Source organism: Polycladomyces subterraneus (genome assembly GCF_030433435.1).
GTDB classification, from domain to species: domain Bacteria; phylum Bacillota; class Bacilli; order Thermoactinomycetales; family JIR-001; genus Polycladomyces; species Polycladomyces subterraneus.
In genome coordinates this window covers 1-115,343 of record NZ_JANRHH010000037.1, presented here as the reverse complement: position 1 = coordinate 115,343, position 115,343 = coordinate 1, and the positions used below count along the sequence as shown (strand labels likewise).

Here is a 115,343-nt window from a genome sequence, read left to right as displayed (position 1 = left end):
GTATTCGTATCGCTGCCGCGCACTGGAGCAAATGGCGGAATGGTTGTTGAATCAAGCGTGATGTGATCCATTGTAATCAAAAGAGATCGCCAAACGCTCCACTTGGGGGATTGACGCTGATGGATGTCGGTGTTACACTACCAGAAAAACGAGCACTTTAATTTATTAGCAAACTAAAGTATCGCTGGGAGTGGAATGGGATGCCAAAACCGCGGGAATTTGAAAAACCGACCGGATTTCGTGATTTTCCGCCTTCATTGGCGGCGAAGAAACGCGCGGTGGAACAGCGGATTCATCGGTGTTTTGAGCGTTGGGGATACCAGGAAGTGATTACGCCGACGCTGGAGTACCATGACACCGTGGGTCGCGCCAGTGCCATTCCCGAAGAGAAACTGTTTAAGCTGATCGACCGGGAAGGAAAAACGCTCGTGCTGCGTCCCGACCAAACCGCACCGATCGCACGCGTGGTGGGGTCCGTGTTGCGGGAAGTGCCCGTACCGCTTCGCCTGTTATACCATGGCAGCGTGTTTCGGGCGCAGGAACGATCGGCGGGTCGCAATGCCGAGTTTTTCCAATCTGGTGTAGAGCTTGTCGGGGAGGCTTCGCCCGAAGCAGAAGCGGAAGTGATCGCGCTTGCGGTGGAAACGATTCGGGCATGCGGTTTGGACGCGTTTCAATTGGCCGTGGGTCATGTGGGCTTGTTGGATGGCGTGCTGCGGCAAGCAGTGGCGGATGAAGATGCGGTCTATGAGCTGAAGGAATCGTTGGGAGCCCGCAATGTCGTCGGGTTTTTCGATTTGTTGGAGCGATTTTCCTTGCCCGATTCGGTAAAACGGGAACTGACCTCGTTGCTCCAGGTGCGGAGAAATCCGTCGGAGTTGATGTCGATCAACTTGGTGACATCATCGCCGGAGACACAGGCGGCGGTGGAGCGGCTTTCGGCCATGTGGTCGTCGATCGACGATTTCGGCGTGACGCCGTACGTGGTGCTGGATCTGGGGTTGGTTGGCAGTTTGGGTTATTATACGGGCATTTATTTTGAAGGATATACGGCTTCACTCGGATTTCCCGTCTTGAGCGGGGGCAGTTACGATCGGTTGCTGGAGCGGTTTGACCGTCCGCTACCAGCGACGGGGTTTGCGGTGAAGCTGGATCGTGTCATGGAAGCAGGCGGTGTGATAGAACCGCAGGAGCGGCGAGTGGCTGTTCTGTATGACCGTTCGCGACGCTCGGAAGCGATCCGTGTCGCCGAGCGGATGCGCGAACAGGGACACCATGTCGTGTTGCAGTGGCGGAATGACCAAGGCGGACATCCGTCGGACGATTGGTTGGCGTTATTTGACGAAGTGATCCGCATCGGGGAGGAGGAAGGACGATGAATGACATGTTGACGATCGCGATGCCGAAAGGAAGAATTTTTGAGGAAGCCGTCCACCTGATGCGGGAAGCTGGTTTTCCCATTCCGGACGAGCTGAGCGAGGATTCACGAAAATTAATCGTCACCGTTCCGGAAGCCGGCCTTTCCTTTTTCCTCGCCAAACCGATGGATGTGCCGACCTATGTGGAGTACGGTACGGCTGATCTGGGCGTGGTGGGCAAGGACGTGTTGTTGGAAGAGGAGCGGGACGTGTACGAGCTGCTCGATCTGCGCATCAGTCCCTGCCGGATCTCCGTCGCCGGTTTGCCGGATTGGCAACCGACACTGCATCCACGGGTGGCGACAAAATATCCCCGCATTGCCGACCGTTATTTCCGCGAACGTGGACAGCAAGTGGAAGTGATCCGGTTGAACGGTTCGATCGAGCTGGCCCCTTTGATCGGTTTGGCCGACCGGATTGTGGATATCGTCTCTACCGGGCGCACCCTGAAAGAAAACGGACTGGTGGAACTGGAAACCATCACGACCGTCACCTCGCGTCTAATCGCCAATCGGTCCAGCTACCGCATGAAAAGCGAACGGATTGATTCCTTGACCCGCTCGTTGGCCGACACGGTTCGTCAAGGAGGGGGCGTGCGATGATCGCAATTGTGAAGCCAGGGGAGCTGAGCACCCGCCGGTCCGTGGACAAGGGAACGGAGCAACAGCGACAGACGGTGCGCACCATATTAAATGAAGTGCGTAACGGTGGCGATGGGGCTTTGCTCGCATACACGCGTCGGTTTGATGGAGCCGATCTGACGCGGCTGGACGTGACGGAGGAGGAAATCGCGGCCGCTTACCGTGAAGTAACGGAAGAGTGGCTCGCGTCCCTCAGAGAGGCGGCGGAGCGCATACGTCGCTACCATGAGCGTCAGCGGCAGACGTCATGGTTTCATCCCGAATCGGACGGCACCATACTGGGGCAATTGATTCGACCGCTCGCACGGGTCGGTATTTATGTTCCGGGGGGACGTGCCGCTTATCCGTCTTCCGTATTGATGAATGCCATTCCCGCACAGGTGGCGGGTGTAGAGGAAATTGCGATGATAACGCCTCCCGACCGGGATGGACGTATCCCGGCTACCACTCTGGTCGCCGCCAAGGAAGCCGGTGTGACGGAGATTTGGAAAGTGGGCGGTGCACAGGCAGTTGCCGCATTGGCGTATGGAACCGAATCGATCCGTCCCGTCGACAAAATCGTCGGGCCGGGCAATATCTACGTGGCGATTGCCAAACAGATGGTGTTCGGTGATGTGGACATTGATATGATCGCCGGGCCGAGTGAAATCGTGGTCGTCGCTGACGAAACTGCCGATCCGGAATGGGTGGCGGCGGATCTGTTGTCCCAAGCCGAACACGATCCGATGGCTTCGGCAGTGTTGATCACACCGTCGCCCGCATTGGCCGAGCGTGTGGCGCAGGCATTGGTGCAGCAGTGTGAACGGTTGGAACGCAGGGAGATCGCCGCGCAGTCGTTGCGGGAGCAAGGGGCCATTTGCGTGACGAGCGACATGGAAGAGGCGATCTCCACTGCCAATCGTTTGGCTCCGGAACATCTGGAACTAATGGTGAAGCAGCCTTGGGACTGGATCGGCAAAGTGAAAAACGCCGGGGCGATCTTCCTCGGACCGTACAGCCCCGAGCCTGTGGGCGATTATTTCGCCGGGCCCAACCATGTACTGCCAACTAACGGGACGGCGCGTTTCTCTTCGCCGCTCAGTGTGGACGATTTCGTGAAAAAATCGAGCGTGATTGCGTACAGCCGTGAAGCCCTGTTCCGGGATGGATCGCATGTGGTGCGCCTGGCTGAGGGCGAGGGGTTGGGAGCCCATGCGGCTTCGATCCGCGTGCGGCTGGAACGGAAGGAAAAGGGTGAAAACGATGCGTGAGCGAATAGCAGAAATCAAACGAAAAACCAACGAAACGGACATTGTGGTCCGGCTCAATCTGGACGGGACGGGCCAGACACAATTGGATACCGGCGTCCCTTTTTTGGAGCACATGTTGGACCTGTTCGCCAAACATGGCCTGTTTGACCTGGAAGTGACCGCACGCGGGGACATTCACATCGACGATCACCACACAGTGGAGGACATCGGCATTTGTTTGGGGATGGCAGTGGCGGAAGCGCTGGGGGACAAGAAAGGCATTCGCCGTTACGGCAACGCGTTTGTCCCGATGGATGAGACGTTGGGTCAGGTGGTCGTCGATCTGTCCAATCGTCCGCACCTGGAGTTCCGGGCTGAATTCCCCGATCGACGGGTCGGTACGTTTACCGTCGAATTGGTCCATGAATTTTTCTGGAAGTTGGCGCTGTCAGCTCGGATGAACCTGCATATCATCCTGCATTACGGACGCAATACCCACCATATGATCGAATCGCTGTTCAAGGCGGCGGGACGGGCGTTGGATGAGGCGACCCAGATCGACCCGCGCGTCAAAGGCGTACCTTCATCCAAAGGAGTGCTGTAACGATGATTGCCATCGTGGATTACGGGATGGGCAATTTGCACAGTGTCAGCAAGGCACTGGAACGCATGGGATTTGAATACGCGGTAACGGAAGATCCCGAAGTGCTCCGAAGAGCCGACGCGCTGATTCTCCCCGGGGTGGGTGCGTTCGGCGACGCGATGCGGGAACTGGGAGAGCGTGGTTTGGACGACGTCATCCGCGAGGAGACATTGGGAGGCAAACCGCTGTTGGGCATTTGTCTCGGGATGCAACTGCTGTTCACCAGCAGTGAGGAGCATGGGTACCATCAAGGATTGAACTTGTTGCCGGGCCATGTGGTGCCGTTTACCGGTGAGATGAAAGTGCCGCACATGGGTTGGAACTGGTTGTCGTTTGACCGGCCGCATCCGTTTTTCAGCGGCATTGAGGAAGGGCACGTCTATTTTGTCCACTCCTATCACGTTCAGGCGAACAATCCCGAGGACGTGTGGGCGGTGACGGATTATCACGGACCGGTCACGGCGATTGTGGGTCGCGGCCATATCGTGGGTATGCAGTTTCATCCGGAAAAAAGCGGCGATTTGGGTATGGCCCTGTTGAAACGATTTGCCGAGCGCTGTCAGGAAAAGGTGGGAATGGTATGAGTTTCGTCGTATATCCGGCGATTGATTTGCGCGGCGGACGATGTGTCCGCCTATACCAAGGCGATTACGATGCGGAAACGGTGTACGCCCAAGATCCCGTCGCAGTGGCACGGCAGTTTGCTCGTGAGGGAGCACACTGGTTGCACGTGGTGGATCTGGATGCGGCACGCTCCGGTGAAGCGGTCAACGAAGACGTGATCCGTGCCATTGTGGCAGCGGTGGACATTCCGGTGCAAGTAGGTGGAGGAGTGCGCACGCGTGAGCGGCTGGAGCGTTTGTGGTCCATCGGTGTACAGCGGGCGGTGATCGGTTCCGCTGCCATTGATGATCCGGAGTTTGTTCGAGCGGTGTTGGCAGACTACGGGGACCGGATCGCATTGGGTGTCGATGCGCGTGAGGGGCGCGTCGCCACCCATGGATGGTTGAAAACGGCTGAAGTGAGCGCAGAGGAACTGGCGGTGGAGATGGCCAGACACGGTGCGGAAACATTTATTTTCACGGATATTTCTCGGGATGGCACGCTGCAAGGTCCCAACGTCGAAGCGGTGTGCTCGCTGGCCCGTACTTGCGGCAAGCAGGTGATCGCATCCGGCGGCGTGCGGGACACCTCTGATCTGGTGGAATTGGCCCGTTACCAACAGGAGGGCGTGGCCGGAGCCATCGTGGGGCGGGCGCTGTATACCGGTGACATCCGATTGCGCGAGGCAGTTCGTGCCGTTGAAGGCGAGGAGGCAACCCCATGATCACCAAACGGATCATTCCCTGCTTGGATGTGAAAGACGGACGCGTGGTCAAAGGGGTTTCCTTCCAACAGCTGCGCGATGCCGGAGATCCCGTAGAACTGGCCCGTCTGTATGACCGGGAAGGCGCGGATGAACTGGTCTTTCTGGACATCTCCGCTTCCCATGAGGAGCGCAAGACGATGATCGACGTGGTGCAAAGCGCAGCGGCGCAACTGACGATTCCCTTCACGGTCGGAGGCGGCATCGGTTCGGTGGAGGACATGTTCCGGCTCCTCCGTGCTGGTGCGGACAAGGTGTCGATCAACACTTCTGCCATCTTGAATCCCCAGCTGATCGAAGACGGCGCCCGCCGGTTCGGTAGCCAGTGCATCGTCGTCGCCATCGACGCCAAATACGATCCCGACCGGGACGATTGGTTCGTCTACACGCACGGCGGCAGACGGGAAACGGGCAAACGCGCCGTCGAATGGGCCAAGGAAGCCGTCGAGCGGGGAGCTGGCGAGATTCTGCTCACCAGCATGGATCAGGACGGACAGAAGGATGGCTACGATTTGGCACTCACCCGCGTGGTGGCCGAAGCGGTACGCGTGCCGGTCATCGCTTCCGGCGGGGCCGGGGAGGCACACCATTTTTATGAGGCTTTTGCAGAGGCGGGAGCGGATGCGGCATTGGCAGCGTCCATCTTTCACTATCAGGAGCTTTCCATTGAAGAAGTGAAACGGTATTTGGCGGACAAAGGAGTGAACGTGCGGTGGACGGTCAAATCGACGTAAGCGCGATCCGATGGGACGACCGTGGCCTCGTCCCCGCCATCGTCCAGGACGCGGTGAGCAAGGAAGTATTGACGTTGGCCTATATGAATGAAACCGCGTTGAAGAAAACGATTGAAACGGGGGAAACCTGGTTTTGGAGCCGTTCGCGCCAATCGCTCTGGCACAAAGGGGAAACGTCGGGTCATAGACAACGCGTCGTTTCTCTCCAGTGGGATTGTGACCGGGACTCCTTGCTGGTCAAGGTGATTCCCAACGGACCGGCCTGCCACACCGGCGCCGTCAGTTGTTTTGGCACCGTCAATCCATCCGGGGAAGAACCGACAACGGATCGTTTTGACATCCTCAACCGGTTGGAATCCCTCATTGCCCGGCGTGAGGCGGAACGCCCGGAGGGCTCCTACACCACCTATCTGTTTGAAAAAGGACTGGACAAAATCCTGAAGAAAGTGGGCGAAGAGGCAGCAGAGGTGATCATCGCCGCCAAAAACGAATCGCATGAGGAATTGCGGTACGAGATGGCTGATCTGCTGTACCATCTGTTGGTGTTGCTCCGGCAAGCCAAACTGCCGTTGGACGACGTATTGGCCGAATTGCGCGGGCGGTATGCCGATCAGAAGGAATAGTGGATGCAAGTACCCCACCATCTGTACGATGGTGGGGGTTGTTTTTCTTGCGAAACACCATGTTGACACGGATTATCACAACGATGACATCGCATCTTGATCCACATACATCATTCCGATCATAAGGGATGTTGAAACGACTCGCGCAGAGCGAATCAAGAACCGAGTAATATTTCTTTTAACTGTTTTGCTTGATCCGCTGTAAGTGTCCCATATGCAGATCCTTTTGTAGAATCCCTTATTAATTCTGCATTTCCGTATTTGCCAAACCAAATAAGATACGTCTCTTTCTTTTTGTTATCGTCATTCATCCAGAAACGGGCATCCTCGTTTCTGGCCATTGTTGGAGTCGATCCTTCTTTCCAATTGACTTCCCCAACAATAGTCATTATTTTTTCAATTTTATTAGCATCATTAATCGTTGTTTCATATCCATTCGCTTTTTGAATGATAACTTCGCTGGGCTTTTCTGCGGTACAACTCGTTAACGCAAGCAATATCACGAAGAAACATACCAACAACGAAAATTTTCGCATTTCCATTTAACTCCTTAAAATCAATTTATTTTAAGTTCCAACGGATTGTTGATTTCCACTTCGGAATAATTTTGTTGAGATGATTGATCACTTCCATGTGAAAAAGGAGGGATTAGAGCCGATCCACATTCACTACGACCCAAGAAATGATTGACGGAAAGAGAGACCGGGCAGATGAATGCCCGCTTCCCCATTATTTAATTTAATCCCGGCTCGAAGGCCGGGATTTTTTGACAGTTCTTTTTCAGTGATCTTAGCCTGTTAATCTGTGGTTGCTGCTATCTAGATTGGCAAGCGATTGCTTTGACATCTCCAATCTCTTTTGCACCCTTTTCCGGGTTTGCGGCCGAAGCGTTTTTAAGATCCATTCCAGGTACAACTCCCGCTTTTCCTTGTCAGTCAGATAATAGCGCTCTTTGGCCGTTTTACGGGCCCGTTTCGTTACTTCCTGCAGGGCAAGCGCCGCTGCTACGGAAATATTGAAACTTTGCACAAAGCCATACATGGGAATGTAGAATTTGCCGTCCGCCAAGTTGGCCGCTTCTTCCGAAATTCCCTTGTGCTCGTTGCCGAAAATGAGTACGGTGGGCCTGGAAAGGTCGATCTCCTCGACCGGAACCGCGCCATCCCCAAGATAAGTAGCGTAGATTTGATAACCCTCCGACTTCAGATCTTTCACCGCTGTTTGCAGGTCTGGCTTCTTTTTGATCGTTAGCCATTTATGGGCACCTTGGGTAATCTTCTTACTCGGTTCAAACGGTTGATTCCCGGTGACAACGGAGATATTCTGGATACCAAAGGCATCCGCAGTCCGCAGAACCGCTGCCTGGTTGTGTCCGTCATCAACAGCCTCAAGCAACACCGAGATATATCTTGTACGTTGATTCAACACCTGAAACAATCGCATCAACCGCTCAGGCCGAATCATTTCCAATATCCAGCGCTCTTTTTCCTGGACTATACCGGTTTCCAGCAGCATTTGTATACAATCGTTTTCTTTCATTAACTCTTGGAACCTGACTGTTGATACTCGCAACTTCTACCCCCCTCTCCCATATTGTTGATACTCTTTGCTGCTCGGATCGGGTTGAATAGAAGCTTTATTCACTGAAACTTTACTACAATTCCTTGGTTTGCGCAAATGACCTAGTTATTTCCTACCCTTATCCCGGGTGCGCCAATTGGGGAATCTGGAATCGCTCGCCTTGGGTTATCGTCGTCTGTGCTTGTCAGCTGATGGGTACCATGGTTGTCGATATATCGGTTCACGAATCCGGCTCATCCTGCCGGTCTTTTTTCTTTTTTGGGAGGAAACCGGACGGAAATGCGGAAATGTTCATACGATGATGCGGGGCAAGTTGTCGCGGGAAACAAATTACGGAGGGATTGTACAACCCATGCAATCCAAGGGATACATGTTGTTTTCCGGCACGTCCAACCCGAAACTGGCCGAGACTATCGCATCCTGTTTGAAGAAGCCATTGGGCAGTGTGCGGATCAACCGCTTCAAAAGCGGGGAAATCTACGTTCACTATGAAGAGAGCGTGCGCAATGCCGATTTGTATATCGTGCAGACCTTTTCCCATCCGGTCAACGACCATCTGATGGAACTCCTGATCATGGCGGATGCCGCCAGAAGGGCTTCTGCCCGTAGCGTCAATGCGGTGATTCCCTACTTCGGTTATGCCCGTCAGGAAAAGAAAGACGCACCCCGGGAGCCGATCACGGCCAAAGTGGTGGCCGATTTGTTGACGGTGGTCGGGATTGATCGCGTCATCACCATCGATTTGCACGCACCCGCCATCCAGGGATTTTTTCACACGCCCGTCGATCATCTTACCGCACTGGACCATATGACGGAATATCTCAAATCAAAGAACATCATGAAACCGGTGGTAGTCTCACCTGACGCGGGAAGGGCCAAAATGGCGGAAAAACTGGCCACGTATCTGGACGCCCCGTTCGCGATCATGATGAAGAAGCGACCGGCCCATCATGAGGCGGCGATCACGCATATTATCGGCGAAGTGAAGGGGCGAACCCCCATCGTCATCGAGGATATGATCGATACCGGCGGTACGATTGTGAGCGTCGTGGAGGGATTGCTTGCCAAAGGTGCCGAACCGTCGTACGTGTGTGCCACCCATCCTGTTTTTTCCGATTATGCGTGGGAACGGTTGGTCCATCCCGGCATCCGGGAAGTGCTCGTCACGGACACGCTGCCACTGCCGGAGGCGGTGTCCTCGCCCAAACTGAAAGTGTTGTCGATGGCGCCGTTGTTGGCGAAAGCAATCGATCTGATCGAACGGGGAGGGTCGATCAGCACATTGTTCCGCGGGGGAATGTAAACCTGTGTGAAATTGTGGTATAATCTTTCCAAAGTTGATCACCAAATACCGACCACCAGCTTGTAACAGGTGCTGGGTGGGGGGAAAATATGAAAAAACAAGAAGCAAAATGGCGAAACCAATCGAGAAAAGTCGTTCGGCTTCGCATGGATGCCGGATTTTTCTTTGAGCGAGCGGTTCGCTCGCTGGACAAGCAAAACTACCCCAAAGCATTGAAATATTTCCGTCTGGCAGTGGAGAAGGAACCGGACAACCCCATCAATCACTGCAATTTGGCGGGGATTTTATCCGAGATGGGGCGGTTTGAGGAATCCAATGAAGTGTTGGAAACCGTGCTGAACGAAATCGATCCGGAATTGCACGAGTGTTTTTTCTACATGGCGAATAATGCGGCCAACATGGACGATTTCGAGTTGGCCGAAGAATATTTGATCACCTATTTAGAGAAAGACCCCGACGGCGAATTTGCCGAAGAAGCGGAAGAAATGCTGCAGATGCTGGCTTACGAACTGGGGCGTCCTCCGCGACGTCCGGAGCGCGTGGATCGTCCAGAATGGTTCGTCAAGCACGATACGGCCCGCAAACATTTGGAAGAAGGGCGATTCGTTCTGGCCACCCAACTGCTGGAGGAACTGGTTGAAGCGCATCCCGACTTTTTGGCCGCACGTAACAATCTGGCATTGGCCTATTATTACACGGGGCAGTTTCAGCAGGCGGTGGACACCATTCATCAGGTGCTGGAGACGGATCCGGGCAATTTGCATGCATTATGCAACTTGGCTGTGCTGTATCAGCACCTGGGACGTGAACCGGAGCGGGACCGTTTGGTTGATGTCTTGAAAAAGCTCGTTCCCACGCATGTGGAGCATCTGTACAAACTAGCCACCACATTGGGCATTCTGGGCGAACACGAAGCAGCTTACGAAGCATTTCACCGTCTGCTTCTGATGGATAGTCAGCCGGAACCCAGCTTGTATCATTATCTTGCAGCCGCATCGATGAACACGGGTCGCTGGCGCAAGGCACAAAAGTACTGGAGTATCGCAGCCGAGATGGACCCTGATTCTCCCGTGCCCAAGTACTATCTGGGCTTGTTGAAGGAATCGCGTCTGGAACGGCAGGAGCTTCCGCTGATCAGCTACCATTATCAGTTGCCGTTTCACGAGCAGGCAAAGTCGTCGGAGGACCAGGCGAACCCCGTACCTGAGCAATTCCGTGTCAACCCCTTGGTCCGTTCGTCATTTTACTGGGCTCTTCAACACGGGGACAAGGAGACGAAACAGCAAATCCTGCAGTTGTTGGGCTGGATGGCGGATGAGGAAGTGGAGCAGATCCTGCGCCAGTTCCTGTTGAGTCCGGATCATGAGGATGAACTGAAGAAAACGGCCCTGATGATCTTGTATCAGATGGGGGCCAAAGGTCCTTACCATGTCCGGATGGGCGGTGCTGAACACGTCATTTCGGGAGAACAATTGGCCAAGCAAGCCAGTGAGATCCAAGTCTGGCGACAAGTGCTGGAATGCTGTTTTGGCCACATGAAAGGGTGTTATTCTGAGGCGTTGCTCCAAGACGCTCAGATCTTGTGGACCACCTTTTTGACGCAAAAACAGAAGGAGTTGCCCACCGTCAGAAAAGTGGAAGGCTGGGCGGCTGCCTTGGAATATGTGATTGCCAAGCTGCACGGACAAGGGCGGACACAAACAGAAGTGGCGGAAAAATACGGCGTGTCCCCGTCCACAGTCGGCAGACACGCTCGTCAGATGGAACAAACATGTGCACTGAGCCGCCATTTCAAGGAGATTTCCACCCGCTCAACCGAATAATCGGCATCTGGCGTTGACATCGTGAGGTTGTAAGGGGGAGAGTGCGATGGAAAAATTGAATCAGCAGTCGTTTGCACAGTTTATCGCATCAGGAAAAAAAGTGGTGGAGTTCAATGCCGGTTGGTGCGTGGACTGTAAACGCGTGGCACCTTTTTTGCCTGAGATCGAGAAAAAGTTCTCTTCCAACTTTCAGTTTGGCGAGATCGACGTGGATGAATCACGTTCCATCGCAGAACAATATAATGTAAGAGGGATTCCAACATTCATCGTGTTCGAGGACGGGCGGGAAACCGGCCGTCTGCCGAGCCGGGAGGCCAAAACTCAGGAACAGATTGAAACGTTTCTGGAGCAGATGGCCAAGTAAAGGGTAAAGAGTGTGGGCCGTTTCTCAGTTGAGCGGCTTTCAGGCGTGCCTGACAAATGGTGAAAAGAGACACGCCTTTGTGAAACAGTTCCCGCCGAGGCGGAGGAAACGCCAACAGGTGGGAACGTGTTTTAAATAGGCCCTGTTTTGGCTTTTTTCAAGTTATCGACGGCAGCAAAACGGGTATACAGGAGTTGGAAAGGTTCCATCTTACATCCCACCTTCGAATGTGGGATGTTTGCATGCGATTGTATAACCAGAGGGAGGATTGGCTGTGGTAGAAGAAAAGGTATACGACGTCGTGATCATCGGTGCCGGCCCTGCGGGCATGACAGCTGCAGTGTATGCTGCGCGTGCCAATTTGGACACCGTGATGATTGAGCGGGGGATCCCAGGGGGGCAGATGGCTAATACAGAGGATATCGAAAATTATCCGGGATTTGAGCATATATTAGGTCCGGACCTCTCCAACAAAATGTTGTCCCATGCCCAAAAATTCGGGGCCAAGTGCGAATACGGCGACGTGAAACGAGTGGAGGACGGTCACCCGTACAAAAAAGTGATCACTTCCAAGCAGACGTATCTGGCCAAAGCGGTGATTGTCGCCTCCGGTGCGGAACACCGGAAGTTGGGCGTACCGGGAGAAGATAAGTTGTCCGGGCGTGGTGTTTCCTACTGCGCAGTGTGTGACGGTGCGTTCTTCAAAAACCGGGAGCTCGTGGTGGTCGGTGGTGGGGATTCGGCCGTGGAAGAAGGCGTCTTTTTGACCAAATTCGCCAGCAAGGTGACGATCATTCACCGGCGCGACAAGCTTCGGGCGCAGAAGATCTTGCAGGAACGCGCATTCAAAAATGAAAAGGTAGACTTCATCTGGAACACCGTGGTGGAAGAGATTATCGGCGACGAAGTGGTCAAAGGCGTCAAGCTGAAAAATCGGGTAACCGGTGAAGTCTCCGAATTCTCCTGTGACGGGGTGTTCATCTATATCGGTATGGAACCGTTGTCCGCTTGTGTTCAGGATTTGGGGATTACCAATGAGGAAGGATACATCCTGACTGATGAACGGATGCGGACTCGCATTCCGGGCATCTTTGCAGCCGGAGATGTGCGAGAAAAAACGCTACGACAAGTTGTCACGGCTACGGGAGACGGTTCGATCGCCGCGATGGAGGCACAGCATTATATTGAAGAATTGAACGAACAATTGTAAAAGGAAGCATCGCATCAGACGGCGAGAAGCTAAAGACCATGACGGGAACTCTCCAGTGCGGATCACCGTTTCGATAATTGAGGGACATGTCAACGTCCAAACGGATCGAAGCAGTTGCGCATGAAATGGAGAGAAGGCGCATCTGGTGCAAGTTTTTTCGCCGCCGGGGCGCCTGTCCGGCGGTATTTTTATGTCCTGACTATCGACCGTATTTCCGCGACAGGGGAGAGCAACATGAAAAACGACGGATTCCTGTTTTCCAAAGAGATTGCGTCGTTGATCATTCCGAAAGAAAAAGTGGTGACGGTGGCGCCCGACTGGACATTGGAGCGGGCATTGTTGGTGTTGATGCGGCGCGGATACGCATCGGTACCGGTGATCAATGAAAACGGGGAAGTCGAGGGATTGATCAGTAAGACAAACATCTTGGACTTCATGATGTCCAAAGGAGATTTCAACTTCCAGATGCTCCCTCATCATCGTGTGTACGAAGCAATGAACAAGAATCACTCCGGAATCATGGCCAACTCCATTTTCTCTTTCGCTTTTGAAGTGCTGATCGATCGGCCCTACATTCCGATTATCGATATGAAAAACAAATTTATTGGTATCTTGACCCGGCGGGTATTAATGCAAAAGGTGACCGAGTATTTTCAGCAGGAGTTTTGGCAGGCGATGCAAGCGGACTCACATCCCGGAACAAAGCGGGAAGCGCGAGAATCCGATTCCATTTTGCCCCGAAGATGACGACCGGTTCGATTTTTCCACGCCCACAGGATATGACGAATCGTCTCAGCGGGGGTCATCCCCGCTTGTTTTCTTTTAAAAAAAATTTACACGTCAGGAATTAGAATGATATGCTAAAATCCAGAGGTGAAAGCGGATGCAACGTGTGGCCAATTGCATTTTGCGGGACCGGAACCGTGTGTTGTTGCTGCAAAAACCGCGACGCGGATGGTGGACCGCTCCTGGTGGCAAAGTGGAACCCGGCGAGACGCTGTTGGAAACCGTTCAACGTGAATTTGTCGAAGAGACTGGACTCACCCTGATCCAACCGCGTTTGCGCGGGGTATTTACGATGTGTGTGCGGGATGGGGATCAGTTGGTGCAGGAATGGATGATGTTTACTTTTTATGCGGATCGCTATACGGGTTCGTTGCTGCGGCACACAGAAGAAGGGATTTTGCGTTGGCATCCTGTGGAAACGATCAGCCGACTGCCGACAGCACCCGGGGATCGGTTTGTGTTCGGCCCGATCGCTTCCGGCCAGGACCTGCTGATTGGGCGTTTTACGTATACGCCGTCGGAGGAACTGATTGATTACACGTTTCACACCGGGGCAGAAAATGTGCTTGCTTGACCCGTTTTCTTCATTGGAGTATAGTCATAGCAAGTCGCAAGACCATTCAGACGAGGGGTATGGAGGAATGGAAGCACGTTACATCGGGATCGATTTGGGTGGTACAAGCGCCAAAATTGGTGTGGTCGACGGAGAAGGGAATTTGCTGAATCACACAGAGGTTCCAACGTTTGGAGAAGGGCCCGAACCGGTTCTGCAACGTGTGGTGGAGGCCGTGCATGAGGTGACGACCCAATCCGGAGCCTCATGGGACCAAATCGTCGGCATCGGCATGGGATTGCCGGGGTTTTTGGACCTGGAGCGGGGGGTGATCAAGCGGCTGACCAATTTACCGTGGGAAAACGTTCCCATCGTGAAACGATTGGAAACGCTTTGCAGGCGACCGGTTCGCATCGACAATGATGCCAATGTCGCTGCATTGGGCGAATCGTGGAGCGGTGCCGGAGCAGGAGTGGACGACATGGTGGCGATCACGCTGGGAACCGGCGTTGGCGGTGGTGTGATTGCGGGAGGCCGTTTGATCCATGGAATATCCAACGCTGCCGGGGAAATCGGTCATGTTTGCGTCGAGCCGGGGGGCGCGCGTTGTGGATGCGGTCAGTGCGGTTGTTTGGAAACGATTTCTTCAGCTACCGGCATTGTCCGACTGGCCAGAGAAGCGTTGGAAAAAGGGGAGTCCACCGTATTGGCTGAAACGGTCCAAACCGGAGAGCTGACCGCCCGAGATGTGTTTCAGGCGGCGGAGCGTGGCGATGCGGTTGCTTCCCGGGTGGTGCAGACGGCTGTCGATGCATTGGCGCGGGTGATGGCCATGATTACGGTTGTTCTGAACCCCGCGCGGTTTGTCATTGGAGGCGGGGTTGCCCAAGCGGGTGATACGCTGTTCCAACCGCTTAAGGATGCTTACCGGGCACATGCGTTACCGAGCGCGGCAGAGGGTGTGGAAATCGTGCCTGCGAAGCTGGGCAACAACGCAGGCATTATCGGTGCCGCTGGTTTGATCGCGAGACGAGAGAATCCGGCTTCCTCTTCCTATACGAGGTAGAAGCCGTTAGTGGGGTGATAACGATGGATGCAAAAAAGGAGATCAACCTGGTTGTCATCACCGGGATGTCCGGAGCGGGCAAAACGGTTGCCGTACAAAGCTTAGAGGATCTCGGCTTTTTTTGCATCGACAACTTGCCGCCTATATTGCTGCCCAAATTCGCAGAGTTGTTGGAGCAATCGAAAGGGAAACTGCGTCGGGTCGCGCTGGTGATCGATCTTCGCGGTCGGGATTTCTTTTCTTCACTGTTTGAGTCGTTGGATACGCTGGAAAAGCATCACGGCATTCATTATCATATCCTTTTTCTGGACGCCAGCGACCAGACATTGGTGCGACGGTACAAAGAGACGCGGCGGCGCCATCCGTTATCCCCCGACGGGACACCATTGGACGGCATCACACAGGAACGGAAGTTGTTGGAAGAAATCAAGGGGCGTGCACACCAGATCATTGACACCAGTTCGCTCAAACCGGCGGAGCTGAAAGAAAAGATCGCGTCCCGTTTCGGTTCGGTCGACACCAATCCGTTTTCGGTTACCTTCATGTCGTTCGGGTTTAAATACGGAATTCCAATCGACGCTGATTTGGTTTTTGATGTCCGTTTTCTCCCCAATCCCCACTATGTCGAATCGTTGCGTCCCCATACAGGAAGAGACCAGGATGTGTTTGACTACGTGATGAAGTGGGAGGAAACCAAGCAGTTTCTTGAGAAATTGGAAGACCTTCTGCACTTTCTCCTTCCTCATTACCACAGGGAAGGGAAAACCCAATTGGTGATCGGCATCGGTTGTACGGGAGGCAAACACCGTTCCGTTGCGATTTCCGAATATCTCTGCCAAAAGTTCCGGAAACAAGCGCATTGCCAAGTGATACATCGGGACATGGAGAAAGATAGGTGAGCGGTCGGGATGTCAGCGATGGTGAGGAGAAAAAGGAGGTATCGCCGCCTGCGCATCGTAGTCATCGGAGGGGGTACCGGGCTTCCCGTGATCTTACGCGGCCTCAAGAAATTCCCGGTAGACATCACGGCCATTGTGACGGTGGCGGACGATGGTGGAAGTTCCGGCCGTTTGCGCAACGACATGCAGATGCCGCCACCAGGGGATATCCGCAATGTATTGGTCGCACTGGCGGATACGGAACCCCTCTTGGAAAAGGTGTTGCAATATCGGTTTAAGAATGGGGAAGGACTTGCCGGCCACACGTTGGGCAATTTACTGATTGCCGCCATGAACGATTTGACGGGGGGATTCACCCGCGGGATCAAGGAATTGAGCCGAGTGCTCGCCGTGCGCGGTCGCGTGTTGCCTGCCAGTGAGCAGGACGTGGTGCTGATTGCGGAAATGATGGACGGCACCATCGTCCGGGGGGAGTCCCAGATTCCCAAAGCGGGCAAAACGATTCGGCGTGTCTTCTTGGATCCGCCAGACCCACAGCCGTTGGAAGAGGCATTGCACGCCATTGCCGAAGCAGATGGGATCGTAGTCGGACCGGGGAGTTTATATACCAGTATCCTGCCCAACCTGTTGGTCAAAGGAATGGCGGATGCGATTCGGGCATCGCAGGCGAAAAAAATCTACATCTGCAACGTCATGACCCAACCGGGGGAGACAGACGATTACACAGCGAGTGATCATATCGCCGCCATCCACCGGCACGTCGGCGAGAGATTCTTCGATGTGGCCATCGTCAACAATGAGTTGCCGCCGCCTTCCATCCAGAAGCAATACGCGGAAAAAGGGGCGATTCCTGTTTTGCCTGATACCGAACGCATCCGACAGCTCGGTTGTGAAGTGATCGCAGATAATTTATTATTGTACCGATCCGTGTTGCGTCACAACGCGAGCAGGATTAGCCGCCACATCATCCGGCTCTTGCGCGACCGGGTGTACCAGCGTCATGGTATGTGAAGGATGATGAATTATGTCTTTTACTTCAGCAACCAAAAAGGAATTGACCCGCATCGAATCGGACACCTGTTGCCGGCGGGCGGAACTGTCTGCATTGGCGCGCATGAATGGGGTGATGCAGATTGCCCGCCAGCGCATCGTGCTGGACATCACCACGGAAAACGCCGCCATCGCCCGGCGTACCTATGCGTTGATCAAGGACCTGTATCAACTGCAAGCCGAGGTGCTGGTCCGCAAAAAGGTGCGGTTGAAAAAAAATAATGTCTACCTCGTCCGTTTGTCTGTTCGAGCGAAGGAAATCCTGCGCGATTTGCGTATCCTAGGGGAAGGGTTTGAGCGGGTCAAAGGAATCGCGCCGGATCTGATCGAAAAAAACTGCTGCAAAAGGGCATATTTGCGAGGGGCATTTCTGGCCGGCGGATCAGTCAACAATCCGGACAGCGGTTCTTATCATCTGGAGATTATCTCCACATACCACGACCACAGTGAAGCCCTGTGCCGCCTGATGAACCGTTTTCGTTTGCATGCAAAAATCATCGAGCGGAAAAAGGGGTTTGTGGTCTACATCAAGGAAGGGGACAAAATCGGTGAGTTGCTCAACATTATCGGTGCTCACCAGTCTTTGCTCCGTTTTGAAGATGTCCGCATCATGAAAGATATGCGCAACTCGGTCAACCGACTGGTCAACTGCGAGACGGCCAACCTGAATAAAACCATCCAGGCGGCCATGAGGCAAATTGACAATATCCAGTTAATCGACCGGGAAATCGGATTGGATAACCTGCCGCATCGTTTGCGTGAGATCGCCGAAGTCCGGTTGCAACATCCCGACATTACGCTCACAGAACTGGGACAAATGCTGCCAGGCGGGAAAGTGAGCAAGTCGGCCGTCAATCATCGCTTGCGCAAACTGGACGAAATCGCGGAACGTCTCCGCCGCAAATCGGGCGGAGAATAACGGAAGAGGCTCGGGGGAAACCGCTTCAACCCATTTTAAAACCACCCACAAAAGGAGGAATATCCTATGGTTGAAAAAAAAGTAGTCGTTCAACTGCGGACCGGTCTGCATGCCCGGCCGGCTGCCATGTTTGTGCAGGAGGCCAACAAGTACACCTCGGATATTTTTGTGACCAAAGGCGATAAAAAGGTGAACGCCAAAAGCATCATGGGTATCATGAGTCTAGCGGTTGCTTCCGGAACCGAAATCACCATCTCCGCCGAAGGAGCTGACGCCGAGGAAGCGGTGAACGCATTGGCGGAGATCGTCAGCAAAGCGGATTGATCGATCCCCACACCTAATCGGTGTGGGGATTTTTTTGTGCCAGTTTTCAAATAAGACCAAATATTGGTATGATAGTAAAAAAGGGATAGGGTTGGCGGGAGGCGAAAAAGATGAGGGTGCCGACAGCAGGTTCGGTGGAGTCTATCAAAACTGAACCTTCGGTCTGGGGAGTGTTATGGGCGCCGGATCTGCAATGGGAGCGGATTCGGGTCAAGCCGGTCTTTGGTGGTGCACTTGCTGTGTTGGCATTGGCGGAGACTTTGTTCGGTGCGTTGACGGGGTCTCTCCTTAGTCACAATCCTGCTGTTGCCGCTTCACTGTTGCAGGCGGGTTTTCCTGAAGCATGGTTGAGCCCGTTTCTCGCGTTGTTGATCGGATTGTTCAGTTTGATCGGAATTGTGGTGAACGCTCTGATCGCCAGTAGCCTTACTTGGTTGATGATGAAAGGGTTGGGAGGACAAGGGACATTTCGCCAGCTCTTTTCCCTGCAGACACATCTGTTGGTTCTCATGGTGTTGCAAACCGCTGTCGGTGTCATCGGTCTCATGGTGACCGACGGTTGGTTGACGCAACCGCCCAGCAGCTTGGCCGCTTACATACCGGTGGAAGGTGGATGGTCCGGGCTTTTGATGACGCTGGATCTGTTCATGATCTGGCGGTTGCTGCTGTTGGCACGGGGGATGCGGATCATCTGCCGATTGTCAGTCGCCCGATCGTGGGTGGTTGCGGGTCTTCTGTTTCTACTCGATGTAATCGTCAATACGTTGTCCTCATCATGATCAACTTGATAACAGGAAGAGGAGCATGAGAAATGGAACAGTCCAGCGCCCGTTGGTGGACGGCAGCATTGATCATGCAGATGCTGATCGTGCTATATTGGGAAGTCACGGAGTCTGTGGATCTGTTCCCATTTAACGATGTGCGGAGGAATCATTGGCGGGATAGTGTAAGTGCCAGTTTGGCAAACGATGTTCCCAGGCTGCTGATCCTCGCCGTTTTCTGGTTTGCTCGTAATCAGTGGCAACGCAAATGGTATCGATTTTTCCTCTTTTCTGCCGGAGTGTATTATCTGGTTTTTCTCGGATTGCAGATCCGGGTGTGGTACCCGCGTTACCTATGGGGTGCTACCCCCGAGGAAGCGAAAGCATATGCAGAGAAATTCGTTCAAACGATCAAGCTCCTTCCGACGTACGGAAATCATTTGCCGCCGGATCTTCAACATCATGTACTGCAGTTGATGACGGTTGCCATTATCGTTGTCATGTTCGTGTTGGCGGGAAAATTGGGACGGACCGAATCGATAGTGAGAGAACAAACACACCGTATCGTCGGCTAGGATATAAAACCGAAGTGAAGTGGGTTCCATCATACATTGATGGAGCCCATTTTACGGTGGCACCGGATAAAAAACCGAAAAAGAGTTGCCAAAATGGACAAGGAAAACGAAAATGGAAAGGAAAGATGATTTGCCCGTAGAGATCGGGTAAAAGATAAAGGGAGGAATTCTCCCGAACGAAACGACATTGAAGAAAGCAAGATAGGAGTGGAATGGCATGCCTTCCCATCAACCCCAGGTGGAACCGTTTGTGATGGTGATATTCGGAGGAACGGGGGATCTTGCCAGACGCAAGCTATTTCCGGCTTTATATGGCCTTTTCCGAGATAAAAAGCTTCATGAACGATTCGCAGTGATCGGCGTAGGCCGCAGACCGATAACAATGGACGAATTTCGCGACACGGTGCGGAAGGCGATTGACGAGCATTCACGTTTGGAACGTGAAGAAGCGGGGTGGGCCGATTTTGTGGCTCGTTTTTATTACCAGCCGCTAAATGTGAAGGATGTTTCCGCCTATGCCCAACTTGGCGCATTGATGGAGCGGTTGGAAAATGAATGGAATTTGCCCGGCAATCGGTTGTTTTACTTGGCGATGGCTCCCGATCTGTTCGGCACCGTGTCCATGAATCTGAAAGTGTCGGGATTGACGGAGACGAACGGGTGGAAGCGGCTGATCATCGAGAAGCCGTTCGGACACGATTATGCGTCGGCCAAAGAATTGAACGATCAGATCCGGCAAACCTTTGCTGAGGAGGAAATCTACCGGATCGATCACTATTTGGGTAAAGAGATGATCCAAAACATCGAAGTGATCCGCTTTGCCAATTCCTTGTTCGAGCCGTTGTGGAACAACCGCTACATCGACAACATCCAGATTACCGCCAGTGAGACGGTCGGCGTGGAGGAGCGCGCCGCCTATTACGACAAGGCGGGAGCGCTTAGGGACATGGTGCAGAACCATATTCTCCAGATGATCATGATGGTGGCGATGGAGCCGCCCAGCCGGCTGGTACCGGAAGCGATACATGACGAGAAAGTGAAAGTGCTCCGTTCCTTGCGCCGCCTGGCGGAAGAAGAAGTGAATCAATACATGGTTCGCGGGCAGTATCAGGCGGGAGTTTTGGACGGGCGCGCTGTACCGGGTTACCGGGAGGAGGAGAACGTTGACCCTCATTCGCTTACTGAAACCTTTGTGGCCGGAGAATTGTATGTAGACAATTTCCGTTGGTCCGGTGTGCCGTTTTACATCCGTACAGGCAAACGAATGGCGCAAAAATCTACGGAGATCGTCATTCAGTTTAAAGAGATGCCCAAAAACCTGTATTTCAATAAAAATGGCGATCTCGGGCCCAACCTGCTCGTCATCAGCATCAACCCGGTTGAAGGGTTGCATTTTGTGTTGAACGCCAAAAAGCCGGGTGCCGACAACGAAGTGGTCCCCATCGCTATGGCGTTCTGCAACGATAGGGGCGGGTCGCCGGAAGCATACGAACGATTGATCGGTGATGCGATCGAAGGAGATAAGACATTCTTCACGCATTGGGATGAAGTCTCACTGGCATGGAAATTTGTCGATCCCATCCGGCGGGTGTGGGATCTGCAAGACGAGTCGACCTTGCACCCATACCGGGCCGGAACGTGGGGACCGGATGCGGCGCATCAGCTTTTGAGCAGAAGAGGCGCACATTGGTGGCCGTCCCGGATTCAGGGTACACTGCCCGTCGTGCAAGGGAATCGGGCTATCGAAATCGTCACGTGCAAGTAATCGGTGGAATTCTACGATGTCATGGGGAGGTCTTTATGTATAAGGTATACGACGTATCCGCACCGATCTATGAAGGAATGCCCGTTTACAAAAACAAACCGGAGAAACAACCGAAAATCCGTGTCGTCCAAGACTTTGATACTGGCAAAGTAAGGGAATCCCGAATCGATTTGGACGCACACACCGGGACTCACGTCGATTCACCGTTGCATATGGTGCCGGAAGGCGGCACGATGAAAACCATCCCGTTGGACCGTTTGGTCGGACCTTGTCGGGTGTTAGAATTGACGCACGTGGAAGGTGGCATCACGCGTGAGCATCTGGAGCCCTACGGTATCCGGCAAGGCGAGTTTGTGCTGTTCAAAACGCGCAACTCCCTGGAGGATGCCTTCAACTTCGAGTTTATTTTCCTGGCCGAAGACGGCGCCCAATATTTGGCTGAAATCGGTGTTCGCGGCGTCGGGATCGACGCTCTCGGAGTCGAACGTAGCCAACCCGGCCACCCCACGCATAAAACGCTGTTTGCGGCCGATATCATCATTGTCGAAGGGTTGCGCCTCGCTGAAGTGAACGAAGGCCAATATTTCATGGTGGCCGCTCCGATCAAGCTGGTCGACACCGAGGCGGCCCCGGCCCGGGTCTTGCTGTTGGAAGGTTTGTCGTGGTGAAAAAGGAGTTCGATTGGCAACATCCCGCATCGGATGCGGGATGTTTTTCTTTTTGTATCCCGTAGTATATTTGCGGAACTTTCAGGGTGTGGCGCACTCCGATTTTTCTTACTGCATAAGTTGAATCAGCGGGTGTTCATCTTGAGTACAATACTCAACTTTGTCAAGATTCACGGTGAATTGGAGGGAGATACCATGGACTTTATTTCTTGTTTACACCGTTCATTTCAGAATCTCCATCGTCCTGACGTATGGCGTCTTCGGCAAGTGATTGAGCAGTTGGGCTGCACACGGGAACGGATCTCCCCGTTGATCACAAAACCTCAACCGCCTTTGAGCTACGGAAGGAATGTCGTATTTCGATCAGATCAGTTCGAAGCGATCGTGATTCATCTGCCTCCTGGGACGGGAACCCCGATTCACGATCACGGGAACTCGATCGGTTGTGTCCGTGTGGTAGCGGGAACGTTGGAAAATAGGGTGTTTACGCTAAGTCCAGGCGTTTCCGAACCGGTGTTGTCTTCAACCGGATGCCATCTGCCGGGGGAATCTGTATTGATTGGGCCTGGATTGATTCATTCCATGCGCAATGCAGGAAAGGAACCGATGATCTCATTTCATGTGTATACCCCGCCGTTGGAAAACGCGAAGCAGTATTCGTGACTGGGTACGCTCGCCCTGATTCTCATCTCACTTATCCCCAGAGTATCCCTCAACGTACCAAAATCAAGCGGTGATTTTCCTCATATTTCAAAGTAAAATTAGGAATAATCCCATGATTGTCAATCGACATCGGAAAGAGGTGGATGAGGGTGGGTGCGCCTGTTATTCAGGAACATTCCATCAATAAAACGCGTTGGCCACTGTGGGTCGGGGTGGCTGTTTTGACCGTTGCTGTACTGATCGCGCTGGGGGTTGCAGTAAATGGATTTCTCAGCAACGCATCCTCGTTTTTGGAGATGGAGCCGGGAGTGAAGCTGGCCAACGAGGTGGATAACCAGACGCTAAAGACCCTGCGACAGCGTCACCTGTTGCAACAGGGGGAAGAGTTGATCGCGTATTATGATCGGTCATTAGATATGGACGGTTCGGAAATTGCCCTGCTGACCTCCAATCGTCTGGTGTATGACCAACATGGACGGATCACATCCGTGCCTCTCACGGAGATCCGGGATATCACTTTCGGTCAATATTCTGACATCGATGGCAAATGGCAACGCATCGAAGTGAAATATCAGGATTTTCACCGTATGAAGGTCGAATTTGCGCCATTGGAAGGCGGGGAGGTGTTTTACCGGGCACTGAAGGACGTGTGGCAGGCGAAAAAGATACAACCGGCATCTGATGGAAAAGGAGGGAACGGAGGACGATGAGTTGGACCGTGAACCCGATCGGCGTGGTTCGCTCCCCGATCAGTGAAGCTAAGGACGAGAAATGGGGAGGTGTGGAGTCGGACATCGAGCTGTTCTCCCCATTTAATTGGGGATTGAAGGGGTTGGAGGAATTCTCTCATCTGTTGGTGGTGTTTTGGCTTCACCAGGCCGACTTTCATCCTGAACGGGACCTGATTCGCCGTCCACAAGGAAGAGCAGACATGCCGGAGACGGGTATTTTTGCCCAGCGGGCTAAACATCGGCCCAATCCGATCGGGATCACTGCGGTCTCCATCGTAGAAGTGGGGGAAAACCGTGTTCGGGTACGCGGGTTGGATGCGATCGACGGGACGCCGGTGCTCGATCTGAAACCGTTCGTACCCGCTTTCGATCAGGTGGAGTGTGCCCGTATACCGGACTGGTTGGATCGGTTGATGAAGACATACTTTTGACGCGGTCAATGGAACAAACGGCCGATCATGGCCAACAGCATAAACAGGGCGACGACCATGCATAACCAGAATAATCTGCGTTCGTGTCGATCCCATTGGTTTTTCATGATGACCTCCAATCAATGTCGTTCCTTGTTATTTTGTTCTAGATTGTATCTGGTAAATCCGTGAGGGAGCAAATGCTTTCCCAGGTCAGCGACTTAACAAGCCCGGCCGAGGTCCCGGAGCGCAGGACTGAAATCACGGGCAACTTCCTCTGGGCGAAGCGTACTTTGCCCGCGTCCTGCGCACCGGGTCGGAGCGACCATTACCTACTTCCTTGCAGGGCGCAGGTGGAGCGATCCGGGAAAACAATTGGATGGTTTTCACCAGACACGACCTAAAAAGAAAAAAGCCTCCCGCAGGAGGTCTAAAAGGGAAAGTGGTTGTTTGTGGGCAAAGATCGGACACGCCCTATGGATTGAAGCGTTTATTTTGAGGAAGGCAAACTGGTGATCACGTGGTCGATCAGTCCGTATTCCTTCGCTTCCTCCGCCGTCATGAAGTAATCGCGGTCCGTGTCCTGCTCGATTTTTTCCAAGGGCTGGCCGGTACGTTCCGCCAGAATTTGATTGAGTCGATCCCGCATTTTCAAGATGCGTTTGGCGCGGATTTCGATATCGGTCGCTTGCCCTTCTGCTCCGCCCAGCGGTTGGTGAATCATCACTTCGCTGTTGGGCAAGGCATACCGTTTTCCTTTGGTGCCTGCCGCCAGCAGGAATGCCCCCATTGAAGCTGCCATCCCGATGCAGATTGTTTGGATGTCCGCTTTCACATACTGCATCGTGTCATAAATGGCCATGCCGGCAGTGATGGAGCCGCCCGGCGAGTTGATGTACAAATGGATATCCTTGTCCGGATCTTCGGCATCCAGGAACAACAGCTGGGCCACGACCAAGTTGGCCACTGCATCATTGATCGGACTACCCAGAAAGATGATCCGGTCTTTCAATAGCCGGGAGTAGATATCGTAGGAACGTTCGCCGCGGTTGGTTTGCTCAACAACAATCGGAATCAGGTTCATCCGTTGTTTCCTCCCTCGTCGGTATGTTTCTCATTTCCATCATACTCCAAAGATCAGAAAAGGTCAATAAAGGTCAAACAGTCCTGTTCGCGAACATAAAGAAAAAAGCAGCCGCATTCGGCTGCTTTTGTTTGGCGCGCCTACCAGGATTCGAACCTGGGCACCTGGTTCCGGAGACCAGCGCTCTATCCCCTGAGCTATAGGCGCATATGCGAATTCATCGAGTGACAGCTTACATTATATCGCAGGGTGTCGAATTTGACAAGCCCCCTGGATGAGTTCGCAATTTTCCAGCCTTAGCGGTGGATTTGGTTATTTCTCCATTTCTATTGAAAAAACGCAACTAGCTCGCGATATGTTACAATAAAAAGGAGAAATGACCGACACATGACAAAGGACGTGTTTGATGAATCCTAGAGCAGGCAAGCGGTGTCGGTGTATGAACCAAACACGAGTCGGATCCGACATCAATTTGTCGGTATGTGGCATATGATGTAACACGCGGAGGTGAGAATGAATGGCGCTGTCCATGGGTTACGGTTTGGTGCAGGAACAACGCATGAAATTGACGATGACGCCAGAGTTGCGCCAAGCGATTCAGATTCTGCAATACTCCGCGACCGACCTATTACATTATATCCAGGAACAACTGATTGAAAACCCGGTATTGGAAATCGACGAGACAGCAGAACGCGGTGACGCGGGGAAAAACGATTGGGACGTACAGGAGTTGCGTGCTTGGACACAGTATCTGAAACCGCGGACGGGAAGTGTGGAGCGCGAGGTAAAGGAAAATGAAGTGGACCCGATCGCTCGGATTGCCTCCCCGGAACATACGTTGACGGAGGTACTGGAAGCGCAGTTGCGGTATTTGGCGCTGTCACCGACGGAGCAGAAAGTGTGTACCTATCTGGTCGGCAATTTGGACGAAAATGGGTATCTGGATATATCTCCTGTTTATGTATGTAAGCGCTTTAATATCGATGAAGACACGATGGAGGCTTGCCTGCGGGTAATTCATTCGCTTGATCCCGCCGGGGTCGGAGCGCGTTCATTGGCCGAGTGTCTCCGTATCCAATTGGAACGAGATGAAGAACCAGACCCCATAGCACTGAAAATTGTAGAGGCCCATCTGCGGGATTTGGCGGAAGGTCGGATGAAAAAAATCGCACGCGCCCTTGATTGCGACATAGCCGTAGTCCAGCGTGCGGTGGACCGCATCAAACGCTGTAATCCCCGGCCCGGATTGGCCTATCATGTCGGTGAACCGCGGTATGTGGTTCCGGATGTCGTTGTTGAGCGGGTAGAAAATGAATATGTGGTGCTGGTCAATGACGGGTATGTGCCAAGGTTGACGGTAAGCAGGCATTATGAACAATTGCTTTACCAAGAAGATGACCGGAGCCGGCAGGCGACCCATTACCTGAAAAATTGGTTTCAATCAGCGCTGTGGTTGGTCAAAAGTATCGAACAGCGCCGACATACATTGGCCAGGGTCAGCAGCGTCATCGTCGACAAACAACGGGATTTTTTCGAGCGGGGTCTGGATTACCTCAAACCGCTCACTCTGAAGGAAATTGCGGATGAGCTGGGAATTCACGAGTCCACGGTGAGTCGGGCAACCCAGCACAAATACATGCAGACACCACGAGGATGTTTTCCATTCCGGTTTTTCTTTCCATCCGGTGTTTCCACCGATGCGGGAGGGAATACCTCTGCGGAAAGCGTGAAAAATAAAATCGAACGGTTGATTGCGCAGGAAGATAAACGTCAGCCGTTGTCCGATCAGAAAATCGCCGATCTCTTGAAGGCGGAAGGAGTCCGGATCTCGAGGAGAACGGTGGCGAAATACAGAGAAGAGATGGGGATATTGTCGTCCACCCTTCGGAAACGATACGAAAATTGAGGAATATAGGCCGTTTCGCCTTGTCAAACCCAGGTCGATTCGATACAATGAAGATGAACAGGCTGAAACCGGCCATGCTCTTTTTTTGCCGCGGATGGGACGCATTTTGCTACGAGGGACAAAAAATGTCCCAGGTGAGAAGATGGACCAACTGTTGCGGTTGCAGAAACAATTGTTGCCCGATTTGCTGGAAGTAATGCGTAAACGGTACGAAATCATGCGCCACATACAGTTGATGCAGCCGGTCGGACGCCGTTCGTTGGCGGTGGCACTGGATTCCACTGAACGAATCCTGCGCTCCGAAGTGGATTTTTTACGGTCGCAGGGATTGGTGCGCGTCGATTCGGTCGGCATGAGCCTGACAGAGCGGGGGGCGGATTTGTTGTCCGAGATGGAGCCGCTCATCAAAGATCTGTTTGGACTCACCGATTTGGAAGTGCGCCTGGCTCGTCGGCTCGGCCTGAAAAAGGTGGTCATCGTCCCGGGAGACGCGGACCAATCCGACTGGGTTAAAAAAGAAATGGGGCGCTCCGGTGCCCGGCTGTTGCGCCAGATGGCCCGGCCTGATCAAGTGGTAGCCGTTACCGGCGGGACGACGGTTGCGGCGGTGGCGGAGATGATGACGCCGACCCCGAGCCTGAAGTCTACGATGTTCGTCCCGGCACGCGGCGGATTGGGTGAGGCGGTCGAGTTGGAATCCAACTACATCGCTTCCCTGATGGCGAAAAAAACGGGCGGGGCGTACCGGCTGATGCATGTGCCCGACCAATTGAGCGACGAAGCGCGAGAGATGTTGCTCCGAGAACCGCATATTCAGGAAGTGATGGAGCTGCTGCGCAAAGCGCGAATTGTGGTGCACGGCATCGGTGAAGCGACGAAAATGGCGATCCGCAGAAAATCATCTCCGGACGAAGTGGCGCATATCCAGCACAGCGGCGCTGTGGGGGAAGCCTTCGGTTATTACCTCAACTCGAGCGGGGAGATTGTATCCCGGGTGCGCACGGTCGGTCTTCAGCTGGAGGATTTGGGCGGGATCGAATCGATCATCGCCATTGCGGGTGGCAGGAGCAAAGCACAAGCGATTGCGGCTGTGTGCCCGGCTGTGGGCAATGACGTCCTGATCACGGATGAAGCTGCCGCGCGCGCCATTCTGGAAGAAACCGAAGCGAGTGGAGAGGAACCATCCAACCAGAACGGTTCCTTTCAAAAACAACACTAAGCTTAGGAGGGTTAACTATGGGCAAAACAAAAATTGCGATCAACGGTTTCGGACGCATCGGACGGGCAGTGTTCCGGAATGCGCTGAATCATCCGGAGTTGGAAGTGGTGGCGGTCAATGACCTGACCGATGCCAAAACGCTCGCACACTTGCTGAAATATGACTCGGTTCACGGCAAAATGGACGTGTCCGTCGAAGTGACTGACGAAGGTTTCGTGGTGGACGGCAAAACCGTACGGGTGATCGCCGAGCGTGACCCGGCACAACTGCCTTGGGGCGAACTGGGTGTCGATCTCGTCGTTGAATCGACCGGTCGTTTCACCAAACGGGACGATGCGGCCAAACACCTGGAAGCTGGCGCGAAAAAAGTGATCATCTCTGCTCCGGCCAAAAACGAAGACCTGACCGTGGTGATGGGTGTCAACGAGGACAAATACGATCCGTCCGCTCATCAAGTGATCTCCAACGCTTCGTGCACGACCAACTGCTTGGCACCCGTGGTCAAAGTGCTGCATGAGCAGTTCGGCGTTCGTCGCGGCCTGATGACGACTGTGCACTCCTACACCAACGACCAACAAATTCTGGACCTGCCGCATAAAGACTTGCGCCGCGCACGTGCAGCGGGTATGTCGATCATTCCGACGACGACCGGTGCCGCTGTGGCCGTGGCCAAAGTATTGCCTGAGCTGGCCGGCAAATTGAACGGTTTCGCGATGCGCGTGCCGACGCCGAACGTTTCTGTGGTGGACTTTGTGGCTGAGCTGGAAAAAGAAGTAACTGTCGAAGGGGTGAATGAAGCTCTGCGTCAAGCGGCCGAAGGCAAACTGAAAGGTATCCTCGGATACTCCGACGAGCCGTTGGTATCCCGCGACTTCAACGGAGATACCCGCTCTTCGATCGTGGATGCTCTGTCCACCATGGTTCTGGAAGGCAACATGGTGAAAGTGGTCTCCTGGTACGACAACGAGTGGGGTTACTCCAACCGCGTGGTGGATCTGGCTGCGTATATTGCTAAGCGGGGGCTCTAAGACTAGAATATAGGTGAAAATCGGGGAAGAGGAGAGTGGGAGCGGTTTTCTCTCCTCTTTCTCATGCCAAGGAGGATTGGCCCAGATGAACAAAAAGACGATCCGAGACGTGGATGTACGTGGCAAACGCGTGTTTTGTCGAGTAGATTTCAATGTGCCGATGGAAGATGGGCGGATTACCGATGATACGCGGATTCGTGCGGCATTGCCGACGATTCGTTATTTGACGGAACAAGGAGCGAAAGTGATTCTCGCCAGCCACCTGGGCCGTCCCAAAGGGCGGGTAGTGGAAGAGCTGCGCTTGGCACCGGTAGCGAAACGGCTGGCCGAGTTGTTGGAAAAACCGGTCGATTATGTGGAGGAAACTGTCGGGGAAGAAGTGGAACGCCGGGTGGCAGCACTGAACGAAGGCGACGTGCTGCTGTTGGAGAACGTGCGCTTTGAACCGGGTGAAGAGAAAAACGATCCCGAATTGGCCCGCGCGTTTGCAAATCTGGCCGATCTGTTCGTCAACGACGCGTTCGGAGCAGCGCACCGGGCGCATGCGTCGACGGCCGGTATCGCCGAACACTTGCCCGCAGTGGCCGGCTTCCTGATGCAAAAAGAGCTGGAAACGCTGGGGCGTGCGTTGGAAGCCCCCGAGCGGCCGTTTACGGCGATCATCGGCGGGGCCAAAGTGCGGGACAAAATCGGTGTGATCGAAAACCTGTTGGAAAAAGTGGACAACCTGCTGATCGGCGGCGGTTTGTCCTATACGTTCGTCAAAGCGCAGGGATATGAAATCGGCAAATCCCTGCTGGAAGAGGACAAGCTGGAACTGGCCCGTTCCTTCATGGAAAAGGCAAAAGCCAAAGGAGTGCGCCTTCTGCTGCCGGTCGACGTGGTCGTGGCTGATCGGTTTGCCCCGGATGCTCGGGCGGAAACGGTGGCCATCGACTCGATTCCGGCAGACATGGAAGCGATGGATATCGGGCCGAAAACGCGGGAACTGTTTGCTGAAGTGGTGAAAAGCTCGCGGCTGGTCATTTGGAACGGTCCGATGGGTGTGTTTGAATTTGACCGATTTGCCCACGGTACTAATGCGGTGGCTCAAGTTTTGGTGGATTCCGAAGCGCTCACCATCGTTGGTGGAGGCGATTCGGCGGCGGCTATCGAGAAAGCTGGTCTGGCGGATCGTGTGAGCCACGTGTCCACCGGCGGTGGTGCGTCGTTAGAGATGATGGAAGGAAAAGCGCTGCCGGGAGTTGTCGCTTTGGACGACCGGGAATGATTGAAAGTTGCAGGTGGTTGACCAATCGACGTAAAGGTTCTCCCGGAAGATACTATTTGAGTCTGGATACGGCAACCTCAAGTTGAACCGATAAGGTGGTGTGACTGGTGCGCAAACCCGTAATCGCAGGCAACTGGAAAATGCACAAGACCAGCGCGGAAGCTCTTGCGTTTTTCCGCGCATTGAAAGCGTCCAAAGAAACGAAAGACGTGGAAACTGTCATCTGTGCGCCGTTCACGGCTTTGCCCGCTTTGGTGGAAGCGGCGAAGGACAGCGGTATTGGTATCGGTGCGCAAAACATGCACTGGGAAGAAAAGGGAGCGTTTACGGGTGAAATCAGCCCCGTGATGTTGAAGGACCTGGGGGTGCAGTACGTCATCCTCGGCCATTCGGAACGGCGGTCGTATTTCGCCGAGACGGACGAAACAGTGAACAAAAAAGTGCATGCCGCATTTGCTCATGAATTAATTCCGATCATTTGCGTCGGTGAAACGCTGGAGGAACGGGAAGCGGGGCAAACAAAACAGGTTGTGGGTCAACAGGTGGAAAAAGCGTTGGCTGGTCTCTCAAGCGAACAGGTGAAGCGCGTCATCATCGCTTACGAGCCGGTTTGGGCGATCGGATCGGGCAAGGCGTCCACGGCTGATGATGCGCAAGAAGTGATTGGATTCATCCGCAAGATGGTAGCCAACCAATACGATCAGCAAGTGGCAAACGAAGTGCGCATTCAATATGGCGGCAGCGTCAAACCAGACAATATCGGCGCATTCCTGGATCAGCCGGACATCGATGGTGCGCTGGTCGGCGGCGCCAGCCTGGAACCGGAGTCGTTTGACCGTCTGGTGACTGCGTCGGTACGGGGGGATCTCGCATGAGTCGACGCAAACCAGTCGCCCTCATCATTTTGGATGGCTTTGCCTTGCGCGACGAGGTGCATGGCAATGCCGTAGCGCAAGCGAACAAACCCAACTTCGACCGTTACTGGTCCACCTACCCGCATGCGACGCTTCGGGCGAGCGGAGAAGCCGTCGGTCTGCCTGACGGTCAGATGGGCAACTCCGAGGTAGGCCATCTGAATATCGGCGCCGGGCGAATCGTATACCAGGATTTGACGCGGATCACCAAAGCGATTCAAGACGGTTCCTTCTTTGAAAATGACGTGTTGCTCAACGCTGTTCGCCATGTAAAGGAAAAAGGTACGCAGTTGCACCTGTTGGGACTGCTTTCCGACGGGGGCGTCCATTCCCACATCAACCATCTGTTTGCTCTGCTGGAACTGGCCAAGCGGGAAGGCGTGGACAACGTCGTCGTGCACGCGTTTCTTGACGGACGCGATGTAGGACCGGATACCGGCGTCACTTACCTGAAACAGCTGCAGGATGTAATCGCGGAAAAAGGAGTGGGCCGCATCGCCACGGTGCAAGGGCGTTATTACGCCATGGATCGGGACAAACGGTGGGATCGAGTGGAGAAATCCTACCGTGCGATGGTGTACGGGGAAGGACCGACCCATACCGATCCAGTGGCCGCTGTGGAGCGGTCGTATCAGGAAGAGATCTACGACGAGTTCGTCGTTCCGACCGTGATCACGGACCAAGACGGTAACCCGGTAGCTCGGGTGCAGGACGGCGATGCCATGATCTTCTTCAACTTCCGACCCGATCGCGCGATCCAGCTGTCGCAAGCGTTCACCCGCGACGACTTCGACGGATTCGACCGGGGAGAAGGCCGACCGAACGGATTGCACTATGTGTGCATGACCCACTACAGCGAGACGGTCAATGGCGAAGTCGCTTTCCCCACGGTGGATTTGACGCGGACATTTGGCGAAGTGGTGGCCGAACACGGATTGAAACAACTGCGGATCGCGGAAACGGAGAAATACCCGCACGTCACCTTCTTCTTCAGCGGGGGCCGGGAAGAGCCGTTCCCGGGAGAAGATCGAATCCTGATCCATTCACCCAAAGTGGCCACTTATGACCTGAAGCCGGAGATGAGTGCCTACGAGGTGACCGATGCCTTGGTCAAAGAGATCGAGGCCGGTAAACACGATGCCATCATCCTCAACTTCGCTAACCCGGACATGGTGGGTCACTCGGGCAAATTGGAGCCGACGATCCGCGCGGTGGAGGCCGTGGATGAATGCCTGGGCCGCGTGGTCGAGGCGGTATTGGCCCAAGGGGGTGTGGCCGTCATCACGGCGGACCATGGCAATGCCGATATGGTGCTCACGGCCGATAACCGACCGGTGACGTCCCATACCACCAACCCGGTACCGTTTATCGTCACCGACAAAAACGTGAAACTGCGCGAAGAGGGGATTTTGGCGGATATCGCGCCGACCTTGCTGCATCTGTTGGGCATCGAACAGCCGGAGGAAATGACCGGACGCTCGATGATTGAATCATAAAGTCAATGCAACAATTCAAGGAGGCAGACGAATCATGACGAGAATCGTGGACGTATACGCACGGGAAGTGCTGGACTCTCGAGGCAATCCGACTGTTGAAGTGGAAGTGGTGCTGGAATCGGGCGATGTGGGCCGTGCGATTGTTCCGTCCGGTGCATCCACCGGTGCTTATGAGGCCGTGGAATTGCGTGACGGTGACAAAGAGCGCTATCTCGGCAAAGGCGTCCTGAAAGCTGTGCAACACGTGAACGAAATCATCGCCCCCGAGCTGGAAGGTTGGGACGCTACCGACCAAGTGGGCATCGACAAACACCTGATCGAGCTGGACGGTACGCCTAACAAGGGGAAACTGGGTGCCAACGCCATCCTGGGCGTCTCCATGGCCGTGGCGCGTGCGGCTGCAGAAGCACTTGGCGTTCCGTTGTACAACTACCTGGGTGGATTCAACGCCAAAACTCTGCCCGTGCCGATGATGAACATCCTGAACGGCGGAAAACATGCTGACAACAACGTGGACATTCAAGAGTTCATGATCATGCCGGTGGGAGCGCCCTCCTTCCATGAAGGTTTGCGCATGGGAGCAGAAATCTTCCATAACCTGAAGGCTGTATTGAAAGAGAAAGGCCTCGCCACTTCCGTCGGGGATGAAGGCGGCTTCGCGCCCAACCTGTCCTCCAACGAGGAAGCATTGCAAACCATCGTGGCTGCGATCGAACGGGCCGGATATAAGCCGGGTGAAGATGTCCTGCTCGCACTCGATGTGGCGGCGACCGAGCTGTACAAAGATGGCCAATATCATTTGGCAGGAGAAGGCGTCACCCGCTCCTCCGAGGAAATGATCGCCTTCTATGAAGAACTGGTTTCCAAATACCCGGTTGTCTCCATCGAAGACGGCTTGTCCGAAGACGATTGGGACGGCTGGAAACAGCTGACCGAACGTCTGGGTGGCAAAGTCCAGCTGGTGGGCGACGATCTGTTCGTCACCAACACCGAGCGCCTGTCCCAAGGTATTCAAAAAGGCGTGGGCAACTCCATCCTGATCAAAGTGAACCAAATCGGCACCCTGACTGAAACGTTCGATGCCATCGAAATGGCGAAACGTGCCGGTTACACCGCGGTTATTTCCCACCGCTCCGGTGAGTCGGAGGACACCACCATCGCTGACATCGCCGTGGCGACCGGCGCGGGTCAAATCAAAACGGGTGCACCGTCGCGTACTGACCGCGTGGCCAAATACAACCAGCTCCTGCGCATCGAAGACGAGCTGGCTGAAACAGCACAATATCCGGGTAAAACCGCGTTCTACAACCTGCGCGGATAATAGCGTTGTTTCACCTGCCGCCGGCACTGACGCCGGCGGTTTTTGCTGCCGAAGGTTGGATCATCATCTGTATGTTTCCTTTCTCTGGGTATGTTATAAAGAGCGAGCGGGAAAACCCAGCCCTTCAGGGGTTGGGATGAAAGCGAGTTTTCTTTGTTTTGTTTGTGACTTCTTCGTTGTTTTTCGACGGATCTCCAGAGAGGTTTTCACCGCTCCCAGAGCCGTACCCACGATTGACACCACCATCAAGACAGTCCTCGATGTTTCCGCGGATACACCATCACCTCCTTTCAAACGAAAGTGACGGCGCCCCCGCCCCTAGCCTCCGCAAGCTCTTTCATCCTACTCATTTTTCATCCTGTAGGGATATAGCTTCATCCCTTTCTCCTTCCACCGTGAGAAATGCCAGTGTCTTTTTCTCCCACTTCCCTTTATTGAAAACACGCCTCCGATGTGGTACAGTATCCCCAGTGAGATTCGGGAGGTAGATTGGTTTGGAAATCGCAGCAAAGATTTTGTTGGCGATCGTGAGTATCGCATTGATCATCGTCGTTCTGCTTCAATCCGGAAAAAGCCCGGGCCTCTCCGGTGCGATTGGCGGTGGAGCGGAGCAACTGTTGGGTAAAACGAAAGCGCGCGGCATCGATTCACTTCTCAACAAAATCACCGTGGTGCTGGCGACGTTGTTCATCATACTCACTTTGTTGGTTGGATATTTTGTGAAATAACGCCAAACATGATTCCCATCCAATGCGGGAACGATAGCAGTAACGGATCAACAGCGGGTATTTCCCGGCTGTTTTTCTTTTGAAGCCGCAAGAAGGAGCGTATAACGGTGGAAGGGTTTTTGCTGATCCATGGTTACGCCGGTACGCCGTATGACGTCCAACCTGTACTCGATCGTTTGCAGGAGTTGAACTTGCCGGTGTCCGCTCCACTTCTGGCCGGACACGGCGGTACGCGAAAAGAAATGCGATCGTCCTCTTGGCAGGACTGGATTCGAAGTGCCGAAGAGGCGTTGATCCAGCTTCGACGAGAGTGCGATCCTGTCCATCTGGTTGGTTTTTCAATGGGAAGCCTCATTGCCATCGATCTGGCAGTGCGTTATTCCGTCGGCAAGATGGCGTTGCTCAGCCCGGCAGTCTATTCGATTAACGCACCGGAAATCGTTCGCGGCATGGCGGATACGTTGAAAAGCCCGTTTGACAAACGCGTTCGAGCCTTGCCGCTCAAAGTCTATATGAGGCGCACCATGCGCTCTTCGTTTCGCTCCTTCGCCCAGTTTTTCCAACTGGTGGAACACGTCCGTCCCAAATTTGGCGATGTTCGTGTCCCTACACTGATCATTCAAGGAAAACGTGACGATGTGGTCAAACCCAAAGGTGCGATCCATCTCTACCATCAAATCGGTTCAACCGAGAAGAAGCTGGTGCTATTGCCACAATCCCGGCACCTGATCTGTCATGATTGTGAAGTGGTGGAGATGATGCGGGAAATTGAAACTTTTTTCGGCCTGCCCATACGAAACCCTGAGCCGGTACAAGAACAAGCCTCTTTTTGAAAGGGGTTGTCAAACCGGCGGCAAGGTTGTACAATATAGTCTTGTCTGGTGGTGATAGCGGAGGGGAACCACCCGTTCCCATTCCGAACACGGAAGTTAAGCCCTCCAGCGCCGATGGTACTTGGGGCGGGAGCCCCTGGGAGAGTAGGACGCTGCCAGGCAGGTGAGGCGGTTCGCTGATAGGCGAGCCGCCTGTTTTTTTTTTTTTTTTGCAAAATCCGGGTTTGAATTTGGCCAGATACACTACAAATCAAACTAAAAATCCCTGTTCTTGGATAAACCCTCTTGCGTTATTCGCGACATAGATTTATATTGGTACCTGGCTTCATTCATCATTATCGCAAACGGTGGTCAAATTGATCGATACGATACTTGAATTGCATCAAGAAGTGGCTCTCGAAGAGATTCGGGAGAGGATCAGGCAATGCATCTGTATGGAGCTGCTTGTCGCTTTGTTGGAAAATGACAAGCCGCTGACCAAACCGATGCACACCGGATGGATTTTTGCGCAATTTATGGATGCGGTAATCCAAACCATCCGGGATGATCTCACAGCGATGAAAGAGAATTTGCAATCCAACGGTGTGGAAATGATTTCATTGACACAGGACGCGTTTGGTCGCACCGTTAAATTTGCGGTCGGTGGCCAAGTCTATGAAGAGCGTTATCTTAACGAATCTATCCGTGTGGAATGCGACGAATTGCTTCGGATGATCCTGGGGCTGAAATGACGCCTGTAAAAAAGCCCGTTCCTGGTTGGGCAACGGCCTTTCGACGATTTTTCACGCAATGCTATTCGGGTTTACCGACATCGGTGGTGGTGTGCGGTATGATGTACCGCATCCGCAGATGTGATGGAAACCGCCTCCCGCTTCCTCCCCCTCATTTTCCGCTCTCGATACTTCCAGGATATCCCTTGAATCATTTTGCTTCTCAACAAGAATCAATAACAGCTTGAACCGTAGGTAGTATATCTGTGTCAGGTTTGCTTGTGGTATCGTAAGGTTATCCGAATATCTTCAGCAAGGCAGGGAATGAATGAAAATAAGAAAGCGGGAGGTTAGCCGAATGAAAATCGTCCGTCGTTCTCCGGACCCGTTTTTTTATGAAGGTGGGGAGATCGGCGTATTGCTGATTCACGGATTTACCGGAACCCCGTCTGAACTGCGCCCAATGGGGGAATATCTTAAAGAGCGGGGATACACGGTGCATGCGCCACTATTGGCCGGGCACGGCACGTCGCCGGAGGAGATGGCTTGCACGACGTGGGAGGATTGGTGGAACAGCACCGTAGAAGCGTATCGGCGTTTGCGGGAATCGGGTGTTCGTCGTGTGTTTGCCGCAGGTTTGTCGATGGGTGGTTCACTGGTGCTCAACCTGGCACGACAATATCCACTCGACGGTGTGATCGCGATGTGTGCACCCGTTTACCTCAAGGATAAGCGAGTCCATGCCGTCAATCTGATTCGCTGGGTGATGCCGTATCAGATCCGGCGTGGAACCAAACCGGCGCACATCGAGGAACACTTGGTCCCTTACGATCGAACGCCGCTCAAATGCGTTTCCAGCCTGCAGCGACTGATCCGCCACGTACGAAGCCATCTGCATGAAATCCGGGTGCCGGCCCTTGTCGTACAGGCGGAACTGGATGAAACGGTGGACCCTCGAAGTGCACATTATATATACGAAAAGATCGGTTCTACTGTCAAACACCTGAAATGGTACAACAAGTCGTCCCACATCATCACACTTGACCGGGAACGGGAGCAATTGTTTGCTGATGTGGATGCATTTATGCAAGAAGTGGACCAATCAATATCCACAAGGGAGAGCGGAAAGGGGTCTTGATATGATCGAAGAACAAGAGATTTTGACGTTTATGAGAAAAAAAGCGTACAAACCGCTGACATTCATGGAATTGGTCGAAGCATTTGCGATCGATGAGGAAGAGATCGAGGCATTTCGATCTTTGATCGACCGTATGGAACAAGAAGGCAGAATCGTACAGACCAGGTCTCAGCGGTTTGGGGTGCCCGAGCGATTCAATCTCGTGCGCGGAATACTGCAGGGACATCCCAAAGGGTTTGGTTTCGTCGTGCAGGACCGGCCTAACGCACCGGACATCTACGTTCATCCCAACGACATGAACGGGGCGATGGACGGCGATACGGTGCTCGTTCGCCTACAGGGGAAACAAGCACGGAACATGCGGCCTGAAGGGGAAATTGTCCGTATTTTGAAACGGGGTCGCACTGTCGTGGTGGGAACGTTCACCAGCCCGTCCTCACACTTCGGGTTCGTCATTCCTGACGACAAACGCCTGCCGACAGACATATTTATTTCCCCGGAGGCACGAAATGGTGCCAAACAAGGGGACAAAGTGGTTGTCGAGCTGCATCACATTCCCGACAGCCGTTTCACAGCAGAGGGTGTCGTCACGGAAGTGCTGGGTCACAAAGATGATCCGGGTGTCGATATCCTCTCCATCATTCGCAAATACCAACTGCCCGAGGCTTTCCCTGAAGAAGTGCTGGCCGAAGCCGAACAAATCCCCACCGAGATCGATCCGGCGGAAATCGAGGGACGGCGGGATCTGCGAGACCGTACGATGGTTACCATCGATGGGGAAGACGCCAAGGACTTGGACGATGCGGTGTCTGTGGAGCGCCTGCCCAACGGCAATATCCTCCTCGGCGTCCATATCGCCGATGTCAGCTATTATGTGAAAGAAGGGAGTGCGCTGGATCGGGAAGCCTATGCCCGGGGCAACAGCGTCTATCTCGTGGACCGGGTGATCCCCATGTTGCCACAGCGGCTGTCCAATGGCATCTGCAGTCTCAACCCGCAGGTGGACCGTCTAACACTCACCTGCGATATGGAAATCGACCCGAATGGCAATGTTGTCAGCCACGATATCTATCCCAGCGTCATCCGTACGAATGAACGGATGACCTATACTGCCGTCAAACGCATCCTGGAGGACGAAGATCCCGAGCTGATCGCGCGTTATGAGCCATTGGTGGACGATTTCCGCTTGATGGCGGATCTGGCCCGTACATTGCGGAAAAAGCGTCTCAAACGGGGAGCCATTGATTTCAATTTCACGGAAGCCAAAATCAAGGTAGACGAAAACGGAAAACCGGTTGAAATTGTGAAACGGCCGCGCACGATTGCCGAGCAGTTGATCGAGGAATTCATGCTTTGCGCCAACGAAACGGTGGCGGAGCATTTCGCCTGGGCGGATATCCCGTTTTTGTACCGGATTCACGAAAATCCGGATACGGAAAAACTGCAGGCGTTTTACGAGTTCATCACCCATTTCGGTTACAGTGTCAAAGGGCGGGCGGATAAAGTGAAACCCCGCGCGCTCCAGGAGTTGTTGGAGAAAATCAGCGGCAAACCTGAGGAAACACTGATCAGCACCGTCCTGCTCCGTTCGATGAAGCAGGCGCGTTATGCTGCGGAATGCACGGGCCACTTCGGGTTGGCGGCAACGTTTTACTGCCACTTCACCTCACCGATCCGGAGGTATCCCGATCTGGTCATTCACCGCATCATCCGAGAAGTATTGGCCAATGGGACGTTGTCCCCTGAACGGATGAACCAGTTGAAAGAAAAACTGCCGGATATTGCCCAGCAATGCTCGGTTCGTGAGCGCATCGCCGTTGAAGCGGAGCGGGAGACGGACGATCTGAAAAAAGCCGAGTTTATGCTGGACAAAATAGGACAGGAGTTTGATGGTATCATCAGTGGCGTCACCTCGTTTGGTATTTTTGTCGAATTGGACAACACCGTCGAAGGACTGGTGCACATCAGCTACATGACAGACGACTATTATCACTACGATGAAAATGCCTATTGCCTGATCGGGGAGCGCACGGGGAACATTTTCCGCATTGGGGACCGGGTTCGCGTTCGAGTGGCCGGTGTAAACATCGACGAGCACAAGGTGGACTTCGAGCTGGTACCGGAATGGGAAGAGGGCGGACTGTTCCAGCGAAGCCCTAAGCGAAAAAATGGCAGGAAAGAGACGGATTCGGAGTCGAGAATGCGCAAGGGAAAAAAGAAAAAGAAAGCCAAAAAAGCGGAAAAACAGGCGAAGGGGAAAAAGAAGAAGTCCTGAAATGGTCGTTTCTGGTTGAGTGACATGACCCTGATACGGACGAAACAACCGACCGGAATAACGGAGAGCGCCTCCTCGTTGTTCCGGTCGGTTAGGGGGATGCTTTGAGCCTCTCGCGTTTGAAAAAGAGTTGACGAGTCATCCGATTGGTTGTTACAATGATAATTGCTACTTTTTCATGCGCGCAGGGGGGGTGAGCACAATGCCGAAAAAAGGTACTAAAGTGATTGCACGCAACAAGAAGGCGACGCATGACTACCACATCGAGGAGACACTGGAAGCAGGCATTGTCCTCACCGGTACTGAGATCAAGTCGATCCGACAGGGCCGGGTCAACCTGAAGGACAGCTACGCGCGCATCAAAGACGGAGAAGTATACGTGGTCAACATGCATATCAGCCCGTATGAGCAGGGCAATCGCTTCAACCACGACCCGACCCGGGAACGCAAATTGCTCCTGCACAAGCAGGAAATCAATAAACTGATCGGCCTTACGCAACAAAAAGGGTATACCTTGGTACCGTTGGATGTTCATTTGCGTAATGGTTTCGCCAAAGTGGAGTTGGCGTTGGCCAAAGGGAAGAAACTGTACGACAAACGCGCCGCTATTGCCAAACGCGACGCTGAGCGCGAAATTCAGCGGCAATTGAAGGAACGTATTCGGGGCTGAACAAAAAAATTGTTTCGAAATCAAAATTCCCTCTTTACAAAGGGTGAAATCGGTGATAATATAAATAACTGTCGAGGCCATAGAAGCTTGGCCGAAACAGTGCAGACTCGTCAGAATCCTGGGGGCGTTTTGGGATTCGACGGGGATAGATCGAGCGTTAGCTGCGAGCCGAGGGGTTGCGTCCTTCGTAAAAAACGCAAGGCCAAATGTAACTGGCAAACAAGAAAACTACGCTCTGGCTGCTTAATTCCAGCCAGGATCCACTTCACCATCGCCCGTGTGGTGAAGCTGGGTCTCAACTTCAGCGGGCTAGCTAACCGGAGTCGTCACCGGCCGGTTGGCGAAACTGAGGTGACTGGTCCGTAGGAACGCCTGTCACTGGGCAGTCCGACGGACAAGATCCCAATACAGTGACTACGCTCGTAGACGCTGACGCGGCGATATCTTCGGACAGCGGTTCGACTCCGCTCGCCTCCACCAAATGCATATGCTGATGTAGCTCAGTTGGTAGAGCACTTCACTCGTAATGAAGGGGTCGGGGGTTCGAGTCCCTCCATCAGCACCACTTCTTTTGAAAGAGGAACAGGCTACACCTGTTCTTCTTTTTAGTTGTATCAATTTAAAAACAATGTCTGATTGCTGTCTTGGACTTTTTTTATAGGCATCATTGGAAAAGATTTCTTGCACCATAACTTTTCGTTCGTCAATAAGGCGCGCCCAAACAAGCCCTTGGGTGGGCTTTTTTAGTTATGGAAGGTATTTAAGGTTACAACGTTAATTGATTTTTTGATAGTACGATTCCAATATCCACCTAACAATCTACTGTGCCCAGATTGGGAATATACAGGAGACTCTGGAGTTAGTAGCAGGTTTCGAAAATCTGAAATGTGACAAATTGTCCCAGTCCTGACCATTCAGCGTTATCACCCGATCTCCGGTATTGAGAGTTTCAATACCCCCAACTTCAACTGTGTTGCCCAAAAACTGCACCTGTACATCTACAAAAATCCCACCAGTTCCAGGTAAGGACAACAAACCACGACCCCTGTAAAAATAAGAATATAGCCTATTTTGGGTCAATAACCCAAAATTCTGTTGATTATAGACATGAGACTAGACCTGGGAAGCCACTGCTACATAAACTATAGAGCCATTGGAGGGAGCAAAGTAAGGGGGTTTTTGCGATTAAAATTCAGTGGATGCCGGAAAAAGAAGCGATCGTTTATCTGTCTCGTACATTTGCGGAAGAACACGATCTTGACGTTTCTGCCATCACGGTTCACTTCGGAGCGTGGAAAAGGGAAGTGAAGCTTTCGATCGATCCCGACCTGCCGCCGGATCAGATCGGATTGGCCGACGGGATGATGAAAAATTTGACCGTACCTAGCCACCTTCCCTATGACGTCCGCATCGATGAAAACGGTCTGCACATCGGACCTGTGATCGGTTTCATCGTTTCCCAGAGCAGGGAGTGGATCACACCCGAGAAATTAAACCACCATATTCAGCGTCTCTCCGACTATGAGAACATCCGGGGATTGATTTTCCTCTGCACCGTCGACGAGATCGACCTGGAGACCCGGACCATTAGAGGTTATTACTATGATCCGGACGGGCCGGATGGACCCCAGTGGGTAAAAGGCAGGTTTCCCTACCCAGGGGCGTTTTACAAACGAATCCGGATAGACCAACAGGTCTATGACGATTTGACCAAGGTAATCAGTCCGGATCGGGTATTCAACCGTAACTATTTTTACAAACTCCGATTTTGGAATATCATGAGCCGGATCCCGGACGTCAGGGAGCATCTTCCCTACACGGAAGAACTGGCCGATATCCGGCAATTGGATTGGTTCCTCGGGGAATACGGGAGCGTTTTTTTGAAACCTTCCCGTGGCTTACATGGGCGTGGTATCGTACACGTCGAAAAAAAGAGAGATCGGTACCGGATCAGCTTCAGGGAGGGGAAGACAGCTTCTATACTTACGAAGAGACAGGTGGTCGATCTGTTGAACCAGCTGAAAGATCGGAAAACCTATCTGATCCAGCAGGCGGTTCAAATGAAATACGGAAAAAGCCCCGTCGACTTCCGTGTGTACATGCAAAAAGACAGCCAGCAACAATGGACCTGTAAAGGGATGGTCGCTCGGATTGCCAAAGTAGGTAGTATCGTCACCAACCTAAGATACTTGGACCGGTTGATGTACCCTGACGAGGCCATCCAGAAAGTTTACCAGCTCAACCACGATGAAGCGAAAAGCCTCGAAAGGCATATTCACGAGGTTTGCTGTAACGTCTGCAATACCCTGGACCGTTTGTCCGTGGGATTATATGGGGACGTGGCGATCGACCTGACAGTTGATAGAAACAGAAAAGTCTGGATCCTGGAGGTCAACAAAAAATACGGTTGCAAATTCCTAGAACTGTTGGGCGACACCCAACTCCTCCGCGAAATTTTGACCGGCCCCCTCAAATACGCCAAGGCCCTTGCCGGTTTCCCGGACGGAGTAGATTTCTTGGAAGATCGTTCAATGTCAGTAAAAGCGGTTTCGGGCCAAGATAGTCGGATGCTGGACCAGATTCTTGCTCCTGAGTCCGACAATTCAGCAGAAGACCCCGCCATTGCTGACAAAGGGAAAGACGATCTGTCTGTTGAACCATCTGCAAATCTGGAGAAGCCATCTGATTTAGCAAGTGAAAAAAAACAGCCAGCATCAGTGGATCTCCAAAAGGGGGATCCCCCGAATACTAAACCTCGACCGGTTGCTGCGCGCAGTGGCAATCCGCTTTCGAACCGACCGCGACGAAGTGAAGAGTCTCGAGCCGTAAATCCGTTACGACATTTACGACGGTCTGGGTCCACTGTTCGGGGTATGGGTGTACGCGCCGCAATGCGTCTGCATAGGGGAGATTGTACGAATAGCCAAAGAATGCAGTCTTGTCATCAACCCGATAAACCTCGACCGGTTGCTTTAGGCAGTGGCGGTCCTCTTTCTGGCCAACCGCGACGAAGCGAAAAGACTCAAAGCGTAAATTCACAGAGTACTTTACGACATAATCAAAACCCTGCACCCCCGCTGATTATCCATGAGTCTGTATGGGCACCAGGTGGTCGATCAGGTTATTGATCAGCACGAATCTTGGCGATGAAATGCGACTTCCTTTTTCCAGGAGTTTTGCTTATAAAGAACACCCGAAGGTCGTTCCTTGCGGTTGGAGGATGAATGGCAGAGCACTTCACTCGTAATGAAGAGAGGTCAGCACCAAGAAAACCATCTTACCGATCAGGGGGATGGTTGTTTTTTTATACTCAATGACTTGAATAATAGACAACACAATATGGGGCAGGTGCAATTTACTTTTCTTACATAATTAAACAATCAGTTGAATTTTGAGAGCGGGATTGCCCCGTTGCTATTCTAACCGTCATGTGAATAACCATGTCAAAGCGAAATATTCATAAATATTTATAGAAGGTATTTGATTGTTAGCGTAGAATTCATCAAGAGCAACAACTGCGAGAGGAGAAATAGAAATGATCAATCCTGAAAGTTTACTTAAGCTGGATTTTTTTTCGCCCGAATTCAAGTCCAATGCTTGGAAAGTGTATCGGGAACTGCGGGAAAGGGGGGCGATTCATCGCATTCGGATGCCTTGGGACGAACCGGCTTGGCTCATCGTCCGCTATGATGAGGCCCAGGCGGCACTGACAGAGAAACGATTGCTCAAAAATGTGAAGCTATTCCAGGATAAAGAAATATTGCGCCGCCGCACTGAGGAATTACAAATATTTGTGCATCATATGCTCTCATCAGACCCGCCGGATCATACACGCCTTCGGAATCTGGTGCAACAGGCTTTCACCCCCAGGATGATTGAACAACTCAGGGAACGCATCGAGGAGATCGCGGAGGATTTGCTGGACACTATTGCCGGTGCACCGGGCAGGAAGGTGGATCTGATCCGAGATTATGCATTTCCCCTGCCGATCATCGTCATCAGCGACATGCTGGGTGTCCCGCGGGAAGACCGCGACCGGTTTCGGGAGTGGTCCAATGCGATTATTTCCACAGTCAACCGCCCGGAAGGGTTCGAAGCGATCCGATCCCAAATGAAGGACTTCCAGAAATATCTGGAAAGGCTTTTCGAAGAACGCCGGCGTCATCCCCGGGAAGACTTGATCAGCGGCTTGTTGGCGGCGGAAGAGCAAGGGGACCGTCTCAGCGAGAAGGAACTTTACTCCATGGTGTTTCTGCTCATCATCGCGGGACATGAAACCACCGTCAACTTGATCGGAAACGGTGTTCTCGCCTTGCTGCAACATCCGGAGCAGATGGCACTTTTACGAAGGGAGAGACAACTGATCATCACTGCAGTGGAGGAAGTTCTGCGTTACTACAGCCCTGTGGAGATGTCGACCAACCGATGGGTCGGGGAGGACTTTTCATTCGAGGGACAACCATTTCGTCATGGAGATCTAGTCCTCGTTGCCATCGGCTCCGCCAACCGGGACGAACGCCATTTTCCCGATCCAGACGTGTTTGACATCACCCGTGAGCCCAATCCCCATATTGCTTTCGGCAAGGGTATCCATTATTGTCTGGGGGCTCCCCTCGCCAGGTTGGAGGGGCAAATCGCCATCTCTCGCCTCCTCGACCGTTTGCCGGAACTACGTCTTGATTTGGATGAGGAATCCCTTCCCTGGCGTGAGGACTTCCTCATGCGAGGCTTGATGCGATTGCCTGTCCGATTTTGAGGAAATCAGTCGCCGGAGAACCCGGTTTTGGGTTTGAAAAAATCGCCGTCAAACTGTTCCCGATTCCGTCGATAACCGGAAATAAGCACTCACTGAATAGATTCCATCGGCATATTTTTGAAAAAAGGACAGTGGAACTCTATTCTGGTTGTTGACAAAGTTCGCGGGCTCCAATTTCTTGACAGAATCTCCATGGGTGCAGTCAGTGCTGCTCGACGTGAAATTCGTGACTGGTCAAATGGTCCAGGCGTTTCCCAGTTGAGCGGCACATCTGGATGAAACGCGGGTGAATCAAGTTTGGATTCCCCGCGTTTTTTATTACCAGAGGATGTGGAAGAAATTTTCAATTTTTGATTTGAACATATCGCCATGCTGTTCGGTCAATCTGCTTATTTCCCGAAAGTGTATCGACCGAGATGAGAAAACTATCCGCATGGTTCAGAAAGGCATCGGAAAGTGGTAACGCAATTTGTATCGTTTTTGGCTTGAAAATCTTCGCTTCATTCTCTTGCTGTCGTTTTAGCTGGACTGTGAAATCGGCCAGCTTGTTTCCGTGTTCATAGAAAACACGGATGTGGAAACGGAACCTCACGGGATGCGTGGAGTAAAATCTGGTCGTGCAATCAATATACAAACGGTGGCCGTTGACCTTTCCGCCAACCGAAATGATGTCATCGCTAGTCGTCCAATGTTGCAAGAAGCTGTCCCCGGTGATGTCGGCAAATGACCATTTTGTCCAATTGCCTTTTGTGTGCCAAGTAAGATCGGGATAAACTTCGAGCAAGTCATTTTTGCGGACAAACTGTTTCATCCAAGGTAACATGATTTTCGTTTGTGTCGGATACTCATTAAGGGATTCCAGTTTTTTCTGTTGTTCTTTATTGCTTAATGGCACATTGATCCACCGGGTATCCAGTTTTGTTAAGGCATTGGGCGGAATGGCGGATAGGAGCGAATTATTTCGCCATGAACCCAAAAAACCGCTGAAATGAACAAGATAGGTCCACTTATCAGCAGGATGATAGTGCAGATTGGCCAGCGTGAATTGCACAAAAGCATTGGTCGCCCAATGGTCCGGATGCTCATCATACGGATCCGGAAACACAATCGTTGTCGGCTGAAATGAACGGATGATCTGTGACAGATTGTTAACGACATTTTCCCCGCAATAAGGGGCATTCTTTTGGTAACTGAATGGATAGTTCGCGTGGGTCCAACCGGTTAACCCGCGATACAACCGCGTGCAACTCCAGTTAGTTTCCCATAACGATTCAAGACCGCCGTCCGGATAACCCAAAAAATAAATATCGGATGGCTTTACACCCAAATAGCCCAAGGCTTGAATGGACTCTTCATGCCGCAAGACACCCAGTTTTTGATAATTTTGGGCAGATGGAAAAAGGGTGATGAATTGACGCATCACATCTTCTGAAAAACCATCCCCGTTTGTCATGATGACAACCTTAACTTGTTTACCCGAGGAAATGGCTTTCTCGATCACTCCGCCACCCCCCAGCACTTCGTCATCAGGGTGAGGTGCGACGACCAATACCCGGTTTCCTTGGATGTTCGTGTTCTGCATCATATGGCTTTCGGTTAACGCGCTGGCACTTTCGGCCAGATAAGGGGAAAATAAATACAAAAAACAGAGGATAAGCAAAAATGTGCCAAAAATCATCTTATTATTGAAAAGTTTCATCACGATCCTATCACCTCTTCGGTGTTCCATATCCAACTTTGATAGAGCTTTGTCAAGACACAATTTTGTATTTGGTTTTTCTTTCCCTATGTGGATATACCGCCGAAAAAGATAGGTTTTGCGAACGGAATAGGACAAAAATATTTATAGCATTAAGAGGGAAGAAGGAGAAGAGTTGACTTCGGTCATTGATAAACCTCACGTGGTTACCTTGGGTATTGCTGAGGATCGGCGTTGAAAACACCCCGTTTGAAAACGTTAACAACATCGTGGCCCAATTGTTCAGTGGTCCGTTGACCGCTTTGGGCGGAAGTCTGTTCGGGATATTGATCGAGCGCATCCAAGCAACTGAGTGAGGCTCACCGCATCCAGACCCGATTGATCCAGGTGGAAGCGGCGGAGAAACAAATTCGAAGTAACGATGTTAATGGTTCATGCCCAGGACCATTTAATGAATACCATGACCATCAGAGATTTGGCTGCTGAGTTTGTTGACTTGTATGAAACATTCATTCATGGGAGGGTGAAAGTATGAATGGGATCAAAATCGTTACCATCGGAGGGGGATCGAGTTACACGCCAGAACTGGTGGAAGGGTTGATCAAGCGTTACGATGAATTGCCAGTACGGGAGTTGTGGTTGGTGGATATCCCGGAAGGGGAAGAGAAGCTGAACATCGTGGGTGATCTGGCCAAACGCATGGTGAAAAAAGCCGGGGTTCCAATGGAGATTCATTTGACCCTGGATCGACGTGAGGCGCTTCGGGATGCCGATTTTGTCACGACCCAATTGCGTGTGGGCTTGTTGGATGCGCGGGTTTTGGATGAAAGAATCCCGTTGAAGTACGGTGTCATCGGTCAGGAGACCAACGGACCGGGCGGGTTGTTCAAGGCGTTACGCACCATACCAGTCATCCTGGATATTTGCAGGGACATGGAGGAACTGTGCCCAGACGCATGGCTGATCAACTTTTCCAATCCCGCAGGCATGGTAACCGAAGCCGTTCTCCGTTACAGCAACATCAAAAGAGCGGTCGGGCTGTGCAACGTTCCGATCGGGATGCGCATGAGGATTGCCAAGCTTCTCGATGTGAGCCCGGATCGCGTGCACATCGATTTCGCGGGACTCAACCACATGGTGTTCGGGCTAAATGTGTATCTTGACGGTGAAAAGATCACGGATCGGGTTATCGATCTCATCACCAGTGGAGAAAAATCGAACTTCACCGTGAGGAACATCAAAGAGGTCGGTTGGGAGCCGGATTTTATCAAAGGCCTGGGAATACTGCCCTGCCCGTATCATCGTTATTACTTCCAAACGCAGAAGATGCTTGAAGAGCAGATGGCTGCGGCAAAGGAAAAGGGAACCCGTGCCGAAGTGGTCAAAAAGCTAGAAGCGGAACTGTTCGAACTGTATAAGGATCCCAATCTGGCGGTGAAGCCGCCGCAATTGGAAAAACGGGGTGGTGCCTACTACAGTGATGCGGCGTGCAACTTGATACACTCCATCTACAACGATAAACGGGACATCCAGCCAGTGAACGTGAGAAACAACGGAGCGATCGCCGGTATTCCGGATGATTCTGCCGTCGAGGTCAATTGCGTGATCACCAAAGAGGGTCCGGTACCGATCACCGTGGGAGAGTTGCCCGTTGCGGTCAACGGTCTCGTCCAGCAAATCAAATCCTTTGAGCGCGTGACTTGTGAAGCTGCTGTTACGGGAGACTATCGCACGGCGCTGGTGGCGATGACGATCCATCCGCTCGTTCCTTCTGACACGATCGCGAAGCAAATCTTAGATGAGATGTTGGAAGCGCATAAACCCTATTTGCCTCAATTTTTCCAAGAGGAGCAGGTTTCCTGATCATTCCGTTCCCCGGGGATTTCCCTGGGGACTCTTGTAAAAATGGCACTTCATGTTCCATTGGTTCATCTTGATCATTTCGTTGAGTTGCAGCTTGCAGTGACTCGATGCTGCACCTGCAAGAGCGATACTGATCCAGGGTATCGATTTTTGAACGGAGTTCCCTGAGACGGATGGTAGCAGGCGAAAGCCGGGGGTACCTTGTCATCAAGTGCCCCCTCCGTATGATTTTTTCCCAGAAGGAAATGGCATTCGCTCTGTCTACTGTAGCGATATCGATTTGGACGTTTTCAGAGAGACGCAACGTTTGATTTGTTCAGCGGGAATTCCGGAGTCGCCATCAACGATCCTTGATTGTATAGATCGTTGGAATCGGGATATGCTAAAAACGGATGCATTTCCGTCGGATATATTCCGGATGAACGTACGTATCAACTTTTTTTCGGGTTGTTTACGGTACCTGAAAAAAGTGCTTGACTTTCTCATGTACCTGTTATAAACTAATCTTCGTCAGCGGTTGAGACAACTTCAAAATACGGGGCTGTAGCTCAGCTGGGAGAGCGCTACACTGGCAGTGTAGAGGTCGGCGGTTCGAGCCCGCTCAGCTCCACCAAAACGAAACCCTCGAGTCATTCGAGGGTTTTTTGTTTTTCTCTTGATTCCTGTGGTTGTTTCGCTTTTTTGGGTAAGTGATTGGCTTCTGTACCCCAACGAACGTATTCCTCAAACACCCAATTTTCAACCGCTCCAAACCATACCCATACCAAGTCTTGGGCGAAAGAGGGATTATTCTTTGGTTTGGGCACATTTGAGTAATCCATATTTTTCTATTCGCATTGGCATGGAAGCGATTCGAGAAATGAAAAAACTGTAAAATGGATTTTCCCGCGAATTGTACATACTGGTTGATGGAAATTTTGTTCACGGGAGGACGGCGAAGTGTTTGTCGGGGTGTCTGTTGAGAACTATGAGGACAGGCTATATACATGGGATGGGGTTTACATTCATTATCGAACATGGCTTCCTCATGAACCCCGCGCTGTCGCTGTATTGGTACATGGTGCGGGGGAGCACTTGGGATTATACGAACATTTGGGGGAAAGGTTCATTCGGGATGGATTCGGTTTGGTTTTGTATGATTTGCGAGGATTTGGCTATTCTGAAGGGAGATGCGGTCATGTCACCCATTTCCATGAATACCTGAATGATCTGGACCAACTGGTACACGTTTTCAGAAAAAAACTGGGGAATCGCTGTATTTACTTGATCGGACACAGCTTGGGAGGGTTAATCGTTACGCGGTATGCCCAACTCCGGCCTGATCATGTCGACGGCATTGTTTTATCTGCTCCTGCTTTAGCTTTGCGGATTCACGTCCCGATCTCTGTTCGGCGGTTGATATCCATCATCAGCCGGGTAGCCCCTTCATTCAGCATCAATCCATATGGCTTGATGAAAAAAGCACAACGTATTCCGAGGCTGAAGTCGATGGTGACCTATCATGTTCAAACCAACAAGATGGTGGACCCGCTGATCCCCCTCAAGTATTCCGTCCGCTGGATTCAGCAGCTGCTTGTCCAAACTGAAGAAGCGTTGCAAAATGTGACCAGCATCACCGTTCCCACCCTGTGTATCTGTGGTAATAATGATACCTTGATCCCTTCGGATATCGTTCGCTTGTTTTTTGACTCGCTGACTGTCAAGGAAAAAGAATGGCTCCTTCTCCCCGAATTCGGGCACTGTATCCTTCACTCGGAACAATCCAGTTCGGTTATAGACACTTTGATCGGCTGGCTCAAACGGCAGGTACAAGTAGCTTTTCGGGAGTGACCATAACCCGGCTGGTAGCTGGATCTAACCGGGCCTTTGCCGTATCTTTTTCCTTACCTGTTGCAAGATATTATAAGCGAGAGATTCTTTCCCATGGAAGTGGCAAAAAAAATTAAAAAGGCAAGTGCTTACATAGCACCACTCATTTTTCTTATAAAACAGGCTTTACGTCTTATAAGGGAAGGGTGATATCTTATTAAATCTTTTAGAAAGTCGATGGTTGCAGTAGTGGCGGCCGGGTTCCTTGCACTGGGGGTGCAGAATCTGGTCAATGCGGCTTCTCTGTCGTCCAGCGTACACCGGCAACCCTGTGTCACAGGCAAGTATGTGCTTCGTGATGCTCCACCTCTGGGTCACGGAATTCGGGCCGGTATGGGTTCCGGTTTGGTCCATCTCCCCGAAGATCCGGAGAACGTTTATTACACCATCACCGACCGCGGACCGAACGTCGAAGTGAAAGTGGGAGATGAAAAGCGTCGCACATTTCCACTGGAAAAGTTTACACCGACTATCTACAAGGTGACTGTCCGCCATGGGGAGATGAGGGTGATCCAATCTATACCGCTGAAGCTGAAGAAAGGGCAGGATCCGGTCACCGGGACGGATCGGATTACCGGTCTGCCCAATGTTCCTCAATCGGACGAGACTCCGTATAACAGGGAGGGCACAAAGCCCCTTCCTTTTGATCCATATGGTCTAGATACCGAGGGGATCACCTATAACCCAAGAGACCATACTTTCTGGCTGTGTGAAGAATACCGACCCAGCCTGGTCCATGTGAAACAGGACGGGACCATTTTGGAACGGATCGTGCCAAAGGGTGAGGCGAAAAACGCTTTGGCCCCCTATATTCCTGTGAAGGAAAGACTCCCGTCGGTTTTTTCTAAACGAAATCAGAACCGGGGTTTTGAAGGGGTGACCGTTACTCCCGATGGAAAATGGCTTTACACGATGGTACAGAGTCCTTTGGCCAATCCGGACCAGAAAGCTGCCAAAAGCTCCCGCACCCTTAGGGTTATAAAAATGGATCTGAAGAGACAGAAAGTCGTTGCGGAGTACCCCTATTTGACTGACGATGCCCGTTTGTATCAGGGTTTGAACCAATATGATGTGATGGTATCAGACATGTATGCAGTGGCGGAAGATCACATTATTGTGGATGAACGTGATAAAAACAGCATAAAAAAGCTCTATTTGACTGACTTTTCTAATGCGACAAACCTTCTTCTGGGGCAAAAGGATAGAAAAACCCGTGTTCGGACGCTGGAACAGATGAGTGTAGATGAACTGAAACAGGCGGGAATTCATTTTCCGTCCAAACGGTTGCTGGTTGATCTCATATCCTTGAATTATCCCTATGAGAAGGTGGAAGGGATTACCATGCCTAACAGCCATACTATCGCCCTGATCAATGACAACGATTTTGGAATCGGTGATGCATCTGGTGTTGATACGGAGTTGTGGACCATTGACATAAGGAGAAGGCATTGACAAGGCCCTAATCAAATCGCGTCTAGTGGCTACAGTCATCCTCCATGTCGATCCGCATACATCAACCGCTTGCAGGGAGACCAGAGCCGCTCTCTTACATGTTATTAAGCGGTGTGTTAACCCAAATTGAAATTGATCCTGTATGGCCACTCGTGAAACGGGGGGCTCATTTTCATGCCGATGTCACCATTTTTGCTTGATTTGTCAGGCAAGATGTAAAATTCCGTTTCAAATTTTTCTCCTGGGGAATAAAGGTAACGAGGCTATGGCTATGGAGCCCCTCATCAACGGGAGGGGGGGATACGGGTCGAAAAATGAGTAATGGCGATCGACATGCGGTGTTTCAATACTTAGGCTGTTTACACAAAACAAAGGGGGAAAAGCTTGGTGTCAAAGAAACATTTTTTTAACATCGTGGTATTGCTGGTTTTCATCGTATCAACAACGGCATGCAGCGGGCTTAATTTGGGCTTGCATGGCGGGGACACTCTCACGCGTGCGAAAGAAGAAGGGGTTGTCACAATCGGGTTCGCCAATGAGAAACCTTATGCTTATAAAGATGATAATGGTAAAGTGACGGGAGAGGCCGTCGAGGTTGCACGTTCTGTTTTTAAAAAAATGGGAATTAACAAAATCGAGCCGGTTTTGGTGGACTTTGGATCATTGATTCCCGGATTGAAATCAGGTCGTTTTGATGTCATTACCGCAGGGATGTACATTACACCGACTCGTTGCAAAGAAGTGGTGTTTGCCGACCCTGAATACAAAATCGGGGAAGCCATCGCTGTGAAAAAAGGCAACCCGAAGAATCTTCACAGCTATGAAGACATTGCCGCCAATCCGCAAGTGAGGGTCGCGGTGATGAAGGGGGCGGTTGAGGTTAGTTATTTGAAGAAATCGGGTGTAAAAGAGAATCAAATTATCATCGTTCCGGACCAGCCTTCTGCGATCTCCGCATTGGAATCCGGGCGGGTGGATACGGTCACGATGACAGGTCCTTCTTTACGGGCCATGATGGAATCCACCGGTGCCAAAGATATCGTGGAAGTGAACGACTTCAAACAGCCGATCGTGGACGGAAAAAGTGTACTCGGATATGGAGCGGCTGCCTTCCGAAAAGAAGATAAAAAATTTCGTGATGCATTCAGTCGAGAATTGGCGGAAATGAAAAAGTCCGATGCATTACTGAACGTGCTGAAACCGTTCGGATTCACCGAAGTGAATTTGCCCGATAAAAAGGCTGATGAACTGTGCAAACCTTAAGAGTCCAACAAATAAACCTGAGTAGATCCAGTCCATGGGCATGAGTTGTACAGACGCTCTGATTTATACGAGGGGCACTTTTGTTTGAATCGTTACAGGAAAGGATGTGATTTCGATCGGGGTCTACGAAAAAATATTGCCAGCTTTGCTGCAAGGGCTTGGAATTACGGTTCAGCTAACGATCTTTTCGGCCATATTGGCCTTTTTCGTCTCCTTTTTGGTAGGATTTGGACGCCTGTCGAGATTTTATCCACTCCGAGTGGTGTGTGTTTTTTTTGTTGAAGTTTTCCGCGGGACTTCATTGCTGGTTCAATTGTTTTGGCTGTATTTTGTCCTGCCTCAGCTTGGCATCTGGTTACCGGCGGATTTAGCGGGTTTACTCGCTCTTGGTCTTAACGCTGGGGCGTATGGATCAGAAATCGTCCGCAGCTCGATTCTGGCTATCCCCAAGGGGCAGATCGAAGCGGCTGTTGCGCTGAACATGACACCAGGGCAGAGGATGCGAAGTGTGATCCTGCCGCAGGCTTTTCGGATTATGTTACCATCCTTTGGTAATCTGCTCATCGAATTGTTGAAAGGAACATCCTTAGTTTCCTTGATTACGATCTCTGATATGACATTTCAAGCAACAACCTTACGGACAAATATGAATCAGTATACCCCTGAAATATTCGGTCTGTTGCTCATCCTATATTTTCTCGTCGCCTATCCGCTGACGTTGGGCGTGCGCTGGTTAGAGCGCAGACTTTCAACGGGGAGGTCTTAACGTGGGGTGGTCTTGGAAGTTTACTTTGCAAATTTTACCGCAACTGCTCCAAGCAGTGAAGATTACGATTAGTGCGACGATCGTCTCCTTCTTGATTGCACTTGTCTGCGGCCTTTGGTTAGCTTTTGCACGACGGTCTGAGGTAAAGCTTTTGTCATGGGTGACCGGTGGTTTTGTCGAATTTGTGCGCAGTACACCGCCATTAGTTCAGTTGTTCTTCATTTTTTATGTGGCACCTCATTTTGGGTTGATGTTGTCTCCATTCACGGCTGGCGTGCTGGGATTGGGTATTCACTATAGCACCTACCTATCGGAGGTATACCGGGCAGGTATTGACGCGGTGCCGCGCGGGCAATGGGAAGCTGCTATCGCTCTCAACTTTTCAAAAGCGCAAATGTGGATGCGGATTATTCTCCCGCAGGCCATCCGGCCGATTGTTCCCGTATTGGGAAACTATCTGATCGTGATGTTTAAAGAAACGCCACTTTTATCAGCAATCACGCTGATCGAGTTACTGGGCCAAGCGCAGATAATTGGCTCAAATTCATTCCGCTATTTGGAACCCATTACACTCGTCGGGGTATTTTTCCTCATATTGAGTTACCTTTCCTCACTCCTGGTACGCCGCTTGGAAGCATGGCTCAAACTCAATCAAAAAGGATTTATAAACTGAAGGGGAATTGAGGTTATGCGTATGAAATCCGATAGCATGAAAGTGAGTACGGTTCAAACGGAACCAATTGTTCGTTACCGCAAGGTCAGTAAGTTCTATGGCGAGACTCAAGTACTACACGAAATCGATTTCGATTTGGCACCGGCAGAAAGAGTAGCAGTCATTGGGCCGAGCGGGTCCGGCAAGACTACGTTTGCCCGTGTTTTGATGACGTTGGAAAGGCCGACGTCGGGCACGATTGAGGTTGACGGTGAGTTGCTTTGGCATAAAAAAAAGGGCGGAAAGCTTGTTCCGGCCGATGAAAAGCATCTGCATAAAGTGCGCGGCAAAATCGGAATGGTGTTTCAGCAGTTTAATCTGTTCCCGCACATGAACATTTTGCGAAATGTAACGGAGGCTCCGATCAAGGTATTGGGATTATCTAAGGAAGAAGCGATAGAGCGGGCCAAAACAATGCTGGATAAAGTAGGGTTACTGGATAAGATGGACGCTTATCCATCACAATTATCCGGCGGTCAGCAGCAGCGGGTGGCGATTGCCCGTGCGTTGGTCATGCAACCGAAGATCATGTTGTTTGACGAGGTGACGTCAGCGTTGGACCCTGAGCTTGTTGGCGAGGTCCTCGGAGTGATCAAGGAGATTGCTGCTGAAGGGAAGATGGCGATGTTGTTAATTACGCATGAAATGGGTTTTGCTCGGGAAGTGGCGAATCGGGTTGTTTTCTTTGATGAAGGACGAATTATGGAAGAAGGACCTCCTGAAAAGATTTTTGGTAATAGTCATCCGAAAAGTCCACGCTTAAGTAAGTTTTTGGGTAGTTTTGATCAGCAAACGATAGGATTGATGTCCAATTAGAGATGAATAGCAGTGGAACGAAGCGTGAAAGGGAGCATCGAACAATTAATCCGATCTGAACATAGGAGAAAGAGTATCCGGAGTGATCAACGGAATTTATCGAAGGTGAGTAATTATGGTAAATATGGTAATATAAATAAGTATAAAAATTATTAATAATTGATTATAGCGAAATGATTTTTGACAATTGAAGACCTACCTCATGTCGTTTCGATGGAAACGGGGGAACCAAGTGATTGGGGTGAATTCCGGATTTACACCGGAAGGGACGTGAAGCGCTTCTCTGCCATCCTACCCGCCAGCCAGCCTCGTTGGCTAGAGCGTGTCTGGTAAATGCTGTCCCATTGCTTTCCTGGTTCGCTCCACCTGCGCCCTCAAGGACAGGTCATGGCCGCTCCGACCCGAGCGCAGGTCCCGGGCAATGAACGCTTCGCTTTAAGACATTGCTCGCGATTTCATTCCTGCACTTTTCCGGGTCTTCGCTCACCTAGGAAAGGATTTGATCCCTCACGGATTTACCAGACACGCCCTAAAGCAGGGGTAATCCAAGGAATTTGCCGATTTTGCACCGGACTGATTTTTCCGATGCAGAGAAGGCGGATCTGAGTCTTAACCTGACCGCGTACAAAAGACGGACCGGTACAGACTTTTTCCTTGGAATTTGGTTCCTGGGAGAAAGTTTGCACCGGTATTTTTCTTTTTCAACCGGCGATGACGCGTTATACGTGAGGATATTGGCATAGCGTCGAGCCGTCGTTACTGGGGAGGAGGTGATCAATCTGGAAACCGGGTTGATGAACAAAGTGGTGCTTCGCCAACCGCAGGTAGCGGATGGAACCAGTATTTGGCGCCTGGTTAGGGATACCGGAGTGTTGGATGTCAATTCCCCTTACAGTTATCTGATGCTGTGCAAGTTCTTTTCGGATACTTGTGTGGTGGCCGAACAGGACGGACAAATCGTCGGTTACGTGTCCGCTTTTCGACCACCGGCAGACCAGCAAACCCTCTTTGTGTGGCAGGTGGCGGTGGCCGAGTCTCAACGGGGCAATGGGTTGGGAAAGGCACTCCTAAAAGCATTGATCCGTCGGGAAGCTTGCAAGAATGTCTGTTACCTTGAAGCGACCGTCTCTCCGTCGAATCTTTCATCCCAAGCTTTATTCCGGGGATTCGCACGGGATTTTTCAACTGACTGTGAAGTTTCGGAGTGTTTTCCTGCCCATCTGTTCCCAGGGGGAACTCATGAATCGGAAATGACATTCCGGATCGGACCGTTTCATTATCAAACTTAACCAGGAGTGATTTGGTGAAAGTTGCGGACGAATTGCGTTCACCGTTGAAGGTTTTTGAAGCTTTGGAATCGGAGGTTCGCAGCTACTGTCGGAGTTTTCCAACTGTGTTTACAAAAGCGAGTGGTTATCAGCTGTGGGATCGGGACGGACGGGAATATATCGACTTTTTTGCCGGTGCTGGGGCGTTAAATTACGGCCACAATAATCAACGAATCAAGGCCAAGCTGATCGACTATTTGATGGATGATGGCATTACACACAGCCTTGATATGGCGACAGAAGCAAAAGAGAGACTGCTGAAACGATTTCATGACGTCATTTTAAAGCCGCGAAAGCTTCATTATAAAGTGATGTTCCCAGGCCCGACAGGCACCAATTCGGTGGAAAGTGCGCTGAAAATAGCTCGTAAAGTAACCGGTCGGGATACGATCATGAGTTTCACCAACGCGTTTCACGGCATGACAATCGGTTCCCTTTCGATTACCGGGAACGAATCGAAGCGAAAAGGCGCTGGTATTCCCTTAACGAATTCGATCGCCATGCCGTTTGACAGCTATTTTGGCAGTGAGGCAGACACGGTCAGTTATATTGAGCGTTTTCTCGAAGATAATGGCAGCGGCATTTCTCTCCCTGCAGCCATTATCCTTGAGACCGTTCAGGGAGAAGGCGGAATCAATGTGGCCAGTTTTGACTGGCTCCGGAAAATTGAAGAACTGTGCCGACGATGGAACATCCTGTTGATTGTCGATGATGTACAGGTAGGATGTGGGCGAACGGGTCCATTTTTTAGCTTTGAACCGGCCGGCATCTATCCTGACATTGTGTGTCTGTCCAAATCAATTGGAGGATATGGCATCCCGTTGGCCTTGACCTTGATCAAACCTGAGTATGATTTATGGGATCCGGGAGAACATAACGGCACTTTTCGCGGCCATAACTTAGGTTTTGTCGCTGCAACCGAAGCACTCAGTTACTGGGAAGACGACCAGTTCAGCCAAGAAATCCTGGAAAAGGGAGAGAAAGTCAAACTCTTTCTGGAAATGCTTGCACAACACTATCCCGAGATGGAATGTGAAGTGCGAGGAAGAGGGCTTCTCCAGGGAATTGAAATCGGAGTTGACGGGTTGGCTGAAAAAATATGTGCGGCCGCGTTTGAACGGGGATTGATTATGGAAACTTCCGGTCCCAACAGTGAAGTCGTAAAAATCATGCCTCCTTTGACAATTGATGAAAAGGGGCTTGAAAAGGGACTGACCATTCTGGAAGAAAGCTTGAAGTGGTGTAAAAAGATGATGTGAAAAAGGAGACATGTAACTATGATCGTCAAACATTTGAATGACATCATCGGAACGAAAGATGATGTGGATACTGAGACGTGGAACAGCCGCCGTTTGCTTTTGAAGAAGGACGGGATGGGCTTTTCGCTGAACGATACGATTATTAAGGCGGGAACAGAAACCACCATTTGGTATAAGAATCATGTGGAAGCGGTGTACTGTATCGAGGGTGAAGGGGAAATTGAGGTTGTGAAAGATGGCACCGTTTATCCGATTCAGCCAGGAACTTTGTATGCGCTAGACGGCCATGAAAAGCACTACTTGCGGGCAAAGTCCAATATGCGGATGGTTTGTGTATTTAATCCGCCGTTGACTGGGCGAGAGGTGCATGATGAAGAAGGGGTTTATCCAATCATCGACGAGGAGTCACAGGAGAATTCACAAAAACCGTACCCCGGCGAAAGGACACAAAAGGTAGAACAACCAACTGTTCGGGGGGAGTTGGGAAAATGAGCAACATACAGGATAGGGTGATAGATCTCTATCCTTCCCGAGTCGATGACAATCCGGCGATTCTGAAGCGGAAGGATCCCGTCATTTATACGAATGATTTGGCAGAAGGTCCGCTTGATGCCGAGCAGATGAATTTTTATCAGAAAAACGGATACCTGTTCTTTGAGCGTTTCTTTTCTGAGGAAGAAGTGCGGGAATTGCGCAATGAGCTGAAAAGGCTTTGGGATACGAACCAGGATTCAGATGCGAAGGAAGTGATTCGAGAGCCCGAAAGTCGAGAAATTCGATCGATCTTTGCTGTTCACCGCAACAGCGAAATTTATAAACGGTTATCGCAAAATCAGCGGCTGACAAACATGGTCAAGCAAATTCTCGGAAGTGAAGTATACATCCATCAATCTCGAATCAATTATAAAAAGGGCTTTACAGGAAAAGAATTTTATTGGCACTCTGACTTCGAAACCTGGCATGTAGAGGACGGAATGCCTCATATGCGGGCGTTGAGCTGTTCCATCCAGTTGGAGGACAATTATCACTTTAACGGGCCATTGATGGTCATTCCGGGCTCCCACCAATATTTTATCTCTTGCGTGGGTAAGACGCCGGAAAATCATTACCAGCAGTCGCTTCGGAGACAGGAATACGGTGTACCGGACCAGGACAATTTGACTTGGTTAGTGAAAAAGCACGGCATTTCCGCGTTAACAGGTCCGGCTGGTTCGGTCGTGCTGTTCGACTGTAACCTCATGCACGGCTCCAACGGCAATATTACCCCCTTGCCGCGAAGCAATGTGTTCTTTGTTTACAACAGTGTGGAAAACAAGTTGGTGGAACCGTTCTCCGGGCAAAAACCTCGGCCAGAGTTTATTGCAAGCAGAGAACGGTAACCGGAAAAATAGCTGTGTCAACTCTTACTTGATTGACCCAACCTTCATTAGCGGACATCGAGGCCTTGTGTTTGAAGAGGTGATGTCCGCAATTTTTTTAAAGGCCGCCGTTCGAATGGCGGCCTTCTTCAGGTGAACGATCACATCATTACCATTTCTTCTCCTCCATGTACCGGTAAATTGGGAGCTTGTTCCCCGCTTCCGAACGGATGAACCCGAAGGTGACGTAGCTGTCAGTGGATTCCGGTTCCAGAGCCAAGGCAGCCAAGTTTGCCGTTGGCTGGTCCATCGGGATTACCCAGCTCCCTGCGGGAAAGTGAACTGTTTCTATGGCCGTGGCCGTTGTCACATGATGCTGCGGGTGACCTTCGTATGGCTCGTTCGATGTCTCCTTCGACAGAACGGTGTAGCTTTCCACAGACAAGACGATCTCTTTCTTCAGCCGTTGGATATTGACCCCGGCATTCCGCAATCGTTCCACGGTTTCCTCCTGGTCCGGGGACAAGAGATATGCGGTTGGGCGTTCCCGAGTGAGGACGGGCTTTCCTTTGGTGTGGCTGAACCAGCGGACAGGTACCTCCTTCACCTTGCCCTCGGCGATGTCCACCACTGGCAGGGTGCTGTCGGGGATTTCTGTCGCCTGGCTTACCACCACGATCTTGTCGTCATCCCCGACGGTGCGTCCCTTGTCGATGATCTCTTCCCGGGCTTGATCCACGAGGCGTTTAATCTCGTCAGCCGATTGGGCAGTGGTCTCCAGCAGGCTTTCATGGGTGGTCACCTGGGCGGCTACCCGGCGGGGGAAGTTTTCCCGTCCGATCCCAATGCCCCGGGTTTCCACCAGGAAGGAAAGGGAGGGTTTCAGGGCGAAGCTGTTGCGGCCGATGCGGGGTTCCGGACCACCCTCGGTCAGCTCCAATTTTCCGCCTTTTTTTGTCGCCGTGTAGTAGTCGCCGCTGGAGAACCCCTTCTCCGCTAAGGCTTTCTTGGCCTTCTCTGACATATCATCGGCAAAGCTTCGAACCTGTTTCGGGATGTTCAGGTTCTTGCCCGAGAGGATGAGAAGGTCGTGATACTTGAGGGAGCCTTCTTTACCGATGTCCTTCAGCAGCTCGGGTTTAGGGTTGTATTCGTGGGCGTCGATCGCCACTTCCGGCTGCACCCGGTTGAAGAGGGAGTGGACCGCCCGCACTTCCTGTGTGTCGAACTTTAGGTGATCCCGGTTGCCATCAAGCCCGTTCGTCATCTGGCGTTCAAAGGCGTAGGAGCCGTCGGGATTGACCCTGGGTACGATGACTACGTTAATCTTATCCAGCAGCTTCTTGCCGTAGGGACCGGCCAGCTTCTCGGCCATCACCAGCACCGCTTCCCCGGCGGCTGGTTCATTGCCGTGGATCTGTCCCTGCAGCCAGACAGTGGGCTTTTTCTTGCCGCTTCCCTTCTGAAAAAAGAGGGCAGGTATTTCCCGTCCCTCCTGGGAGTGGCCGATCACCTCCATTTCCACCCAGGGGCTCTTCGACTCCAACCCACGGAGGAAAGCCATCATCTCTTCTTGGCTGGTGAACCGTTCCTTCCCGGAGGTGAAAGCGGGGGTGTCAAACCGTTCTTCCGGATCGGGATACAGTTTCAGCACCTTGTCGGGCTGGGAATAACTCTTCCCGTAATATGGCGTCGACGGCTCCGCCTGCGCCACGGCAAGGGACGAGAAGACCAGTACCACCGCAGCGAACAGGGACAACCACTTCTTATGTGTCATCAAACCCCTCCCAGCTTTCTTGCTACTAACAAGGTGCTCTGCCTTCTCATCTTCCCCCACCAACAACTCCGGAATCTGTTCCAATGACAGCCCTAGCTTCTTCAACAGATACATCACTTTTTCTGCATTAACGTGTGGAACCCCGCGTTCGATGTTACTGACGGTTGCCGGGGAGATGTTTTCATCCGCGAAATCCTCCAGGCGCAATCCCTTGCCTTTTCTCACTTTTCGGATAATAGAACCGATTTGAATGAGGTCAAGTTCTGGCATCATTTTCTCTTCCTGTAATTTTTCTCTATATCTCAACGTGTTAATCATACTATGAATAGGTTTTGATTGGAATATGTAATTTGGACTATTTCCTTTAATTTCAGTGTAGTCAGATGAAAAAACACAAAAAATGAACTAATTTAGGATTGGATCAATGTAACGATTCAATTAGGTAAGAACAATTTTAGTTGGAGGGTGATCACGAACGAGCGGGAAATAGTATACCCGGATCGACCTTTTATCCTATTCATACTGGGTGTTTCTGTTCCATTTTTGCATCTAGAAATCTTTGGATTTATAGAGAGAAACGGACCATCCACATCGAAACCATGTGGTTGATTCCAACTATGCAAAAGTTTACACTCGTGGTGAGCGCGTTAGAGTTTCTATGGTTATGTTGTTTCTAGGCTAAGTTCACCTACATCCATTGGATCATTCGTACCAAAACATCTGGGAGGTGGAGAATTTGTCAATCAAATCGCTTTCCGATGCAGCGACCCTGTACAATGGGGTGAAGATGCCGTGGTTGGGATTGGGCGTCTGGCGGGCGCAAGAAGGTGGCGAAGTGGAGAACGCGGTGAAGACGGCGATTCGGGTTGGTTACCGCAGTATTGACACGGCGGCGATGTACGGCAATGAGGTGGGTGTGGGCAGAGCCGTCCGGGAGTCGGGTGTGCCGCGCGAGGAGTTGTTTATCACCACCAAAGTGTGGAACACTGATCAAGGCTATGATTCCACATTGGCCGCTTTTGAGGCCAGCCTCCAACGTTTGGGGATGGACTATGTCGACCTCTATCTAATCCACTGGCCGGTGGCGGGCAAGTACAAAGAGACGTGGAAAGCACTGGAGAAGATCTACCGTGATGGGCGCGCACGGGCAATCGGGGTGAGCAACTTCCAAATTCACCATCTGGAGGATCTGATGGCGGATGCCGAGATCAAGCCGATGGTCAACCAGGTGGAGTTTCATCCGCATCTGACCCAGAAGGAACTGCGTGCGTACTGTTCTCAACACGGCATTCAAGTGGAAGCATGGCGTCCGCTGATGAAGGGCGAAGTGGCCAATGTGCCGGAAATCCGCGAGTTGGCTGCCAAATACGGCAAGACACCCGCGCAGATCGTACTCCGATGGAACCTGCAACATGGGGTGGTCACCATTCCCAAGTCAGTGAAAGAGTACCGTATACGTGAGAATGCCGATGTGTTTGATTTTGAACTGTCCCAGGAGGATATGGCCAAGCTGGATGGACTGAACCGAAACCAACGTTTCGGTCCGGACCCGGACAATTTTGATTTCTAGTGTGCCTGTATTATGAATATGTTATTTAGCCGTTGGCCTAATCGAAGAGGTCAACGGCATTTTGTTTTTTCATGAAGATGGGAACAAATAATCTTGCTTAATAAAGAGTGAACTTTTCCAGTGAAGTGGCATTTGATCTTAAGCGCTGGAGTGAGAGGGAAAAAGGCCTCATCGGATCTGGGACTCAAAAAATGATGGATGTTTCGAAATAGATAATAAGAGCTGCGAAATGGCTTTTAAACGTGGTGTTACAGGGTATAAGCCGCTCAAGTTTGTAGAAAACCTTCTCTTTCCTCGAAAAACAGGAAGTGGAACCCCGAGGGTGGAAATATGGTGAAAGGAGAGGGTGAAGTGAAAGGGAGCGGAGATGTACCGATGAACAAGCGCGATTGGTTGGTCATTTTCTGCGGATCGGCGATGTTCGTGTTAATCATTGCAGGGATATTTCTTTTGGCGATTGGGTTGGTGCCTGCACTGGACCTTTATAAGCAGACGTTGGCAGGGGGTATGAAGGGAGCGCCCATGGGTATGGTGCAGTTGTTGTGGGATTCGCCGGGAAGAGTCATCTGGCAGATCGGCGCTTTGCACGTGGTGACCGGAGGCGTGGGTTTATGGTGGGTTCGCCGGGTACTGGGTGGCGATCGGAAGCAGGACAGGGATCAGTTGATGTGAACGGAAGAAAAGGCGAGACCTGCTACCACGAGGGGAACCAGCTGAGATAAGATCGGAAAGAGTAGGGAAAACGCGATGGGAAGGGAATAAACGAAATCCCCCGAACAACATGTTCGGGGGATCGTTTTCCGGTTTGCCCTTTCAGCTCTGCATGCCATGGGGAGTTACTTTCCGCTCCAACAAACGGAACATCAGATCGAATGCCATGGCCAACAAGGCGGCAGGAATGGCACCGGCCAAGATGAGATTGTTGTCGTTCATGCTCATGCCACGAACGATCAGATCACCCAATCCGCCGCCCCCGATAAAGGCGGCCAGTGCTGCCAGGCCGACAGTAAATACGGATGAGGTGCGGATGCCGGCCATGATAAACGGGAGAGAAAGCGGCAATTCCACCATCCACAGGATCTGGCGGGAGGTCATGCCCATTCCTTTGCCTGCGTCGATAACGGAGCGATCGACTCCGAGGATGCCGGTGTAGGTGTTGCGGATGATGGGCAGGAGCGCATACAGGGTCAAGGCGACGATGGCCGGTGTTTTCCCAATCCCGAACAACGGCAGCATAAAGGCCAGCAGCGCAAGACCTGGAACCGTCTGAATCAGTGCGGCCAGCCCGATAATCGGTTCCGCGATCCATCGGTAGCGGGTAAGAATGATACCCAACGGTACCGCAACCAAGATGGCGATCAGCATCGCCACACCGGACAGATAAAGATGATCGACGAAAGCCACCCAGATGTCCGTTTTTCGACTAACGATCGTTTCCCACAGACTCATACTGTCACGCTCCCTTCCGATTGATGATGTGTCCAGTCGGCCAGTCCGCGCATCATGCTGCCGCGGGTGACGACGCCGATGAGCCGTTTCCCCTCCACTACGGGTACGGCGTTTTGCTTACCGTCCCGGAACACTTCGGCCACCTCGTTGACCGGGTTGTCGACTGCGAGGGTAGGGATCTCTGTCTCCATGATGTCTGCTACCGTGCAATCTTCCTGATCGTAGTGTTGATCCACCTTTTCAAGGGTAACGCTGCCCAGCAGTTGGCGCTGGCTGTCGATCACGAACAAGCTGTCCACTTTTTTCTCTTTCATGATGCGGAACGCTTCGGCCAATCCCCGTTTGGGTGAAACGGTAGCCGGAGACTGATGCATCAAGTCCTGTGCCGTCGGAACGACCGTACCGCTGGCATTCGTCAGTCGTTCCTCACCGATGAATCCGCGTACGAAGTCGTTGGCCGGTCGACGCAGGATGCGGTCGGGGATGTCCACTTGCACCAGCTTTCCTTCATTCATGATCGCGATCCGACTGGCGATCCGGATCGCTTCGTCCATGTCGTGAGTGACGAACACGATGGTTTTGCGGATCGACTCTTGCAGGTTCACCAATTCTTCCTGCAATTGTTCCCGACTGATCGGGTCGAGCGCGCTGAACGGCTCATCCATCAGGATGATGTCTGGCTCTCCCGCCAGTGCTCGGATGACGCCGACACGCTGTTGTTGCCCCCCGCTCAGCTCCGACGGGTACCGGTCCTTGTACGTGCTGGGGTCCAGACCGACCAAGTCCATCAACTCGTTTACCCGTTTCCGGTAACGCTCGGGATGCCATTTTTTCAGTTTGGGTACCAGGGCGATATTTTCCTCGATGGTCATGTGGGGAAACAGGCCGATCTCCTGAATCACGTACCCGATATTGCGCCTGAGTTCAACAGGGTCGATCAGGGAGATGTCTTGCCCGTCGATCGTGATCGTACCACTCGTCGGTTCGATCAAGCGGTTGATCATGCGCATGGTTGTCGTTTTTCCGCACCCGCTGGGGCCGATTAGGACGAGTAACTCCCCTTTTTGGATTTCCAGATTCAGATTGTCAATGGCAACCGTGCCATCTTTGTACCGCTTGCTTACATTTTCAAAACGAATCATATTTTTCCGCTCCTTTCCAATTTTCTCTCCTTTCCAAGCGATTCACACCCTCGTGCCCTCTTCAACGGGTGCCTAATCAGCGTGGAATCAAACCCTTGGATTTCAGAAAGTCCCGTGCTGCCTCCTGCGGTGTTTTCCGTTTACTGTTCACTTCGTCGTTCATTTTCATCATGTCGGGAATGGTGATTTTGCCGGCCAACCCGTTCAATGTTTTTTCCAGTCCCGGATTGGCGCGCAACACCGCTTGACGTACCACCGGCACCGCGTCGTAAGGCGGGAAATATTTCATATCGTCCTCTAGCGTCGCCAAGTGCAACTGCTTGATGCGCGGATCGGTGGTGAAGGCGGTGATCACATCGACATCCCCGTTATCAACGGCTTTGTACATCAGATCCTCATCCAGCGTCACCTTTTTACCAAAGGACAGGCCGTACATTTTCGCCATTCCGTCATACCCGTCTTTCCGCTCGAAAAAAGTGGCAGGTGCACCGAAGGATAGTCGGGGGGCCAACCGTTTCAGGTCGCTTACTTTGGTGACATGCAGTTGTTTCGCTTTGTCCGCTCGCATCGCCAAGGCATACGTGTTGTAAAAGCCCAACGGTTTCAGCCAGGTGGTGCCGAATTGGGTTTCGTATCCTTTTTTGGTCTGCTGGTAAATATACTGAGGAGTCATTCCCGGCTTGTAAGGTTTTTTGAGAATCGCCTGGTAACCCGTGCCGGTATACTCTACAATAGCGTCGATTTCCCCTTGCTTGAGGGCTTGGACCAAGATCGCTTCCGTGCCCAACCCTTCGCGCACTTGCACGTCCATATCCGTGTGGGCTTTCAAATATTCGCCCAAAATGTGGGCCAAGATCCACTGCTCGGTCCAGTCCTTGCCCGAGATGACGATTTTTCCGGGCTCGGCGGTCTTCCCGTCCTTGCAGGCGGTGAGACTGACCAACAGAATAAGACAAATGGATAACAGCCAACTTCTTTTCAGCATCCAATCCCCTCCATACATACTAACCTTTTAACACGTACCCGTTATCCGACGGGAGTAAACGGCTTTTTTTCCAACGTGATTGTAAATTTTTTTCAAACAAGCTAAAAGGTGCTTTTCAGAAGTCCCCATTTTTCTTGTTTTATGCGATAATAGAAAGCAAATCTGACAGTGGAACGGTTCAGATGGGAAGGAGAACTTTGATGGGGAAAAAGAACCGACAAAAGAAAAAGCAAAGCGTATCGTACCAGGCGAAAAGGAAGAAAAAGGACATGAAGATGTTGACAATGATCACGGTGGGGCTGGTTGTGCTCATCGTGGGCATCTTCGGCATTGCGTATCTGGCCGCCGATGGTCAAAAGGAGGAGATCAACGGGTTGGCACAGGGTCAACCCGTCCTGGGCGATCCGAAAGCACCAGTCACCTTGATCGAATTCGGAGATTTCAAGTGTCCGGTGTGCAAACGGTTTGAGGAAACCGTCTTTCCTTTGTTGAAAAAGGAATATATCGACACTGGCAAAGTCAAGATGGCATTTCTCAACATGCAGTTCATCGGGCCAGATTCGGTGACAGCCGGCATTGCCGGTGAGTCGATCTACCATCAAAAACCGCAGGCATTTTGGCAGTTTTATGACGCGGTCTACCGGAATCAACAGGACGAGTACACCATCTGGGCCACGCCTGAGTTTCTGGTGCAATTGGCCAAGCAGCAGGTTCCTGGCATCGACGTGAAACGTCTGGAACAGGACCTCCGCACCCGGAAATATGAGGCGGATGTACAGCAGGATATGAACAACGGAAAGAAACTGGGCATCAATTCGGTTCCGACCATCTACGTCAACGGGAAAAAAGTGGACAATCCGCTGGACTACAACCAATTGAAACAAGCGTTGGATGAAGCGCTTCAGGAATCGGGCAAGAAAGGATAATCCGGTATGATGGCGTGGATTCGGCAATACGGATTGTATTTCGCATGGGTGGTGTCATTGGTTGCGACGGGAGGCAGTTTGTATTTCAGCGAGATCGCGTTGTTTGAACCATGCAAGTTGTGCTGGTTTCAGCGGATCTTCATGTATCCGTTGACGGTACTGCTGGGAATCGCCAGCTATCGGAATGACCGGTGGATTATCCCGTACACGTTGCCACTCAGTGTGATCGGCGGTTCGATTTCGCTTTATCATTATTTGCTGCAAAAGGTACCGGCGATGAAATCGTTCTCTCCCTGCACGCGCGGGGTGCCCTGTACAGGCGACTACATCAACTGGTTCGGGTTTGTCACCATCCCCTTTTTGGCATTGACGGCGTTTATATTGATCACTTGGTTTCTAGTAGCGGCCCGGACGGCGGAATCGGACGAAGTTGATGAAACAGCCACGGAAAAGGATGCATAAACGGTATCGGATTCGGTTGTCCGTTTCTCCGGCAGTGCATGATGAAACGGGAGCGGAGGAGCGTACAAAAAAACGCACCGAGTAGTAAAACGAGCAGCAGATACTATGTTTGAAGAAAGGATGACAAGGAACCAGGACGAGGGTGTGTCTGGAGTAATTCCGTGAGGGGAGAAAGCAATGCGGACAATGTTGATCAGACACACCCAAGTCTGCTAATTCGCCAACTTGAAGGGTGGCCGTTTTCCAGGAGCACGCTTCACCTGAATCAAAGACCTGAAATCATTGACAGGTGCCCCGTTAATTTTGTATATTTATCTTCAAATCCTTTTCGTTTGTCAGTTCGGAAAAAATCACATAGTCCGATTAGCGGAACTCTTATCCAGAGCGGCGGAGGGACTGGCCCGATGAAGCCCGGCAACCTATTTGAAAGGATTGTCTTTCAAATGTGGTGCCAATTCCTGCAGAGGGTATCTCTGGGAGATGAGAGTTTGCGCGTTTACGACGCCAACCTTTCATCCGATCAGAGATGAAAGGTTTTTTATTTGATGGAAGGAAAGAGGATGATGGACATGGGTATTCAACCGTTGTCGGAACGGATGAAAGAAAAAATCCTGATTCTGGACGGCGCGATGGGAACGATGCTGCAAAATGCCCGTTTGACGGCGGAGGATTTTGGTGGCGAAGCGTATGAGGGATGTAACGAAATGCTCAACCTGACGCGACCCGACCTGATCCAATCCATTCATGAAGCCTATCTGGAAGCAGGAGCGGACATCGTGGAGACCAACACGTTCGGTGCCACGTCGGTGGTATTGGCCGAGTACGGACTGGAAAGTCGCGTGGAAGAGATCAACCGTGCAGCTGTGGCCTGTGCCCGCAAAGCCGTGGACAAATGGACGCGGGACGGTTCTCCCCGGTATGTGGCCGGGGCGATGGGACCGACAACCAAGACACTCTCGGTGACGGGCGGTATCACGTTCGACCAGCTGGTGGACGCGTATTACGAACAGGCACGTGCGCTGTTGTTGGGCGGCGTGGATGCGTTGCTGCTGGAGACATCCCAGGACACGCTGAATGTGAAAGCCGGCGGAATTGGGATCCGGCGGGCATTTGCGGAGTTGGGAACCGAAGTTCCCATCCTGATTTCCGGCACGATCGAACCGATGGGTACGATGTTGGCCGGGCAAAATGTGGAGGCCTTCTACGTGTCCATCTCCCATCTCCGTCCATTGTCTGTGGGGTTGAACTGCGCGACCGGGCCGGAATTTATGCGTGACCACTTGCGGACGCTGGCTTCTATGGCCGATTGTGGGGTGAGCTGTTATCCCAACGCCGGTTTGCCCGATGAGGAGGGACGGTATCACGAGACGCCGCAGGGACTGGCCGCCAAACTGGCTGCCTTTGCTGATGCAGGCTGGCTCAATATGGCGGGCGGATGTTGCGGTACGACACCGGATCACATCTGTGCGCTGGCGGAAGCACTCAAGGACAAACGCCCCCGCCCCGTACCGGAACGGCGTATCCCGGCGGTATCCGGAATCGAGACCGTTTATGTGGAGGCGGACAATCGACCGATTCTCGTCGGTGAGCGGACCAACGTGATCGGGTCGCGCAAATTCCGTACCTTGATCCAGGAAGGAGAGTATGAAGCCGCTGCGGAAATTGCCCGCAAACAAGTGAAAAACGGTGCCCAGGTGATCGACGTGTGTCTGGCAGATCCTGACCGGGACGAACTGGAGGATATGCGGCGGTTTTTGACCTACGCTGTCAAGGTGATCAAAGCGCCGCTGATGATCGACTCCACATCGCCCGAAGTGATGGAGGCGGCGTTAAAGTTTTCGCAGGGCAAAGCCATTCTCAACTCGATCAACTTGGAAGACGGGGAAGAGCGGTTTGAACGGGTGGTGCCTCTGATTCACCGCTATGGTGCGGCGGTTGTGGTGGGGACGATCGATGAACGGGGCATGGCCGTTGACCGCGAGCGCAAATGGGAGGTGGCCGAACGCTCCTATCGCTTGTTGACGGAAAAGTACGGCATTCCGGAAGAGGACATCATTTTCGACCCACTGGTTTTCCCTGTCGGGACAGGCGATGAAGCGTACATCGGATCGGCAAAGGAAACTGTGGAGGGCATTCGTCTCATCAAGGAACGTTTGCCGCGTTGCCAGACGATCCTGGGCATCTCCAACGTATCGTTCGGCTTGCCGCCGGCGGGACGGGAAGTGCTGAACGCCGTCTTTTTGTATCACTGTACCAAGGCGGGATTGGACTACGCCATCGTCAATACCGAAAAACTGGAGCGTTATGCGTCCATCCCGCAGGAAGAAGTCCGCTTGGCGGAGCGGTTGCTGTTTGAGACCAATCATGAAAACTACGAAGCAGTGTTGGCCGAGTTTGTTCAGTTTTACCGCGCCAAAAAAACGGAGACGAAGTCATCGGGAGAATCGTTGCCGTTGGAAGAGCGGCTGGCGCAATATATCGTGGAGGGAACCAAGGACGGATTGATCGATGATCTCAAGCTGGCGCTGGAAAAGTATAGCCCGCTGGAGATCATCAACGGTCCGCTGATGGCTGGGATGGACGAAGTGGGACGGTTGTTCAACGACAACCAACTGATCGTGGCCGAAGTGCTGCAAAGTGCCGAAGTGATGAAGGCAGCTGTCGCGTTTCTGGAGCCGTATATGGAGAAAACGGAGTCCAATATCAAAGGAAAGATCCTGTTGGCTACGGTCAAGGGGGATGTGCACGACATCGGGAAAAACCTGGTGGAAATCATCCTGTCCAACAACGGATTTGAAGTGGTCAACCTGGGGATCAAGGTGCCGCCGGAGCAACTGATTGCCGCCTGTCGTGAGGAACAGCCCGACGCCATCGGTCTGTCCGGGCTGTTGGTCAAATCGGCTCAACAGATGGTCGTCACCGCTCAGGATCTGAAAGCGGCGGGGATCAACGTTCCGTTGTTGGTGGGCGGGGCTGCTTTGACCCGAAAATTCACGGAAACTCGTATCCGCCCCGAATACAATGGGCTGGTCCTGTACGCCAAAGATGCGATGGACGGATTGGAATTGGCCAACCGGCTGACCGACCCCGACAAACGGAGACAGTTGGAGCGACAGTGGCAGGAGCAGATGACGGCGGCGACCACGGTCACGGTTCGACCAAACGAAGAAACGGTGACGGAGGCGCCGCGTCGATCTGATGTTTCCCGTGAAGCACCAGTATTTACCCCGCCCGATTTTGACCGGCACATTTTGCGAAACTACCCGCTGTCCCATCTGCGGCCGTACATAAACGAACAGATGCTCTTGGGCAAACACCTGGGGCTTAAAGGCAACGTGGAGCAACTGTTGGAAAACGGAGACGAAAAAGCGTTGAAGTTGAAAGAAGAGGTGGACCGCCTGCTGGCGGAGGCGCGGGAAAACGGGATATTGCAGGCGCACGGAATGTATCGGTTTTTCCCTGCACAGGCGGATGGAGATGCAGTGCTCGTATATGACCCAAATGATATGAATCGTGTGTTGCAACGGTTTGATTTCCCCCGCCAGAAGAAGCCGCCCTACCTGTGTCTGGCCGATTTCCTGCGGCCGAAAGAGTCCGGCGTGATGGATGTGGTCGGGTTTCTGGTCGTGACGGCGGGCACGGGTGTCCGTGAGCTGGCCGAGGAGTGGAAGCAACGGGGCGACTATTTCCGTTCCCACCTCCTACAGGCAACGGCTTTGGAATTAGCGGAGGCGTTTGCAGAGCGTTTGCATCAGGTGATGCGTGATGTGTGGGGATTCCCCGATCCGCCGGAAATGACGATTAAGGAACGCTTCGGCGCTCGTTATCAGGGGATTCGCGTCTCTTTCGGGTATCCAGCGTGTCCCCGGCTGGAGGATCAGGAAAAGTTGTTTGCTTTGATGGAACCGGAGGCCATCGGTGTTCACTTGACGGACGGGTGGATGATGGAGCCGGAGGCATCGGTGTCTGCAATGGTGTTCGCCCATCCGGAAGCACGATATTTTAATGCAGAATAAGGGGGGGGAGAAAGGTGTCAGGACGAGATTTGCGCCAGTGTTTGCAAAACGGTTTGCTCGTCGGGGACGGGGCGATGGCCACGTACCTGTACCAACAGGGCATACCGGTGGGAATTTGTTATGAGGAGCTGTCGCTGACGCAACCAGATGTGATCCGTTCGGTCCATCGAGCCTATTATGAGGCGGGTGCGCGCCTGATCGAAACCAATACGTACGGTGCCAACCGGGAGCGATTGGAGCGCTACGGACTGGCGGGGAAAGTGACACGGATCAACCGTGAGGCGGTGGCGGTGGCCCGTTCCGCTGTGGGTGACGATGCGCTTGTCGTCGGGTCGATCGGGTCGATTTTGGCCGGGAGAGTGCCGCATTTCGACACTGAAGCGTACCGCGACATGTATGAGGAACAGGCCACGGCACTGTTGCACGCCGGGGTGGACGGGATCGTGCTGGAGACGTTTCTTGATTTGGAAGAACTGCTCTTGGCTGTGGAGGTGATCCGTCCGCTGACGGACCGGCCGATCATCGCGCAGTTGGCTTTGTTGGAAGTGGCACGGACACGGGATGCCTATACGTTGGATGAGGCATTCTCCCATTTGGCCAAAAGCGGGGTGGATGGTGTCGGGTTCAATTGCCGATTGGGGCCGACAGAATTGTTACGCGCGTTGGAACAGACGGTAATTCCTTCTGACTTGTGGATTTCCGTTTTCCCCAACGCGGGACGGCTGGGATTGGTTGACGGGAATTACGAATACCAGACATCGCCCGCCTATTTCGGTGAGTCCGCATTGCGATTGCGTGAGCAGGGGGTGCGCATCATCGGCGGTTGTTGTGGTACTACGCCGGCGCACATTCGGGCAATGGCCGAATCGCTCCGGGATTTGCCCCCTCTGCCGCGGGTGAACCCGAAAAACAAGGCCGAGGCATCCGCCCGCCGCGTGCCGATCCATTTGCGCCAACGCACCAAACCGACGATCGTCGAGCGGGTCAAGCGGGAATACACCGTCATCGTGGAGCTGGACCCGCCCAAGGATCTGGAAACTTCCTCGTTCCTGGAAGGAGCTGCTCGCCTGCATACGGCGGGAGCGGCGGCGATCACCATGGCGGACAATTCGTTGGCCACCACGCGGATGAGCAACATGGCGCTGGGGGCGATCGTCAAATCACAATTGGGCATTGATCCATTGGTCCACATCACTTGCCGAGACCGCAATCTGATTGGGCAACAATCCCACGTGATGGGACTGCACGCGCTGGGTATCGACCAAGTGCTGGTCATCACGGGGGACCCGACTCGAATCGGCGATTTGCCTGGGGCCAGTTCTATCTACGACGTCACCTCATTTGAACTGATCCGTATGCTCAAACAGCTCAACGAAGGCATTTCCTTCTCTGGCAAACCGCTGAAGCAACGGGCACAATTCGTGGTCGGTGCCGCATTCAACCCGCACGTGCGCCATTTGGACGCGGCTGTTCGACGACTGGAGAAAAAAGTGGAGGCCGGAGCCGATTTCATCATGACTCAGCCCGTTTACGATGCCGATGGAATCCGCCAGATCGCTGAAGCGACTGCCCATTTGGACATCCCGGTGTTTATCGGTATTATGCCGTTGACCGGTTACCGCAATGCACTCTTTTTGCACAATGAGGTACCAGGGATTAAAATACCGGCGGACGTGTTGGAGCGGATGAAAGACCTGAAAGGGGAAGAGGGAAGGAAAATGGGCGTCACGATCGCCAAGGAGCTGCTGGATGTGGCAATGGCGCACTTTCGAGGTATTTATCTGATCACACCGTTTGCGTATTGGCAAATGACGGAGGAGTTGACTCGCTACGTTCTCCAGGCAAAGCCGAACGCATTGGTACAGGGCGCCAGCGGGCGGGGATAATGTCGTCAATCATCCGTTTGAATTCTCTTAATCGGGATCAGCGCATCAAAATATAAAAATCCCGGCAACCTGTACGCTAAGGAGGCCGGGATTTGTTTATTCGGACTGTCAGACGTAAACTAGGTGGTGTGAGAAGAACTGTCCTGTAGGAGTGGTTTTTCCATTTTTCCCCATGGGGAATTGATTTGTTCACCTTTCTTTTCCTTGCCGGATTGATCGGCTTAGGCTATATTGAAACGTGTTTCGACAATTCCCATATTATCCGTAAGGAGTGGGTCCATGTTCTATCACCGTTCCGTGAAACTGACGGTTGGGCGGTCATGGATAATCTGGAGCTTGTGTCTTTGTTTGCTCCTTACCGGCTGTATGTCACCAATGGCGGCATCTGCTTCGCAATCGCCGGTGACGGTGCATCACGAGCTGGGTGAGACAACGGTGAAATCACCGCCTAAACGGGTGGTGCTGACTGATCCTTATCTGTTGGAAGTCACGTCGGCCATGAGGATTCATCCGATCGGCGTGGCCAAGGAGAATGAAAAACAAACGGGTATTCCAAGCTATTTGAAAGGGAGTATCCAAACCAACTTCAAGTGGGTCGGTACCAAACAGCAACCAGATTTGAACGCCATCCTCAAATTGAAACCCGATCTGATCATCGCCGATGTTGGTCAAAAGCAATGGTATCCTCAATTTTCTTCTATGGCGCCGACATTAGTGGTTCGGGGGACGGGAGCAGATCATTGGCAGAAAGTGGCCAATCTCCTGGGCGTGGTGTTTCAAAAAACGGGACAAGCACAGGCATTGCTGAAGAGAAGTCAGCAAACGGCTGATCGTGTCCGCGCATTGTCGTCCCGGTACCAGGGGATGAAAGTGTTGCCGGTGGAAGTAACTGGTCCCCATCGCGTGCGGGCGTACACGAAAATGTCGGATTTAGCCGTTTTGTTGGACGATGTAGGATTGGGGGTTTCCTTTTCTAAGCAAAAACAACCGTATGTGGATCTGGATGGCGGCAAATTGGCGGGTCTTCCTGCAGATACGCTGATCGTATTGCGCAAACCTTCGGATCCACCGGGTCAAATCAAAAAGGACCCGGTCCTACGGCAACTTCCGGCAGTCAAAGCCGGACGGGTGGTGGAATTGACGGCGGAATGGGCGTTGAAGCGAAATGGACCACTGTCCGACGAAAAACTGATGAACGAGTTATACGGACAATTAACCAAGGGTTTGAGCTGGAAAAATCCAGAACCGGCTCATCATATGCAACCGGCTAAGTCCGAACCTTCAAAAGTGGAATAAACGTCATGTAGATCAGGCGAAGGAGCTTGAGGATGAGGTACGATGTTATCGTGATCGGCGGCGGCCCGGCCGGGTTGATGGCAAGCGCGTCTGCCGGTATGCACGGCGCCAAAGTGCTGCTGCTGGAGAAGGGCGAAAAACTGGGAAGAAAGCTGGCCATATCGGGAGGCGGTCGGTGTAATGTCACAAATATCAAGGAAATCGATGAACTGATCCGGCACATCCCGGGAAACGGCCGCTTTCTCTACAGCGTGTTTTCCATTTTTAACAATCGGGATTTGGTCCGCTTTTTTGAAGAAATGGGGGTCCCGTTGAAGGAAGAGGAAAATGGGCGCATGTTTCCCGTATCAGACAGTGCCAAATCGGTGGTGCGGGCACTGGTGAAAAAGGTGGAAGCGGTAGGGACCGATATTCGCCTCAATATGCCGGTTCAGCGTGTTTTGTATGAAAACGGGAAAGTCAAGGGAGTGCTATGTCGAAACGGCGAGGTGTGGGAGGCGCCAGCCGTCGTCGTGGCGGTGGGAGGAAAAGCGGTTCCCCAGACCGGTTCCACCGGGGACGGCTACGCTTGGGCGGAAGAAGCGGGACATACCATCACCGAACTGTTCCCGACCGAGGTGCCGCTGACGTCGTCCGAGCCCTTGATTCAGAACAAAGTGTTGCAAGGCCTTTCCTTGCGCGATGTCGTTCTCACCGTCTACAATCCCCGGGGCAAAAAGCTGGTCCAACATCGCGGGGACATGATCTTTACCCATTTCGGCCTCTCCGGTCCGGCAGCATTGAGATGCAGTCAGTTTGTCATCAAAGCCTTGAAAAAGTCGGGTGCATCTTCGACACCACTGGTCATCGACCTCTTTCCTGATCATTCACAGGGGCAACTGGAACAACGATGGTGGGAAGTAAGGCAACAACATCCCAAGAAAACAGTGCGAAATGCATTGCGAGCGTTTCTGCCTGAAAGGCTGATTCCGGTTTTGATGGAGCGGGCTCATCTTCCCGAAGATCTGACCGTATCACATCTCTCCCGTGAGCTACTACAGCGACTTTGCCGGGAGGCCAAACACTTGACCATGATGATTGATGGGACATTGCCGCTGGAAAAAGCGTTTGTGACCGGTGGGGGTGTTCATGTGAAGGAGATCGACCCCAAAACCATGCAGTCCAAAAAAATGCGTGGTTTGTATTTTTGTGGCGAAATCCTGGACATTCACGGCTATACGGGTGGTTACAACATTACCGCCGCTTCCTGCACCGGATATGTGGCCGGCAAGAGCGCTGCTGAACAGGTCCTCGCAACTCTTTGTGAGGAACGAAATACTCTTTGAGGGAGAAGAAGCTTTTTCAGGCACTGTAGCGGAGTCCGTCAAAGATACGCCAATCTTTCACAAAATAGGGTGTTCAAAAACACCGTACGGACGGTAAAATAAAGGCGAATCAGTTCGTGGAATCATCGCAACCTCGTGATTCGCGGGAACGACCGACCGGGCAGTCGGAGGCGTTGAGGAGGGATTCCAGTGTTGAAGCAAGAAGTTGCGACGACGGCCATTATCACATTTTTGATTATCATCATTATGGTGTTGACGGCCCTGTATATACGCGAACGCGGTAAAAACAGCAAGTAACGATCAGACGGACTGCGCCAATTCCAAAGCCGGATCTTCGCCTTGCGCCCTGGCTGAAAGTTTTTGGGTGTAAAGGCGGATGCGGCTTTTTCTTTGCAAATAAAAAACCTCCCTACATCGGGGAGGAATAAAGATGGCTGTTGTGGGGTTGAATCATCAAGATGAAATCTCAGGTGGAGCTACCCCCATTTGTGGGACGAGCTGCTCCATTTGCGGGAAGAACTGCCCCATTTGCGAGAAGAACTGCCCCATTTGTGGGAGGAACTGTCCCAGCGATAATATCCGCCGCAATGTCTCATCCAGCGCCTCATGAATTTCTTCTCCATCTTGTGGCACATTCTCATGTGGCGGTACCAATATCGCATCATCATCGGGTCCATCATGGGCATATGATGGTAGGGATCGTAAGGCATCTGATCGTAAGGCATCTGATGGTAGGGATCGTACGGTATAGGATCGAGGGGCGGACAAGGCCATTTGGGTTTATGAGGTTTGTAGGGTTTGGGGTATTTGTGGGATTCTTTCGGCGGTAACGGCGGTGGGGACGGTGGCAGTGGATATTTTGGTGGTTCACCCATTCGACTTCACTCCTTGCATCCTTTTTGGGTACGCATCACAGTGTATCGTATGAATGTCTAGCTACGGACGTACCGGGTGTACACGCCCAACTTTGCGGCCAAACATGCCCTGTTCAGCGGATCATGGTCGCTTGGTTCCACTGCCGAAAAAGGATATAATAGAGGCGGCCCTGACTGAATATACAGGGCAGGAGGGAATGGGTGTTATGGAAGTGAGAAAAATCACCCCACGAGGGTATTGTTACGGTGTGGTAGATGCCATGGTGTTGGCACGGCAGGCGGCAAAAAACCTGGACTTGCCGCGGCCGATTTACATCTTGGGCATGATCGTGCACAACCGTCATGTGGTGAAGGCGTTTGAAGAGGAAGGCATCATTACACTGGACGGGGCCAATCGGTTGGAACTTTTGGAGAAAGTGGACAAAGGAACTGTCATTTTCACCGCTCATGGTGTATCTCCGGAGGTGCGGCGACGGGCACGAGAAAAAGGCCTCACGATTGTGGACGCCACTTGTCCGGATGTGACTCGCACCCATGAATTGATCAAGGAAAAAGTAGCGGAAGGCTACGAAGTGGTTTATATCGGCAAAAGCGGTCATCCTGAACCGGAGGGCGCGATGGGGGTGGCCAAGGGTCACGTGCATCTGGTAGAAACGGAAGAGGACATAGAAAAGTTGGATCTCAAAACGGACAAGGTGCTGGTGACCAACCAAACCACCATGAGCCAGTGGGACACTGCGCATCTGATGAACAAAGTGCGGGAGAAATATCCGACTGCAGAGATCCACAACGAGATTTGCCTGGCTACCCAGGAGCGGCAGGAAGCGGTAGCCGAACAAGCCAAAGGAACGGATCTGGTGATCGTGGTCGGAGACCCCCGTAGCAACAATTCCAACCGTTTGGCACAGGTGGCGAAGGAAATTGCCGGTGTCGATGCGGTTCGCGTCAGTGATGTGACGGAAATTCAACCGGAGTGGTTGTTTGGCAAAAAGTTGGTGGGAGTGACGGCGGGGGCTTCGACACCCACACCAATTACGCGCGAAGTGATTCAGTATCTGGAGCAGTTCGACGAAAACGATCCATCTACTTGGAAACCGAAACGAACGGTCAATATGAAAAAGCTGTTGCCCCCCGTACGGGAGAAAAAAGTGCAATAAAACAATCAACCGGGGTAATCCCCGGTTGATTTTCGTGCGAAACTTTCTGATAATTCAACCCAAGAAAACCACATATTTTCAAGCGATTACATACGCGTGTCGGGATACCGGGTCAGGATGTAATCGTAACATTCGTTCATGCTTCCGCGAAATTCCACCCGATGATCTTTTTTCATTGGATTGTACCATTGGAAATAATCATCTTCTTTGAGGATGGAAGGCGGATATTTTTCAGAATCCCGGATGACGTAATACATGGCTGACACCTCCTGATTCCTATTATGTTCAAAAAACTTGCAACATAATCATATTGAGGAGAGCGGGTGTCGAAGCCATGAAGACCCTTCACGTCAGAGTCGAGAACCGTTATCATGGAAAAGTAATCATTTTCCCTCGATATCCATTGCATGACGGATCGCCCCTCCGCTCCGAGGGGCCAACGGTAGACCCTGTGGTGAAGGAGCTGAAACGATGAGATGCAGCAGTTGCGAGCACTCTGTAACGGTCAGCGCCAAAGTGCTTGTTTGGGTGATCGGTTTGGAGGCTGGAAGCCTGTTGGAGATCGGGCTTCTTAACCTCTCGTTATTACCGACCGGGCTGAGGGAAGGCGTTTCCGTGGGGATCGGATTGGTTGTGGGTGGAATTTTGTTTCGCAAATTGATCACGCAACCTTGTGATTCTTGTCCGGTCAACAGTAAATAGGGTATGCTGAATCATTGATTTGTCCCGTTCAGCGGTTATCTTCTTCCGGAAGGCGGATGAGACTGATCGGAATCGCGACGGTTTCTCGTCCGCCTTCCCATTTGCCCCATGCCATGACGCCGTTGATTTTTTCGACGTGGAAACGGTCGGGGTGATCCTCCACCTCGTACACGACACCGGATTGGATGCGCGAAGCGTCCGTTAGATAGGAGCGGGCCAGTGCCCGGCGTTGACGCAGTACTTCGGCTTCACTCGTCATACCGAAACGGCGGGCGCGCGTTTCTTCCATCTGTAAGCGGTCTATTTCCAAACGAAGCTCTTCTTCGCTCATTTGACTGAACAGTTTCATATCGGCAGTCTCCTTGTCCAATCAGGTCCGTTGATGAAATGATATCATACTTCCTTTTTCGTTGTCCGCTGACCGGTTAGATTGCCGTCACGTTCCGCTTCTACTGTGATACAATGAAATCGAAATATTGGGGAGTGAGCAACGTTGGCGGTGATTCTGTTATTTATCGACGGGGTTGGCTTGGGGGAGGAATCCGATCACAATCCATGGTATGTTCGGCCGACTCCGCATATCGACCGGTTACTGGGCGGTCGTTCATTGGTCAGGAGCGCCGTTGGGCAGATCGGTTCGGATATGGTGTTGCTGGAAACAGATGCTTCTTTGGGTGTACCCGGGTTGCCGCAGAGTGCAACGGGTCAGGCCACTATCTTCACCGGGCGCAATGCGCCGAAAGCGATGGGGGCCCATCAGAGCGGTCTTCCTTTTCAACGTCTGCGAAAATGGGTGCAGACAGACAATATTTATCTGCAGATGGAGCGACGGGGATGGCGTGCGACCTTTCTCAATTGCTACACGCCAGAGTATTTCCAACGTCCAGCCACCCGCAGGGGATGGGTGTCCGTATCCACTGCCGCCCTGTTGAGTTCTCGCGAACCGGTGCGTATGTTATCCGAATTGTTGGCCGGAAAAGGAGTATACCATGATTTGACCCGGTGGACATTGGCCCGAAAAATTCCCGATGTACCCGTGATTGAACCGGAAACCGCTGTCGATCATCTGCTGGATGTGGCGCGGCAATACGATCTGGTCATCCATGAGTATTTTTTGTCCGATTTTGCTGGTCATAAACAGGACGAGAATTTGATGCAAACGGTCATTGACCATTACGATCGATGGCTCGGTGCATTGGTCGACCGCAAGCAGGCGGATGATGTCATCGTACTGGTAAGCGATCACGGTAACAGCGAGGATATTCGGGTGAGCACCCATACGAACAACCCGGTTCCCACATGGATCATTGGCGATGCTCATACGTGGCGGGAGATACCGCATCAGAAATGGGATTTGACATGCATTGTACCTCTTTTGTTGCGTTTGGTGGAAAAAAGACGTATCACCACATCATGAGGGGGAATCGGAATGGCACGACGATACATACCGCAAGTACGCTCGGCTGTCTTGCCGGATGATGGGGCATGGACCGAACTGAACGGTGAGGATGTACTGATTTTGTCCGTTACGGAATGGCAGGGTCAATTGAAAGTATCGAGCCGAGGATACGAATACGTTTGGTTGTATGATCGTCAATCCAAAGCGTATATTTTCTGCATCCGGATGTCCGACGGTGAAGAACGGGCGATCGCGTTCCCTCGCGAGCATGCGGGAACTTTGCTCCAGGACGGACGGGCATATGAGCCGTTTACGATCTTGGTGACTGATCAGCCGTTGGACAAGATCGGGGAACAGTCGCAATTTCTGCTGTTCCGGGATGTAAAACTGAAGCGACACCCGGAAGCAGGCTGGTAAAGCATTTGTGGCTGAAAGCCATCAAGAGACTCTGGACCATGGCGTGTCTGGTATTACGTAAGGGGGCAATGTTTTCACAACCGAGCGGAGAACCGGAGAAGAGCGAGAGTTCGCGGCAATTTTCCTTTGAGCGAAGCATATTTTTGCCTGCGTCCTGCGCTCCCTGGTTCGGAGCGGTCATGTCTGCTTCCTTGCAGGGCGCAGGTGGAGCGAGCAGGAAAGTGACGCTAAACCATTATGATCAGACACATTGCTACTGTCCTCCATTTTTTATGCCGTGCCGATACCGAAGGATGTAACGGTGCATCACCCATTCCACCGCACCCATTACCATCCCGATGATGACGGCAGAACCCAATGAGATCCACCAATAGGACAACTCGATCGATCCGACGACCATGACGCTCAGCATAAAAACGGTTCCTGCCACGGTGGATGGACCGTTCCCCAACCAGGGCAAAATCCATCGGTCGGCAAAATGTCCGACGACCGCAAAAAACAATGCCAGAATGAACGGAATCATCGTATGCTGGTAGTGTACGTCGGGCAGCAAATGAGGGGCCGAGTCCAGAATGGTGGCGTAAATGATGAATTTGAGTAATCCGTTCATCTGTTTCCTCCAATTGGCGACGGTTGAATCCCTCCGTCCGGGGTTAATGGATGAAACCGGGGGAATCCTATCAATGAAGGGATAGAAGGAGGGATCCGCCGTGTATTTGACTGACAAGGAGCGCCCCATCATCATCCGGGCGTTGGAAAAAGTGCTGGAGACAGAACCTGCCTATGCACGCGCTGATGAATACAAAAAGTTGCTGGATCGCCTCAAAGCGGAGGATTTGGCTCAATATGAGGCATCCTTGGGTGAAATTCACAGTCATGATTATTATGTGGATGAAGTGTGAGGAATATGAATAGCCGGCCGCTGAACGATGCGGCCGGTTTTTTATGCAGAGCTATGAGGAGTAGCCGGAAACATAAGCGCTAATCAATTTTGGCGCCGACCACTTTCCAGTTTCCATCCGTCTCCGCCTGCACCGTCCCGTGTTCACGGATGTAGTTGGTGATCAATTCGGAGACCTCCACATTGACCTCTCGTACCACCGGTTTTCCGGCAAACATGTTGTATCCGCCACCTCCGCCGGCGCGGTAGTTGTTCAGCACGATTTCATATTCCTTGTTCATGTCCAAAGGTTGACCGTTCATATCGGTCAGTTCGGTGATCCGTTGTCCTTCCGGCTTGGAGACGTCGATGGTGTAGCGAATGCCTTCCCACATGTCGTAATTATAGTGTTGCGGTTTCGGATACTCGAAGATTGGATTGACCGCAATCGGGTCCGAACCGTTGTTTTGCTGAAAATAGGTGGCCGATCGTTCCAATGCGTCTTTGATGTCTTTACCGGTCACTTTGATCACTTTCAGCGTGTTGGGATAAATGTAAGTGCTTAATATATCGCGCACGGTCACATCGGACGGCAGCCCGCGAATATCGTTGCTGAACAGCGCAGTGGAGGAGATTGTGGCACCACTTGCCTCCATCTGTACCCGATTGATGAACTGGATCAATGCCGTATCGTGCGTGCGCGTATACATCGGGTCCTTTACGGTCATGTCACCTTGGATCTTACCGACGGGTTTGTCCAGAAACTCCTGTGTTTGTTTCTCGTAGGATTCGATCAGTTTGAGCACTCCCGGGTCGGGTTGGACTCGGGACGCTTCGAGAAGTTGCGCTTTTTTCTCCTGTACAATCCATTTGCCGTGAGATTGGATCAGTTTCATATCGACCACCGACAGGTGGGACCCCCATTTGTTGGGTTCGGTGATCAGGACACTGTTTACGCGGACATCGGCGATGGGAACATGCATGTGACCGGCCAAAATGACGTCAATCCCCGGCACTTGTGTGGCCAATTGATATACCTGATTCTCCCCGTCGCTTTCCGGTAGAGGGATGATCTCGCCGTTCGGTCCGATTTTGTGTTCCAAACCGCCGTGATAGGAGACGAAGATCACGTCCGCCTTCTCTTTTTTCTTCATAATCGGCACCCATTTTTTCGCTGCCTGCACCACATCCACAAATTCCAGATTCTGAATGTTTTTGGGATCTTCCCAGCGCGGCACAAACTGCGTGGTCAGCCCCAGGACACCGACGCGCAGACCGTTGGGCATTTTGATGATTTTGTACGGCTTGGTGTAGACCTGATCGGTACCCTTCAACAGGGTGTTGGCTGACAACCAGGGGAAATCCGCTTCACCCCGCGCTTTTGTAAACACCTGCGGACCGTAGTTGTATTCATGGTTCCCGATGGCCATCGCATCATATCGCAGATGGTTCATCACCAGCATCATCGGATCGATCGGACGGTTATCCACCCGTGCGTGGTAGTACGCCATCGGCGAACCCTGGATCGTATCACCACTGTCCAGTAGCAGGGCATGCGGATTGCGCTGACGGACTTGTTTGACCAGGGTGGCGATCTTGGCAAGACCGTGGTCTTTCGGTGCATTTTTGGTGTAATCCAGTGGCATGATGTATCCGTGTAGGTCGCTGGTGGACATGATGGTTAACAGCATGCGTCGGGGCGGGGTGTCTTGGGTGGCTTGGGCGACGGGATAAGCTGCGAGGATGAGGGCAAAACAAAAGATGAGGATGATGGACGCCACCCAGCGTGGGGGTTTGAGATTCACACTTTTCTCCTCCTTCTGGATGGAAAGCTTCTCCACGATTCATTTCCAGTCTATCTATTTTGGGACAAAAAGGAAAGAACACTTTGCTGTTGATGATGCATTTCCGTGGAAAGTCGTCTCGCTAATGTTTCTGCATCCTTACGACTAGAGCGTGGCTGATCACTGTTCGCACCAGCCTAACCCGTTCACAAACATTGACAGGCACTCTGTTTTCCGTTACGCTGTTAGTTGGAATTAGGAGCAGGTACTAAACCAGATGGTATGACCGCATCGAAGGCATAGATCCTATATGGAAGGGGAATGAAAGATGGCCAAATTGATGGAAGGTAAGCGGGTGCTGATCATGGGCGTGGCCAACAAGCGGAGCATCGCTTGGGCGATCGCCAAATCCCTGCACAATCAAGGAGCGGAATTGGCGTTTACATACCAAGGTGAACGGTTGGAACGCAAAGTGCGCGAACTGGTGGATGCTGAAATGCCGGGCTCGATGTTGATCGAATGCGATGTTACATCGGACGAACAAATTCAATCAGCCTTTCATAAGATTGAAGAGGAATGGGGCAGCCTGGACGGCTTAGTCCATAGTATCGCTTTTGCCAAGAGCGAAGACCTGAGCGCTCCGTTCTACCAAACTTCGCGTGACGGATACGCCCTGGCGCAAGATATCAGTGCGTACTCTCTGGTCGCCTGTGCCAAAGCAGCCAAACCGCTGATGAAAAACGGTGGCAGCATCATTACCATGACGTATCTGGGATCGGAGCGTGTCCTCCCCAACTACAACGTAATGGGCGTGGCCAAAGCGGCGTTGGAAGCGAGCGTCCGCTATTTAGCCTCTGAGCTGGGACCGGATGGAATCCGGGTGAACGCCATTTCGGCCGGACCGATCCGCACGTTGGCGGCCAAAGGGGTTAAGGACTTCAACTCCATACTGCATGTCGTGGAAGAACGCGCGCCGTTGCGTCGGACGACCGACCCCGCAGAAGTGGGGGATACAGCCCTGTTCTTGTGCAGTGACTTGTCCCGCGGCATTACCGGTGAGGTAATCCATGTGGACGGCGGATTCAATATCATGGGAATGTAAGGTATTTGTCAAAATCTCTCGTTTGGGGTATTGAACTCCCCGTCAAAATGTGATACGTTTGTACTCGTGAAATTGAGCTAGTAGGATCCAGGATTCACTTAAAGGGTTGGGACCTCACAGGACTAACCTTCCCCCGTGGTGAACGAGCAGATCCTAGCGGAATATTGGCTCAAGACCAAATATTTCCTAGGAAGGGGGCCGAAAGGTATGGAATACTCCACTTTCGGAAGACATGTGGCCATGGATGCGTGGGGCGTTGATTTTGATCTGCTCAACGACGCCTCCTGGTTGGAACGCCAAATGGTGGAAGCGGCCAAGAAGTGTGGAGCGACGGTTTTGTCCGTTCAATCCAAACAATTCAAGCCTCAGGGTGCTACGGTTCTGGTATTGCTGTCAGAAAGTCACATTTCTATCCACACCTATCCTGAAAAAGGGTTTGCAGCATTGGACTGCTATACCTGTGGCCACACGGTTGATCCGATGCTGGCGATCGAGCACATGCTGGAAGTCCTGAAGCCGACGCAAGCGTTCCCGAAATTGCTGAAGCGCGGCGAAGGCCCAATCGAGGTCGTTCAACCTATTTTAACTGAGAAAGAAGTTACGGTTTAAAACGATTTGTCAGATGAAAATAAACGCCCCTGACATGGGGCGTCTTTTAAATGCACTCATCTCTTTGTAATCCTAGGAATAGCAGTCCGCATTTGACAAACCTGAATCGATAGGGGAAATAAAAAGCCCACCCGTTGAAATACGGGTGGGCTTTTCTTTATTATTCCTGTGCGATCCGGCGTACAGCGTCGGGATCGGATTGAGCGAGAGCCCGTTCAGACTTGGCTTCGGCTGCGTCGGTTTGTACGCTTCTGATCCGTGCTTTGACTTCCGGAATGGCACCGGCACTCATGGACAGCTCGTCCAGACCCAGTCCGACGAGGATCTCCGTCATGTTCGTGTCACCGGCCAGTTCGCCGCACATACCCACGGGGATACCCGCTTTTTTCCCGGCAAGGCAGGTTTGACGAACCAAACGGAGCACCGCAGGATGGGCAGCGTCGTAGAGATGGGCCACTTGTTCGTTGCCACGGTCGGCGGCCAGCGTGTATTGGGTCAGGTCGTTGGTACCGATGCTCATGAAGTCAACTTCTGGTGCCAGCAAATCGGCTGTTACCGCTGCGGCCGGCACTTCGATCATGATGCCGACAGGAATCGTTTCAGCGACTTGGACGCCTTCATTCACCAGCTCTGCCCGGCATTCGGCCAGCAGTTCTTTGGCTTGACGGATTTCCGAGACATTCTCAATCATTGGGAACATGATCCACAACGTTCCGTGAACGCTGGCACGAAGCAGGGCGCGCAACTGCGTTTTGAAGATCTCCGGGTGGGAGAAACAGAAACGAATCGCGCGATGACCGAGGAACGGGTTTTCTTCCTTGGGCAGGTCTGCATACGGCAGATCCTTGTCTCCTCCGATATCCAGGGTACGAATGATGACCGGATTCGGATTGAACGCTTCCAGGACCCGACGATAAGCTTCGTATTGCTCTTCTTCCGTCGGCCAATGATCGTTCTCCAGATAGAGAAACTCGGTTCGGAACAGTCCAACCCCTTCCGCCCCACTTTGAAGGGCCAGCTCGATATCATTCAGGCTGCCGATGTTGGCAAACACCTGAATCCGTTTGCCGTCGGCCGTGCGGGCATCCTCTTTGGCCGCCGCCAAGGCCTGCTCACGCCGTTCCCGTTGCCGGCGCATTTCCTCCCGTGCCGCCTGTTCGGCCTGCGGGGCAGGATTGCGGGTTACTTCACCCGTCGTTCCGTCCAGAATCAGAGTGTCGCCGTCTTGGATCTGATCAAGCGCTTTTCCGAGTCCCAAGACGGCCGGAATTCCCAGTGTGCGGGCCATGATGGCGGCGTGCGCCGTTTTGCTCCCCCGTGCGGTGATCATGCCGGCGATTCCTTGCGGGAATTGCGCGGTATCCGAGGGGGTCAGCTCCTCAGCCACGACTACGGAACCGGGTTCCAACAGCGACGGATCAAACGGCTGACGCCCTGTGAGAATCAACAGCAAACGGTCGCCTACGTCACGGATGTCATCTGCCCGAGCCTGCATGTATTCGTCAGGCAGAGCGGCCAACATGTCGCTCATTTCCTGTGTGACGGTGGCACAAATCGCTTCGGCGTTTTTCGCTTCGTCGCGGATGCGCCGTTCCATCTCTCCGGTGTAGGCAGGGTCGCTCAGAAATGCCAAGTGAGCGTCAAAAACGGCCGCTTCACTTTCGCCCATCCGTTCGGCTGCGGTTTCCCGCAAACGGCTGATTTGCTCTTGAGCCTGCTCGACCGCTTGCTTCAAACGCGTCACTTCATGTTCCGGATTTTCGACTGTTTGAACGGTAAACTCAGGCCGTTCCTTACGCCACCACACGGCACGACCGATCGCCAAACCGGGGGCCGCACCGATGCCTTTCAACAGTTGGTCGGTTTGCATGTCAATCCCTCTTTTCGTCGACAATCCCGTTTTTGCTCAGATGAAGGCGGTTTAGCAGTTTAGAACGTGATTTTGATAAATCAATGGATCAATGTGGCGATCCGGGAACCCTTTCCCCGAGTCGTTCTCCACGCGGTGGAGTCACTCTCGGGGAAAGGGTTCCCTCCATTCACCACTTGCCAGACACGTCCTAGAAATGGAGGTGATCCCCCTCCATCAACTTGTTATTCTCCCAAGTTTTCCAGACGCTCCACCAGCGCGGACACAGCTTGTTCGGCATCCGCTCCTTCGGCGCGAATCGTGATTTCATCCCCTTGTTTAACTGCCAAGGACATCACGCCAAGCAAGCTTTTGGCATCTACTTCTTTTCCGGCTTTAACCAAGGTGATTTTGCTTTCGAATTTGCTCGCTTCTTGCACCAGCAACGAAGCCGGACGAGCGTGCAAACCGCTTGGATGTTGAATGGTCAGCTTTTTTTCCGTCATGTGCCATCACTCCGCTTGTTCTAATTTTTCTACTCGCGTTTTGAGGTCCGCGATCACTCGATAGTTGTTCACCAACCGCTTGATCAGGTTTAATTCCGCCATGGCGGTCATCAAGTGGTCCTGTGCATGGATGACGAGAAACGGAGCGGCGGTGTCATGGGTGTTGTCGGAGTCGGTTTGTACCAGTTCCGTTTGATACCGGTGACCGGCGGCCAACTCTTCATCCGCTTTTTTTAGGTGGTGTTCCGCAGTGACGAAATCGAAGTTTTCAGCTGCATCCAGTGCTTCGTACGCTTCTCCGCGGGCATTGCCGCCGTGAAGGACGATATGAAAGATGATTTCCTCCAGGGTCAACGCTTTCACTCCTTCGGTGGCAGGATCCGCCATTGTGACCAAGTCCGAACGGCGGAGGGACGTGGTCAGGTGCATAGCATGAGGAAGTCTGATCTTCTATCATTCAGGTAAGCGTTCATCCTGTTGAATCAACCGCAATACCTGTTCCAATACCCGGTCACCGTCCATGGTGGCGAAAGCGACCGGATCGACCAGATCCCATGGGATGCCACGTTCACTTGCCGCTTTGGACACCTCTTTTTTCAAGTGGCGCACTTGCGGTTCCAGCAGGGCGACATCACATTTTTTTTGCCCTTGTTTGAAGGCGCTGATGCCGTCTGCATCCGCTACCAAGGAGATCCCGCGTCGGTCGGCGGCTTCCTGCACCTGCTTGGCCAACCGGCTGGAGGTAGCACCCCAACTGCACAAGATCAGCAATCGGATCGGTTCTTTCATTAAAATCCCTCCGCGTATTGAATGGGTGTGTGAGACAACCGCCGACAAACGATACCTGCACCGGAGCACTTGATGTATAGGATAGAACCCGTCTACAGTTTTGGGAACAAAAACGAGGGAATCACCCCTTATTTTAACGCAAGTTTCATGCCAATTATCAATAGAAGCTCGCCAATTTGCAAACAAGAAATAGTGTGCAATTTTCGGTTGCACACTAGAATGTGTCTGGTCGTTCCGGAAAGAGACAATGTTTTCCCAGGCGAGCAACTGGCCAAGCCGGCCAAGCGAAGACCCGGAAAGCACAGGAATGAAATCGTGGGCATTAAGCGAAGCGTACTTTGCCCGCGTCCTGCGCTCCGGGTCTGAAGCGGTGATATCTGCTTCCTTGCAGGGCTCAGGTGGAGCAAGCGGGGGAGGCAATTGGACAGTAATCACCAGACATGCCCTAGTACCAAAGCCCTGTTTGTTTCGAGTGTGTACTTTTTCCTTCTCGTTTTCCCCGCTCCATACGATCGGATAGGGGGGACCGCAAGATAACGCGAATGTAAGCCATTACAAGAATTTGATTGTAACAGTTTGGTCAAAAACGGTCATGTCGACGGGGAGCGGCGTGACAATCCGCACAGATGTATGGCCATTTGTTCCGGAATGGACACGGAGAAGGTCTGGGACAATGTATCCAATACACGCTGCCATGCGCGAATGTTGGACGGAGATACCTCAGATGGCTGACTGTCTGATTCCGGTTGCGGACACTCCGGAATTTGTCCGTCTAATCGGGCACCAATCCATTGGTCAATCCAGGTGCCCACGTGCATCCACAATCCCAATTCTCTGTCCGCCGAGAGGTCAAATTGCTCCCGCACCACGTCCATCTCTTTTTGCATGATTCGGCAAAACAACCTCGGATTGAGATGGCGGGACGTTTCCAACAACCCTTGTTCCACCAAGGAGGGAATCCGGTCATATGTCAAACGGTCGGACCGAGAAGGGAAGATGGTAGCGGTCCGCGTGGCTGAAAGCAATTGTTTCAGCCGCCCCACGCCTTCCGGCTGTAACATTTCCCATGCAGGAAGATAAGGAACACCCGGCAGTTCCGGCGCAACGGTGCCGACAACTGCGATCAGTCGGTGCGTGCGGGCAAGGTGTTCTAACAAGGGGGAGCGTCGGCTTTCCGGATCGATCCGGACAGAACGAATGGTCACGTCGCGATCCGCATCGGGCAGATGTTCCCTCAGCCAGTTTTCCAATGTGACGGCGGCCCCTTCACCGGTGTAACAGACCGTGGCGATAATGCGGCTTGGAGGACGATCCGACAGGGTAGTTGGCAATTGCGCTGCCCGGCGAACGGCATCTGCGACTTCCTCCAGTCGGTTTTCCGTATACAATGCCTTTCGTCCGGCTTCGATCACCATGGGCAGGCTGACGTGAGGAACCGTCTCCACCGCTATGCCCAATTCACGGCTGATTGCTTCCCCCATGGTGGTCAAAGAGCCGATATCCACCAACAGCAACACGCCGGCCCCTTGATCGATCTGTCGCACGGTTTGCTTAATCCGTTCAAATGCGACGGATGAAGGTTGATGAAGCGGCATATCGACGGCATGAATCACGGGAGATCCCAGCAGACTGTTGGTCACGTCGGCCATCGAATGCGCGGCGGATTCTCCGTGCATGGCTACCAGAACGGCCACCCGGCGTTCTGGGGATTGTTTCTGGTCTCGTGGAGAGAGGATGAGTGCAATCAATTTGACTTCCCTTGCAGGTAAATCCAATCCCCAGCGCGCTTTGATATGGGTGGCGATACATTCCGCAGCACGGATATACGGATCAGGGGCCGGTGGAATTTCCGGTAGGGAAGACAGGTTTCTTCTCCGCTCAGGGTCGTTCAGCCAAGCTTGCATGTGAAGCCCCACAGCGGTCAATTGATGGACGCCCACCGGAGAAGGCAAGAACGCTTCCGCCTCGGAAACCGCTTCGTGCAGAATCTTGTACAATTCCGGTTCGATCAGGCGAGCGCCTCCCGACAAATCGTCCACATCCTGACGGGAAGTTTGCATCAATACACGGACATATTGATCCACCACTTCCTCCAGTGATTGTGACATTCGGGTATCATTCGCTCCACTTTCCTGCATTGTCTGTTTGCGGCGCACCAGTTGTTCATATATATTGGGGATCTGATCCGCCTTCCTCTGCTTGCGGGGAAGAGGTTTTCCGTCAATTGTGGCCGTTTTCTTCGAGGCTTCCTGCAACACCGTCTGGGGCAAATCCTCGATCGTGACAGTGACGCGCGGCCCGGGCTGTTGAAGGTGACGCAGAAAAGCGCGGGCACAGGCGATTTGTACGTCAGATTGCAATTGACCGATGTTCCCCTTGCAGGGGTAAGTCAACAGCATCTGTCGGCATTCGTCGCTCAGGGTAAGCGGAGCGCCCATCTTTTCTTCTTCTCGCTCCAAAAACCGGCGCAACAATATTTCCCGCTCTTCACGTGTGCGTTCGCGCAATGGCGGGAGGGTAACTTTGACGGAAAAGCGCCGGTAGAGCGTTGGCAACAGCACGGTTTCCGGTGTTTCGGTGGTGGCGCCGATCAACAGGACACGGGCGCGGCGTTCCATAGTGGTTTCTCCCAAACGACGAAACACGCCCTGATCGATGAGATAAAACAGCATTTCCTGGCCAGCAGGAGGAAGACGATGGATTTCGTCCAGGAACAGGACACCACCGTCGGCCCGTTCCACCAGCCCCGGCCGATCATTGACGGCACCGGTGAAAGCACCCTTCTTGACACCGAACAATTGTCCCATGAGCAATTCGGGATTTTGGGCGTACTCGGCACAGTTAAATGCGACGAACGGGGCGTCGTGCCGCAATCTGCCTCTCTCCGCCGCAATCCGGTACAAAGTGTGGGCCAAATGGCTCTTCCCCGTTCCGGTCTCACCGGTTATCAGCATGGGTAATCCGTGCGGAGGGTACATCACTGCGGCGAGTGCTTCCTCCAAAACCGAGCGCAAACTGTGTTTGGCCCCAACGATGTCGGTAAAAAGTTCACCAACTGAAGCTTGTCGGGAAGAGGGGGACATGGAATCCGGCGCCCCTTTGCCGGAGTTTTCCTCTGTTTTCGCGGGAGGGTGAGGGAGATATTTCACAGGTCGTCCGGGAATTTTGCGTGCTTTTCCCTCTCTGACCAATTCGTTGAGATAACGACTGGCTGTGGATCGATCCAAATACAACTCCCGCCCCATCTGTTCCGCGCTGATCCCGTGGGGGTACTGTTCACTTAATGATCGCAACGTGTTTTCGACCAGATCCGTTTTTTTCATGGGTAACTCCTCCCGTTCCTTCTTATCATACACACTTTGCACACTATAGACCAGCTGTGAGCGCATGGGAATTATTGGGTTTGTGGGGGAGGGGTTACTGGGAGCTGATCCATTGATTGATCAGACACAATACGATACGGGGAGAGAGGGATCATGTTTTTCCCCGAAGTGAAGGGATGAGATGTAGCGAGAAGCCCACGGCGACCAAAGGGAGTGCCTCTGGTGCTTCAGCCGTGTGGGCAAATTACATGTCTGAGTTTGTTGATGACAATCAAAACCAAAGGTAGAATCATGGGAGGAAAACAAATAAAAAGGGTGAAGGGCATGCGATTGTTGGAAGCGGTGTTGCAACACAATGCGTCGTTTGTGGAAGGAAAAGGATATGAACCGTATAGGACGAGCAGATACCCGGATAAAAAAATGGCGGTACTCTCTTGTATGGATACGCGTTTGACGGAATTGTTGCCCAAAGCGATGAATCTTAAAAACGGCGATGCGAAAATCGTCAAAAATGCAGGAGCAGTCATCACCGATCCGTTTGACAGTGTGGTGCGCAGTCTGTTGGTCGCCGTCATTGAACTGGGAGCGGAAGAAGTGTTTATCGTGGCCCACCACGGTTGCGGCATGGGTGCTATTCAGCCAGAAAAAACACTGGAAAAAATGGTGAACCGCGGAGTATCCGCCGACGCGGTGCTGACACTGCAAGGAGCGGGAGTGGATTTGCACCAATGGCTGGAAGGGTTTAAATCAGTGGAGGAAAGCGTGAAAAAAAGTGTGCAAATGTTGCGGCAGCATCCGTTGTTTCCGCCGGATGTGCCTGTTCACGGTCTGGTCATCGATCCGGAGACGGGCAAGCTGGATCTGGTGGTGGATGGATACAAAGAATGACCTTTTCCCACGAGTGACCTTTGAGCATAAAGCAACAAAAGCGAGAGAACATGGGGAACCTAGCATCTTGAAGGGATAGCAATTTGCTTGCGTTCCAGGAGTTTTGCTGAAAAAAAGCCCAGCGGCACAAACCGCTGGGCTTTTTTCTTACGGTTATGGTGTGGTGGGCGGGGAGGCATTGTTGGATGAACCGGTGCCACCCGTTTGGCCAGTATCGCTTCCCGTTTGACCAGTACCGCCACCGGTTTGACCGGTATCGCCACCGGTTTGACCGGTATCGCCACCGATTTGACCGGTATCGCCACCTGGTTGACCAGTACCGCCGCCCGTTTGGCCAGTATCGCCACCGGTTTGGCCAGTGTCGCCACCCGTTTGACCAGTACCGCCACCGGTTTGGCCAGTGTCGCCACCCTGTTGACCGGTGTTACCCGGTTGATCCATGTTGCCAGGATGATCGGTATTCCCTGGTTGTTGTGTCGGCGGCTCGTGATGTTGGTTATCCGTATTCTGATCTTGATTTTGGTTCTGATCCGACTGATGATCCGTCACTGGAGGCGTCCAAGATGAGCCGCCGTCTCCGCCCAAGGCGTCAAATTTGAAGTGGGAAACTTTTCTTTTGGCCAGTGCCTTACTCATCACGACGGAAAAGAATTTGGCTGGATACTTGCCGCCCGACAATTCCACCATATTGTCCTGTTTGCCGTTGTTGAAAAACGCCACCGCCATGACGTATTCCGGAGTGTAACCGACAAACCAAGCCTCTTTCCCGTGTTGGGTGGTTCCCGTTTTACCGGCCACATCACGCCCGTCAGGCAGTTGAGCTGCTTTGGCCGTTCCGTTTTGCACGACGTATTCCAGGATTTTCGTCATCAATTGTGCAGTTCGTTTGCTGTAGACCTGTTTGACTTCGACCGGACGGTCCAGTTCCTTTTCTTCGTTGTCCCGGCTGACGATTTTGGTAATAGCGTGCGCTTCGTACATCTGGCCGTTATTGGCGAAGGAGGAGTACGCTTGCGCCATTTGCACCGTGTTGACGCCGTGATTCATTCCGCCCAGTGCCATCGCCGCCAACGAGCGGTCTTCCTTGTCCGGATTCAACCCCAACTTTTGGGCATATTTGTAGGCCGTTTTCAATCCCACTTTTTCATTGAGAAGCCAGACCGTCGCCACGTTGAGTGATTTGGCGGCCACCGTTTTCAGCGGTACATAACCGTGAAACTGGTGATCGTAGTTGTCGGGTGAATATCCACCGACCGAGTATGGTTCATCCCGTACAGGCGTGTTCGGCCCATATCCTTTTTTCTCAATGGCCGGAGCGAACACGGTTAGGGGCTTGATCGACGACCCAGGCTGCATAGGCTGAGTTGCGAAGTTGATGTACCCCGGCAGGTAGTTGCGTCCGCCGGCCATCGCCACGATCTGTCCATTGTGCTGGTCAACGATCGTCGCCCCGGCATCCAGTTGATCGTGGTTTTTGAACAGCGACGGATCTTTCATCGCTTGCTCGAGCGCATTCTGTGCATCGGGATCCAGACCTGTGTATACCCTGTAACCGCCGCTGGTCAGTTCCTGTTCGCTGATGTGATATAGCCTTTTCGCTTCTTCGATGACGTAGTGTTTGTAGGCAGCGTATTTGTCTTTCTTGATGTACTTTTTGAGATTGTCCCGATTGACAACCAATGGTTTCTTGGAGTAATACTCTCGTTGTTTTTCGGTGATCAGGCCCGCATCTTCCATCTTTTTCAGCACGATGTTGCGTCGCTTCAGAGCCAGTTTTGGGTTGTAGTATGGGTTGTACCCCTCGGGCGACTGCGGCAGACCGGCCAGCAGGGCAATTTGGTCGATACTCAGATCTTCTTTGGTGATATCTTTGCCGAAATAGATCTTGGCAGCCATTTTGACGCCACGGACGTTGTTGCCCAAGTAAATGTAGTTGAGATACGCTTCCAGAATCTCGTCCTTGGTGTATTTGCTCTCCAGGTTCAACGCGATGGCGATTTCGTTCAGTTTCCGCCAGATCGTTTTGTCCCGGTTGTCCAAAATGGCGTTTCGCGCCACCTGCATGGTGATCGTACTGCCGCCCTCGGCGTTGCTCATCGTCAGGATGTCCTTGACCAATGCCCGGGCCAATCCTTTATAGTCAACACCGCTGTGTTCGTAGAAGCGGCGGTCCTCCACAGCGACGAACGCTTTCGGCAGCATGGGCGATTTGATGTCTTTCAGCTTCACGTATTCCAGAGGGGCGTCGCCTAATGTGGCAAAGCGAGTGCCGTTTCGGTCGTAAAGACCGGAGGCGAAATCCATCTTTTTCAGGTCGTTTAGATCGTATACCGTCGTTACCATCAAGACCGCGATGGTAGAAATAATGATCAATAAAAAGGAAGTAAGGAAGACCAGAAGCCACCATTTTTTGCTCGCTTTGAAGTTAAGAAGATATTTTAAATAAAACTTCGGAAATCGTGAATTCATCCCATCACCCCTCCTAAACAATATATAACATAACTGGTAGACCGGGAATTTGAAACTTGTATAACATTCACGGCAGTCTCATGCTGTGACGGACGATATGTGTACGATATCTCCCGATTCCTCTTTTTTTCTCCACATATACATTTATTCGTAAGCGTGTGTTTTTTTCCGCCATGTTTTCCCGGGAATATAGAAAGCAGTAGACAGCATGGCTGGACGCAAGTTTTTGCCCGTGTTATACTCGAAAAGAGTGTTATGTTAACCATTTGATATTAATAAGTTAACATTAATAGGAGGGGAAACATGGCCCGGGTGACGACCCGATATGCTGAACTGTTGGAGAAAAACCGGCGGTATTTGTGGAATCCCTTCACCCAAATGAAGGAATATTTGGACGATGAACCTGTCATCGTCGAACGGGGCGAAGGAGTAAAACTGATCGACGTCAACGGCAGGGAGTATTACGACGGCAATGCTTCAGTCTGGCTTAACGTTCACGGTCACAACCGACGGGAACTAAATGAGGCGATCACGGAACAACTGGGAAAAATCGCCCATTCCACCTTGCTGGGGGCAGCCAACGTGCCTGCGTTGGAGTTGGCGGAGCGATTGGTGCAGCTGACGCCGGACGGACTGAACAAGGTGTTTTATTCGGATAGCGGGGCTGAAGCGGTGGAAGTTGCCCTCAAAATGGCGTTTTTGTACTGGAAACACCGTGGCCGTCCGGAGAAACGGCTGTTTTTGGGAATGACGAACGCTTACCACGGGGATACGGTCGGGGCGGTCAGTGTAGGTGGGATCGATTTGTTTCATGCGTCATTTGACGCCCTCCTGTTTGAGACGGAAAAAGTGCCCTATCCCTACACGTACCGGTATCCCGGAAGTGAGGAAGAATGCGTTGAGGCCTGTTTGGAAGCGTTGCGGCGGAAGTTGGAGGAAAAGGCGGATGTCATCGCCGCACTGATTGTCGAACCGATTGTACAAGGCGCGGGCGGCATCATCACCATGCCACCGGGATTCCTAAAATCTGTTTCTGATTTGTGCAAACAGTACGACGTATTATGGATCGCTGACGAGGTGGCTACCGGATTCGGTCGAACCGGCAGGATGTTCGCATGTGAACACGAGGGAGTGACCCCCGATCTGATGGCGCTGGGTAAAAAGATCACCGGCGGTTATTTGCCGGTAGCGGCGACATTAGCCACAGATGAAATCTATGACGCATTTTACGGAGATTACGCTGAGTGTAAAACCTTCTTTCACGGTCATTCCTACACGGGCAATCCGCTCGGATGTGCGGTGGCGCTGGCTAATCTGGATCTATACGAACGGGAGAATCTGATCACACACGTGCAGGAAGTAGCCGAACATGTAGCCCGAGAGTTGGCTCGTTTCCATGAGTTGCTTCATGTGGGCGACGTCAGGCAGCGCGGACTGATGATCGGCATTGAATTGGTGCGGGATAAAAAGACCAAGGAACCGTACTCATGGGAAGAAGCGATCGGTGTCAGGGTATGTCGTCGGGCGCGTGATTTGGGCTTGATCACCCGTCCACTGGACAATGTGATCACCTTCTTGCCGCCGTTGGCCGTCCGTAAGCAGGAAACGACGGAGATGCTGGACATCTTGTATCGAGCCATTGCCGAGGTGACCGGTCGATGACGCGCGGACTTTTTGTGACGGCAACGGATACGGAAGTGGGCAAAACTGTGGTCACGGCGGGTTTGGCATTGGCACTCCAGGAACAGGGCTTACGCGTCGGCGTGATGAAACCGGTACAAAGCGGGCATTTGGGAGACGCCCCCGAAGGGGACGGGGGACGTTTGAAGCGGTGGACCGGAGTGGAAGCGAAACCGGAGGAAATCGTGCCATATTCGTTTTCTCTGCCAGTGGCTCCTTGGATCGCCGCTCGTACTGCTGGTGTCACGGTAGATAAAACCGGGTTGGTTGAGCGCATCCGCACGATGGCGGAACGATACGACCTGCTGTTGGTGGAAGGAGCGGGCGGCTTGTTGGCGCCGGTCGGTCCCGATTGGACGATGGCGGATCTCGCGATGGAGTTGGGATGGCCCCTCGTGATCGTCGCCCGTCCCAATCTGGGAACTGTGAACCATACGGTGCTTACCTTGGAGGCGGCACGCAGTCGGGGACTCCAACCGTTGGGTGTGATTCTCAACGGGTACCGCGAAGGGGACCAGGACCCCAGCCTCGAGGCCAATCCGGAAATGATCGAGCGGTTTGGCGGAGCACCTGTGTTGGGCCGGATTCCGTGGATGACGGAACCGATGACAGCGGAAAAGCTGCGGGACGTATTTACCCGTGCATTGGATGGTGGTGGTGCACTGATGGAAAGGCTCCGGTCAACTGCCTGGGTTGAGTGAAAAACCCATTCTCAAGGACCACGATTATCAGACACCGCTCACGTTGTTGGTATACGGTGCAAACCCATCTCCTGGGCGGGCAATCCGCATCCGTTGAACAAGAGAAGGGTGACCATATCTCGATACCGACCTTTTCACGAAGTGAAACAGGAGAGAGAACGCCTGAGGCGGTCCTAGTGATAAATCAACAGCTGCGAATTGCGAACATTTCAGATTGGAAAGGGGCAGTTTTCACATGTGGGAACAACAAACTGTCGGGAACTGTTGGGAAACATTGGCGGATAAAGCATTGGCGGGCGAATGCCTGACACGGGAGGAAGCATTGTCGGTGCTGCGGGCGGACGATGACGAACTACTGCCGCTGTTGCATGCAGCCTTTCGAGTTCGCCGCCATTATTTTGGGAAAAAAGTGAAACTGAATATGATCATCAACGCCAAAAGCGGTTTGTGCCCCGAAGATTGCGGATACTGTTCGCAGTCCATCGTGTCACAGGCACCGATCGAAAAATACACCTTTCTGAAAAAGGATGTACTCGTGGAGGGGGCCCGTCAAGCTTGGGAGAGAAAAGCGGGTACATACTGCATTGTCGCCAGCGGCCGCGGCCCATCGGAACGGGAACTGGAGGAAGTAATCGCTGCCGTTCGCGAAATCAAGCAGGAATTGCCGATGAAAATCTGCGCTTGTTTGGGCATTTTGACAGAGGATCAGGCGCGGCGGCTGAAAGAGGCCGGTGTTGACCGTTACAACCACAACCTGAACACCAGTGCTGATCATTATGCCAATATCACCACCACGCATACGTACGAGGACCGGGTACAAACTGTGGTGACGGCCAAACAGGCGGGTATTTCTCCTTGTTCCGGATGCATCGTAGGGATGGGGGAGACAGATGATCAGATTGTGGACGTGGCATACGCGTTGCGCGAATTGGATGCCGATTCGATCCCGGTCAACTTTTTGAACGCGATCCCCGGCACGCCGTTGGAAGGAATGGACGAACTCAACCCGCGACGTTGTCTGAAAGTGCTCTGTCTGTTCCGCTTCGTCTGCCCCACCAAGGAGATTCGCGTCTCCGGCGGTCGGGAGGTCAATCTGCGTTCGTTGCAGCCGTTTGCCTTGTACCCAGGTAACGCCATCTTCATTGGGGATTATCTCACAACGCCGGGGCAACAGGCGGAGCTGGATCATCAAATGATTCGGGATTTGGGATTTGAGATCGAGGAGTGTGCGCTGTGAACCTCTGGGAAGAAACCTTGCGCGAACAATTGGCTCGTTTGGAGCGGGAAGGGCGTCTCCGTTCCCTGGTGCCGGTCTCGCGTGCGGTGGACCCGGTGTTGGAACGAGACGGACGATCGCTGATCAATCTCTCCTCCAACAATTATCTGGGATTGGCGAACCATCCGGAGTTGATGGAAGCAGCTCAGAAAGGGGCGAGACGGGGAGCGGGTGCGACCGCTTCCCGTTTGATTGTGGGTCATGACGAGGAGACGGAACGTTTGGAACAGGAGATCGCCGCTTTTAAAGAAACGGAAGCCGCACTTGTGTTCGGATCCGGGTATACGGCGAATATGGGTGTTTTGTCCGCCTTGCTGCAACGAGGCGATGCAGTGTTCAGTGACAAGTGGAACCATGCGAGCATTATTGACGGCATTCGCCTGAGTAGGGCGACGCTGTTTCGGTATCGTCATCAGGACATGGATCATCTGGAAGCGCAGTTGCGTCAGGCAGAGAAAAAAGGCATTCGACGCAAGTTGATCGTGACCGACACGGTGTTCAGCATGGATGGGGATGTGGCTTGCTTGCACGACCTCGTCGCACTGAAGGAGCGTTACGACGCGGCATTGATGGTGGATGAGGCCCATGGCGGAGGCGTGTTCGGCCCCTATGGGGAAGGGGTCACTCACCACATGGGATTGGCTGGCAAGGTCGATCTGCATATGGGCACGTTCAGCAAGGCGTTTGGGGTCGTCGGTGCGTATGTGGCCGGCAGCCGGACATGGATTTCGTATCTCGTCAATACGTGTCGTCCCTTTATCTATACCACAGCATTGCCACCCGTCGTGATCGAAATGATTCGCACCTCCCTCCGGTTGGTGCGAGAGGCGGGAGACCGGCGGACCGCGCTTCATCGAAAAGCGACCCGTTTTCGCAACCGGTTGAAAGCGTTGGGTTTCAATGTCGGTCCGTCCGAAACGCAAATCGTCCCGTTGATCGTCGGTGACGTGCACGCTACCGTCAAACTGAGTCAATCTCTGATGGAGAGCGGGGTGCTGGCCGTTCCCATCCGTCCGCCTACCGTCCCAGAAGGAACTGCCCGACTGCGGTTTTCCCTGATGGCGACCCACACGGACGAGCATCTCGAAACTGTGATTGACGCGATTGAGCGGGCGGCTCGAACAGAGGGTGTGACCATCCATGATTGAAGAAACGTCTGTTTTGTGGTTGGCGGGTTGGAGCGCCCCGCCCTCCGTCTGGCAGCCGGTCATCGATCGCTTTTCCCGTAGCGATCCCCGCATCCGTCACCAACTGGTTGATGTGCACACTTTATTGGAAGGGGAAAGCGGAATGCCCCAGCAGGATCACGACTGGTTGGATGATGGGGTGTGGTGGGTAGTGGGCTGGTCGATGGGTGGGATGATGGCGTTGGAATGGGCGCGGATGGTTGCTGATCGTATACGGGGGGTTTTTGCGATCGGCGTGACGGATCAGTTCGTCCGGTCGCCTCGCTCACCTGACGGTTGGGATGAACGCGTGCTGCGGCGGATGGAACGGCGGTTGCCGGATGCTCCGGAACAAGTGCTGGCCGATTTCGACCGTCGGATGTTTTCTCTCGAAGAGGAGAAAGCAGGTTGGCCCATTCGGTGGCGTCAGTCATACCGAAATCAGCAGCAACCGGATGTTTCCGGACTGCTGGCTGGTTTGCACTATCTTCAGCGTTATTCGTTTCCGGATTCACCGTTGTCCGTTCCTGTTTTTCTGCTGCACGGCGAAGACGATGCGATTTGCCCCGTCTCAGGTGCCAGGCGTTTGGCCCGCATGCTTCCAGAGGCGGAATTGACAGTATGGAAAGGTGCAGGGCACTTGCCGTTTTGGACCCAACCCGAACGCTTTCATTTCTGGCTGAAGGAGCGGATGGACCGTGCTACTGGATAAAAAACGGGTGGCCCGTCAATTTAACCGCCATGTATCCACATACGACAATTACGCGGTTGTGCAGAAGCACATGGCCCATCATATGATGCAAACGCTGTCGGAGCGCGACGTCAGGGTGGAGCGGATTTTGGAAATCGGGTGCGGAACGGGGTATCTGACGCAATTATTGGCGGAGCGGTACCCTTCGGCGGCGATCACGGCGGTGGATTTGGCCGAAAACATGGTGAAAGCCGCGAGAGATCGATTGGGTCATGAGGCGACTGTTCATTTTTTGATCGGGGATGCGGAAACGATGGAGTGGGACGAGACATTTGATCTGATCATCTCCAATGCCACTGTGCAATGGTTTGGTGCTCCCGAGCATTCGTTTCGCGCATTGATCGACCATTTGCAGCCCGGTGGATGGATCGTGTTCTCCACATTCGGCCCCGACACCTTTCAGGAGCTGCACCAACAATTTCGAGAGGTGGAGCGTGCTCTTCGTCTGCCTTCGGGCATGCACGGATTGCGCCTGCGCCGCCCGGAGGAGTGGGAGCGCATCCTCCGATATGCCGGATTGACGGACGTGGGATCGATGGTTCGATGGCATCGGTTGGAATATCCGGATTGCTACGCCTTTCTGCAATCCATCAAGCAAACGGGGGCCAGTTACAGCGCTTCCTCCGCGGCTCCTCTGTCCGTTCAACGCAGCTTGCTGCACGAAGTGGTTCGCCGGTACAACCAGGTGTATCGGTCCAAATATGGTGTATATGCTACGTATCATCTCGTGCAGGTATGGGGGCGAAAAGGGGGGTGAACAATCGATAAACGGATTCCAAGTGGATCAGCTGGTTGATGAACTGACGGAGGAGAGGAAACATGCTCATCCGGCCAATTCGGGAAGCTGATGCGGAAGCGTGGTTGAATCTGAAAAGGGACGCAAGGTCTGATGGCTTATCTGGACGCTGTGGGAGGACGGGTTCGTTGCAATCGTTATCCCGCCTACTTGGTGGTGGGCATTCTTCAAGTCTGGAGAGGCAAGGGATTGGGAACGAGTCATGGAGGAGTGGGAACGGCAAAAAGAAATCCATCGTCTGGAATTAACCGTGATCATGCTTAACCGTGCGGTCATTGCATCTATCGGAAAATGGGCTTTGAAGTGGAAGGGGTCAAGCGGCACTCGCTCCGGGTGGCGGGTGCATATGTGGATGAATTTTTGATGGTCAAACTGCTGTTGATACGAAAAAAATCCCCGCACGTAATAGGGGGATTCTGGTTGTTGATATGGTCCGCGGGTTCCGAATTCCCCGGCTTACGCTTCGCGCGAGACAGGAAATTCGGACCCGCTCCCTGAAAAAATCGCGAGTGGTTAGACTGTTTGTGTCAAAAGAACAAACTCAAGGTTTTTGTTTTATTGCGTATTGGATGCATTCAAGGTGGAATGCTTGCGGGAATAGGTAAAGTAGACGATCAACCCGATCGTCAGCCAGATCAGAAACGCCGTCCAAGTGATCCACAACAATTGGGACATCAGGAAAGCACACAGCACGATCGACGCTGCCGGAACGAACGGGACGGCGGGACAACGGAATCCCCGCGGAAGATCGGGCTGGGTTTTACGCAGAATGATCACACTGACGGAGACCATAATGAATGCGAACAAGGTTCCAATGTTGACCAATTCTGCGATTTGGGTGATCGGCACCAACGCGCCGATCAGTCCGGCGATGATGCCCAACAACCAGGTGACACTGTAAGGGGTACGGTATTTTTTGTGTACGCGGGAAAACCATGCGGGCAACAGCCCATCTCGCGACATGGCGAACGCCACGCGGGTTTGGGCGTAAAGAATCACCAGCATCACCGTCGTCATGCCCACGATGGCACCGAGGTCGACAAACGCGGCGAACCAGTTTTGGCCGGCGATCTTCAGGGCAAGCGAGACCGGATGGTCTTCATGCCCGCGGATTTGCTGATAAGGGATGATCCCTGTCATAATGGCGGAAACCACCATGTACAATAAGGTGCAAATCCCCAATGAATACAATAATCCCCTCGGCAACGTGCGTGCCGGATCACGTGCTTCCTCGGCCGCAGTACTCACCGCATCAAATCCCAGGTAAGCCGAAAAGACAATCGCCGCAGCGGTAAAGATGCCTTTGGCTCCAAAAGGAGCGAACGGTTGCCAGTTAGCCGGCTTCACATAAAACACGCCGATCAGAATAAACAGCAGGACCACGCCGATTTTAACCAGAACCATCACGTTGTTGACCCGCTTGGACTCTTTGATGCCGCGGGACAACAACAGCGTGATCAGCATGACGATCAAAAAGGCGGGCAGGTTGAACAGCGTCGTCTTTCCGGGTACGGCCCCGGGGGCCGCCGTCAGAGCGTCGGGCAATTTCAGTCCGAATCCGCCGAGCAGCGATTGAAAGTAACCGGACCAGCCGGATGAAACGGCGCTGACGGCGAGCAAATATTCCAATACCATATCCCACCCGATGATCCAGGCGGCTAGTTCGCCCAAAGTAACGTAGCTGTATGTGTACACCGAACCGGACACGGGAACCGTGGAAGCGAACTCCGCGTACGCCAAAGCGGAAAATGCGCAGGCCAGTCCGGCGATGACAAATGACACCATCAATCCGGGACCTGCTTTTAGCGCACCGGTACCGGTCAAAACAAAAATACCGGTGCCGATGATGGCGCCGATGCCGAGCAGGGTGAGATCCCATACACCCAATTCCCTTTTCAGACCTTGGCTTTGCAGACTGTTATCAATGAGCGAACGGACATTTTTTCTTCGAAACAAATCCAATTCCAATACCCCCAGGCAACAATGTCTCCACTTCGCGGAATAGTATCGCAATTCTGTCCAGAGAGATCATCACTTCACATGTTCTATATATTAACGCGTTGGGGTATCAAAAAGCAAAGGAAAAAACAAGAAAAAAGCCCCGGTTATCCGGGGCGCGGCTGCTGACAAAGTGATTGAGACGGGAATTCGGAGCTTGCGGACTTTGTCAACAACCTGACCCCAGTTACCCGGGGATTTGTCATGTTCGTTATAATTACTGATCCAGATGGATCGTCGATTGCGTGTTCAACGACGAGCGCTTACGGGAATACGTGAAGTAAATCGCCAAACCGATGGCCAGCCAAACGGCGAAGCGGATCCAGGTCAATAGAGGTAGATGCGCCATCAGGAAACCGCAGAAGACGATCGCCAAGAGCGGAATCCATGGCACCGCCGGGCAACGGAATGCACGGGGCAGATCCGGTTGCGTTTTGCGCAGGATGATGACGGCGATCGAGATCATGACGAAGGCAGCCAGGGTACCCATGTTGACCAGTTCCGCGATGTCTCCCAGTGGAACCAGTGCGCCAATTAACGCTGCAACAGTTCCCAAAATCCAAGTCGCACCGAAAGGCGTGCGGTATTTTTCATGTACGTTGGAGAACCCTTTTGGCAACAGGCCGTCACGGGACATGGCGAAAATGACCCGTGTCTGTCCGTACAACATCACCAGCATCACGGTGGTCATCCCGAGAATGGCACCAAGGCTGATGAAACCGGCGAACCAGTTTTGTCCCACCATATTCAATGCCAGCGCGACCGGACGGTCTTCATAGCCAGCGAATCGTTGGTAAGGTACGATCCCGGTCAAGATCGCAGTGACCACGATGTACAGCAGGGTGCAAATTCCCAACGAGTACAGGATCCCGCGGGGCAGGTCACGGCCGGGATTCCGCGTTTCTTCGGCCGCCGTGCTGACGGCGTCAAAGCCGAGGTACGCGAAGAAGACCAGTGCCGCCGCGTTGAAGACGCCTCCCCAGCCAAACGGCATAAACGGTTGCCAGTGGGCGGGTTTCACATACCACACACCGACGAGGATAAATGCAAGAACCACCGCCACTTTCAGGACCACCATCACGTTGTTGGCTCGTTTGGACTCCCGAATCCCGCGCGCCAGCAAGAACGTGAGCAACATGACAATCAGGAATGCCGGCAAGTTGAAGTAGGTCGTTGTGTTTTTCAAGGCTCCCGGTGCTGCGGTCAACACCGTCGGCAAGTGGATACCAAACCCCTCAAGCAGGGATTGGAAGTAACCCGACCAACCGGCGGAAACCGCACTGACAGCCAACAGATATTCCAGAATCAAGTCCCAACCGATAATCCACGCCCAAAATTCGCCCATGATGGCGTAGCTGTAGGTATAGACGGAACCGGCCACCGGTACGGTCGAGGCGAATTCCGCGTAGGACAGCGCCGCGAATACACAGGCCAGTCCGGCGACGACAAAAGAAAGGATCAGTCCCGGTCCCGCTTTGAGCGCACCTTCACCGGTCAGCACGAAAATCCCCGTGCCAATGATGGCACCGATGCCGAGCAGGGTTAGATCCCATGCACCCAACTCCTTGCGCAGAGTTCGACCTTGTTGCGTGGTTTTGATTAGATCAGGAATGCTTTTTTTGCGAAAAAGACTCATGTAAGACCCCCCTTGAAAAGAAACATGTGCGAATGAAAGCTCTCGCTACATGATTATTCGCCGTCAATAAAGTTCATCCCTTTCGAATAATCAGTCAATTTTGGCGCGGAAAAAGAATTGGTAGATGATTCCCTATTATCTGTATAAAAGGGAGACAGATTGCTAAGGATATGTTACGTTTTTCATGTATCCCCAATAAAGGAGGCAATTGTGCATGTTCAAAACCCTGCTGGCTTCGTTGGGAGTGGGCGCCGCCAAGATTGATCTGATACTCGATGATGCCACCGTCACCATGGGTCAACCCGTCAACGGCAAGTTGGTGCTGACCGGTGGGAACGTGGGACAGAAAATTGAAAAATTGACGGTCGAATTTCATGTGACATCAGCTTTTCAACGCGGTGACCAAACAATATATGTTGATGATACAGTATCCACAATCCCTGTGACAATGGATTCTTTTACCATCCACCCCGGCGAGGTGCAGGAATTTTCCTTCTCGTTCGTCTGTCCGGCGTATTTGCCGGTGTCCTCGGTACATACGAGATATGATTTTCGCAGCAATCTAGCGATCGCGGCCGGGATCGATGCCAAGGACCGGGACACGGTCGTCGTCCGACCGCAAGGGTTGTTGCGCAATTTCTTGGAAGGGTTTCAGCGATTGGGATTTATCCCCCGCTCGGAGGGATACACCGGGATCAGGAACGGTGGCGTGCAAATTATCCAGTTTCAACCGACCGACTGGATGCGAGGTGCATTTGATGAAGTGGTGTTTTCATACACGCCAGCTCGGACGCAAGAGCGGATCGAAGGGCATTTTGAGTTGGACAAGAAGACACAAGGCTTGATCGGCATGCTTGCCGATCACCTGGATCTGGACGAGAAAAAGGGGTATTTCCGTTTTGAGGCGGCGGAGTTAGCCACCGTCGAACAGGCAGCGGAAACCATCAAGCGGTTTATCGAACGGAACACGCAGGGATTGATCACAGGGTAGGGGTTGTCTGGTCATTCGCTAACGTGAGAGAAGGGTGGCCTGAATCGTGAGCGACCTTTGAAAAGTCCTCCGGACCGTGTGAGGTTGAGTCCTCAAAAATTCTTAATGTATATCTAATGCCCCCCAAAATGCGGGTGTGCTATTATTTGAATCGTAAGACATGGAAAAGGAGGAAGTGTCATTGTTCAAGACATTGCTTGCATCGCTCGGAATCGGTTCCGCACGCATTGACCTTGTGCTGGATCGCGATGAAGTCATTATGGGCGAAAAAGTAACGGGTCAACTGTACGTCTACGGCGGAAATGTGAAGCAGGAGATTGAAGGGCTGTCCGTCGATCTGCGTTTGCAATCCCATCACGCCAAAACGGCGCAGGAAATGGAAGAAACCGTTTGCACAATCGAAGTGACCGACGAGGAATTCACCTTGCGTCCGGGTGTGGAAATGAAATTTCCGTTCTCATTCGTATGTCCGTACACTTTGCCTATTTCCTCGATCAATACAAAATATTACTTTATGTCCAATCTGGAAATCGACAACGGGATCGACGCCAAGGATCGGGACTTCATCAAAATCAAACCGGCCGGGCCGATCGAGCAATTCCTTGAAGGCATGTACGAGCTGGGAATGGAGCTGAAATGGGAAGGATTGTCCGGGAAAGAGGACGAGTATTTGCAAATGTTCCAATTCCGCCCGACTGATTGGCTTAAAGGCCAGGCGGATGAAATCATCTTCTGGTATGATACGGTCAAATCGAAAAAAGAACTGCGTGGCTTTTTTGAGTTCGACGGACAGTTTGCAGGCGAAGGTGGGGATCTGGCTGACTTCCTCAACTTAGACGAGTCTTCCGGTGCTTTCGTGTTTACCCGGGAACAACTGGCAACACGGGAGTCGGCGGCGGAAACGATTCGAGCTCATTTGAAACGCCATTTAAAAGGGCTGAAGGTTTGACAGTCAGCATCTAACCGGTTTTGCATATGGGATCTCCCTCAGATTGAGTCAAAGATATGATTTCTTAGAGGCGCTGTCTTCCACGGCAATTTGGGTGGAAAATCAGCGCCTTTTTCATTTGTGGAGATTTTGTGACAGAAAAAAAGGACCGCTGCGTCGCGGTCCTTTTTCTTATCCCCAGATCACAGGATTGCCGGTTTCTGCAGACGCCTGGAACAAGTTGATCAACGGTTGAAGGATGTAGTCGAAGTCTTTCCCCGATATCATCCGCTTCTCCACTTGTAGCATACGGGGCAGCCGTTCCCCATCCTGAATCGACAGGGTGGACAAGATGTGGGCACCGGAGTGGAGATCTTGAAATAAAACGCCTTCTCCATCAGATTTTCTTTTCTGTTCGAAGCGGATGGACCGAAACAGGATTTTTTCCACCTTCAGATCCCGCTCCGCCAGTTTACCGACGAAAAACCCTTCTTCATCCAGGCCGATGGCAGTACGATCTTGTCCATTCCATCCTAGAAAGCTGACTGCATCGGAGTTGTGTAGGTAGAGCATTTCCCCCGTTTCTCCGTCCATGAGAAGGACGCCCGTTCCCAAATCGGTTCCCTGTCGAACATTATTCAGTTCTTCCAAGGCCCTGCGAGCCAGTGCAGCGTCCGTTCGCCCCTCGTTACCGGAGGGAAGTGCCTCATACAGTGCCGGGAAACGTTGCCAACCAGCCTGCTCCAACACTTGTAAAAAACGAGTGTATCCTTCCCAATCGGTGATCCGTTCGTCTGCATACCATAAGTTGGGATGTGGACAACACGATCCCAACCACTCGTCAAACATGGCGAGATATTCGTCAAACCGTTCGTATTCCATTGGAAGGTCGAGATCCGGGTAACCTTCCTCATCCGTCACGATGTAGGGACGAATAGCTTCCGGAGGCGGTTCGGTGATCCCCTCCCGGAAACAGTTACAATACACGACAGCATCCAGTCCCATCATCCTTCTCCTTTCTCACAGGGAGTGTGGTCATACCAGGTCCGAGGAAAGGGGTGGTCTTTTTCCCGCGAGCGACATTGGCATGTTGCGAAACAGGAGCGAGGGGAAAAAGACACGCGATCTGACTGATCGAACGGTTTGCGGACGTTTCGTAGAGTCGATGGCAGGTGACGGCTCCCGTCCTTTGGTTGGACATGTCATGTCTCATTGTACCACAACCGATCTAAGACCACCGCTGTTCGTATATAACCGTGTATTCCAACCGTTTTACACGAAATTAGTCGAAAAAGCGTCATCATCTTTGCAAAATCGTGCTTTACATCAGAGGGGGAGCTGTTGCATAATTGCATGAAAAACGATACAATGCACTCTTGATTTTCATTTCAATACAATGCACTCTTGATTTTCATTTCAAAAAGGAATGAGTTACACGAATCAATGATGGTGGAAAGGCGGTGAACCGATGGATTCCGGTTACATATACGCAACGTATCTCATACAAGGGGCATCGGATTTGGAGAAGAAAGCCCGCGGTATCGCTGTCGGATTGACGGTAGGGACATGGACTGAGTTGCCTCGGGCAAAGCAGGAGAAGATGGCCCCCTATTTGGGTAAGGTGGAAGAAGTCGCTCGGCTGGAGCCGGCTGTTGATGGTACACCTCGCGGTCGAATCACCATCGGGTATCCAGTGCGCAATCTGACGGCTGACCTGCCGGCCGTGTTGACGACCGTATTCGGTAAATTGTCGATGGACGGCAAAATAAAATTGATTGATCTGCAATTGCCGGATGAATTTTTGTCCCGTTTTCCGGGACCGCGGTTTGGCATCGAAGGCATCCGCGAGCGTTTGGGCGTACACGACCGGCCGCTGTTGATGAGCATTTTCAAGCAATGTATCGGTCTTCCCCTTGACGAGTTGGAAACGGAGTACCAAAAGCAAATAGAAGGTGGCGTCGATCTGGTCAAAGATGACGAAATATTTTTCCGGGACGATTTGGCTCCGGTGGAGCAACGGGTAAGTGCGATTGAACGGCGCAACCGTGCTTGGGAAGAGCAGACCGGTAAGAAAGTCTTGTATGCGGTCAATCTGACTGGTCCCGTCACGCAATTGCTCGATCGGGCCAAGCGCTTGGTCGAAGCCGGAGCTTCCTGCCTGCTGCTCAACGTGGCGCCGTATGGATGGGATGTATTGCATCGATTGGCGGAGGATCCGGACATCTCCGTTCCGATCATGGCGCATCCGGCGTTTACCGGTGCCATTTACGCATCCCCCGATCACGGGCTGTCCGCCGCGTTGCTGTTGGGCAAATTCCTGCGCTGGGCGGGGGCGGATATCGTACTGTATCCGTCACCGTACGGCAGTGTGGCCATGCCGAGAGAAGAAGCGCTTAAAGTGGCACAGCATCTGCGGGAGAACAATGGAGCACACCGACCGGCATTCCCCGCTCCCTCGGCCGGAATCCATCCGGGGTTGGTGCCCGTGCTGTACCGCGATTTCGGCAGGGACGCGATTGTCAACGCCGGAGGCGGTATTCACGGACATCCGGATGGGTCGACGCAGGGTGGTCGCGCTTTTGTCGATGCCATCAAAGCGGTGGTATCCGGTGTGACGTTGGAGGAAAAAGCGGAAACGTCGGCGGCACTGCGCAAGGCTATTGATGCGTGGGGAGTGGTGAAAGCGTGACGCAAGCGCGCAAACGCGTCATTTTTTGCGACTTTGACGGCACGATTACGAACAATGACAATATCGTGCAGATCATGAAACACTTTGATCCACCCGGCTGGAATCGCATCGTGGATGATATCCTGTCGCGACGGATCAGTGTTCGCCGGGGCGTGGGGCAGTTGTTTGCACTGCTTCCATCCGCCCGGAGGGAAGAAATCGTCTCCTACGTTCTGGAACAGGCTGAGATCCGGCCGGGATTTGAGGAATTTCTGGCATTTTGCCGCGAGAAGAACATCCGCCTGCTGATCACCAGCGGGGGAATCGATTTTTTCGTCTATCCGATTTTGTCCAGATTCGACATCCCCCGCGACGACATTTACTGCAACGCCAGCGACTTTTCAGGGGAGACGATTCAGATCCTGTGGCCGCATTCCTGTGACGAGCACTGCGACAATGACTGCGGCATGTGTAAAACCAGTATCATCCGATCCTTTTCTTCGGAGCGGTACGAAAAAATCGTGATCGGCGACAGCGTCACCGATTTGGCGGGGGCCCGGTTGGCCGACTGGGTGCTGGCGCGGGGCTACCTGCTGGAGAAATGCCGGGAGCTGAATCTTCCGCACGCGCCGTTCGATACCTTTTATGATTGTATCGACCGGTTGAGCTCCCCGGTTGGTGTGGAGTGAGGAGGAAGGCAACGTGACAGTGAACCAAACAAGCAATCGGGGGATCGAAGTCCCGCTCGAAGCGGTGCAACAGGCGTTCGATACCTTACGGCAGATCAAAACGCGCTTGGCCGAACGCGGTTGGTTTCCCGCCACGAGCGGCAATCTGTCCGTCAAAGTGGCGTATGGCGAAACACCGGTGATCGCCATTACGGCCAGCGGCAAAGACAAAGCGGTGCACACCCCGGAGGACTTTTTGCTGGTGGATGAAAACGGTGTTCCGGTGGCGCCCACGGAACTGAAGCCGTCTGCGGAGACGGCGGTGCATACGGCGCTGTATCGGAAGTTTTCAGAGTGTGGGGCGGTGTTTCACGTTCACACCGTCTCCAACAACTTGGTTTCCGATTTGTACGGTGACGACGGGGCCGTCACCTTTACCAACCATGAACTGATTAAAGCGTTGGGACATTGGGAGGAAGGTGCCAGTGTCACGGTACCGATTGTGCTCAACCACACCCATATCCCTGCATTGGCAGCTGCAGTGGAACGGGTGGCGTCCTGGGACAGCCGGGGCGTGTTGATCCGCAACCACGGGATTTACGCTTGGGGGGAAGATGCTTTTTCCGCTTTGCGCCATTTGGAAGCTTGGGAGTTTTTGTTTGAGTATGAAATCAAGCGGCGTTTGTTGATGAGTAGGTAGTAGAGCAGGGCGATTATTTCAATCATTTGGTAAATAGAGTTTTTCATATGAGAGGAGCGATGACGATGGCAAGCATCCGCATTCGAAATACGGGAGAACGGATCGAAGGAGAAGCAAACGTTCGCGCTTTTCTGGAAGACCAAGGTGTGTTGTACGAACATTGGGACACAGAAAAACTGCCGGAAAAGCTGAAGGACAAATTCGTCCTGACCGATGAGGAGAAAGAGGAGATTTTGCGGGCGTACGACGAAGATATCCGCTCATTGGCCGAGCGCAACGGCTATGTGAAATGGGATGTGGTGGCGCTGTCACCGGAAACGCCCAACTTGGGCGAGTTGCTGAAGAAGTTTGAGCAGGTTCACGTTCACACGGAAGATGAAGTAAGAGCCATCGCCGCCGGCAACGGCATTTTTACGATCAAGGGCAAAGAGGAAACAGGCTATTTCGATGTGGAACTGTCCGCTGGTGACGTCATCTCGGTTCCGGTGAACACCCCGCACTTCTTTACGCTGATGGAGAACCGGCGAGTAGTGGCAATTCGCTTGTTCATCGACCCGTCGGGGTGGGTGGCCCATCCGGTGGATGACCCGGCATTTCAACCGTAACTGACCATCGGAGAGGGGTTCTCGATGCGAAGCGGAGGCCGTCTCCCAGCCTAATGGCTGATGAAGAAATACAGAGCGATGCTGAGACGGCTTTCCACGTTATTGAGTGTTGATTTGGACTATCCTGTAACCCAATGCGAGTATACCGAATCTTCGACCGGATGGAATGTTTAGGAATTATTGTAAATCAGATAATGCAAAACGATTGCGAGGGAGGAGAGGGGATATGTCAAATTACCATCCGTTGACGGAAGCTGAAGCGGTTCAATACGCGCGTTCCATTCCGGGATTGTTTTCCGATGGGGCTGTATTAACCAGCAGGGAAATCGGGGACGGCAATCTGAATCTCGTGTTTCACATCCGGGAGGAAGGCCGGGAAAAGGGGGTCATTCTCAAGCAGGCACTCCCTTATGCCCGTGTGGTCGGTGAATCATGGCCGCTCACGTTGGATCGGGCGCGCATCGAATCCGAAGCGTTGCAGGTACAGGCGAAACTGGCGGAGGGTTTGGTTCCTCGTGTGTACAAGTATGATCCTGACTTGGCTCTGACAGTCATGGAAGACCTGACCGATCATATCGTGATGCGAAAAGGGTTGATCGCTCGTCAACAATATCCGTATTTCGCCGAGCACATGGCACGGTTTTTGGCTCGAACGCTCTTCTTCACCTCCGATTTTTATGTGGATCGTCAGGAGAAAAAAGAGTGGGTGCGCCGGTTTCTTAACCCGCAAATGTGCGACATCACCGAAGGATTGGTCTTTACCGATCCCTATTACGATGCAGAAACGAACTCGTTCAACCCATTGATCAGGACCGAGGTGGAAGCGATCTGGCGGGATGATGCGCTCAAGCGGGAGATTGCCGAATTGAAAGAGGCGTTTATGACGCAGGCGCAAGCGTTGGTACACGGCGATTTGCACACGGGTTCGGTCATGGTTACGGAGACGAGCACCAAGGTGATTGACCCGGAATTCGCTTATTATGGGCCGATGGGCTTCGACATCGGTGCATTGTTTGCCAACCTGCTGTTGTCTTACGCCTCTCACGAGGGACATACCGCGGACGAAGAAATCCGAATCGCCTATCAAGAATGGCTGTTGGAAACGATTGAAACCATCTGGAACGGATTTGAGGAACAATTTTCCGCTCTGTGGCAGGAGCATGTCACGGATGAGATGTGGCGTGTACCGGGATACCGTGAACGCTTCCTCACCCGCGTGCTCCAAGACAGTGCCGGTTTCGCAGGTTGCAAGATGTTGCGCCGTGTGATCGGGCTGGCCCCGGTAGCTGACCTAGAGACCATCGAAGATCCGCAGGTGCGCGCGGAGGCAGAAATGTTGGCTCTCCACATCGGTCAGGCGTTGATCAATCGGCGGAAGACGCTGGAAAAGATCGGACAGTTGACGGCTTGGGTCCGGGAAATAGCCAAAGAGAAGGTGGCGAAGTGAGATGACGATTTCGATGGAAAAAATCCCGCACCCACGTTCCGTTGTCTGGCAGGAAGACCGGCTCCTGCTGCTGGACCAGCGGCGCTTGCCCGCTGAGACGGTCTATCTGGAACTGACGACACCCGAGGAAGTGCGAGAAGCGATCGTGAAACTGGCGGTGAGAGGGGCGCCGGCGATCGGTACGGCGGCGGCGTTCGGGATGTATCTGGGAGTGAAGGATGTGCCGGATGCGGATGCGGGCCGATTATGGTCCACCTTGCGCCGGGTGGGGGAAGATCTTCGCTCTGCTCGGCCCACTGCGGTCAACCTCTCTTGGGCGCTGGAACGAATCCGGAGGCGGTTGGAAACGCTGAAGGAACGCCCGGTTTCGGAGCTGAAGGCCGCTTTATTGGCGGAAGCGCACGCGATCCAACGAGAAGATGCAGAAATGTGCAGGAAGATCGGCGAGCATTTGCTCACATTGTTGGAAGACGGGATGGGTGTGCTGACGCATTGCAACGCGGGCGGATTGGCCACGGCAGCATACGGCACGGCGTTGGCGCCATTGTATCTGGCAAAGGAAAGGGGATGGCATCTGCGCGTCTTTGCCGACGAGACGCGTCCGGTCCTGCAGGGCGCCAGGCTGACTGCATACGAGTTGCAGCAGGCGGGCATTGACGTCACACTGATCTGTGACAACATGGCGGCTGCCGTGATGCAGAAGGGATGGGTGCAGGCGGTGATCGTGGGAACGGACCGCGTCGCAGCCAACGGAGATGTGGCCAACAAAATTGGTACCTATGGACTGGCCGTGTTGGCCAAAGCACACGGGATCCCCTTCTATGTGGCCGCACCGACGTCTTCCATCGATTTGCAGACGCCCACGGGGGCGGACATCCCCATCGAAGAGCGGCCCGTAGAGGAGATCACCAAGGGATTCGGCCTTGCCACCGCGCCGGAAGGGGTTCGGGTGTATAACCCTGCATTCGATGTCACCCCGGCCGAACTCGTCACTGCGATCATTACTGAGCATGGCGTGATCCGTCCGCCGTTTGGACCTGGTTTGCAGGAAGCGGTTCAACGTTCGCAAGGGTGAGGGGAAATAGATGCAGCCTCCCAAACGCCGCGGGATTCGAATTCCCGTAACTGCATCGCACTTGACGGGAAATTCGGGCCTGCTCCTCTAAGTGAGGGGGCCGTTTTCCTGCGAGTGACCTTTGAACTTGTTGAAAGAGGAGCGAGAGGGAAAACGGAACTGTGGGTTTGACTACCCTGTCATCAACCTGTGCGCCCCTACGGGCGCTTTTCTTGTATTTTTCATTCAAGTGGACGAAGATAGGGTTTGGAAGAGGAAAATGTGAAAACCAACGAGAAAGGAGCAACATTTTTTTAGTTGTTGTAGTATTTATAAAATACTGATACAACTAAAACTATGGGACAAGCATAGAGTTGTTTTCTGCCCACGTTATCGCAGAAAAGTGTTGTAAACCAAGTGGAAGAGCGATTCAGACAGTTGGTGAAAGACATTTGTCAGGAAAACGGCTGGGATATCCTTGCCATGGACCCAGATCAACACGGAGTTTGCAAACTGGCTCTTGCTTCATCCCGACGTGAACAAGGCGACCAGCAAGATTTTCAAGGAGTTTTCTGACGAGAAGTTCCCGTCTGCCATCATTAACCAAACGATCTGGGGTGTGAGATCGCAGAAGAAACACCAACAAGCTCGGGTATTCAGGAGGATGTGGTGTTCGTTCAACAATCAGAACCTGAAAGTCGAGAAAAATGGTGACTTCTACACGGTGTCGTTCCCTATGCTGGAGAAGCGCATCGGTGTGCCGGTTGTGGCTCGGTCATATCAGCAACAATGGCTGGATCGGATCATCGACGGAATGGCCAAACAAGGAACGGCGAGACTCTACAAGAAGAAGCGCA

General features: G+C 52.6%; 104 protein-coding genes, 3 tRNA genes, 1 rRNA gene, 1 other RNA gene, 3 pseudogenes and 2 riboswitches (1 of these 114 running past the window's edge). Of the genes and pseudogenes, 90 read left to right on the top strand and 22 right to left on the bottom strand.

Annotated features, from left to right (window positions below; all coding sequences use genetic code 11):
- The 9 genes from NWF35_RS10665 to hisIE form a co-directional block, all read left to right on the top strand.
- A protein-coding gene (locus NWF35_RS10665; RefSeq protein WP_301239031.1) for a non-canonical purine NTP pyrophosphatase crosses the window boundary here: on the top strand, positions 1 to 61 show its 3' portion. 503 nt of this gene lie to the left of the window's left edge; the window shows 61 of its 564 coding nt (coding positions 504-564); its start codon lies off the left edge, out of view; its stop codon occupies positions 59 to 61.
- A gap of 139 nt (positions 62 to 200) precedes the next feature.
- On the top strand, positions 201 to 1,379 hold the full coding sequence (gene hisZ, locus NWF35_RS10660; protein WP_301239030.1) for an ATP phosphoribosyltransferase regulatory subunit: 1,179 nt from the start codon (positions 201 to 203) through the stop codon (positions 1,377 to 1,379).
- Positions 1,376 to 2,020, top strand: coding sequence for an ATP phosphoribosyltransferase (hisG, locus tag NWF35_RS10655; RefSeq protein WP_301239029.1), 645 nt, complete (start codon positions 1,376 to 1,378; stop codon positions 2,018 to 2,020). The genes hisZ and hisG overlap by 4 nt, the downstream gene beginning before the upstream one ends.
- Positions 2,017 to 3,309, top strand: coding sequence for a histidinol dehydrogenase (hisD, locus tag NWF35_RS10650; protein ID WP_301239028.1), 1,293 nt, complete (start codon positions 2,017 to 2,019; stop codon positions 3,307 to 3,309). The genes hisG and hisD overlap by 4 nt, the downstream gene beginning before the upstream one ends.
- Positions 3,302 to 3,892 (top strand): imidazoleglycerol-phosphate dehydratase HisB, encoded by a 591-nt coding sequence (gene hisB / locus NWF35_RS10645; protein ID WP_301239027.1) that lies wholly within the window; start codon positions 3,302 to 3,304, stop codon positions 3,890 to 3,892. Before hisD ends, hisB begins: the two co-directional genes overlap by 8 nt.
- A 2-nt stretch (positions 3,893 to 3,894) precedes the next feature.
- Positions 3,895 to 4,515: an imidazole glycerol phosphate synthase subunit HisH gene (gene hisH, locus NWF35_RS10640; protein WP_301239026.1), complete on the top strand. Its 621-nt coding sequence runs from the start codon at positions 3,895 to 3,897 to the stop codon at positions 4,513 to 4,515.
- The gene (hisA, locus tag NWF35_RS10635; protein ID WP_301239025.1) at positions 4,512 to 5,258 is read left to right on the top strand and encodes a 1-(5-phosphoribosyl)-5-[(5-phosphoribosylamino)methylideneamino]imidazole-4-carboxamide isomerase; all 747 of its coding nucleotides are present in this window, start codon (positions 4,512 to 4,514) and stop codon (positions 5,256 to 5,258) included. Before hisH ends, hisA begins: the two co-directional genes overlap by 4 nt.
- Positions 5,255 to 6,031, top strand: a complete 777-nt coding sequence (gene hisF, locus NWF35_RS10630) for an imidazole glycerol phosphate synthase subunit HisF (protein WP_301239024.1) — start codon at positions 5,255 to 5,257, stop codon at positions 6,029 to 6,031. Before hisA ends, hisF begins: the two co-directional genes overlap by 4 nt.
- Positions 6,010 to 6,654: a bifunctional phosphoribosyl-AMP cyclohydrolase/phosphoribosyl-ATP diphosphatase HisIE gene (hisIE, locus tag NWF35_RS10625; RefSeq protein WP_301239023.1), complete on the top strand. Its 645-nt coding sequence runs from the start codon at positions 6,010 to 6,012 to the stop codon at positions 6,652 to 6,654. Before hisF ends, hisIE begins: the two co-directional genes overlap by 22 nt.
- A 155-nt stretch (positions 6,655 to 6,809) precedes the next feature.
- On the opposite strand, the gene NWF35_RS10620 is transcribed toward hisIE, so the two are convergent.
- Together NWF35_RS10620 and NWF35_RS10615 are read right to left on the bottom strand one after the other, a co-directional pair.
- Positions 6,810 to 7,190 (bottom strand): YhfM domain-containing protein, encoded by a 381-nt coding sequence (locus NWF35_RS10620; RefSeq protein ID WP_301239022.1) that lies wholly within the window; start codon positions 7,188 to 7,190, stop codon positions 6,810 to 6,812.
- A 253-nt stretch (positions 7,191 to 7,443) separates the two neighbouring features.
- The gene (locus tag NWF35_RS10615) at positions 7,444 to 8,193 is read right to left on the bottom strand and encodes a TrmH family RNA methyltransferase (RefSeq protein ID WP_301239078.1); all 750 of its coding nucleotides are present in this window, start codon (positions 8,191 to 8,193) and stop codon (positions 7,444 to 7,446) included.
- A gap of 394 nt (positions 8,194 to 8,587) precedes the next feature.
- Here NWF35_RS10615 and NWF35_RS10610 point away from each other — a divergent pair, with 394 nt between their 5' ends.
- From NWF35_RS10610 to tsaA, 18 genes are all read left to right on the top strand, one after another.
- Positions 8,588 to 9,538 (top strand): ribose-phosphate diphosphokinase, encoded by a 951-nt coding sequence (locus tag NWF35_RS10610; RefSeq protein ID WP_301239077.1) that lies wholly within the window; start codon positions 8,588 to 8,590, stop codon positions 9,536 to 9,538.
- An 89-nt stretch (positions 9,539 to 9,627) separates the two neighbouring features.
- The gene (locus NWF35_RS10605) at positions 9,628 to 11,361 is read left to right on the top strand and encodes a tetratricopeptide repeat protein (protein WP_301239021.1); all 1,734 of its coding nucleotides are present in this window, start codon (positions 9,628 to 9,630) and stop codon (positions 11,359 to 11,361) included.
- A 46-nt stretch (positions 11,362 to 11,407) separates the two neighbouring features.
- Entirely contained in the window at positions 11,408 to 11,725 is a 318-nt protein-coding gene (locus tag NWF35_RS10600) for a thioredoxin family protein (protein ID WP_301239020.1), read from the top strand.
- A 274-nt stretch (positions 11,726 to 11,999) separates the two neighbouring features.
- A complete protein-coding gene (trxB, locus tag NWF35_RS10595; RefSeq protein WP_301239019.1) occupies positions 12,000 to 12,935 on the top strand; it encodes a thioredoxin-disulfide reductase in 936 nt (311 codons plus the stop codon).
- A gap of 234 nt (positions 12,936 to 13,169) precedes the next feature.
- Positions 13,170 to 13,682 carry a CBS domain-containing protein gene (locus NWF35_RS10590; RefSeq protein WP_301239018.1) on the top strand — a complete coding sequence of 171 codons (513 nt, stop codon included), beginning with the start codon at positions 13,170 to 13,172 and terminating at the stop codon, positions 13,680 to 13,682.
- Between the two features lie 136 nt (positions 13,683 to 13,818).
- Entirely contained in the window at positions 13,819 to 14,295 is a 477-nt protein-coding gene (locus NWF35_RS10585; RefSeq protein WP_301239017.1) for an 8-oxo-dGTP diphosphatase, read from the top strand.
- A gap of 67 nt (positions 14,296 to 14,362) precedes the next feature.
- Positions 14,363 to 15,340: an ROK family glucokinase gene (locus NWF35_RS10580; protein ID WP_301239016.1), complete on the top strand. Its 978-nt coding sequence runs from the start codon at positions 14,363 to 14,365 to the stop codon at positions 15,338 to 15,340.
- A gap of 23 nt (positions 15,341 to 15,363) precedes the next feature.
- Positions 15,364 to 16,239, top strand: a complete 876-nt coding sequence (gene rapZ, locus NWF35_RS10575) for an RNase adapter RapZ (RefSeq protein WP_301239015.1) — start codon at positions 15,364 to 15,366, stop codon at positions 16,237 to 16,239.
- A gap of 18 nt (positions 16,240 to 16,257) precedes the next feature.
- Complete coding sequence (locus NWF35_RS10570; RefSeq protein ID WP_435873876.1) at positions 16,258 to 17,250, top strand: gluconeogenesis factor YvcK family protein; 993 nt, start codon at positions 16,258 to 16,260, stop codon at positions 17,248 to 17,250.
- A 13-nt stretch (positions 17,251 to 17,263) separates the two neighbouring features.
- Positions 17,264 to 18,208, top strand: coding sequence for a DNA-binding protein WhiA (whiA, locus tag NWF35_RS10565; protein ID WP_301239013.1), 945 nt, complete (start codon positions 17,264 to 17,266; stop codon positions 18,206 to 18,208).
- A gap of 66 nt (positions 18,209 to 18,274) precedes the next feature.
- Complete coding sequence (locus NWF35_RS10560) at positions 18,275 to 18,532, top strand: HPr family phosphocarrier protein (RefSeq protein ID WP_301239012.1); 258 nt, start codon at positions 18,275 to 18,277, stop codon at positions 18,530 to 18,532.
- 110 nt (positions 18,533 to 18,642) lie between these two features.
- Entirely contained in the window at positions 18,643 to 19,311 is a 669-nt protein-coding gene (gene yknW, locus NWF35_RS10555) for a YknW family membrane protein (RefSeq protein WP_301239011.1), read from the top strand.
- 32 nt (positions 19,312 to 19,343) lie between these two features.
- Entirely contained in the window at positions 19,344 to 19,868 is a 525-nt protein-coding gene (locus NWF35_RS10550; protein ID WP_301239010.1) for a hypothetical protein, read from the top strand.
- A 217-nt stretch (positions 19,869 to 20,085) separates the two neighbouring features.
- Complete coding sequence (gene zwf / locus NWF35_RS10545; protein WP_301239009.1) at positions 20,086 to 21,633, top strand: glucose-6-phosphate dehydrogenase; 1,548 nt, start codon at positions 20,086 to 20,088, stop codon at positions 21,631 to 21,633.
- A 35-nt stretch (positions 21,634 to 21,668) separates the two neighbouring features.
- Positions 21,669 to 22,301, top strand: coding sequence for a cyclase family protein (locus NWF35_RS10540; RefSeq protein ID WP_301239008.1), 633 nt, complete (start codon positions 21,669 to 21,671; stop codon positions 22,299 to 22,301).
- 195 nt (positions 22,302 to 22,496) lie between these two features.
- On the top strand, positions 22,497 to 22,964 hold the full coding sequence (locus tag NWF35_RS10535) for a cysteine dioxygenase (RefSeq protein WP_301239007.1): 468 nt from the start codon (positions 22,497 to 22,499) through the stop codon (positions 22,962 to 22,964).
- 149 nt (positions 22,965 to 23,113) lie between these two features.
- Positions 23,114 to 23,674: a hypothetical protein gene (locus NWF35_RS10530; RefSeq protein ID WP_301239006.1), complete on the top strand. Its 561-nt coding sequence runs from the start codon at positions 23,114 to 23,116 to the stop codon at positions 23,672 to 23,674.
- A complete protein-coding gene (gene tsaA / locus NWF35_RS10525; protein ID WP_301239005.1) occupies positions 23,671 to 24,126 on the top strand; it encodes a tRNA (N6-threonylcarbamoyladenosine(37)-N6)-methyltransferase TrmO in 456 nt (151 codons plus the stop codon). Before NWF35_RS10530 ends, tsaA begins: the two co-directional genes overlap by 4 nt.
- A 469-nt stretch (positions 24,127 to 24,595) precedes the next feature.
- On the opposite strand, the gene clpP is transcribed toward tsaA, so the two are convergent.
- Both clpP and NWF35_RS10515 read right to left on the bottom strand, forming a co-directional pair.
- Entirely contained in the window at positions 24,596 to 25,189 is a 594-nt protein-coding gene (gene clpP, locus NWF35_RS10520) for an ATP-dependent Clp endopeptidase proteolytic subunit ClpP (RefSeq protein WP_301239004.1), read from the bottom strand.
- A gap of 132 nt (positions 25,190 to 25,321) precedes the next feature.
- Positions 25,322 to 25,396, bottom strand: a tRNA-Arg gene (locus tag NWF35_RS10515).
- A 310-nt stretch (positions 25,397 to 25,706) separates the two neighbouring features.
- Here NWF35_RS10515 and rpoN point away from each other — a divergent pair.
- From rpoN to NWF35_RS10425, 18 genes are all read left to right on the top strand, one after another.
- Positions 25,707 to 27,095 (top strand): RNA polymerase factor sigma-54, encoded by a 1,389-nt coding sequence (rpoN, locus tag NWF35_RS10510; protein ID WP_301239003.1) that lies wholly within the window; start codon positions 25,707 to 25,709, stop codon positions 27,093 to 27,095.
- A 142-nt stretch (positions 27,096 to 27,237) separates the two neighbouring features.
- A complete protein-coding gene (locus tag NWF35_RS10505; protein WP_301239002.1) occupies positions 27,238 to 28,314 on the top strand; it encodes a sugar-binding transcriptional regulator in 1,077 nt (358 codons plus the stop codon).
- Positions 28,315 to 28,331: 17 nt separating this feature from the next.
- Entirely contained in the window at positions 28,332 to 29,342 is a 1,011-nt protein-coding gene (locus NWF35_RS10500; RefSeq protein WP_301239001.1) for an ArsJ-associated glyceraldehyde-3-phosphate dehydrogenase, read from the top strand.
- Between the two features lie 85 nt (positions 29,343 to 29,427).
- Positions 29,428 to 30,612: a phosphoglycerate kinase gene (locus tag NWF35_RS10495; protein WP_301239000.1), complete on the top strand. Its 1,185-nt coding sequence runs from the start codon at positions 29,428 to 29,430 to the stop codon at positions 30,610 to 30,612.
- 107 nt (positions 30,613 to 30,719) lie between these two features.
- Entirely contained in the window at positions 30,720 to 31,487 is a 768-nt protein-coding gene (gene tpiA / locus NWF35_RS10490; RefSeq protein WP_301238999.1) for a triose-phosphate isomerase, read from the top strand.
- A complete protein-coding gene (gene gpmI / locus NWF35_RS10485; protein WP_301238998.1) occupies positions 31,484 to 33,022 on the top strand; it encodes a 2,3-bisphosphoglycerate-independent phosphoglycerate mutase in 1,539 nt (512 codons plus the stop codon). The genes tpiA and gpmI overlap by 4 nt, the downstream gene beginning before the upstream one ends.
- Positions 33,023 to 33,056: 34 nt before the next feature.
- Positions 33,057 to 34,343, top strand: coding sequence for a phosphopyruvate hydratase (eno, locus tag NWF35_RS10480; protein WP_301238997.1), 1,287 nt, complete (start codon positions 33,057 to 33,059; stop codon positions 34,341 to 34,343).
- A 494-nt stretch (positions 34,344 to 34,837) separates the two neighbouring features.
- Positions 34,838 to 35,071, top strand: a complete 234-nt coding sequence (gene secG / locus NWF35_RS10475; protein WP_301238996.1) for a preprotein translocase subunit SecG — start codon at positions 34,838 to 34,840, stop codon at positions 35,069 to 35,071.
- A gap of 107 nt (positions 35,072 to 35,178) precedes the next feature.
- A complete protein-coding gene (locus tag NWF35_RS10470) occupies positions 35,179 to 35,904 on the top strand; it encodes an alpha/beta hydrolase (protein ID WP_301238995.1) in 726 nt (241 codons plus the stop codon).
- A 44-nt stretch (positions 35,905 to 35,948) separates the two neighbouring features.
- Positions 35,949 to 36,065: ribosomal RNA gene (gene rrf, locus NWF35_RS10465) — 5S ribosomal RNA — on the top strand.
- Between the two features lie 195 nt (positions 36,066 to 36,260).
- Positions 36,261 to 36,635, top strand: coding sequence for a YhjD family protein (locus NWF35_RS10460; RefSeq protein ID WP_301238994.1), 375 nt, complete (start codon positions 36,261 to 36,263; stop codon positions 36,633 to 36,635).
- A 337-nt stretch (positions 36,636 to 36,972) separates the two neighbouring features.
- The gene (locus tag NWF35_RS10455) at positions 36,973 to 37,752 is read left to right on the top strand and encodes an alpha/beta hydrolase (RefSeq protein ID WP_301238993.1); all 780 of its coding nucleotides are present in this window, start codon (positions 36,973 to 36,975) and stop codon (positions 37,750 to 37,752) included.
- 1 nt (position 37,753) lies between these two features.
- The gene (gene rnr, locus NWF35_RS10450) at positions 37,754 to 40,027 is read left to right on the top strand and encodes a ribonuclease R (RefSeq protein WP_301238992.1); all 2,274 of its coding nucleotides are present in this window, start codon (positions 37,754 to 37,756) and stop codon (positions 40,025 to 40,027) included.
- Positions 40,028 to 40,229: 202 nt separating this feature from the next.
- On the top strand, positions 40,230 to 40,697 hold the full coding sequence (gene smpB, locus NWF35_RS10445) for an SsrA-binding protein SmpB (protein WP_301238991.1): 468 nt from the start codon (positions 40,230 to 40,232) through the stop codon (positions 40,695 to 40,697).
- Positions 40,698 to 40,817: 120 nt separating this feature from the next.
- Positions 40,818 to 41,177, top strand: a transfer-messenger RNA (tmRNA) gene (gene ssrA, locus NWF35_RS10440).
- 9 nt (positions 41,178 to 41,186) lie between these two features.
- A tRNA-Thr gene (locus NWF35_RS10435) sits at positions 41,187 to 41,262 on the top strand.
- 634 nt (positions 41,263 to 41,896) lie between these two features.
- On the top strand, positions 41,897 to 43,825 hold the full coding sequence (locus tag NWF35_RS10430; protein WP_301238990.1) for a YheC/YheD family endospore coat-associated protein: 1,929 nt from the start codon (positions 41,897 to 41,899) through the stop codon (positions 43,823 to 43,825).
- Positions 43,826 to 44,232: 407 nt separating this feature from the next.
- Positions 44,233 to 45,453, top strand: coding sequence for a cytochrome P450 family protein (locus NWF35_RS10425; RefSeq protein WP_301238989.1), 1,221 nt, complete (start codon positions 44,233 to 44,235; stop codon positions 45,451 to 45,453).
- A gap of 343 nt (positions 45,454 to 45,796) precedes the next feature.
- Here NWF35_RS10425 and NWF35_RS10420 read toward each other — a convergent pair whose 3' ends face one another.
- Positions 45,797 to 47,152: a PIG-L deacetylase family protein gene (locus NWF35_RS10420; protein WP_301239076.1), complete on the bottom strand. Its 1,356-nt coding sequence runs from the start codon at positions 47,150 to 47,152 to the stop codon at positions 45,797 to 45,799.
- Between the two features lie 188 nt (positions 47,153 to 47,340).
- Here NWF35_RS10420 and NWF35_RS10415 point away from each other — a divergent pair, with 188 nt between their 5' ends.
- The 14 genes and pseudogenes from NWF35_RS10415 to thpD all read left to right on the top strand — a co-directional run bounded on the left by NWF35_RS10415 (position 47,341) and on the right by thpD (position 59,859).
- The gene (locus NWF35_RS10415) at positions 47,341 to 47,508 is read left to right on the top strand and encodes a hypothetical protein (RefSeq protein WP_301238988.1); all 168 of its coding nucleotides are present in this window, start codon (positions 47,341 to 47,343) and stop codon (positions 47,506 to 47,508) included.
- A pseudogene (locus NWF35_RS10410) lies at positions 47,489 to 47,687 on the top strand (PTS sugar transporter subunit IIA); the annotation flags it as partial. The gene NWF35_RS10415 and the pseudogene NWF35_RS10410, both read left to right, overlap by 20 nt.
- On the top strand, positions 47,684 to 49,015 hold the full coding sequence (locus tag NWF35_RS10405) for a 6-phospho-beta-glucosidase (RefSeq protein WP_301238987.1): 1,332 nt from the start codon (positions 47,684 to 47,686) through the stop codon (positions 49,013 to 49,015). The pseudogene NWF35_RS10410 and the gene NWF35_RS10405, both read left to right, overlap by 4 nt.
- A 537-nt stretch (positions 49,016 to 49,552) precedes the next feature.
- Positions 49,553 to 49,628, top strand: a tRNA-Ala gene (locus tag NWF35_RS10400).
- 326 nt (positions 49,629 to 49,954) lie between these two features.
- On the top strand, positions 49,955 to 50,845 hold the full coding sequence (locus NWF35_RS10395) for an alpha/beta hydrolase (RefSeq protein ID WP_301238986.1): 891 nt from the start codon (positions 49,955 to 49,957) through the stop codon (positions 50,843 to 50,845).
- 228 nt (positions 50,846 to 51,073) lie between these two features.
- Complete coding sequence (locus NWF35_RS10390) at positions 51,074 to 52,336, top strand: esterase-like activity of phytase family protein (RefSeq protein WP_301238985.1); 1,263 nt, start codon at positions 51,074 to 51,076, stop codon at positions 52,334 to 52,336.
- A gap of 387 nt (positions 52,337 to 52,723) precedes the next feature.
- A complete protein-coding gene (gene ehuB / locus NWF35_RS10385; RefSeq protein WP_301238984.1) occupies positions 52,724 to 53,599 on the top strand; it encodes an ectoine/hydroxyectoine ABC transporter substrate-binding protein EhuB in 876 nt (291 codons plus the stop codon).
- 106 nt (positions 53,600 to 53,705) lie between these two features.
- A complete protein-coding gene (gene ehuC, locus NWF35_RS10380; RefSeq protein WP_301238983.1) occupies positions 53,706 to 54,365 on the top strand; it encodes an ectoine/hydroxyectoine ABC transporter permease subunit EhuC in 660 nt (219 codons plus the stop codon).
- A gap of 1 nt (position 54,366) precedes the next feature.
- On the top strand, positions 54,367 to 55,038 hold the full coding sequence (ehuD, locus tag NWF35_RS10375) for an ectoine/hydroxyectoine ABC transporter permease subunit EhuD (protein WP_301238982.1): 672 nt from the start codon (positions 54,367 to 54,369) through the stop codon (positions 55,036 to 55,038).
- 15 nt (positions 55,039 to 55,053) lie between these two features.
- Positions 55,054 to 55,893 (top strand): ectoine/hydroxyectoine ABC transporter ATP-binding protein EhuA, encoded by an 840-nt coding sequence (gene ehuA, locus NWF35_RS10370; RefSeq protein ID WP_301238981.1) that lies wholly within the window; start codon positions 55,054 to 55,056, stop codon positions 55,891 to 55,893.
- Positions 55,894 to 56,075: 182 nt separating this feature from the next.
- A riboswitch (cyclic di-AMP (ydaO/yuaA leader) is annotated at positions 56,076 to 56,225 on the top strand.
- Between the two features lie 438 nt (positions 56,226 to 56,663).
- Entirely contained in the window at positions 56,664 to 57,182 is a 519-nt protein-coding gene (ectA, locus tag NWF35_RS10365; protein ID WP_363321609.1) for a diaminobutyrate acetyltransferase, read from the top strand.
- A gap of 44 nt (positions 57,183 to 57,226) precedes the next feature.
- Positions 57,227 to 58,480, top strand: coding sequence for a diaminobutyrate--2-oxoglutarate transaminase (ectB, locus tag NWF35_RS10360; protein WP_301238980.1), 1,254 nt, complete (start codon positions 57,227 to 57,229; stop codon positions 58,478 to 58,480).
- 18 nt (positions 58,481 to 58,498) lie between these two features.
- A pseudogene (locus NWF35_RS10355) lies at positions 58,499 to 58,885 on the top strand (ectoine synthase); the annotation flags it as partial.
- 83 nt (positions 58,886 to 58,968) lie between these two features.
- Positions 58,969 to 59,859 (top strand): ectoine hydroxylase, encoded by an 891-nt coding sequence (thpD, locus tag NWF35_RS10350; protein ID WP_301238979.1) that lies wholly within the window; start codon positions 58,969 to 58,971, stop codon positions 59,857 to 59,859.
- A gap of 148 nt (positions 59,860 to 60,007) precedes the next feature.
- Here thpD and NWF35_RS10345 read toward each other — a convergent pair whose 3' ends face one another.
- On the bottom strand, positions 60,008 to 61,885 hold the full coding sequence (locus tag NWF35_RS10345; protein ID WP_301238978.1) for a M14 family zinc carboxypeptidase: 1,878 nt from the start codon (positions 61,883 to 61,885) through the stop codon (positions 60,008 to 60,010).
- 472 nt (positions 61,886 to 62,357) lie between these two features.
- Here NWF35_RS10345 and NWF35_RS10340 point away from each other — a divergent pair, with 472 nt between their 5' ends.
- Both NWF35_RS10340 and NWF35_RS10335 read left to right on the top strand, forming a co-directional pair.
- Complete coding sequence (locus NWF35_RS10340) at positions 62,358 to 63,185, top strand: aldo/keto reductase (protein ID WP_301239074.1); 828 nt, start codon at positions 62,358 to 62,360, stop codon at positions 63,183 to 63,185.
- A 333-nt stretch (positions 63,186 to 63,518) separates the two neighbouring features.
- A complete protein-coding gene (locus NWF35_RS10335; RefSeq protein WP_301238977.1) occupies positions 63,519 to 63,857 on the top strand; it encodes a hypothetical protein in 339 nt (112 codons plus the stop codon).
- A gap of 141 nt (positions 63,858 to 63,998) precedes the next feature.
- Here NWF35_RS10335 and NWF35_RS10330 read toward each other — a convergent pair whose 3' ends face one another.
- The 3 genes from NWF35_RS10330 to NWF35_RS10320 form a co-directional block, all read right to left on the bottom strand.
- Positions 63,999 to 64,634 (bottom strand): ABC transporter permease, encoded by a 636-nt coding sequence (locus NWF35_RS10330; protein ID WP_301238976.1) that lies wholly within the window; start codon positions 64,632 to 64,634, stop codon positions 63,999 to 64,001.
- A complete protein-coding gene (locus NWF35_RS10325; RefSeq protein WP_301238975.1) occupies positions 64,631 to 65,776 on the bottom strand; it encodes an ABC transporter ATP-binding protein in 1,146 nt (381 codons plus the stop codon). The genes NWF35_RS10330 and NWF35_RS10325 overlap by 4 nt, the downstream gene beginning before the upstream one ends.
- 76 nt (positions 65,777 to 65,852) lie before the next feature.
- Positions 65,853 to 66,761 (bottom strand): ABC transporter substrate-binding protein, encoded by a 909-nt coding sequence (locus tag NWF35_RS10320; protein ID WP_301238974.1) that lies wholly within the window; start codon positions 66,759 to 66,761, stop codon positions 65,853 to 65,855.
- A gap of 269 nt (positions 66,762 to 67,030) precedes the next feature.
- Between NWF35_RS10320 and NWF35_RS10315 the strand changes: the two genes are divergently transcribed.
- The 7 genes from NWF35_RS10315 (at position 67,031) to NWF35_RS10285 (ending at position 78,704) form a co-directional block, all read left to right on the top strand.
- Complete coding sequence (locus tag NWF35_RS10315; RefSeq protein WP_301238973.1) at positions 67,031 to 67,687, top strand: DsbA family protein; 657 nt, start codon at positions 67,031 to 67,033, stop codon at positions 67,685 to 67,687.
- Positions 67,688 to 67,696: 9 nt separating this feature from the next.
- Positions 67,697 to 68,149, top strand: a complete 453-nt coding sequence (locus NWF35_RS10310) for a disulfide oxidoreductase (RefSeq protein ID WP_301239073.1) — start codon at positions 67,697 to 67,699, stop codon at positions 68,147 to 68,149.
- Positions 68,150 to 68,521: 372 nt separating this feature from the next.
- A riboswitch (SAM riboswitch) is annotated at positions 68,522 to 68,636 on the top strand.
- An 82-nt stretch (positions 68,637 to 68,718) separates the two neighbouring features.
- Positions 68,719 to 72,165, top strand: a complete 3,447-nt coding sequence (gene metH, locus NWF35_RS10305; protein WP_301238972.1) for a methionine synthase — start codon at positions 68,719 to 68,721, stop codon at positions 72,163 to 72,165.
- A gap of 14 nt (positions 72,166 to 72,179) precedes the next feature.
- A complete protein-coding gene (locus NWF35_RS10300; RefSeq protein ID WP_301238971.1) occupies positions 72,180 to 74,051 on the top strand; it encodes a bifunctional homocysteine S-methyltransferase/methylenetetrahydrofolate reductase in 1,872 nt (623 codons plus the stop codon).
- Between the two features lie 279 nt (positions 74,052 to 74,330).
- The gene (locus tag NWF35_RS10295) at positions 74,331 to 75,347 is read left to right on the top strand and encodes an ABC transporter substrate-binding protein (RefSeq protein ID WP_301238970.1); all 1,017 of its coding nucleotides are present in this window, start codon (positions 74,331 to 74,333) and stop codon (positions 75,345 to 75,347) included.
- 32 nt (positions 75,348 to 75,379) lie between these two features.
- Positions 75,380 to 76,672 (top strand): BaiN/RdsA family NAD(P)/FAD-dependent oxidoreductase, encoded by a 1,293-nt coding sequence (locus tag NWF35_RS10290; RefSeq protein WP_301238969.1) that lies wholly within the window; start codon positions 75,380 to 75,382, stop codon positions 76,670 to 76,672.
- Between the two features lie 1,081 nt (positions 76,673 to 77,753).
- The gene (locus tag NWF35_RS10285) at positions 77,754 to 78,704 is read left to right on the top strand and encodes a 4-hydroxy-3-methylbut-2-enyl diphosphate reductase (protein WP_301238968.1); all 951 of its coding nucleotides are present in this window, start codon (positions 77,754 to 77,756) and stop codon (positions 78,702 to 78,704) included.
- A gap of 86 nt (positions 78,705 to 78,790) precedes the next feature.
- On the opposite strand, the gene NWF35_RS10280 is transcribed toward NWF35_RS10285, so the two are convergent.
- Positions 78,791 to 78,961 (bottom strand): hypothetical protein, encoded by a 171-nt coding sequence (locus tag NWF35_RS10280; protein WP_301238967.1) that lies wholly within the window; start codon positions 78,959 to 78,961, stop codon positions 78,791 to 78,793.
- Between the two features lie 214 nt (positions 78,962 to 79,175).
- On the opposite strand from NWF35_RS10280, the gene NWF35_RS10275 reads away from it, so the two are divergent.
- Positions 79,176 to 79,406 (top strand): hypothetical protein, encoded by a 231-nt coding sequence (locus NWF35_RS10275; RefSeq protein WP_301238966.1) that lies wholly within the window; start codon positions 79,176 to 79,178, stop codon positions 79,404 to 79,406.
- A gap of 28 nt (positions 79,407 to 79,434) precedes the next feature.
- Here the strand turns inward: NWF35_RS10275 and NWF35_RS10270 are convergent, their stop codons facing one another.
- Complete coding sequence (locus tag NWF35_RS10270; protein WP_301238965.1) at positions 79,435 to 79,755, bottom strand: DUF1811 family protein; 321 nt, start codon at positions 79,753 to 79,755, stop codon at positions 79,435 to 79,437.
- 150 nt (positions 79,756 to 79,905) lie between these two features.
- On the opposite strand from NWF35_RS10270, the gene NWF35_RS10265 reads away from it, so the two are divergent.
- Positions 79,906 to 80,823: a hypothetical protein gene (locus NWF35_RS10265; RefSeq protein ID WP_301239072.1), complete on the top strand. Its 918-nt coding sequence runs from the start codon at positions 79,906 to 79,908 to the stop codon at positions 80,821 to 80,823.
- Between the two features lie 12 nt (positions 80,824 to 80,835).
- Positions 80,836 to 81,222, top strand: a complete 387-nt coding sequence (locus NWF35_RS10260; protein ID WP_301238964.1) for a hypothetical protein — start codon at positions 80,836 to 80,838, stop codon at positions 81,220 to 81,222.
- A 253-nt stretch (positions 81,223 to 81,475) separates the two neighbouring features.
- On the opposite strand, the gene NWF35_RS10255 is transcribed toward NWF35_RS10260, so the two are convergent.
- Positions 81,476 to 81,832 carry a DUF2512 family protein gene (locus NWF35_RS10255; RefSeq protein WP_301238963.1) on the bottom strand — a complete coding sequence of 119 codons (357 nt, stop codon included), beginning with the start codon at positions 81,830 to 81,832 and terminating at the stop codon, positions 81,476 to 81,478.
- A 100-nt stretch (positions 81,833 to 81,932) separates the two neighbouring features.
- On the opposite strand from NWF35_RS10255, the gene NWF35_RS10250 reads away from it, so the two are divergent.
- Positions 81,933 to 82,124, top strand: coding sequence for a hypothetical protein (locus NWF35_RS10250; RefSeq protein WP_301238962.1), 192 nt, complete (start codon positions 81,933 to 81,935; stop codon positions 82,122 to 82,124).
- Positions 82,125 to 82,203: 79 nt separating this feature from the next.
- On the opposite strand, the gene NWF35_RS10245 is transcribed toward NWF35_RS10250, so the two are convergent.
- Positions 82,204 to 83,907, bottom strand: coding sequence for a bifunctional metallophosphatase/5'-nucleotidase (locus NWF35_RS10245; RefSeq protein WP_301238961.1), 1,704 nt, complete (start codon positions 83,905 to 83,907; stop codon positions 82,204 to 82,206).
- 307 nt (positions 83,908 to 84,214) lie between these two features.
- Between NWF35_RS10245 and fabI the strand changes: the two genes are divergently transcribed.
- Together fabI and speD are read left to right on the top strand one after the other, a co-directional pair.
- Positions 84,215 to 84,988, top strand: coding sequence for an enoyl-ACP reductase FabI (gene fabI, locus NWF35_RS10240; protein ID WP_301238960.1), 774 nt, complete (start codon positions 84,215 to 84,217; stop codon positions 84,986 to 84,988).
- 207 nt (positions 84,989 to 85,195) lie between these two features.
- On the top strand, positions 85,196 to 85,597 hold the full coding sequence (gene speD, locus NWF35_RS10235; RefSeq protein ID WP_301238959.1) for an adenosylmethionine decarboxylase: 402 nt from the start codon (positions 85,196 to 85,198) through the stop codon (positions 85,595 to 85,597).
- A 160-nt stretch (positions 85,598 to 85,757) separates the two neighbouring features.
- Here the strand turns inward: speD and ptsP are convergent, their stop codons facing one another.
- From ptsP to NWF35_RS10210, 5 genes are all read right to left on the bottom strand, one after another.
- A complete protein-coding gene (ptsP, locus tag NWF35_RS10230; RefSeq protein ID WP_301238958.1) occupies positions 85,758 to 87,467 on the bottom strand; it encodes a phosphoenolpyruvate--protein phosphotransferase in 1,710 nt (569 codons plus the stop codon).
- 224 nt (positions 87,468 to 87,691) lie between these two features.
- The gene (locus tag NWF35_RS10225; protein ID WP_301238957.1) at positions 87,692 to 87,952 is read right to left on the bottom strand and encodes an HPr family phosphocarrier protein; all 261 of its coding nucleotides are present in this window, start codon (positions 87,950 to 87,952) and stop codon (positions 87,692 to 87,694) included.
- Between the two features lie 6 nt (positions 87,953 to 87,958).
- Entirely contained in the window at positions 87,959 to 88,339 is a 381-nt protein-coding gene (locus NWF35_RS10220) for a PTS lactose/cellobiose transporter subunit IIA (RefSeq protein ID WP_301238956.1), read from the bottom strand.
- 66 nt (positions 88,340 to 88,405) lie between these two features.
- Positions 88,406 to 88,741 (bottom strand): PTS sugar transporter subunit IIB, encoded by a 336-nt coding sequence (locus tag NWF35_RS10215; protein ID WP_301238955.1) that lies wholly within the window; start codon positions 88,739 to 88,741, stop codon positions 88,406 to 88,408.
- 590 nt (positions 88,742 to 89,331) lie between these two features.
- On the bottom strand, positions 89,332 to 92,064 hold the full coding sequence (locus NWF35_RS10210) for a sigma 54-interacting transcriptional regulator (RefSeq protein ID WP_301238954.1): 2,733 nt from the start codon (positions 92,062 to 92,064) through the stop codon (positions 89,332 to 89,334).
- Between the two features lie 324 nt (positions 92,065 to 92,388).
- Between NWF35_RS10210 and NWF35_RS10205 the strand changes: the two genes are divergently transcribed.
- Positions 92,389 to 92,952, top strand: coding sequence for a beta-class carbonic anhydrase (locus NWF35_RS10205; RefSeq protein WP_301238953.1), 564 nt, complete (start codon positions 92,389 to 92,391; stop codon positions 92,950 to 92,952).
- Positions 92,953 to 93,105: 153 nt separating this feature from the next.
- Here the strand turns inward: NWF35_RS10205 and NWF35_RS10200 are convergent, their stop codons facing one another.
- Positions 93,106 to 95,421, bottom strand: coding sequence for a transglycosylase domain-containing protein (locus NWF35_RS10200; protein ID WP_301238952.1), 2,316 nt, complete (start codon positions 95,419 to 95,421; stop codon positions 93,106 to 93,108).
- 303 nt (positions 95,422 to 95,724) lie between these two features.
- Between NWF35_RS10200 and bioA the strand changes: the two genes are divergently transcribed.
- The 6 genes from bioA to bioC all read left to right on the top strand — a co-directional run bounded on the left by bioA (position 95,725) and on the right by bioC (position 101,752).
- Positions 95,725 to 97,083, top strand: coding sequence for an adenosylmethionine--8-amino-7-oxononanoate transaminase (bioA, locus tag NWF35_RS10195; protein ID WP_301238951.1), 1,359 nt, complete (start codon positions 95,725 to 95,727; stop codon positions 97,081 to 97,083).
- Positions 97,080 to 97,802 (top strand): dethiobiotin synthase, encoded by a 723-nt coding sequence (bioD, locus tag NWF35_RS10190; RefSeq protein WP_301238950.1) that lies wholly within the window; start codon positions 97,080 to 97,082, stop codon positions 97,800 to 97,802. The genes bioA and bioD overlap by 4 nt, the downstream gene beginning before the upstream one ends.
- A 235-nt stretch (positions 97,803 to 98,037) precedes the next feature.
- Positions 98,038 to 99,039 (top strand): biotin synthase BioB, encoded by a 1,002-nt coding sequence (gene bioB / locus NWF35_RS10185; RefSeq protein WP_301238949.1) that lies wholly within the window; start codon positions 98,038 to 98,040, stop codon positions 99,037 to 99,039.
- Entirely contained in the window at positions 99,036 to 100,226 is a 1,191-nt protein-coding gene (gene bioF / locus NWF35_RS10180) for an 8-amino-7-oxononanoate synthase (RefSeq protein ID WP_301238948.1), read from the top strand. The genes bioB and bioF overlap by 4 nt, the downstream gene beginning before the upstream one ends.
- Complete coding sequence (locus NWF35_RS10175) at positions 100,219 to 100,956, top strand: alpha/beta fold hydrolase (RefSeq protein WP_301238947.1); 738 nt, start codon at positions 100,219 to 100,221, stop codon at positions 100,954 to 100,956. Before bioF ends, NWF35_RS10175 begins: the two co-directional genes overlap by 8 nt.
- Positions 100,943 to 101,752: a malonyl-ACP O-methyltransferase BioC gene (gene bioC / locus NWF35_RS10170; RefSeq protein WP_301238946.1), complete on the top strand. Its 810-nt coding sequence runs from the start codon at positions 100,943 to 100,945 to the stop codon at positions 101,750 to 101,752. Before NWF35_RS10175 ends, bioC begins: the two co-directional genes overlap by 14 nt.
- A 594-nt stretch (positions 101,753 to 102,346) precedes the next feature.
- On the opposite strand, the gene bcaP (NWF35_RS10165) is transcribed toward bioC, so the two are convergent.
- Together bcaP (NWF35_RS10165) and bcaP (NWF35_RS10160) are read right to left on the bottom strand one after the other, a co-directional pair.
- Positions 102,347 to 103,759 carry a branched-chain amino acid transporter BcaP gene (gene bcaP, locus NWF35_RS10165; RefSeq protein ID WP_301238945.1) on the bottom strand — a complete coding sequence of 471 codons (1,413 nt, stop codon included), beginning with the start codon at positions 103,757 to 103,759 and terminating at the stop codon, positions 102,347 to 102,349.
- A gap of 247 nt (positions 103,760 to 104,006) precedes the next feature.
- Positions 104,007 to 105,425 (bottom strand): branched-chain amino acid transporter BcaP, encoded by a 1,419-nt coding sequence (gene bcaP / locus NWF35_RS10160; RefSeq protein ID WP_301238944.1) that lies wholly within the window; start codon positions 105,423 to 105,425, stop codon positions 104,007 to 104,009.
- Positions 105,426 to 105,639: 214 nt separating this feature from the next.
- Between bcaP (NWF35_RS10160) and NWF35_RS10155 the strand changes: the two genes are divergently transcribed.
- Entirely contained in the window at positions 105,640 to 106,416 is a 777-nt protein-coding gene (locus NWF35_RS10155; protein ID WP_301238943.1) for a sporulation protein, read from the top strand.
- A 181-nt stretch (positions 106,417 to 106,597) separates the two neighbouring features.
- Complete coding sequence (locus tag NWF35_RS10150; RefSeq protein ID WP_301238942.1) at positions 106,598 to 107,365, top strand: sporulation protein; 768 nt, start codon at positions 106,598 to 106,600, stop codon at positions 107,363 to 107,365.
- A 171-nt stretch (positions 107,366 to 107,536) separates the two neighbouring features.
- Here NWF35_RS10150 and NWF35_RS10145 read toward each other — a convergent pair whose 3' ends face one another.
- A complete protein-coding gene (locus NWF35_RS10145; protein ID WP_301238941.1) occupies positions 107,537 to 108,349 on the bottom strand; it encodes a hypothetical protein in 813 nt (270 codons plus the stop codon).
- A gap of 463 nt (positions 108,350 to 108,812) precedes the next feature.
- Between NWF35_RS10145 and NWF35_RS10140 the strand changes: the two genes are divergently transcribed.
- The 7 genes and pseudogenes from NWF35_RS10140 to NWF35_RS10110 all read left to right on the top strand — a co-directional run.
- Positions 108,813 to 110,033 carry a 2,3-diketo-5-methylthiopentyl-1-phosphate enolase gene (locus NWF35_RS10140; protein WP_301238940.1) on the top strand — a complete coding sequence of 407 codons (1,221 nt, stop codon included), beginning with the start codon at positions 108,813 to 108,815 and terminating at the stop codon, positions 110,031 to 110,033.
- Complete coding sequence (locus NWF35_RS10135) at positions 110,030 to 110,701, top strand: 2-hydroxy-3-keto-5-methylthiopentenyl-1-phosphate phosphatase (protein WP_301238939.1); 672 nt, start codon at positions 110,030 to 110,032, stop codon at positions 110,699 to 110,701. The genes NWF35_RS10140 and NWF35_RS10135 overlap by 4 nt, the downstream gene beginning before the upstream one ends.
- Positions 110,702 to 110,714: 13 nt before the next feature.
- The gene (gene mtnB, locus NWF35_RS10130; RefSeq protein ID WP_301238938.1) at positions 110,715 to 111,380 is read left to right on the top strand and encodes a methylthioribulose 1-phosphate dehydratase; all 666 of its coding nucleotides are present in this window, start codon (positions 110,715 to 110,717) and stop codon (positions 111,378 to 111,380) included.
- Between the two features lie 65 nt (positions 111,381 to 111,445).
- Complete coding sequence (locus NWF35_RS10125; RefSeq protein ID WP_301238937.1) at positions 111,446 to 111,985, top strand: 1,2-dihydroxy-3-keto-5-methylthiopentene dioxygenase; 540 nt, start codon at positions 111,446 to 111,448, stop codon at positions 111,983 to 111,985.
- 226 nt (positions 111,986 to 112,211) lie between these two features.
- Complete coding sequence (gene mtnK / locus NWF35_RS10120; protein ID WP_301238936.1) at positions 112,212 to 113,432, top strand: S-methyl-5-thioribose kinase; 1,221 nt, start codon at positions 112,212 to 112,214, stop codon at positions 113,430 to 113,432.
- 1 nt (position 113,433) lies between these two features.
- Complete coding sequence (mtnA, locus tag NWF35_RS10115) at positions 113,434 to 114,507, top strand: S-methyl-5-thioribose-1-phosphate isomerase (protein WP_301238935.1); 1,074 nt, start codon at positions 113,434 to 113,436, stop codon at positions 114,505 to 114,507.
- A 457-nt stretch (positions 114,508 to 114,964) separates the two neighbouring features.
- Positions 114,965 to 115,343 (top strand): annotated as a pseudogene (locus NWF35_RS10110) (RNA-guided endonuclease TnpB family protein); the annotation flags it as partial.

Coding starts and splice junctions, on each gene's coding strand:
- NWF35_RS10560 (WP_301239012.1), top strand. CDS start 18,275: ATGGTTGAAAAAAAAGTAGTCGTTCAACTGCGGACCGGTCTGCATGCC.
- whiA (WP_301239013.1), top strand. CDS start 17,264: ATGTCTTTTACTTCAGCAACCAAAAAGGAATTGACCCGCATCGAATCG.
- NWF35_RS10620 (WP_301239022.1), bottom strand. CDS start 7,190: ATGCGAAAATTTTCGTTGTTGGTATGTTTCTTCGTGATATTGCTTGCG.
- hisA (WP_301239025.1), top strand. CDS start 4,512: ATGAGTTTCGTCGTATATCCGGCGATTGATTTGCGCGGCGGACGATGT.
- speD (WP_301238959.1), top strand. CDS start 85,196: ATGGAATACTCCACTTTCGGAAGACATGTGGCCATGGATGCGTGGGGC.
- fabI (WP_301238960.1), top strand. CDS start 84,215: ATGGCCAAATTGATGGAAGGTAAGCGGGTGCTGATCATGGGCGTGGCC.
- NWF35_RS10425 (WP_301238989.1), top strand. CDS start 44,233: ATGATCAATCCTGAAAGTTTACTTAAGCTGGATTTTTTTTCGCCCGAA.
- hisZ (WP_301239030.1), top strand. CDS start 201: ATGCCAAAACCGCGGGAATTTGAAAAACCGACCGGATTTCGTGATTTT.
- ptsP (WP_301238958.1), bottom strand. CDS start 87,467: ATGCAAACCGACCAACTGTTGAAAGGCATCGGTGCGGCCCCCGGTTTG.
- NWF35_RS10260 (WP_301238964.1), top strand. CDS start 80,836: ATGGCACGACGATACATACCGCAAGTACGCTCGGCTGTCTTGCCGGAT.
- NWF35_RS10140 (WP_301238940.1), top strand. CDS start 108,813: ATGGATTCCGGTTACATATACGCAACGTATCTCATACAAGGGGCATCG.
- NWF35_RS10145 (WP_301238941.1), bottom strand. CDS start 108,349: ATGGGACTGGATGCTGTCGTGTATTGTAACTGTTTCCGGGAGGGGATC.
- NWF35_RS10600 (WP_301239020.1), top strand. CDS start 11,408: ATGGAAAAATTGAATCAGCAGTCGTTTGCACAGTTTATCGCATCAGGA.
- NWF35_RS10220 (WP_301238956.1), bottom strand. CDS start 88,339: ATGGCGGATCCTGCCACCGAAGGAGTGAAAGCGTTGACCCTGGAGGAA.
- zwf (WP_301239009.1), top strand. CDS start 20,086: ATGCCTTCCCATCAACCCCAGGTGGAACCGTTTGTGATGGTGATATTC.
- thpD (WP_301238979.1), top strand. CDS start 58,969: ATGAGCAACATACAGGATAGGGTGATAGATCTCTATCCTTCCCGAGTC.
- hisD (WP_301239028.1), top strand. CDS start 2,017: ATGATCGCAATTGTGAAGCCAGGGGAGCTGAGCACCCGCCGGTCCGTG.
- NWF35_RS10495 (WP_301239000.1), top strand. CDS start 29,428: ATGAACAAAAAGACGATCCGAGACGTGGATGTACGTGGCAAACGCGTG.
- NWF35_RS10275 (WP_301238966.1), top strand. CDS start 79,176: ATGAGATGCAGCAGTTGCGAGCACTCTGTAACGGTCAGCGCCAAAGTG.
- NWF35_RS10615 (WP_301239078.1), bottom strand. CDS start 8,193: ATGAAAGAAAACGATTGTATACAAATGCTGCTGGAAACCGGTATAGTC.
- metH (WP_301238972.1), top strand. CDS start 68,719: ATGGGTATTCAACCGTTGTCGGAACGGATGAAAGAAAAAATCCTGATT.
- NWF35_RS10125 (WP_301238937.1), top strand. CDS start 111,446: ATGGCAAGCATCCGCATTCGAAATACGGGAGAACGGATCGAAGGAGAA.
- NWF35_RS10580 (WP_301239016.1), top strand. CDS start 14,363: ATGGAAGCACGTTACATCGGGATCGATTTGGGTGGTACAAGCGCCAAA.
- NWF35_RS10210 (WP_301238954.1), bottom strand. CDS start 92,064: ATGAAAAAAACGGATCTGGTCGAAAACACGTTGCGATCATTAAGTGAA.
- hisF (WP_301239024.1), top strand. CDS start 5,255: ATGATCACCAAACGGATCATTCCCTGCTTGGATGTGAAAGACGGACGC.
- bioB (WP_301238949.1), top strand. CDS start 98,038: ATGTGGGAACAACAAACTGTCGGGAACTGTTGGGAAACATTGGCGGAT.
- rapZ (WP_301239015.1), top strand. CDS start 15,364: ATGGATGCAAAAAAGGAGATCAACCTGGTTGTCATCACCGGGATGTCC.
- hisB (WP_301239027.1), top strand. CDS start 3,302: ATGCGTGAGCGAATAGCAGAAATCAAACGAAAAACCAACGAAACGGAC.
- clpP (WP_301239004.1), bottom strand. CDS start 25,189: ATGAACCTGATTCCGATTGTTGTTGAGCAAACCAACCGCGGCGAACGT.
- NWF35_RS10605 (WP_301239021.1), top strand. CDS start 9,628: ATGAAAAAACAAGAAGCAAAATGGCGAAACCAATCGAGAAAAGTCGTT.
- NWF35_RS10330 (WP_301238976.1), bottom strand. CDS start 64,634: ATGAGTCTGTGGGAAACGATCGTTAGTCGAAAAACGGACATCTGGGTG.
- NWF35_RS10320 (WP_301238974.1), bottom strand. CDS start 66,761: ATGCTGAAAAGAAGTTGGCTGTTATCCATTTGTCTTATTCTGTTGGTC.
- NWF35_RS10310 (WP_301239073.1), top strand. CDS start 67,697: ATGGCGTGGATTCGGCAATACGGATTGTATTTCGCATGGGTGGTGTCA.
- NWF35_RS10550 (WP_301239010.1), top strand. CDS start 19,344: ATGGAACAGTCCAGCGCCCGTTGGTGGACGGCAGCATTGATCATGCAG.
- NWF35_RS10315 (WP_301238973.1), top strand. CDS start 67,031: ATGAAGATGTTGACAATGATCACGGTGGGGCTGGTTGTGCTCATCGTG.
- NWF35_RS10455 (WP_301238993.1), top strand. CDS start 36,973: ATGAAAATCGTCCGTCGTTCTCCGGACCCGTTTTTTTATGAAGGTGGG.
- bioD (WP_301238950.1), top strand. CDS start 97,080: ATGACGCGCGGACTTTTTGTGACGGCAACGGATACGGAAGTGGGCAAA.
- rnr (WP_301238992.1), top strand. CDS start 37,754: ATGATCGAAGAACAAGAGATTTTGACGTTTATGAGAAAAAAAGCGTAC.
- NWF35_RS10280 (WP_301238967.1), bottom strand. CDS start 78,961: ATGTATTACGTCATCCGGGATTCTGAAAAATATCCGCCTTCCATCCTC.
- NWF35_RS10155 (WP_301238943.1), top strand. CDS start 105,640: ATGTTCAAAACCCTGCTGGCTTCGTTGGGAGTGGGCGCCGCCAAGATT.
- NWF35_RS10290 (WP_301238969.1), top strand. CDS start 75,380: ATGAGGTACGATGTTATCGTGATCGGCGGCGGCCCGGCCGGGTTGATG.
- NWF35_RS10540 (WP_301239008.1), top strand. CDS start 21,669: ATGTATAAGGTATACGACGTATCCGCACCGATCTATGAAGGAATGCCC.
- smpB (WP_301238991.1), top strand. CDS start 40,230: ATGCCGAAAAAAGGTACTAAAGTGATTGCACGCAACAAGAAGGCGACG.
- hisG (WP_301239029.1), top strand. CDS start 1,376: ATGAATGACATGTTGACGATCGCGATGCCGAAAGGAAGAATTTTTGAG.
- NWF35_RS10535 (WP_301239007.1), top strand. CDS start 22,497: ATGGACTTTATTTCTTGTTTACACCGTTCATTTCAGAATCTCCATCGT.
- NWF35_RS10500 (WP_301239001.1), top strand. CDS start 28,332: ATGGGCAAAACAAAAATTGCGATCAACGGTTTCGGACGCATCGGACGG.
- eno (WP_301238997.1), top strand. CDS start 33,057: ATGACGAGAATCGTGGACGTATACGCACGGGAAGTGCTGGACTCTCGA.
- NWF35_RS10200 (WP_301238952.1), bottom strand. CDS start 95,421: ATGAATTCACGATTTCCGAAGTTTTATTTAAAATATCTTCTTAACTTC.
- ehuA (WP_301238981.1), top strand. CDS start 55,054: ATGCGTATGAAATCCGATAGCATGAAAGTGAGTACGGTTCAAACGGAA.
- gpmI (WP_301238998.1), top strand. CDS start 31,484: ATGAGTCGACGCAAACCAGTCGCCCTCATCATTTTGGATGGCTTTGCC.
- hisH (WP_301239026.1), top strand. CDS start 3,895: ATGATTGCCATCGTGGATTACGGGATGGGCAATTTGCACAGTGTCAGC.
- NWF35_RS10405 (WP_301238987.1), top strand. CDS start 47,684: ATGAATGGGATCAAAATCGTTACCATCGGAGGGGGATCGAGTTACACG.
- NWF35_RS10225 (WP_301238957.1), bottom strand. CDS start 87,952: ATGACGGAAAAAAAGCTGACCATTCAACATCCAAGCGGTTTGCACGCT.
- NWF35_RS10295 (WP_301238970.1), top strand. CDS start 74,331: ATGTTCTATCACCGTTCCGTGAAACTGACGGTTGGGCGGTCATGGATA.
- NWF35_RS10345 (WP_301238978.1), bottom strand. CDS start 61,885: ATGCCAGAACTTGACCTCATTCAAATCGGTTCTATTATCCGAAAAGTG.
- NWF35_RS10255 (WP_301238963.1), bottom strand. CDS start 81,832: ATGAACGGATTACTCAAATTCATCATTTACGCCACCATTCTGGACTCG.
- mtnK (WP_301238936.1), top strand. CDS start 112,212: ATGTCAAATTACCATCCGTTGACGGAAGCTGAAGCGGTTCAATACGCG.
- NWF35_RS10215 (WP_301238955.1), bottom strand. CDS start 88,741: ATGAAAGAACCGATCCGATTGCTGATCTTGTGCAGTTGGGGTGCTACC.
- NWF35_RS10610 (WP_301239077.1), top strand. CDS start 8,588: ATGCAATCCAAGGGATACATGTTGTTTTCCGGCACGTCCAACCCGAAA.
- NWF35_RS10175 (WP_301238947.1), top strand. CDS start 100,219: ATGATTGAAGAAACGTCTGTTTTGTGGTTGGCGGGTTGGAGCGCCCCG.
- NWF35_RS10585 (WP_301239017.1), top strand. CDS start 13,819: ATGCAACGTGTGGCCAATTGCATTTTGCGGGACCGGAACCGTGTGTTG.
- NWF35_RS10590 (WP_301239018.1), top strand. CDS start 13,170: ATGAAAAACGACGGATTCCTGTTTTCCAAAGAGATTGCGTCGTTGATC.
- rpoN (WP_301239003.1), top strand. CDS start 25,707: ATGGCGCTGTCCATGGGTTACGGTTTGGTGCAGGAACAACGCATGAAA.
- bcaP (WP_301238944.1), bottom strand. CDS start 105,425: ATGAGTCTTTTTCGCAAAAAAAGCATTCCTGATCTAATCAAAACCACG.
- NWF35_RS10285 (WP_301238968.1), top strand. CDS start 77,754: ATGGAAGTGAGAAAAATCACCCCACGAGGGTATTGTTACGGTGTGGTA.
- mtnA (WP_301238935.1), top strand. CDS start 113,434: ATGACGATTTCGATGGAAAAAATCCCGCACCCACGTTCCGTTGTCTGG.
- tsaA (WP_301239005.1), top strand. CDS start 23,671: ATGAGTTGGACCGTGAACCCGATCGGCGTGGTTCGCTCCCCGATCAGT.
- yknW (WP_301239011.1), top strand. CDS start 18,643: ATGAGGGTGCCGACAGCAGGTTCGGTGGAGTCTATCAAAACTGAACCT.
- NWF35_RS10505 (WP_301239002.1), top strand. CDS start 27,238: ATGGACCAACTGTTGCGGTTGCAGAAACAATTGTTGCCCGATTTGCTG.
- NWF35_RS10420 (WP_301239076.1), bottom strand. CDS start 47,152: ATGAAACTTTTCAATAATAAGATGATTTTTGGCACATTTTTGCTTATC.
- NWF35_RS10270 (WP_301238965.1), bottom strand. CDS start 79,755: ATGAAACTGTTCAGTCAAATGAGCGAAGAAGAGCTTCGTTTGGAAATA.
- bioA (WP_301238951.1), top strand. CDS start 95,725: ATGGCCCGGGTGACGACCCGATATGCTGAACTGTTGGAGAAAAACCGG.
- NWF35_RS10570 (WP_435873876.1), top strand. CDS start 16,258: ATGGTGAGGAGAAAAAGGAGGTATCGCCGCCTGCGCATCGTAGTCATC.
- NWF35_RS10205 (WP_301238953.1), top strand. CDS start 92,389: ATGCGATTGTTGGAAGCGGTGTTGCAACACAATGCGTCGTTTGTGGAA.
- NWF35_RS10430 (WP_301238990.1), top strand. CDS start 41,897: ATGCCGGAAAAAGAAGCGATCGTTTATCTGTCTCGTACATTTGCGGAA.
- NWF35_RS10325 (WP_301238975.1), bottom strand. CDS start 65,776: ATGATTCGTTTTGAAAATGTAAGCAAGCGGTACAAAGATGGCACGGTT.